Annotated in this window: 93 protein-coding genes, 1 tRNA gene and 3 pseudogenes (1 of these 97 only partly in view); 31 read left to right on the forward strand and 66 right to left on the reverse strand. The window is 64.4% G+C overall.

The features are described from left to right. The first annotated feature begins 13 nt into the window (after nt 1–13). Complete coding sequence (tal, locus tag JS536_RS03520) at nt 14–1,117, forward strand: transaldolase (RefSeq protein WP_214304907.1); 1,104 nt, start codon at nt 14–16, stop codon at nt 1,115–1,117. A 120-nt stretch (nt 1,118–1,237) separates the two neighbouring features. Here tal and JS536_RS03525 read toward each other — a convergent pair whose 3' ends face one another. Further along, nucleotides 1,238–2,401 carry a pyridoxal phosphate-dependent aminotransferase gene (locus tag JS536_RS03525; protein ID WP_214355787.1) on the reverse strand — a complete coding sequence of 388 codons (1,164 nt, stop codon included), beginning with the start codon at nt 2,399–2,401 and terminating at the stop codon, nt 1,238–1,240. A gap of 261 nt (nt 2,402–2,662) precedes the next feature. On the opposite strand from JS536_RS03525, the gene brnQ reads away from it, so the two are divergent. Then, the gene (gene brnQ, locus JS536_RS03530; protein WP_214355788.1) at nt 2,663–4,021 is read left to right on the forward strand and encodes a branched-chain amino acid transport system II carrier protein; all 1,359 of its coding nucleotides are present in this window, start codon (nt 2,663–2,665) and stop codon (nt 4,019–4,021) included. Nucleotides 4,022–4,184: 163 nt separating this feature from the next. On the opposite strand, the gene JS536_RS03535 is transcribed toward brnQ, so the two are convergent. After that, entirely contained in the window at nt 4,185–4,940 is a 756-nt protein-coding gene (locus JS536_RS03535; RefSeq protein WP_214355789.1) for a carboxymuconolactone decarboxylase family protein, read from the reverse strand. 487 nt (nt 4,941–5,427) lie between these two features. Between JS536_RS03535 and JS536_RS03540 the strand changes: the two genes are divergently transcribed. After that, nucleotides 5,428–6,543: a 5-methyltetrahydropteroyltriglutamate--homocysteine S-methyltransferase gene (locus JS536_RS03540; RefSeq protein ID WP_214355865.1), complete on the forward strand. Its 1,116-nt coding sequence runs from the start codon at nt 5,428–5,430 to the stop codon at nt 6,541–6,543. A gap of 280 nt (nt 6,544–6,823) precedes the next feature. On the opposite strand, the gene JS536_RS03545 is transcribed toward JS536_RS03540, so the two are convergent. From JS536_RS03545 to uvrA, 13 genes are all read right to left on the reverse strand, one after another. Further along, on the reverse strand, nt 6,824–8,428 hold the full coding sequence (locus JS536_RS03545) for an aminotransferase class I/II-fold pyridoxal phosphate-dependent enzyme (RefSeq protein ID WP_214355866.1): 1,605 nt from the start codon (nt 8,426–8,428) through the stop codon (nt 6,824–6,826). Between the two features lie 213 nt (nt 8,429–8,641). Next, nucleotides 8,642–9,730, reverse strand: coding sequence for a PfkB family carbohydrate kinase (locus tag JS536_RS03550; RefSeq protein WP_214355790.1), 1,089 nt, complete (start codon nt 9,728–9,730; stop codon nt 8,642–8,644). Beyond that, on the reverse strand, nt 9,727–10,791 hold the full coding sequence (locus JS536_RS03555) for an ADP-ribosylglycohydrolase family protein (RefSeq protein ID WP_214304913.1): 1,065 nt from the start codon (nt 10,789–10,791) through the stop codon (nt 9,727–9,729). The genes JS536_RS03550 and JS536_RS03555 overlap by 4 nt, the downstream gene beginning before the upstream one ends. A gap of 5 nt (nt 10,792–10,796) precedes the next feature. Continuing rightward, a complete protein-coding gene (locus tag JS536_RS03560; protein WP_214355867.1) occupies nt 10,797–11,624 on the reverse strand; it encodes an HAD family hydrolase in 828 nt (275 codons plus the stop codon). Between the two features lie 44 nt (nt 11,625–11,668). Then, nucleotides 11,669–12,619: an L-lactate dehydrogenase gene (locus JS536_RS03565; RefSeq protein WP_109056060.1), complete on the reverse strand. Its 951-nt coding sequence runs from the start codon at nt 12,617–12,619 to the stop codon at nt 11,669–11,671. Nucleotides 12,620–12,760: 141 nt separating this feature from the next. After that, nucleotides 12,761–13,009 (reverse strand): preprotein translocase subunit SecG, encoded by a 249-nt coding sequence (gene secG, locus JS536_RS03570; protein WP_214304914.1) that lies wholly within the window; start codon nt 13,007–13,009, stop codon nt 12,761–12,763. 74 nt (nt 13,010–13,083) lie between these two features. After that, complete coding sequence (tpiA, locus tag JS536_RS03575; RefSeq protein ID WP_214355791.1) at nt 13,084–13,887, reverse strand: triose-phosphate isomerase; 804 nt, start codon at nt 13,885–13,887, stop codon at nt 13,084–13,086. A gap of 84 nt (nt 13,888–13,971) precedes the next feature. Continuing rightward, a complete protein-coding gene (locus JS536_RS03580) occupies nt 13,972–15,177 on the reverse strand; it encodes a phosphoglycerate kinase (protein WP_214355792.1) in 1,206 nt (401 codons plus the stop codon). Nucleotides 15,178–15,332: 155 nt separating this feature from the next. Next, nucleotides 15,333–16,283 (reverse strand): DNA-binding protein WhiA, encoded by a 951-nt coding sequence (gene whiA / locus JS536_RS03585; RefSeq protein WP_109056056.1) that lies wholly within the window; start codon nt 16,281–16,283, stop codon nt 15,333–15,335. A gap of 189 nt (nt 16,284–16,472) precedes the next feature. After that, complete coding sequence (gene rapZ / locus JS536_RS03590) at nt 16,473–17,363, reverse strand: RNase adapter RapZ (RefSeq protein ID WP_214355868.1); 891 nt, start codon at nt 17,361–17,363, stop codon at nt 16,473–16,475. Between the two features lie 104 nt (nt 17,364–17,467). Next, nucleotides 17,468–18,442, reverse strand: coding sequence for a shikimate dehydrogenase (locus JS536_RS03595; RefSeq protein ID WP_214355793.1), 975 nt, complete (start codon nt 18,440–18,442; stop codon nt 17,468–17,470). A 123-nt stretch (nt 18,443–18,565) separates the two neighbouring features. Further along, nucleotides 18,566–20,965, reverse strand: a complete 2,400-nt coding sequence (gene uvrC / locus JS536_RS03600) for an excinuclease ABC subunit UvrC (protein WP_214355794.1) — start codon at nt 20,963–20,965, stop codon at nt 18,566–18,568. 150 nt (nt 20,966–21,115) lie between these two features. Then, nucleotides 21,116–24,049: an excinuclease ABC subunit UvrA gene (gene uvrA / locus JS536_RS03605; protein WP_214355869.1), complete on the reverse strand. Its 2,934-nt coding sequence runs from the start codon at nt 24,047–24,049 to the stop codon at nt 21,116–21,118. 310 nt (nt 24,050–24,359) lie between these two features. Between uvrA and JS536_RS03610 the strand changes: the two genes are divergently transcribed. The 3 genes from JS536_RS03610 (at nt 24,360) to JS536_RS03620 (ending at nt 25,651) form a co-directional block, all read left to right on the forward strand. Continuing rightward, a complete protein-coding gene (locus tag JS536_RS03610) occupies nt 24,360–24,641 on the forward strand; it encodes a hypothetical protein (RefSeq protein WP_214355795.1) in 282 nt (93 codons plus the stop codon). A 120-nt stretch (nt 24,642–24,761) separates the two neighbouring features. Then, complete coding sequence (gene mscL / locus JS536_RS03615) at nt 24,762–25,211, forward strand: large conductance mechanosensitive channel protein MscL (RefSeq protein WP_214355796.1); 450 nt, start codon at nt 24,762–24,764, stop codon at nt 25,209–25,211. A 74-nt stretch (nt 25,212–25,285) separates the two neighbouring features. After that, on the forward strand, nt 25,286–25,651 hold the full coding sequence (locus tag JS536_RS03620) for a phage holin family protein (RefSeq protein WP_214304922.1): 366 nt from the start codon (nt 25,286–25,288) through the stop codon (nt 25,649–25,651). Nucleotides 25,652–25,800: 149 nt separating this feature from the next. Here JS536_RS03620 and JS536_RS11950 read toward each other — a convergent pair whose 3' ends face one another. Beyond that, nucleotides 25,801–26,364 carry an MFS transporter gene (locus JS536_RS11950; protein WP_346427458.1) on the reverse strand — a complete coding sequence of 188 codons (564 nt, stop codon included), beginning with the start codon at nt 26,362–26,364 and terminating at the stop codon, nt 25,801–25,803. Here JS536_RS11950 and JS536_RS11955 point away from each other — a divergent pair. Continuing rightward, nucleotides 26,339–27,124 (forward strand): hypothetical protein, encoded by a 786-nt coding sequence (locus JS536_RS11955; protein ID WP_214355884.1) that lies wholly within the window; start codon nt 26,339–26,341, stop codon nt 27,122–27,124. The genes JS536_RS11950 and JS536_RS11955 overlap by 26 nt on opposite strands. A 20-nt stretch (nt 27,125–27,144) precedes the next feature. Here JS536_RS11955 and JS536_RS03635 read toward each other — a convergent pair whose 3' ends face one another. The 5 genes from JS536_RS03635 to hisF all read right to left on the reverse strand — a co-directional run bounded on the left by JS536_RS03635 (nt 27,145) and on the right by hisF (nt 32,764). After that, nucleotides 27,145–28,500 (reverse strand): amino acid permease, encoded by a 1,356-nt coding sequence (locus tag JS536_RS03635; RefSeq protein WP_214355871.1) that lies wholly within the window; start codon nt 28,498–28,500, stop codon nt 27,145–27,147. Nucleotides 28,501–28,713: 213 nt separating this feature from the next. Beyond that, the gene (locus JS536_RS03640; protein WP_240544237.1) at nt 28,714–29,571 is read right to left on the reverse strand and encodes a DUF1287 domain-containing protein; all 858 of its coding nucleotides are present in this window, start codon (nt 29,569–29,571) and stop codon (nt 28,714–28,716) included. Between the two features lie 381 nt (nt 29,572–29,952). Continuing rightward, a complete protein-coding gene (locus JS536_RS03645; protein WP_214304925.1) occupies nt 29,953–31,509 on the reverse strand; it encodes an anthranilate synthase component I in 1,557 nt (518 codons plus the stop codon). A 41-nt stretch (nt 31,510–31,550) separates the two neighbouring features. Further along, nucleotides 31,551–31,961, reverse strand: a complete 411-nt coding sequence (gene hisI, locus JS536_RS03650) for a phosphoribosyl-AMP cyclohydrolase (protein WP_214304926.1) — start codon at nt 31,959–31,961, stop codon at nt 31,551–31,553. A 32-nt stretch (nt 31,962–31,993) separates the two neighbouring features. Then, on the reverse strand, nt 31,994–32,764 hold the full coding sequence (gene hisF, locus JS536_RS03655) for an imidazole glycerol phosphate synthase subunit HisF (protein WP_109056046.1): 771 nt from the start codon (nt 32,762–32,764) through the stop codon (nt 31,994–31,996). Between the two features lie 196 nt (nt 32,765–32,960). Here hisF and JS536_RS03660 point away from each other — a divergent pair, with 196 nt between their 5' ends. Beyond that, nucleotides 32,961–33,509, forward strand: coding sequence for a type 1 glutamine amidotransferase domain-containing protein (locus JS536_RS03660; RefSeq protein ID WP_214355797.1), 549 nt, complete (start codon nt 32,961–32,963; stop codon nt 33,507–33,509). Nucleotides 33,510–33,786: 277 nt separating this feature from the next. On the opposite strand, the gene rlmN is transcribed toward JS536_RS03660, so the two are convergent. The 10 genes from rlmN to JS536_RS03710 form a co-directional block, all read right to left on the reverse strand. Further along, nucleotides 33,787–34,956, reverse strand: a complete 1,170-nt coding sequence (rlmN, locus tag JS536_RS03665; RefSeq protein WP_214355798.1) for a 23S rRNA (adenine(2503)-C(2))-methyltransferase RlmN — start codon at nt 34,954–34,956, stop codon at nt 33,787–33,789. 62 nt (nt 34,957–35,018) lie between these two features. Further along, nucleotides 35,019–36,005: a phosphatidate cytidylyltransferase gene (locus JS536_RS03670; protein WP_214355799.1), complete on the reverse strand. Its 987-nt coding sequence runs from the start codon at nt 36,003–36,005 to the stop codon at nt 35,019–35,021. 24 nt (nt 36,006–36,029) lie between these two features. After that, the gene (gene frr / locus JS536_RS03675) at nt 36,030–36,581 is read right to left on the reverse strand and encodes a ribosome recycling factor (RefSeq protein WP_214304931.1); all 552 of its coding nucleotides are present in this window, start codon (nt 36,579–36,581) and stop codon (nt 36,030–36,032) included. Nucleotides 36,582–36,655: 74 nt separating this feature from the next. Next, complete coding sequence (gene pyrH, locus JS536_RS03680) at nt 36,656–37,396, reverse strand: UMP kinase (RefSeq protein WP_109056041.1); 741 nt, start codon at nt 37,394–37,396, stop codon at nt 36,656–36,658. A gap of 227 nt (nt 37,397–37,623) precedes the next feature. Beyond that, a complete protein-coding gene (gene tsf, locus JS536_RS03685; RefSeq protein ID WP_214304932.1) occupies nt 37,624–38,475 on the reverse strand; it encodes a translation elongation factor Ts in 852 nt (283 codons plus the stop codon). Nucleotides 38,476–38,553: 78 nt separating this feature from the next. After that, the gene (gene rpsB, locus JS536_RS03690) at nt 38,554–39,384 is read right to left on the reverse strand and encodes a 30S ribosomal protein S2 (protein WP_214355800.1); all 831 of its coding nucleotides are present in this window, start codon (nt 39,382–39,384) and stop codon (nt 38,554–38,556) included. 380 nt (nt 39,385–39,764) lie between these two features. Beyond that, nucleotides 39,765–40,244: a peptide deformylase gene (def, locus tag JS536_RS03695; RefSeq protein WP_214355801.1), complete on the reverse strand. Its 480-nt coding sequence runs from the start codon at nt 40,242–40,244 to the stop codon at nt 39,765–39,767. Between the two features lie 4 nt (nt 40,245–40,248). Then, nucleotides 40,249–42,336: an AMP-dependent synthetase/ligase gene (locus JS536_RS03700; RefSeq protein WP_214355802.1), complete on the reverse strand. Its 2,088-nt coding sequence runs from the start codon at nt 42,334–42,336 to the stop codon at nt 40,249–40,251. 124 nt (nt 42,337–42,460) lie between these two features. Beyond that, on the reverse strand, nt 42,461–42,952 hold the full coding sequence (locus JS536_RS03705; RefSeq protein ID WP_236029450.1) for a hypothetical protein: 492 nt from the start codon (nt 42,950–42,952) through the stop codon (nt 42,461–42,463). Between the two features lie 163 nt (nt 42,953–43,115). Beyond that, entirely contained in the window at nt 43,116–44,240 is a 1,125-nt protein-coding gene (locus JS536_RS03710) for a GuaB3 family IMP dehydrogenase-related protein (RefSeq protein WP_214355803.1), read from the reverse strand. 127 nt (nt 44,241–44,367) lie between these two features. Here JS536_RS03710 and JS536_RS03715 point away from each other — a divergent pair, with 127 nt between their 5' ends. Next, nucleotides 44,368–45,588 (forward strand): NADP-dependent isocitrate dehydrogenase, encoded by a 1,221-nt coding sequence (locus tag JS536_RS03715; RefSeq protein ID WP_214304937.1) that lies wholly within the window; start codon nt 44,368–44,370, stop codon nt 45,586–45,588. A 262-nt stretch (nt 45,589–45,850) separates the two neighbouring features. Next, nucleotides 45,851–47,581: a hypothetical protein gene (locus JS536_RS03720; protein WP_214355804.1), complete on the forward strand. Its 1,731-nt coding sequence runs from the start codon at nt 45,851–45,853 to the stop codon at nt 47,579–47,581. Nucleotides 47,582–47,587: 6 nt separating this feature from the next. On the opposite strand, the gene JS536_RS03725 is transcribed toward JS536_RS03720, so the two are convergent. Beyond that, a complete protein-coding gene (locus tag JS536_RS03725; RefSeq protein ID WP_214355805.1) occupies nt 47,588–48,211 on the reverse strand; it encodes a M23 family metallopeptidase in 624 nt (207 codons plus the stop codon). A 243-nt stretch (nt 48,212–48,454) separates the two neighbouring features. Here JS536_RS03725 and JS536_RS03730 point away from each other — a divergent pair, with 243 nt between their 5' ends. Next, a complete protein-coding gene (locus tag JS536_RS03730; protein ID WP_214355806.1) occupies nt 48,455–49,297 on the forward strand; it encodes a hypothetical protein in 843 nt (280 codons plus the stop codon). 72 nt (nt 49,298–49,369) lie between these two features. On the opposite strand, the gene JS536_RS03735 is transcribed toward JS536_RS03730, so the two are convergent. From JS536_RS03735 to holA, 7 genes are all read right to left on the reverse strand, one after another. Continuing rightward, nucleotides 49,370–49,445, reverse strand: a tRNA-Asn gene (locus tag JS536_RS03735). A gap of 147 nt (nt 49,446–49,592) precedes the next feature. Then, nucleotides 49,593–50,453, reverse strand: a complete 861-nt coding sequence (locus JS536_RS03740) for a deoxyribonuclease IV (RefSeq protein WP_214355807.1) — start codon at nt 50,451–50,453, stop codon at nt 49,593–49,595. 124 nt (nt 50,454–50,577) lie between these two features. Continuing rightward, nucleotides 50,578–51,621, reverse strand: coding sequence for a tRNA (adenosine(37)-N6)-threonylcarbamoyltransferase complex transferase subunit TsaD (tsaD, locus tag JS536_RS03745; RefSeq protein WP_214355808.1), 1,044 nt, complete (start codon nt 51,619–51,621; stop codon nt 50,578–50,580). After that, the gene (gene rimI / locus JS536_RS03750; protein WP_214355809.1) at nt 51,618–52,250 is read right to left on the reverse strand and encodes a ribosomal protein S18-alanine N-acetyltransferase; all 633 of its coding nucleotides are present in this window, start codon (nt 52,248–52,250) and stop codon (nt 51,618–51,620) included. Before rimI ends, tsaD begins: the two co-directional genes overlap by 4 nt. Beyond that, entirely contained in the window at nt 52,250–53,059 is an 810-nt protein-coding gene (gene tsaB / locus JS536_RS03755) for a tRNA (adenosine(37)-N6)-threonylcarbamoyltransferase complex dimerization subunit type 1 TsaB (RefSeq protein ID WP_214355873.1), read from the reverse strand. The genes rimI and tsaB overlap by 1 nt, the downstream gene beginning before the upstream one ends. Before the next feature lie 76 nt (nt 53,060–53,135). Next, complete coding sequence (gene tsaE, locus JS536_RS03760) at nt 53,136–53,699, reverse strand: tRNA (adenosine(37)-N6)-threonylcarbamoyltransferase complex ATPase subunit type 1 TsaE (protein WP_214355810.1); 564 nt, start codon at nt 53,697–53,699, stop codon at nt 53,136–53,138. Between the two features lie 36 nt (nt 53,700–53,735). Then, on the reverse strand, nt 53,736–54,707 hold the full coding sequence (gene holA / locus JS536_RS03765; RefSeq protein ID WP_214355811.1) for a DNA polymerase III subunit delta: 972 nt from the start codon (nt 54,705–54,707) through the stop codon (nt 53,736–53,738). Nucleotides 54,708–54,860: 153 nt separating this feature from the next. Here holA and JS536_RS03770 point away from each other — a divergent pair, with 153 nt between their 5' ends. Further along, nucleotides 54,861–55,724, forward strand: coding sequence for a D-hexose-6-phosphate mutarotase (locus tag JS536_RS03770; protein ID WP_214355812.1), 864 nt, complete (start codon nt 54,861–54,863; stop codon nt 55,722–55,724). A gap of 82 nt (nt 55,725–55,806) precedes the next feature. On the opposite strand, the gene JS536_RS03775 is transcribed toward JS536_RS03770, so the two are convergent. Then, entirely contained in the window at nt 55,807–57,165 is a 1,359-nt protein-coding gene (locus tag JS536_RS03775) for an amidohydrolase family protein (RefSeq protein WP_214355813.1), read from the reverse strand. 259 nt (nt 57,166–57,424) lie between these two features. Here JS536_RS03775 and JS536_RS03780 point away from each other — a divergent pair, with 259 nt between their 5' ends. Continuing rightward, on the forward strand, nt 57,425–57,955 hold the full coding sequence (locus JS536_RS03780; RefSeq protein WP_214355814.1) for a peroxiredoxin: 531 nt from the start codon (nt 57,425–57,427) through the stop codon (nt 57,953–57,955). Nucleotides 57,956–57,987: 32 nt separating this feature from the next. Here the strand turns inward: JS536_RS03780 and JS536_RS03785 are convergent, their stop codons facing one another. The 6 genes from JS536_RS03785 to JS536_RS03810 form a co-directional block, all read right to left on the reverse strand. Next, nucleotides 57,988–59,964 carry a ComEC/Rec2 family competence protein gene (locus JS536_RS03785; protein WP_214355815.1) on the reverse strand — a complete coding sequence of 659 codons (1,977 nt, stop codon included), beginning with the start codon at nt 59,962–59,964 and terminating at the stop codon, nt 57,988–57,990. Further along, nucleotides 59,964–60,938, reverse strand: a complete 975-nt coding sequence (locus tag JS536_RS11785) for a helix-hairpin-helix domain-containing protein (protein WP_240544238.1) — start codon at nt 60,936–60,938, stop codon at nt 59,964–59,966. The genes JS536_RS03785 and JS536_RS11785 overlap by 1 nt, the downstream gene beginning before the upstream one ends. A 170-nt stretch (nt 60,939–61,108) precedes the next feature. Beyond that, nucleotides 61,109–64,072, reverse strand: coding sequence for a leucine--tRNA ligase (gene leuS, locus JS536_RS03795; RefSeq protein WP_214355816.1), 2,964 nt, complete (start codon nt 64,070–64,072; stop codon nt 61,109–61,111). 41 nt (nt 64,073–64,113) lie between these two features. Continuing rightward, a complete protein-coding gene (locus JS536_RS03800; RefSeq protein ID WP_214355817.1) occupies nt 64,114–65,094 on the reverse strand; it encodes a glutamate ABC transporter substrate-binding protein in 981 nt (326 codons plus the stop codon). A gap of 9 nt (nt 65,095–65,103) precedes the next feature. Then, nucleotides 65,104–66,054, reverse strand: coding sequence for a magnesium transporter CorA family protein (locus JS536_RS03805; RefSeq protein ID WP_214304952.1), 951 nt, complete (start codon nt 66,052–66,054; stop codon nt 65,104–65,106). Between the two features lie 120 nt (nt 66,055–66,174). Next, nucleotides 66,175–67,023 (reverse strand): histidine phosphatase family protein, encoded by an 849-nt coding sequence (locus JS536_RS03810; protein WP_214355818.1) that lies wholly within the window; start codon nt 67,021–67,023, stop codon nt 66,175–66,177. Between the two features lie 103 nt (nt 67,024–67,126). Between JS536_RS03810 and JS536_RS03815 the strand changes: the two genes are divergently transcribed. Further along, the gene (locus JS536_RS03815; protein WP_214355875.1) at nt 67,127–68,452 is read left to right on the forward strand and encodes an SAM-dependent methyltransferase; all 1,326 of its coding nucleotides are present in this window, start codon (nt 67,127–67,129) and stop codon (nt 68,450–68,452) included. A gap of 182 nt (nt 68,453–68,634) precedes the next feature. Here the strand turns inward: JS536_RS03815 and JS536_RS03820 are convergent, their stop codons facing one another. Beyond that, nucleotides 68,635–69,039, reverse strand: a complete 405-nt coding sequence (locus tag JS536_RS03820; RefSeq protein WP_214304954.1) for a pyridoxamine 5'-phosphate oxidase family protein — start codon at nt 69,037–69,039, stop codon at nt 68,635–68,637. Between the two features lie 178 nt (nt 69,040–69,217). Here JS536_RS03820 and JS536_RS03825 point away from each other — a divergent pair, with 178 nt between their 5' ends. From JS536_RS03825 to JS536_RS03840, 4 genes are all read left to right on the forward strand, one after another. Then, the gene (locus JS536_RS03825; RefSeq protein ID WP_214304955.1) at nt 69,218–70,153 is read left to right on the forward strand and encodes a DMT family transporter; all 936 of its coding nucleotides are present in this window, start codon (nt 69,218–69,220) and stop codon (nt 70,151–70,153) included. A gap of 100 nt (nt 70,154–70,253) precedes the next feature. Further along, nucleotides 70,254–70,952 carry a nitroreductase family protein gene (locus tag JS536_RS03830; RefSeq protein WP_214355819.1) on the forward strand — a complete coding sequence of 233 codons (699 nt, stop codon included), beginning with the start codon at nt 70,254–70,256 and terminating at the stop codon, nt 70,950–70,952. A gap of 121 nt (nt 70,953–71,073) precedes the next feature. Continuing rightward, nucleotides 71,074–72,138: a hypothetical protein gene (locus JS536_RS03835; protein ID WP_214355820.1), complete on the forward strand. Its 1,065-nt coding sequence runs from the start codon at nt 71,074–71,076 to the stop codon at nt 72,136–72,138. A 240-nt stretch (nt 72,139–72,378) separates the two neighbouring features. Continuing rightward, nucleotides 72,379–72,918, forward strand: a complete 540-nt coding sequence (locus JS536_RS03840) for a peptidylprolyl isomerase (protein ID WP_214304958.1) — start codon at nt 72,379–72,381, stop codon at nt 72,916–72,918. A 182-nt stretch (nt 72,919–73,100) separates the two neighbouring features. On the opposite strand, the gene JS536_RS03845 is transcribed toward JS536_RS03840, so the two are convergent. From JS536_RS03845 to JS536_RS03855, 3 genes are all read right to left on the reverse strand, one after another. Next, on the reverse strand, nt 73,101–75,425 hold the full coding sequence (locus JS536_RS03845) for a bifunctional (p)ppGpp synthetase/guanosine-3',5'-bis(diphosphate) 3'-pyrophosphohydrolase (protein WP_214304959.1): 2,325 nt from the start codon (nt 75,423–75,425) through the stop codon (nt 73,101–73,103). 116 nt (nt 75,426–75,541) lie between these two features. After that, nucleotides 75,542–76,018: a dUTP diphosphatase gene (gene dut / locus JS536_RS03850; protein WP_214304960.1), complete on the reverse strand. Its 477-nt coding sequence runs from the start codon at nt 76,016–76,018 to the stop codon at nt 75,542–75,544. After that, a complete protein-coding gene (locus JS536_RS03855) occupies nt 76,018–76,311 on the reverse strand; it encodes a DUF4193 domain-containing protein (protein ID WP_109057341.1) in 294 nt (97 codons plus the stop codon). Before JS536_RS03855 ends, dut begins: the two co-directional genes overlap by 1 nt. 152 nt (nt 76,312–76,463) lie before the next feature. Between JS536_RS03855 and sepH the strand changes: the two genes are divergently transcribed. Further along, on the forward strand, nt 76,464–77,534 hold the full coding sequence (gene sepH, locus JS536_RS03860) for a septation protein SepH (RefSeq protein ID WP_214355876.1): 1,071 nt from the start codon (nt 76,464–76,466) through the stop codon (nt 77,532–77,534). A 25-nt stretch (nt 77,535–77,559) separates the two neighbouring features. On the opposite strand, the gene JS536_RS03865 is transcribed toward sepH, so the two are convergent. Next, entirely contained in the window at nt 77,560–78,837 is a 1,278-nt protein-coding gene (locus JS536_RS03865) for an alkaline phosphatase family protein (RefSeq protein WP_214355821.1), read from the reverse strand. 124 nt (nt 78,838–78,961) lie between these two features. Here JS536_RS03865 and JS536_RS03870 point away from each other — a divergent pair, with 124 nt between their 5' ends. The 6 genes from JS536_RS03870 to JS536_RS03895 all read left to right on the forward strand — a co-directional run bounded on the left by JS536_RS03870 (nt 78,962) and on the right by JS536_RS03895 (nt 86,094). Next, nucleotides 78,962–81,685 carry a DNA topoisomerase IV subunit A gene (locus JS536_RS03870; RefSeq protein ID WP_214355822.1) on the forward strand — a complete coding sequence of 908 codons (2,724 nt, stop codon included), beginning with the start codon at nt 78,962–78,964 and terminating at the stop codon, nt 81,683–81,685. 123 nt (nt 81,686–81,808) lie between these two features. Further along, the gene (locus JS536_RS03875) at nt 81,809–82,654 is read left to right on the forward strand and encodes a DNA-binding response regulator (RefSeq protein WP_214355823.1); all 846 of its coding nucleotides are present in this window, start codon (nt 81,809–81,811) and stop codon (nt 82,652–82,654) included. Nucleotides 82,655–82,741: 87 nt separating this feature from the next. Next, the gene (locus JS536_RS03880; RefSeq protein WP_214355824.1) at nt 82,742–83,458 is read left to right on the forward strand and encodes a hypothetical protein; all 717 of its coding nucleotides are present in this window, start codon (nt 82,742–82,744) and stop codon (nt 83,456–83,458) included. Then, nucleotides 83,445–83,765 (forward strand): transcriptional regulator, encoded by a 321-nt coding sequence (locus JS536_RS03885; RefSeq protein WP_214355825.1) that lies wholly within the window; start codon nt 83,445–83,447, stop codon nt 83,763–83,765. The genes JS536_RS03880 and JS536_RS03885 overlap by 14 nt, the downstream gene beginning before the upstream one ends. Before the next feature lie 270 nt (nt 83,766–84,035). After that, a complete protein-coding gene (locus JS536_RS11790; protein ID WP_240544239.1) occupies nt 84,036–85,376 on the forward strand; it encodes an ABC transporter ATP-binding protein in 1,341 nt (446 codons plus the stop codon). Between the two features lie 31 nt (nt 85,377–85,407). After that, nucleotides 85,408–86,094 (forward strand): hypothetical protein, encoded by a 687-nt coding sequence (locus tag JS536_RS03895; protein ID WP_214355826.1) that lies wholly within the window; start codon nt 85,408–85,410, stop codon nt 86,092–86,094. 291 nt (nt 86,095–86,385) lie between these two features. On the opposite strand, the gene JS536_RS03900 is transcribed toward JS536_RS03895, so the two are convergent. Both JS536_RS03900 and JS536_RS03905 read right to left on the reverse strand, forming a co-directional pair. Next, entirely contained in the window at nt 86,386–87,000 is a 615-nt protein-coding gene (locus tag JS536_RS03900) for a sugar O-acetyltransferase (protein ID WP_214355878.1), read from the reverse strand. 314 nt (nt 87,001–87,314) lie between these two features. Further along, complete coding sequence (locus JS536_RS03905; RefSeq protein ID WP_214355827.1) at nt 87,315–88,451, reverse strand: zinc-binding dehydrogenase; 1,137 nt, start codon at nt 88,449–88,451, stop codon at nt 87,315–87,317. 159 nt (nt 88,452–88,610) lie between these two features. Here JS536_RS03905 and JS536_RS03910 point away from each other — a divergent pair, with 159 nt between their 5' ends. Further along, nucleotides 88,611–89,321, forward strand: a complete 711-nt coding sequence (locus JS536_RS03910; protein WP_214355828.1) for an Abi family protein — start codon at nt 88,611–88,613, stop codon at nt 89,319–89,321. Between the two features lie 513 nt (nt 89,322–89,834). Further along, the gene (locus tag JS536_RS03915) at nt 89,835–90,974 is read left to right on the forward strand and encodes a 4-hydroxybutyrate dehydrogenase (RefSeq protein ID WP_214355829.1); all 1,140 of its coding nucleotides are present in this window, start codon (nt 89,835–89,837) and stop codon (nt 90,972–90,974) included. Between the two features lie 96 nt (nt 90,975–91,070). Here JS536_RS03915 and JS536_RS12010 read toward each other — a convergent pair. The 5 genes and pseudogenes from JS536_RS12010 to JS536_RS03940 form a co-directional block, all read right to left on the reverse strand. After that, nucleotides 91,071–91,712: pseudogene (locus JS536_RS12010) on the reverse strand (ATP-dependent helicase); the annotation flags it as partial. A 156-nt stretch (nt 91,713–91,868) separates the two neighbouring features. Beyond that, nucleotides 91,869–93,725: pseudogene (locus tag JS536_RS12015) on the reverse strand (ATP-dependent helicase); the annotation flags it as partial. 309 nt (nt 93,726–94,034) lie between these two features. Beyond that, nucleotides 94,035–96,287: pseudogene (locus JS536_RS12020) on the reverse strand (DEAD/DEAH box helicase); the annotation flags it as partial. 215 nt (nt 96,288–96,502) lie between these two features. Continuing rightward, nucleotides 96,503–97,465, reverse strand: coding sequence for a ribokinase (locus JS536_RS03935; RefSeq protein WP_214304199.1), 963 nt, complete (start codon nt 97,463–97,465; stop codon nt 96,503–96,505). A gap of 151 nt (nt 97,466–97,616) precedes the next feature. Continuing rightward, on the reverse strand, nt 97,617–98,819 hold the full coding sequence (locus JS536_RS03940; RefSeq protein WP_214355830.1) for an MFS transporter: 1,203 nt from the start codon (nt 98,817–98,819) through the stop codon (nt 97,617–97,619). 408 nt (nt 98,820–99,227) lie between these two features. Here JS536_RS03940 and JS536_RS03945 point away from each other — a divergent pair, with 408 nt between their 5' ends. Beyond that, entirely contained in the window at nt 99,228–100,826 is a 1,599-nt protein-coding gene (locus JS536_RS03945) for an alpha/beta hydrolase (RefSeq protein WP_214355831.1), read from the forward strand. A 183-nt stretch (nt 100,827–101,009) separates the two neighbouring features. Here the strand turns inward: JS536_RS03945 and JS536_RS03950 are convergent, their stop codons facing one another. The 3 genes from JS536_RS03950 to JS536_RS03960 all read right to left on the reverse strand — a co-directional run bounded on the left by JS536_RS03950 (nt 101,010) and on the right by JS536_RS03960 (nt 105,834). After that, nucleotides 101,010–103,358: a DNA topoisomerase IV subunit B gene (locus JS536_RS03950; RefSeq protein WP_214355832.1), complete on the reverse strand. Its 2,349-nt coding sequence runs from the start codon at nt 103,356–103,358 to the stop codon at nt 101,010–101,012. Nucleotides 103,359–103,425: 67 nt separating this feature from the next. After that, nucleotides 103,426–104,847 carry an RNA polymerase sigma factor gene (locus JS536_RS03955; protein WP_214355833.1) on the reverse strand — a complete coding sequence of 474 codons (1,422 nt, stop codon included), beginning with the start codon at nt 104,845–104,847 and terminating at the stop codon, nt 103,426–103,428. Between the two features lie 183 nt (nt 104,848–105,030). Next, the gene (locus JS536_RS03960; RefSeq protein ID WP_240544241.1) at nt 105,031–105,834 is read right to left on the reverse strand and encodes a DUF4192 domain-containing protein; all 804 of its coding nucleotides are present in this window, start codon (nt 105,832–105,834) and stop codon (nt 105,031–105,033) included. A 261-nt stretch (nt 105,835–106,095) separates the two neighbouring features. Here JS536_RS03960 and JS536_RS03965 point away from each other — a divergent pair, with 261 nt between their 5' ends. Together JS536_RS03965 and JS536_RS03970 are read left to right on the forward strand one after the other, a co-directional pair. Further along, the gene (locus JS536_RS03965) at nt 106,096–107,202 is read left to right on the forward strand and encodes a polyprenyl synthetase family protein (protein ID WP_214355834.1); all 1,107 of its coding nucleotides are present in this window, start codon (nt 106,096–106,098) and stop codon (nt 107,200–107,202) included. 154 nt (nt 107,203–107,356) lie between these two features. Then, nucleotides 107,357–109,654, forward strand: a complete 2,298-nt coding sequence (locus JS536_RS03970) for a PASTA domain-containing protein (protein WP_214355835.1) — start codon at nt 107,357–107,359, stop codon at nt 109,652–109,654. 265 nt (nt 109,655–109,919) lie between these two features. Here JS536_RS03970 and JS536_RS03975 read toward each other — a convergent pair whose 3' ends face one another. Continuing rightward, a complete protein-coding gene (locus JS536_RS03975; RefSeq protein WP_214355836.1) occupies nt 109,920–110,633 on the reverse strand; it encodes a 1-acyl-sn-glycerol-3-phosphate acyltransferase in 714 nt (237 codons plus the stop codon). 51 nt (nt 110,634–110,684) lie between these two features. Between JS536_RS03975 and JS536_RS03980 the strand changes: the two genes are divergently transcribed. Beyond that, entirely contained in the window at nt 110,685–111,470 is a 786-nt protein-coding gene (locus JS536_RS03980; protein ID WP_214355837.1) for a hypothetical protein, read from the forward strand. A gap of 139 nt (nt 111,471–111,609) precedes the next feature. Here JS536_RS03980 and JS536_RS03985 read toward each other — a convergent pair whose 3' ends face one another. The 4 genes from JS536_RS03985 to trpD form a co-directional block, all read right to left on the reverse strand. After that, nucleotides 111,610–112,923: an extracellular solute-binding protein gene (locus JS536_RS03985; protein ID WP_214355838.1), complete on the reverse strand. Its 1,314-nt coding sequence runs from the start codon at nt 112,921–112,923 to the stop codon at nt 111,610–111,612. 130 nt (nt 112,924–113,053) lie between these two features. After that, nucleotides 113,054–114,001, reverse strand: coding sequence for a carbohydrate ABC transporter permease (locus tag JS536_RS03990; protein WP_240544242.1), 948 nt, complete (start codon nt 113,999–114,001; stop codon nt 113,054–113,056). 16 nt (nt 114,002–114,017) lie between these two features. Further along, nucleotides 114,018–114,950, reverse strand: a complete 933-nt coding sequence (locus JS536_RS03995; protein ID WP_214355839.1) for an ABC transporter permease subunit — start codon at nt 114,948–114,950, stop codon at nt 114,018–114,020. 205 nt (nt 114,951–115,155) lie between these two features. Beyond that, nucleotides 115,156–115,343 carry the final stretch of an anthranilate phosphoribosyltransferase gene (trpD, locus tag JS536_RS04000; RefSeq protein ID WP_214355840.1) on the reverse strand. It continues 862 nt past the right edge of the window, so only the last 188 of its 1,050 coding nucleotides appear in the window; its start codon lies off the right edge, out of view; it ends in the stop codon at nt 115,156–115,158.

Genomic DNA, 115,343 nt, shown 5'->3' on the forward strand with positions numbered 1-115,343 from the left:
GGAGAAAAACAATATGACTGAAGCAACTCAGCGTACGTCCGATTCCGGCGTGTCCATCTGGCTGGACGATCTGTCCCGCTCCCGCATCGAGTCCGGCTCCCTGCAGGACCTCATCGCCAACAAGAACGTGGTCGGCGTCACCACCAACCCGTCCATCTTCCAGAAGGCCCTGAGCCAGGTCGGCCCGTACGACGAGCAGCTCAAGGAGCTCGGCAAGGTCGACGTCGAGACCGCCGTGCGTGAGCTCACCACCACCGACGTGCGCAACGCCACCGACATCTTCCGCGAGATCGCCGAGGCCACCGACTTCGTCGACGGCCGTGTCTCCATCGAGGTCGACCCGCGTCTGGCCCACGAGACCGAGGCCACCGAGAAGCAGGCCGTCGAGCTCTGGGAGAAGGTCAACCGTCCGAACGCCATGATCAAGATCCCGGCGACCCTCGAGGGCCTGCCGGCCATCACCGCCACCCTGGCCAAGGGCATCTCCGTCAACGTCACCCTGATCTTCTCGCTCGAGCGCTACGAGCAGGTCATCGACGCCTACATCGAGGGCATCGCCCAGGCCGCCGCCAACGGCCACGACCTGAAGCACATCGGCTCCGTCGCTTCCTTCTTCGTCTCCCGCGTGGACACCGCCGTGGACAAGCTGCTGGAAGCCAACGGCTCCGACGAGGCCAAGGCTCTGGAGGGCAAGGCCGCCGTGGCCAACGCTCGCCTGGCTTACGAGCTGTTCGAGAAGAAGTTCGCCGAGGATCCGCGCTGGGCCGACCTGGCCGCCAAGGGCGCCAAGGTCCAGCGTCCGCTGTGGGCCTCCACCGGCACCAAGAACCCGGCCTACTCCGATTGCAAGTACGTTGACGAGCTGGTTGCCCCGCACATCGTCAACACCATGCCGGAGAAGACCCTGAACGCTCTGGCCGATCACGGCAACGGCGCTCCGTCCATCGAGGGCACCTACGAGGAGTCCCACGCCATCATCAACAAGCTGGCTGAGCTGGGCATCAACCTCAAGGACGTCACCGACAAGCTGGAGGCCGACGGTGTCGCCGCCTTCATCAAGTCCTGGGATTCCGTGCTGGCCGACGTGCAGTCCGGCATCGATCGCGTGAACGCCTGAGACTGATTGAGCTGATGTGCCTTATGGCATATCAGTGAAGTCTTGAAAGGGGTTCCAACCGTAATGGTTGGAACCCCTTTCGCATGTGTGCGGCTTTCTCCCGCAATCAAAGTCGAAGCATCACAGCCTTTCCAGCCAGGCCTTCATACGGCGAAGTCCCTCGGCCGTGTCCTCGGCGGTGCCGACGTAGGAGAGCCTCACATATCCTCGGCCGCGCGAGCCGAAGCCGGATGCGGGAGTCACCACCACATGGGCCTCATTCAGCAATCGCACGGCGAAATCATGATCGTTCATGCCGGTGGCCGTGACATTGATGAGGATGTAGAACGCGCCATCCGGTACATTGCAGCTCACCAACGGCATGTCGGCCACCGCCTGGGCCACCATGTCACGATTCGCCCGATAGGCCGCCTTCATTGTGGACAGGATGTCCGCAGCGCCTTCCAGAGCGGCCACGGCGCCACATTGCAACGCACCCGGCACACAGGAGACGACGTTCTCCTGCATCACCGTCATCTGGTCGATGACGGGCTTCGGCCCGAACGCGCAGCCAATACGCCAGCCGGTCATAGCAAAGGTCTTGGAGAACGAATCGATGATGATCGTACGCTCCTTCATGCCCGGCATCGCCGCGATGGACAAGCATCGCACATGGTCGTCGTACACGAACGCCCGGTACACCTCGTCGCTGATCACCCACAAATCGTGTCGACGCGCCACATCGGCGATGGCGGCCAGCTCATCGGGATCGATGATGGCTCCGGTGGGATTCGACGGTGAGTTCAACAGCAGCGCCCGCGTCCGTGGCGTGATCGCCGCCTCGACGTCCGCGGCCTTCATGCGGAACCCGTTCTGTTCGTACAACGGCACCGGCACCACGTTCGTCTGTGTCATCTGCGCCTGGCCAAAATAGTTCGCATAGCCCGGATCCGGGATGAGGATGTCGTCTCCGGCGTCCAGCGTGGCGATCATCGCCAGATACACGGCCTCCATGCCGCCGGTGGTAACGATGATTTCGCCGGCCGGATCATAGTCGGTGCCGTCCTGCTTCGCGCGATACCGGCACCATGCCTCACGAAGCGCCGCCGTGCCACGATTGGGTGTGTAATGCGTGTCTCCATGAATCGCCGCCTGATATGCGGCGTCGATCATCGGCTTCGGCGTATCGAAACCGGGCTCCCCCACGGCGAACGAAATCGTATCCGGCACTCCGGCCGCCAACTCGAACATCTCACGCACGCTGGGATACAGCGCCTCCTGCGCACGACGTGAAATAGCAGGCATCCCCCAAACCCCTTCCGACACTGCGATGGATGGCAAGTAGTCCCGCATTCTAACCGCATCGTGTTTCGGCCACACGCGATTGCCCACGCTTGCACGGGCGACTCGGACGGCACCCGACGTCCACGATGGCTGCAAATGACCGCAAATGACCACAACGTGAGTGCGGATATGCCGCGGAGGCCGGGACGCCTTGACCTCGGCCTGCCCGGACTGGTACGTTCACGACTGGTTCCATATGACGTTCGAAGGGATGACCGCACCATGCCCAATCCGCTAGCACGACTGACCGCACGCCAACGTCTGCTGATGACGTTCACGTTCTTCTCGATGTTCTTCGGTGCGGGCAATCTCATCTTCCCGCCGTTCGTGGGCGCCCAGGCGGGGGCCGCCACGTTTCCTGCCGCCATCGGGTTCATCGTCTCCGCGGTGGGCCTGCCGATCCTGGGCGTGCTGGCGGTGACGTTCGCCGGCGGCTTCGACAAGCTCGCCGGGCGCGTCTCCCCCGGGTTCGCGTTGTTGCTCGGGCTCGCCATCATCCTGACGATCGGCCCGTGCTTCGCCATCCCGCGTACGGCCACCACCTCGTTCGAGATGATGGTGGCCCCGTTCGTGCCGGATGGTTCCGCATGGCTCGCGCAACTCGTCTATTCGCTGGTGTTCTTCGCGCTGGCGTTCCTGTTCGCCCAGCATCCCGAGAAACTGTCCAAGGTGCTGGGCCGGTTCATGGGACCGCTGCTGCTGACGCTTATCGCGGTGCTGTTCGTGGCCTGCCTGGTGCACGGCATCGGCACGGCGCCCGTTCCGGCCGGCAATTACCGGTCGAATCAGATGGCGCGCGGATTCCTGGACGGCTACCAGACCATGGATCTTCTGGCGGCGCTGTACTTCGGCATCGTGATTTCCGCGAACGTTCGCGCGCTGCGGGTCGAGGACGAACCGCAGGTGCAGCGCGAGACCGCGTTCGCGGGACTGGGCACGGGCGTGCTGCTCGTTCTCATCTATGGCGCGTTGAGCTATGTGGGCGTGGTGTCCGGCTCGATCGCCGCCATCGATCCGGAGCATGACACGGGCGCAACCGTGCTGACCAATCTCACGTCGTCGGTGTTCGGTGCGGAAGGCACGGCGTTTCTGGGCGTGGTGTTCGTCATCGCCTGCCTCAACGTATGCACGGGTCTGATCTGCACGTGCGCCACGTATTTCCATACCAAGTTCCCCACTGTGGCGGGTCGTGAGGTGAGCTACCGGGCTTGGCAGGTGGCGTTCACCGTATTCAGTTTCGTGGTGTCGAACGCCGGATTGAGCCTCATCATCAAGGTATCCGTGCCGGTGCTTTCGGCGCTGTATCCGATGGCGATCGTGCTGGTGTTGCTTGCTCTGACCCATCATGTGTTCGCCGCGCGATTCCCGCGCGTGTATTTCTGGACGGTGCTGCTGGTCGGTGTTGTGGCGTTCGCCGGGTGCGTGGCCTCGCTGGTCGCCGTGTTCGGCGGCTCGCTGCCCTGGCTGGAGTCCGCGCTGAATCTGTTGCCACTGCAGAACAAGGAGCTTGGATGGCTGACGCCCGCGGCCATCGGTATGGTGATCGGCGTCGTCGATTCGCTGGTGCGTGCGCGACGCTAGCTCGTGGGTTTCCAGTTATGAGTCTGGCTCCCCTCTCTGAGGGGAGCTGTCAGCGAAGCTGACTGAGGGGAGCACCGGTCCATCCGGAAACTCCCCTCAGTCTCACTTTGTTCGACAGCTCCCCTCAGCGAGGGGAGCCAATTCTATATCAGTACCTTAGATTTCACGCGGCGTTGGCGGCGGCCTCGTTGATGCAGCGGATGGCGTTGAGCGTGCGCGGATAGCCGAGGTAGGGCATGCACTGGGAGACGACGGCGATGAGGAACGCCTTCCCGTTGCCCACACGCAGGTTGGCTGCGGCATGGGCGGTCAGCTGCGGTTCGCAACCGCCTTGCGCGGCGAGGAAGCACAACGTGATCATCTCCCGCTGGCGGGTGTCGAGACCGCCGCGCGTGTAGTAGTCGCCGAAGCAGTTGTCGGCCAGCCATTTGTTGATATGGCGGGTCTCCTCCGGGCCGGATTGCGCGAATCCGCGCATATGCTCGCCGAAGATGTCGATCTGCGACTGCTCGCCGGCGGCGGCACGAGTCTCCGGCGTGGTGGTGGACTGTCCGTCCAACGGCAGACGCACGCCGCGATTGGCAAGGACGCGATTGACGATGCCGAGGAACGGCAACACACGGCCGAAACCGAGGTAGGCGGTGGCCTGATAGACGATCTCCTTGAGCTGGACCGGCGTCAGACCGGCCTCCAACGCCTTGGGCGTCACCAGTGCGAACGTTTCATGGCCTTGGCAACCCAGCAATGCGGCGAGAACCGCCATCCATCGTGTCGGCCCGTCGAGGTCCGGATGGTTCGCGCCCGGTTCGTGCCGCACCTCGTCATCGACGAAGTTCCCGAAGAACTCGGCGAATTCGGGGTCGCTGGCCCCGAGGGTGGTGCCTGCAAACAACGATTCGTCATTATGATTGTCGGACATTGCGTTCCTCCCATTCAAGGCAGCCCCATGGTTGGCTTCACTGCGTTAGGTCGTAGGCTGTTCAGCCGGGATTGGCATGGCATTGTCCCCGACTCCCCTTGTCCGGGGAGTTGTCGTTGAGGCCGACCGAGGGTGGTCCATGCCAATGCTGGCTTAACCCAGTCATTAATCGCTTTTCAGCGTATGAATCCGTCCGATTCCGGTCAAATACCTGAATCGCAGCGCCAGACATAAGCGTCAGGCATGACTCACATCATGCCGCAGACGCTCGGTGTTCAACAGGCGAACCCCTGCCTCACATTCCGTGAGACGGCTACGGGCGGCATGCCCGGCGCGCTGCTAAGGTACCCAACGTATGCGTCTGTTCGCATCGCGCAAGGATTGCGCGTTCGCGGCCGACGTCGGTACCGCAATCGCCGGCAATGCCGCATCACGCACCACCATCGTGTGCCACGGCATGTCGCGCACAGACAAAGGAGCAAGTCACATGACCTATCAGCATAACGCCCCGTTCCGCGCGGATGTGGTGGGCAGCTATCTGCGCCCGGCCGAACTCAAGGCCGCACGCGCCGACTTCGAGGCGGGCCGCATCGACGCGGCCGAGCTCAAGGCCGTCGAGGACAAGGCCATCACCGAACTGGTGGCCAAGCAGAAGGCCGCCGGTCTGCATGTGATTACGGACGGCGAGTTCCGCCGTGCCTACTGGCATCTCGATTTCATGTGGGGCCTGCAGGGCGTCCGCCGTGGCACCGCTCCCATCCAGTTCAAGGGTTCGGACGGCACCGCCGTGGTCGAGGCTGCCGGCGTGGACGGCGAGATCAGCGGCGAGAACCACCCGTTCGTGGAGCATTACCGCTTCGTCAAGGCCTTGGAGGATGAGAACACCATCGCCAAGCAGACCGTGCCCTCCCCCGCCCAGACGCTGTTCGTGCTTCAGCAGGGCATCGCCGAGGAGGCCGTGAACCCGTACAAGGACAACGATGCGCTGGCCCAGGCCATCGCCGAGGCTTACATCCAGGTGGCGCACGATCTGTACGAGGCCGGTTGCCGCACACTGCAGTTCGACGACTGCACGTGGGGCGCGTTCGTGTCCGCCGACTTCAAGGACACCGTGTTCGGCGTGGACGCCAAGACCGTGCAGCGCCAGTACGCCGCCGTGAACAACGCGGTGATCGCCGCCGTACCGGAGGATATGGTGGTCACCACGCATATCTGTCGCGGCAACTACCAGTCGCAGTGGTTCTCCGCCGGCGGATACGGCCAGGTGGCGGACGTGCTCTTCGGTGAGGAGAACGTGGCCGCCTACTATCTGGAGTTCGACGACGATCGTTCCGGCGATTTCGAGCCGCTGGCCAAGGTGTCCGGAGACAAGAAGGTGGTGCTGGGCCTCATCACCTCGAAGAAGCCGGAGCTTGAGGATCCCGAGGCCATCAAGGCGCGTATCGCCGAGGCCGCGCAGTACGTGCCTCTCGAGCGCCTGTGCCTGTCCACGCAGTGCGGCTTCGCCTCCACCGAGGAAGGCAACCACCTGACCGAATCCCAGCAATGGGCCAAAATCGCCCTGGTGCGTTCCATCGCGGAAGAGGTGTGGCCGAGCCGTTAAGCGGACAGTCCGGTGGACTGTCCGTAGGCGAGGCCGAGCAGCGACAGCTGCGAGGTAATATTGAGCCCCGCTGAAAGCGGGTCCGTAATTGCCGGATCGAGCCGTTAAATGGATAGCCCACTTCTGGCTCCCCTCGCTGAGGGGAGCTGGCCGCGAAGCGGACTGAGGGGAGTCAACGGATATACTTCAAGGGCTCCCCTCAGTCGTCTCCGACGACAGCTCCCCTCAAAGAGGGGAGCCAGAAAAAAGACCGACCGTCTTATCACAGGCTCACACGGAATCACGCCTGCCAGTAATAGCTGAAGAAGTTCGCGATCTTGGCGGTGGCATCCTTGAGCACCTCGATACGAGGCAGGTAGACGATGCGGAAGTGGTCCGGCTCTCCCCAGTTGAAGCCGCCGCCGCGGGTGATGAGGATGCGCTCGTCGTGGAGCAGGTCAAGGGCGAACTGCTCGTCGTCGCGGATATTGAACTTCTTCACGTCGATCTTCGGGAAGATGTAGAACGCGGCCTTCGGCTTGACGGCGGTCAGACCCGGAATCGAATTGATGGCGTTATAAATGTATTCGCGCTGCTCGTACAGACGGCCGCCGGGCACGATGTAGTCGTTCACGCTCTGATGGCCGCCGAGCGCGGTCTGTACGATCGACTGCGCGGGCACGTTCGAGCAGATGCGCATGTTCGCCAGCATGTTGAGGCCTTCTATGTAATCCTTGGCGATGCGCTTGTTGCCGGACAGCACCATCCAGCCCACGCGGTAGCCGGCGATCATGTGCGACTTGGACAGGCCGGAGAACGTCACGCAGAACAGGTCGGGTGCCAGCGAGGCGATGGATGTGTGCGTGAGACCGTCCATGACCAGGCGGTCGTAGATCTCGTCGGAGAAGATCATGAGCTGGTGCTCGCGCGCGATCTCCACGATCTCCTGCAGCACCTCCTTCGGGTAGAGCGCGCCGGTGGGGTTGTTCGGGTTGATGAGCACGATGGCCACCGTGCGGTCGGTGATCTTGGAGCGGATGTCGTCAAGATCCGGATACCATTCGGACTGCTCGTCGCACACGTAGTGCACGGCGGTGCCGCCGGCCAGGTTCACGCAGGCGGTCCACAGCGGGTAGTCGGGGCTGGGGATGAGCACTTCGTCGCCGTCATCCAGCAGCGCGGACATGCACAGGTTGATGAGCTCGCTGACGCCGTTGCCGGTGTAGATGTCGTCGATGGTGACGTTCGGCAGGTTCTTGAGCTGCGCGTACTGCATGATGGCCTTGCGTGCGGAGAACAGGCCCTTGGACGGCGAATAGCCTTCGGTGTCGGTCAGCTGGTGCGCCATGTCGTAGACGACCTCGTCCGGCGTGCGGAAACCGAACGGGGCCGGGTTACCGATGTTCAATTTCAGGATGTGCGTGCCGTCCGCCTCCATGCGGGCCGCCTCGTCCACCACCGGTCCGCGCACGTCGTAGAGCACGTTGTCCAGCTTATGAGACTTACCGAAGGTGCGGCGGCGGCCGGCGGGGATTTCGTTTTCGATGGGATGGGTTCCCTCGGGTTCATTGTGGTTCAATTTCAACGCCTCACTTCCGGATATGGTGATGATATCGTTGTCACGATTGCTGGTGACATCGTTGTCATGCGCTGGTCGGGGAGCATCCTGGTTCAATTGTGGGGTGGATTCCTCGCCGCGCAGCCAATTCGCATCCACGTCGAGCTCATCGGCGAGGAACGACAGCACGTCCTCCCTCGGCATGGTCTTGCCGGACACGTACTGGCTGATATGGCTTTTACCCATTTTGACGCCACGGCGTTCGGCCGCATGCACCAAGTCGATCTGCTTCAGTCCCCTGCTGTTCATCGCATTGCGCAGACGTTCCGCGAACACCGATACGCTCATCATGCCTCCAACCGAAGTTCAATTTCCTTTTTTGAACAACGGTTCAAAGCATACGCCCGGTTCAAACACAGTTCAATTACGGCGTGTGCATGGTGGACCATTCTCGGTCACACCGTCGAGATCAACGCGAGACTGCAGCAATCCGGGAGCCGTCTCTCGGCCGATGCCGACCGATGGCTCCCCACGGCAAAGGGAACCAGGTAGACGGGAAGGTCACAGCATCGGTTCGATTTCGCCGCGTTCGGGGCAGGTGGCGGGACCGCGACGGGTCACGGAAATGGCTGCGGCCACGTTGGCCACGCGCACCGCGTCCAGCAGGGACGCGCCGCGGATGAGTTCGGCACTCATCACGCCCACATGGCAGTCGCCCGCTCCATTGGTGTCCACGGCATGCACATGGGTGGACGGCACGAGTTCGGCACGCTCCCCCGCTTCGGGGCATACCCATGCGCCGGCCGCGCCGGATCGTACGATCACCGGAGCCTGCAGCCGTTCGCTCAGCGCGGCGCACATCAGTCCGGCGTCGCCCAGCGGCGATGGCATATCGTCGCCGTCACCGGCGATCTCGATGCCGGAGCGTCCGGCATACCGATGGAAGTCGTTGCCCAATCCCAGCCTGCGGGCCAACGCCAGTGATTCCTCGTAGTTGCACGACCAGATCGGCCGGTGGTCGATGATCGCGCCGAGCAGCCTGTCCTCGGCACCGGCCGCCACGGACGACGGGTCGAACACCGTGGTGAACCGGTGCGAACGGTATCGTTCGAGGAAAGCCAGCAGTCCTCGTGACGTGGGGTGGGCGAACGTGTATCCGTTGATGTGCACGATGTCGTCGTCCGCAGGCGTGATGCCGTCGAAGCAGCGTTCGTCGCCCTGGGTTTCGGCACCGCGCACCGTCACGAACGTGCGTTCGGCGCGGGCGTCGGTCATGGCGATGCAGATGCCCGAATCACGGGCCGGATCGGTCAGACCGATGTGTTCGATGCCGTCGCCGGACAGGGCGGCACGAATCTGCGTGGTCCACGGGCCGGTGCCGATGATGCCGCCATGTGCGGCCGCGACCCCCATCTGCCGCACGGCGTGCAGGATGTTGAAGCTGGAACCCACGCGGGCCACGGCCTCGTCCGCGAAGGCGTCGCCGCCCGGTTCGGGCACTCGGTCGATGCGCATGGTCAGATCCACGAGCATCTGGCCCAGGCTGATCACCCGGCCGGCGGCACGTGCAGCGCCATTTTGCGAGCCGCTCTCCCCTGATTCCCCCGACAACGTTTCATACGGCCGCGGTTCCGCGTCCCCAACGCTCATGCGTTCCTCCTGTCGGACAGCGCCAGCAACCGGTCGGCCGTGGATGAGAGGTCCAGCGCGTTGACTTCCTGGACCGTGCGGGCCATCGCTTCCGGGAAGGCGTCCGCTCCATGGACCGCGCCGAGGATGGCGCCGGTCATGGCGGCGATGGTGTCGGTGTCTCCGCCGAGGTTGGCGGCCACGACGAGCGCGTCGTAGGGGCGGCCGGCGTATCGGGTGGCGATGGCGAACGCGGCCGGCACGGATTCGTTGGCCTCAACGCTGGTGCCGATGATGGCGCGCAGCTGTTCTGCGAACATGTCATGGTCGTAGAGGTCGGGTGAGGCGTCGCCGGTGTGGGCGCGGGCCCAGTTGATGGCCCAGCGGGTACGTGCCAGTACGGAGGCCTTGGGCGACCAATGGCCCACGCCATGTCCTTCGAACCGGCGCATGGCCAGATAGGCGGTCACGTAATTGCAGGCCATGAGCATGGCCTCCACCGGTTCGGAGCCTTCGATGCCGTAGCTGACGGCGGCGGCCACGAGCATCGTGGATTCGAGGCCCTGTTCGGTGTTGTGCGTCACGATGGTGGAGCGACGGGCGATTTCGGCCAGATGCGGGTCGGGCCGGTTGGCGATGCCGATGGGGCAGGCGCGCATGGCCCCGCCGTTGGTGGTGCCGAGGATGCCGGTCCGTTCCACGTCCACGCCGGCTTTGAACTGTTCGAGCGCGCGTTTGGTGGAGGGGCCGAGCAGGTCGAGCGAGCCTTTGGCCCGCATGTCGTCCTCCCAATTGAGCAGCGCGTAGGCGTATTGGCGGATGTCGAGCTCGCCGTCGCCGTCGATGAGCTGCTCGGCCAGCAGCAACGCCTGTTCGGTGTCGTCGGTGACCGAGCCGGCGCGCATGTCCGGGGCGATGGGCTGGTTCGGACATGCGTCCACGAACGCGCCTACCGGCTTGGCGCCGTATGCGCCCCGGATCTGTGCGGGTGACATGCTTTGCGTGGGCATGCCCAGTGCGTCGCCGATGGCGAGCCCGAGCAGGGCGCCCACGGCATGATCGTGCATGGAACTGTTCACCATGCCTCCTACTGTAGTTGGGCCTCAATCCATTGGGCCACGCCGTCCTCGTTGTTGGACGGGCAGATCTCATCGGCGATGGCGAGCACCTGCGGGTTGGCGTTGGCCACGGCCACGCCACGGCCGGCCGCCTGCATCATGGCGATGTCGATGAGGTCGTCGCCGAAGGCCACGGTCTCCTCCGGAGCTATGCCCATGCGTTCGCACAGCAGGCGCAGCGCATGCTCCTTGTTGGCTTCGGGATTCATGAGCATCCACATGACGCCTTCGCTGATCGAGATCTCGAAGTCCTCGGGAATCAGCGGGCGCAGCGCGTCCCATTGGTCGGCCTCAGGGAAGATGGTGATCTTGTCCGCCACGCCGTCGGGCACGTCGTGGAAGTCGGTGTAACGGAAGGTCTGGGTCTTCCAGTACACGCTGACGTCGAAGTTGGTGTACCGCACGTCGTTCATCACGATGCCGAGCTTCAGGTCCGGCATGTGCTCCAGCAGCATCAGGCAGACCTCGCAGGCGCGGGACGACGGGAAGCCGATTTTGACGAGGCTGCCGTCCGCCGGCAGATCGGCGGAGGTGAGCAGGTCGAAATCGGAGTTGGCCGCGGGATCGAAGTCGATGAGCGCGCCGTTGAGGTAGATCACGGCGTCGACCGGCAGCTGCTTCGCGAACCGCAGACCGGTGCTGACCGGGCGGGCGGTGGCGATGGCGAACCAGTAGCCGGCGTCGTGGGCGCGTTCGATGGTTTCGATGCTGTGCGCGGTGATGTCACGATCCTCGAACACCTCGGCGTCGTGCAGCAGGGTGCCGTCGAGATCGGCCACCAGCAGTCGAGGACGCATGGCGTCGCCGAAGCCGATGGCGCCTGCGCCGGTATTGCCGCCCGTCACAGCAGTCCCTCGCAATAGGAGCGGACCAGCTCGGCGGAATGGTGGAGCTTGGCCTGTTCCTCGGCGTTGAGTTCGAGTTCGACGATTTCGTTGGCGCCGTTGGCGCGCAGTTCGGTGGGCACTCCCAGGAACACGTCGTGTTCGCCGTATTCGCCGTCAAGCAGCGTGGAGACGGGCACGATGCGGCGTTCGTCCCACAGGATGGTCTGCACGATGCCGGCCACGGTGGAGGCGATGCCGAAGTTCGTGCCGCCCTTGGCCGCCACGATCTCGTTGCCGCGCATGCGGGTCTTCTCCTCGATCTCGGCGGTGGAGACGGATGCGAAACGGTCCTGGTTGTCCGCGAGGAAGCGGGCGAACGGCTTGCCGCCGAGGGAGACGGTGGACCATGCGGTGAACTGGGAGTCGCCGTGCTCTCCCATCACGAAGCCGCCCACGTTGCGCGGGTCGAGGCCGGTCTCCTCGCCGATGATGGTCTTGAGGCGGGAGGTGTCGAGCGCGGTGCCGGTGCCGAGCACCTGCGTGCGGGGCAGTCCGGAGCGTTTCCAGGCGTACCAGGCCATCACGTCCACCGGGTTGGAGACCATGACGATCACGCCGTCGAAGCCGGAGGCCATGACGTTGTCCACCACTTCGCCCACGAGTCCGACCGTGAAGCCGAGTTCGGCGAGGCGCGTGGAGTTGGCCGGCGGCTTGCGGCCCACGGTGATGACCACGATGTCCGCGTCCTTGCAGTCGGCGTAGTCGCCGGCGCGCACCTTGACGTGGCGGTCCTGGAATTCGCTGCCGTCGTCGAGGTCGTGGGCCTCCCCCAGCGCCTTGGCCGCGAAGTGGTCGATGAGCACCAGTTCGTTGCACAGGCCGTGCGTGACGATGCCGAACGCGGCGGTGGCGCCCACCTGGCCGGTGCCGACGATGACGACTTTGTTGCGGTTCATGGTGACCATGGGTCTGTTGTCTCCTTACTTACTCGGTTTTTCGGCGGATTACCTTGGCATCTCCGCACTCGGCGTGCGAAATCGCGCGCAAACGAATGCGACCCATGACCGGTGATGGGTCATGGGTCGCAGAACTCACGATTGATGGAATCAGGCGAGGTTGAACTTGGTCATCATGTCGAGGCCGATGATCAGGGCAACCCACAGCAGGGCGATAATCACGGTCCAACGGTTCAGGTTCTTCTCGGCCACGCCGGAGGTGCCGGCGTTCTGGGTCAGGCCGCCGCCGAACATATCCGACAGACCGCCGCCCTTGCCCTTGTGCATGAGGATGAGCAGCGTCAGCAGGGCGCTGAGCAGAACGACTACGATTTGCAGCGTGATCTTAAGAGCGGTCACAGGTAACCTCCGATGTGTAACAAACTGTTGACTAGCATAGCGCAGGCGTCGGAAAAACGCCGCATACGCTCGCATTATTTCCGTAATTGGGTCGATTTCAGGGCGAGACGGGCGATTCTGGACAGTTCGTCGGCATCCAGCGCCGCGCCTCCGATGAGGAATCCGTCCACGTCCGGCTGGCGGATGAGCTCCGCGGCGTTCTTGGAGGTGACCGATCCGCCGTAGAGGATGCGAACGGATTCGCTGACCTCCGGCCCGAAGGTGGATTTGAGGTCCGCGCGGATTGCCTCGGAGGCGTCCTGCGCGGATTGCGGGGTGGCCACCATGCCGGTGCCGATGGCCCAGACCGGTTCGTAGGCAACGATGAGCTTGGCGGCCTCCTCGTCGCTCAGGTCTCGCGTGACGTCGCGGACCTGGCCCACGGCGAAGTCGAGCTCGATGCCCTGGCGGCGTTCCTCATAGCTTTCGCCCACGCACAGGATCGGCTGCATGCCCGCGGCGAGCACGGCGCGCACCTGGTCGACGATGTTGGCGTCGTCCTCGGGATGGTATTTGCGGCGTTCGGAATGGCCGACGATGACGTACGAGCAGCCGAGGTGGGCGATCATGTCCGCGGAGACGTCGCCGGTGAAGGCGCCTTGGGTGGTCACGGACACGGACTGCGCGCCGTAGGTCAGGTGCAGACGGTCGGCCTCGACGAGCACCTGCACGCTACGCAGGGAGGTGAAGGAGGGGAACAGTGCTACCTCGCACCGTTTGAAGTCGAAGTGGGCGTCCCTGAGCAGCCAAGCCAGCTTCTGCACGAAGTAGGTGGCCTCCAGATGATCGAAGTTCATCTTCCAGTTGCCGGCCACCAGCGGAATGCGCTTGGACGCCATGAACGAATCCTCCCTGAACGTAGATGGCTCCCCTCATGAGGAGGGGAGCCCTGGTACAACCGTGATCGACGGTGTCTGTATGGACTACTCCAGCACCTTCAGGCCCGGGAGCTCCTTGCCCTCGAGGAACTCGAGGGAGGCGCCGCCACCGGTGGAGATGTGGGAGAAGCCGTCCTCCGGGAAGCCGAGGTTGCGCACGGCGGAGGCGGAATCGCCGCCACCGACGATGGTGAACGCACCGGCAGCGGTGGCGTCCACGAGGCCCTGGGCCACGGCCTTGGTGCCGGCAGCGAACTCCGGGATCTCGAACACGCCCATCGGGCCGTTCCACACCACGGTCTTGGAGTCCACGATCTTGTCGTGGAACAGCTTCTGGGACTCCGGGCCGATGTCCAGGCCCATCTTGTCGGCCGGGATGGCGTCAGCCGGGACAACCTCCGGGGCGACCGGGGTGTCGCCGGCCGGGAAGCCGGGGTTCACGACGATGTCGGTCGGCAGCACGAGCTCGACGCCGTTCTTCTCGGCGGTCTCGATGTAGCCCTTGACCTTGTCGAGCTGATCCTCCTCGAGCAGGGAGGTGCCGACCTCGTAGCCCTTGGCCTTGAGGAAGGTGAAGACCATGCCACCGCCGATGACGAGGCGGTTGGCCTTGTCGAGCAGGTTCTCGATCACACCGAGCTTGTCGGAGACCTTGGAGCCGCCGAGCACGACGGTGAACGGACGCTCCGGGTTCTCGGTGGCCTTGGACAGGGCCTTGACTTCCTTCTCGACCAGCAGGCCGGCGGCGGCCGGCAGATCGGCGGCCACGTCGTAGTTGGAGCCCTGGGCGCGGTGGACCACACCGAAGCCGTCGGACACGAAGGCCTCGCCGAGGGCGGCGATCTTCTTGGCGTAGACGGCGCGTTCGGCGGCGTCCTTGGAGGTCTCCTCCGGGTTGAAGCGCACGTTCTCGAGCAGGACCACGTCACCGTCGTTCATCGCGGCGACCTTGGCCTGGGCATCCTCGCCGTAGGTGTCCTTGGCCAGCGGGACCTCGATGCCGAGCAGCTCGCCCAGACGCTTGGCGACCGGGGCCAGGCTCAACTCGGGAACGACCTTGCCCTTCGGGCGGCCGAGGTGGGCCATGAGGATGACCTTGGCGCCTTCCTCACGCAGGGTCTTGATGGTCGGCAGAGCGGCCTTGATACGACCGTCATCGGTGATGGTGGTGCCGTCCAGCGGAACATTGAAATCGGCGCGAACCAGAACGCGCTTGCCCTTGAGATCTCCAAGGTCCTTGAGTGTCTTCATAATTTCCTTTCCTTGACGAATGGAAACGTCAAAGTGGCCAGTTTTGCCACTTCGCATATTACAGGCATTTATAGAAAAACACCGCATTCCATCCAGTAGACGAATGCGGTGTCGTACACAGTGTGGTCACGATGGACGCGATGCGTTGTGAGCGCTCACTTGCCTTCGGCGGCGCGTGCCTTCTCGGTCTTCTCGGCAAGCTGCAGAAGACGGCGGATACGGCCGGCGATGGCGTCCTTGGTGATCTGCGGTTCGGCGAGCTTGCCGAGCTCCTCAAGGCTCTTGTCCACGTGGTCGATGCGCAGCTGGCCTGCCTGGCGCAGGTTGTCCGGGATATTGTCCCCCAGCACCTCGAAGGCGTGCTGCACCTTCTCGCTGGCCTCGGCGGCGGCCTTGGCGGAACGGCGCATGTTGGCGTCGTCGAAATTGGCCAGGCGGTTGGCCTTGCCGCGGGCCTCGCCGTCGGAACGCTTGCCGGTCCATTCGCGGGCGGAGCGCGAGGCGCCCATGAGCTTCAACATGCGCTCGATGGCGTCCGGATCCTTGAGCGTCACGCGCTCGGAGCTGCGCAGCGTACGATGCTTGGCCTGGATGCCGAGTCGGCGGGCCACGCCGCACAGGGCCATGGCGGCCTCCTCGGTGGGACATGCGATCTCCAGGAAGCTGGCCTTGCCGGGATCGGACAGGAAGCCACGGGCCATGAACGCGCCGCGCCATGCGGCCTTGATCTGGGCGATGGAACCGTTGACCACCTCGGCGGGCAAACCGCGCACCTGCTGCTTGCGGCGGTCCACCAGACCGGTCTGCAGCGCCAGGGCCACGACGTTGCGGGTGACGAGCACCACGTAGGTCTCGACCGGGCCGTTCGGCGTCTGGCGGGTGAGATGATTGACCTCGGCTTCATGGCCGAACACGTCCCTCAACGTGTTCCTGAGCCATTCGGCGGAATCCAGCGAGGTGAACACCGCCTGGATCACGTAGGTGTTCTGCACGGGGCGGAGGCCTCCGCCGAAACGGATCATGGCCGCGGCCTGGGCCTTGATAGCGGCTGGGGAGTCACCCTCAAAGGCTGCCAACTCGCTTTTAACGTCATCCAGAAGAGCCAAGATCCAACCTCCTACAGTCCCGTTCTTCCCAATGCTTCAGGCGTTTCGAATCGTCAACACGAAAGTGACGCGCCGGCAGCCATCGGCTTACTGTGATACCTAATCTAGTGGACAACTAAACCCGTTCGATACGTATTTCGGCCCTCTCCTTCTCGCAGTGTGGTCATCCTTACGACCTTCATCCGGCCGTCAGGAGGAGCGGGACTTGTGCTGTTCGCGGGCGGAAACGGTCACATTGAGACCGTGCGCGCGCAAGCGGCGGGCCAGTTCCTCGCTCATGGCCACCGAACGGTGCTGTCCGCCGGTGCAACCGACGGCGATGGTCAGGTAGTGCTTGTCCTCCTGGGCGTATCCTTCCAACGCGATCTCTATGGCCTTTTCGTAGGAATCGAGGAATTCCTTGGCCCCCTTGCTGGAGAGCACGTAATCGGCCACCGGCTTGTCCCGGCCGGTGAGCTCGCGCAGGCTCGGCACCCAGAACGGGTTGGGCAGGAAGCGTACGTCCGCCACGAAGTCGGCGTCGATGGGCATGCCGTACTTGAAGCCGAAGCTGAAGATGTGCACGGCCACCGTGGTGGGACCGGAGCCGAGCATCGCCTCGTACAGGCGGGTGGAGAGCTGGTGGATGGAGAGCTTGCTGGTGTCGATCACCCAGTCGGCGCGCTCCTTGAGTCCCACGAGCAGCTGGCGCTCCTCCTTGATGCCGTCGATGAGGCGGTTGCCGTGCTGCAGCGGATGCGGGCGGCGCACGGATTCGTACCGCTTGATGAGCACCTCGTTGCTGGCGTCCAGGAAGAGGATGCGGGTCTTGACGCCGAGGTCGTCGAGGTGTCCCAGCACGGCGGCAAGGTCGTCGAAGTAGCTGCGGGAGCGCACGTCGATGACGGCCGCGAGCTTGTGCACACCGCCGTCCTTGCCGGAGGTGGTCATCATGTCCACGAGGGGCACGAGCAGTTTGGGTGGCAGGTTGTCCACCACGTACCAGCCCATGTCCTCCACGCAGTCGGCGGCGTGGGAGCGGCCCGCGCCGGACATGCCGGTGATGAGCAGCACCTCGAAGGAGTCGAGCGGGTTGGGCATGGTGTCGCCGCCCGTCCGCGTCTGTGCCGTCACATTGTTCCGCTGGTTTCGGCGGTCGGCGTCGCCGGCCGGCGCGATGTTGCCGGTGGGGGTCTGTTGATCCATCACAGTGCCTCCTCAAGTGCCCTGCGCATGTCGATTTCCAGATGGTCGTCTTCGGTGGTGGTGTTCTGCAGTCGCTGGTCCGCGTCGCTGGGCGGGTCGTCGTCCCAGATGCCGGTCATGAGCAGCACCTGCACCAGGGCCTGGTACAACAGCATTTCCTCGCCGCCGATGGCGTGGCCGGCGCGGGAACGCCATGCCCGCATGAGCGAGGTGGGGCGCGGATCGTATACCACGTCCAGCAGCAGGCCGCCGAAGGTCGTGCTCCCGACGCCGGTGAACAGTCGGGCGAGACCGTCGGCCGCATGGCCGGGGATGGTGTTGATCACGTAAGTTGCCTCGCCGGCGGCTTTGAGCACCTCGTCCTCGTCCGCCAGATCGATCTCGCGATAGGGACGGTCGGATTTGATGAATTTCTCCGCCACGGCTTTCAGCGTGGGATTCTTGCCCGGATGGCGGGCGGCCACGGTGATGCGGCCGATCTCGGGCATCATGCACAGGGCGGCCGTGGCCGAGGTGGCGGTGTTGCCGTTGCCGATGACAAGCGCTTCGCCTGCGCGGCGGTCGGTGTGGTGGAGGCCGAGCTCGCGGTTGGCGTGGTCGAAGGCGAGCTGGATGCCGATGACGTCCGTGTTGTACAGCTTGATCGCCGGCCTGCCGTTCGGCCATGCCGGGTCGCTGCGGTCCGGCTCGCTCCAGTCGAACACGGCGGTGTTGGCCACCTTGAGTTCCTCGGCCCACAGGTTGGAGGGCGTGCCGTACGGCTGGATGGTCTTCTTCAGCGGCATGGTCAGGCTCAGGCCGGCCCATGCGGGGTCGAGCCCCTTGAGGAAGACGTCCAGGTCTTCCTGCCCCACCTCATGCTTGTCGTAGAACCAGTCGTGCAGTCCGAGCGAATCGTAGGCGGCGTTGTGGAGCACCGGCGAGAGCGAATGCGCGATGGGCTTGCCGAGTACCGCGCAGCGATAGTTGACCATATCCCCTCCTTGTTGACTCTCCCCATGCTAGCCGACTTCCGAGATGGATGCCGTTACATTCATGGACGATCGCCGAATATCGTCTGGATGGCGGCTGTATGCGGACAGCCGCCGGCGCCGAGGTCAGGATTCCCCATGCAATGCGTGGTACAGCGTCTTGGCCTTGGCGTGGCCGATGCCCTTGACCGCCTCGAAGTCCTCCACGCTGGCTTCGCGCATGGCCTTGACGGAGCCGAAATGCGCAAGCAGCCGCTTCTGGTAGCTTTCGCCGATGCCGGGGATATCGTCCAGCGCGCTGCGCAAGGCGCCCTTGCGCCGCTGCTGGCGATGGTAGGTGATGGCGAACCGGTGGGATTCGTCACGCACGCGCTGCAGCAGGTACATGCCTTCGGACTGACGCTTGAGGATGATCGGATAGTCGTCGTCCGGCACCCAGACCTCCTCAAGCCGCTTGGCCAGACCACAGACGGCCACGTCGTCCACGCCGCAGTCACGCAACGCCCTGGCGGCGGCCATGACCTGCGGCTGGCCGCCATCGACCACCACAAGGTTCGGTTTGTAGGCGAAATGGCGTCGATTGGCGTTCTGCTGGACGAGCATGCCCGGCTCATCCGGAGAGGACTGCCGGTCCGTGGATTCCATCCGAGACGGCACGTCCGCATCCGGTGATGGCGTCCGCGCCGCATCCGGATGCACGGTGTCCCCCGCGCCCCCGGATGGAGTCTCATGTCTGCGCTCCGCGACGGCCCGCGCCGCCCGTTCCTCGGCATCCATGCTCTCGCCCGAATCGCCCGCGATGTTGCCGTGACGGAATCGCCGGGTCAGGGTCTCGTACAGTGCCGACAGGTCGTCCACCGCACCTTTGCCGTCGTTGCCGCGGATGGCGAAACGACGGTATTCGGACTTCTTGGCGATGGCGTCCTCGAACACCACCATCGAGGCGACCTGGAACGCGCCTCCCACGGTGTTCGAGATGTCGTAGCATTCGATGCGCAGCGGCGCCTCGGACAGGCCCAATGCCTCGGCCACGTCGTTCATGGCCTGGGTGCGGGCGCCCATGTCCGAGATACGGCTCATCTTGGCGCGGGCCAACGCCTGGTTTGCGTTCTCGTTCGCGCGGTCCATGAGCTGTTTCTTGTCGCCACGGGAGGCCACGCGGATGGTCACCGCTCCCCCGCGCAGTCCGGTCAGCCAGTTCTCGAGTTCCTGGCTGCGGGACGGTTCGACGGGCACGATGATCTCGCGTGGCACGGGCGCGATGGGGGCGAGCAGATCGGCACGGCCCGTGACTTCCTGACGGGTGTTGCGTTCGCGGGTCGCCTTGGCGCGGGCCAACGCATCGGTCGCCGTGACGGTCTGCGTGGAGCCGATGGCCTCGCGTCTGGTTGAGATGGAGGCTCCCTCTTCCCCCGCGCGTTCGTCAGCGCCGGTCGCGTCCGAATACACCTGCACGATGAGGTCGGCCATGAGGTCGCCGTCCGAGATGTCCTCGACACGCTCGACGCTCCAGTTGCGTTCGCCGCGGATCGATCCGGCCCGCACGTAGAAGGCGTGGACGGAGGCCTCGAGCTCGTCGCTGGCGAAGCCGAACACGTCCGCGTCCACGTCCTGATCGAAGACGACGGCGTTCTGCTGGACCACGGTTTCGAGCATCTGGATCTGGTCGCGCAGACGCGCGGCCTTTTCGAACTCGAGTTCGGCGCTGGCCTCCTTCATTTCGCGCGTGAGCTGGGCGATGTACGGGCGGCCGAGCCGGCCGGTCATCACGCCCACCAGCTGTTCGGCGAGCCTGCGGTGGTCGGCGGCTTCGATGCGGCCGATGCACGGCGCGGAGCATTTGCCGATCGAGGCGAGCAGGCATGGGCGGCCGGTGAGCTGGGCCTTGTGGAACACGTTGGTGGTGCATGTACGGACCGGGAAGGTGCGCAGCAGACGGTCGAGGCTGTGCCTGAGTTCCCATACCTTCGCATAGGGGCCGAAATACCGGGTGTCACGGCGTTTGCGCGAACGGGTGACCCAGACGCGGGGAATGCGTTCGCCCGTGCTCACCGCCAGATACGGATAGGTCTTGTCGTCGCGGAACTGCACGTTGAACCGCGGGTCGAACTCCTTGATCCACGTGTATTCCAGGGTCAGGGATTCCAGTTCGGTGGCCACGACGGTCCATTCCAGACTGCGTGCCGTGAGCACCATGGTCTGCGTGCGCGGATGCAGCAGATACAGCGGCTGGAAGTAGTTGGTGAGCCTGTTGCGCAGGTTCTTGGCCTTGCCCACGTAGATGACGCGGCCTTCGCCATCACGCCATTTGTAGACGCCCGGTTTGGCAGGGATGTCCGAGGTCTTCGGCCGGAACAGATCACGCGAATCCCCCAGTAATGGGGCTCCGTTCACGTTGACCCGCGCCTTCGCTCCCCCGGCAGCGGCATCCCCGGCCCCGCCATCATCCGTCGTGGCGCCATCCATCAGCACCATGGCGGTCTTGCGCCACTCATCCGGACTATGCCGTTCAATATCGTTCGTCATCTATCATCCATCCGCAACATATGCGCAGAACGAGCGTGGGGTCGGCATATACGATGTCAGACCGTAAAGACTCGGCCTGAGCGGCCCGGAGCGTGTCGGACATCGTATATGCCGACCCCACGCGGACACCGGACCAGATAGGGACAATGGCTAGAGCATGGGCTTCAGGAACCTGCCGGTCCAGGAGTCCGCGCATTCGGCGACCTGCTCCGGAGTGCCCTGGGTGACGATGGTGCCGCCGCCGTCTCCGCCTTCCGGTCCCAGATCGATGAGCCAATCAGCCTCCTTGATCACATCGAGGTTGTGCTCGATGACGATCACGGTGTTGCCCTTGTCCACCAGGGACTGCAGCACCTTGAGCAGCTTGTTCACGTCCTCGAAGTGCAGGCCGGTGGTCGGCTCGTCGAGGATGTACACGGTCTTGCCGTCCGACCTGCGCTGCAGTTCGGTGGCGAGCTTCACACGCTGCGATTCGCCGCCCGAAAGCGTGGGCGCCGGCTGGCCGAGCCGGATGTAACCGAGACCCACGTCCACCAGGGTCTTGAGGTACCGGGAGATGCCGGTGTACGCCTTGAAGAAGTCGGCGGCCTCCTCGATGGGCATGTCGAGGATGTCCGCCACGGTCTTGCCGTTGTAGGTGACCTCCAGCGTCTCGCGGTTGTACCGCTTGCCATGGCAGACCTCGCAGTCCACGTACACGTCCGGCAGGAAGTTCATCTCGATCTTCAGCGTGCCGTCGCCGTGGCAGGCCTCGCAACGGCCGCCCTTGACGTTGAAGCTGAACCGACCGGGGCCGTATCCGCGCACCTGCGCCTCGGGGGTCTTGGCGAACAACGTGCGGATCTTGTCCCAGACGCCGGTGTATGTGGCGGGGTTGGAACGCGGCGTGCGCCCGATGGGGTTCTGGTCCACATGGATCACCTTGCGCACCTGGTCCACGCCTTCCACGCGCGTGTGTTTGCCGGGCACGATGCGTGCGCCGTTGAGCTTGTCCGCGAGCACCGGGTAGAGGATCGTGTTCACCAGCGAGGATTTGCCGGAGCCTGACACGCCGGTGACCACGGTGAAGACGCCGAGCGGGAAGCTCACGTCGATGTTCTTGAGGTTGTTCTCGCGTGCGCCGACCACCTTGAGCACCTTGGTCTTGTGGACCTTGCGCCGATGGGCGGGCACGGCGATCTCGCGCCGGTGGGCGATGTAGTCGCCGGTGATGGAACGCTTCGCCTCGATGAGGTGCTTGGCGGGACCGGAGTAGATGACCTCTCCGCCGTGTTCGCCGGCACCGGGGCCGATGTCCACCACCCAATCGGCCTGACGTATCGTGTCCTCGTCATGTTCGACCACGATGAGCGTGTTGCCGAGGTCGCGCAGGTGATGCAGGGTTTCGATGAGCCGTTCGTTGTCACGCTGGTGCAGGCCGATGGACGGCTCGTCCAGCACGTACATGACGCCGACCAGACCGGAGCCGATCTGCGTGGCGAGACGGATGCGCTGCGCCTCGCCACCGGACAGCGTGGCCGCGGCACGGGACAGCGTCAGGTAGTCGAGGCCGACGTCGTTGAGGAAGCCGAGGCGGGCCTTGATCTCCTTGAGCACCTCGCCGGCGATCATCTGCGCGGCGCCTTCGAGCTTCAGACCGTTGACCCATTCCAGTTCACGGACCACCGGCATGTCGCATACGTCGAAGATGGACTTGCCGTCCACGGTGACCGCCAGGACCTCGGGCTTGAGCCTGCGACCGTGGCAGACCTGGCAGGGCACCTCACGCATGTAGGACTCGTAGTATTCGCGCATGGACTGCGAGTCGGTCTCGTCATGGCGGCGCATGAGCGTGCGCACCACGCCCTCGAACCCGGTGGAGTATTCGCGCAAACGGCCCCAGCGGTTGCGGTAGGAGACGTCCACCTTGAAGTCGTGGCCGTACAGGATGTCGTGCCGGACGTCCTCGGGCAGGTTCTTCCACGGGGTCTTCATGGAGAAGCCCATCTCGCGGGCCAGGCCTTCGAGGATGTGGCCGTAGTACTGGGAGGTCATCTTGGTGCCGCTCCACGGCTCGATGACGCCTTCGGCCAAGGACTTGTCCGGGTCGGAGATGATGAGGTCGGGGTCGATCTCCAGTTTGAAGCCCAGACCGGTGCAGTCCGGGCATGCGCCGTAGGGTGCGTTGAAGGAGAAGGTGCGCGGCTCGATCTCGTCCAGTTCGAGCGTGTGCCCGTTGGGGCAGCTGCGGTGTTCGGAGAACGGCTGACGGCGGGCGGGGCTGCCTTCCTCCTCGTCCACGAAGTCGATGACGATGCTGCCGTTGGCGAGCTTGAGCGCGGTCTCCACCGAGTCGGTGAGACGTTGGCGGATGCCGTCCTTGACCACAAGACGGTCCACCACCACCTCGATGGTGTGCTTCTTCTGCTTGGTGAGCTTGATGTCGTCGGACAGCTGTTTCATCTCGCCGTCGATGAGCGCGCGGGCGTAGCCGTCGGAACGCAGGAGTTCGAGCATGTCCACGAATTCGCCTTTACGGCCTTTGACCACGGGAGCCAGAATCTGGAATCGCGTGCGCTCCGGGTAGCCGAGCAGCGTGTCCACGATCTGCTGCGGGGTCTGCGAGGCCACCGGCTCGCCGCATTCGGGGCAGTGCGGCACGCCGGTGCGGGCGAACAGGAGACGCAGGTAATCGTAGATCTCGGTGATGGTGCCGACCGTCGAACGCGGGTTGCGGTTCGTGGTCTTCTGGTCGATGGAGACGGCCGGGCTCAGGCCTTCGATGAAATCGACGTCGGGCTTGTCCATCTGCCCGAGGAACTGGCGGGCGTACGCGGACAGCGATTCGACGTACCGGCGCTGGCCTTCGGCGAACAGGGTGTCGAACGCCAGCGAGGATTTGCCCGAGCCGGACAAGCCGGTGAACACCACCATGCGGTTGCGTGGGATCGCCAGATCAACGTTCTTGAGGTTATGTTCGCGAGCGCCCTGGATGGTGATCTTGAGGTCGTTGGGGATGTGCGAGATGTCGGCCACGAGCGAGCCGTCATGCTCCACGAGCGGCGCCTTCCTGATTTCCCGCGACAGGAACGAGTCGCTGGTCATCACCTTTTCGACGATGACCTCGCCGCTTTTGCCTTTGGTTCGTCTCGCAGCGTCATTCCGCGTTGTCGCCACAGTCTTCCCACCTTCCGTATTGTCGGCATCTCCCCTGTGCGGACCCGAGACAGAGATTGTCTCCCGAACGCACGTATGTCATGTCCTTCCATAGAATACCTGATTCCACGACAAAATTCGAACATATGTTCCATTTGTGTGTTATGCTTATTCATGTCATCGGGTGTCTTCCGGGAGAGCATGCGAATATGCCGAACGATGGCAATGCATGTATACGCATTATGCGAAGGAGCAGACCATGGCCTCGGAAACGAATCGGCAGATTGAGCTCTATGAGAGCGCGGACCACACCGTCCATCTCGATGTGAAAGTCAACCAGGACACCGTATGGCTAACGCAACAGCAGATGGCGCTGCTGTTCGGTCGTGATGTGACAACCATCCGCAGACATATCAAAGTCGCACAAGCCGAGGAATTGCAAGGAATTTCAACTAGTGCATATTTTGCACTAGTTCAGCATGAGGGCGAGCGAACCAAAGATACGATGATTGCGCTGGTCGAGAACTTCCTCGTCCACTGATCAGCGGAACCTGGGTCGGCTTCCGATCCAACGATCTTGCGTCATTCATTTTTCATCGGTTGCGGAAGACCATGATCCATCCAGGAATCGCAACACCGCATCTATACCAAAGGAGCAATAATGATCGATGGATTCAAGAAGTTTATTTCACGGGGAAACATGATCGACATGGCAGTCGGCGTGGTGATGGGCAGTGCGGTCACGTCGGTGGTGAACGCGATTGTGAACAGTCTCATCAACCCGCTGATCGCCATGGTGTTCGGCAAACCGGATATGAGCGGGCTGCTAGCGTTCACGTTTAATGGCGTCACGGTGTCGTTGGGCGCGATACTAGGCGCATTGCTTAATTTCCTGGTGATCGCCGTGGCTGTGTATTGCTTCATTCTGGTGCCAATAAATAAGTTCCGCGACATGTCCGAGGCGCTGCTGGTCAAGGCCAAGATCAAGCAGGAAGCCGAAGAGAAGGCCAAGGCACCGGAGATCACGCCTGAAGCGCAAACCGTGGCCCTGCTCACCGAGATCCGCGATCAGCTTGCCGAACGGTCCGGGATGCCGCTTCAGCATGATTGATGTTCATTCCGCCGATTGCGTGTAATCCGTGTAATCACATTCCGGTGACATTTAGGCTGGAAGAATCGGAAGGTATGAGACAATTCATTTCCCGTTGGCTGGTGTTGACGATCGCCGCGGCCGTCATGGTCGCCGTATTGCCCGGCATGGAGGCGGTGGGCGAGCCGCCGATTCTCGGCGTGGCCGCGTTTTCCCTGTTCATGGCGTTGATCAACGCCTCGATCAAACCGGTCGTGCATCTGCTCGCGTTGCCGATTTCCATCCTGAGCCTTGGCCTGTTCGCGTTGATTCTCAACTGGCTGTTCATGGAGCTCGCCTCGTATCTGGCGTTCTCCCTGTTCGGCGTGGGTGTGGTCATCGATGGTTTCTGGTGGTCGGTGATCGGCTCGGTCATCATGTCGATCGTCTCCGGCATCGTTGGCGGCATCATCGGCGAATAACGAATCATGAACCATTGCCGGCCCGCCAATCATGGCCGGATATGACTGTGCGCATGTCCCGATTCATATCGAGGCATGCGCACAAGTCATATTCGGCCGGCGTGTGCAACGCCGAGCCGGCCTGGCGTTGGGGGGTGTCGGGAAGCCCGTTACTCGAGCGCCGCACCCTTCCTCTCGGGGATGAAGAACATCGTGATGAACGCGATGATGTAGATGGACGCGATGGTGGCCAGCGCGAAGCCGAAGCCGTGGCCGGTTGCGATCGCCGCGATGACGACCGGGCCGAGGCCGCCGCCGATGAAGCGGCCGGTGTTGTACAGTGCGGTCTGCGCGGTGGCGCGAAGCTCGGTCGGGAACAGTTCGGAGATGAGCGCGCCGTAGCCGCCGATCATGCCGTTGGCGAACATGCCCATGAAGAAGCCGCCGATGAGCAGCGCGTTCGGGTCCTTGAGCTGGCTGTACACCACCACCATGATGGCCGCGCCGATCTGGAAGATCCAGAATGCCGGGCGGCGGCCGAGGTGATCGGCGAGGAAGCCGAATACGGAGATGCCGAGCATCATGCCGAGCACGGTCACGGCGGTCCAGATGCCGGTGGAGGTCAGGGACAGGTTGAGCTCGGTGTTGAGGTAGCTGGGCAGCCAGGTCATGATGCCGAAGTAGCCGCAGTTCTGCACGGTGCACAGGATGATGATGGCGATGGAGAAACGCACACGTTCGGGCGTGGAGAACAGCTGGCGGATCGAGCCGTGTTCCTTGGCCGTCTGGCGATGCTTGAGGTACAGCGGGGGGCTCGGGCACGAACACTCGGATGAGGATGGCCACGATGGCCGGCACGATGCCGATGGCGAACAGGCCGCGCCATCCGAAGGCGGTGAGGATCGGGGCGCTCAGCAGCGAGGCGAGCAGCACGCCAACCTGGAAGCCGAGTCCCACGCCGGAGGTCGCCTTGGCGCAGTTGGCCGGGCTGGACGCCTCGGCGGCGATGGCCATGCCGATGCCGAATTCCGCGCCGATGCCCACGCCGGCGAGGAAGCGGAACAGCGCCATGAGGAAGAAGTTCGGGGCGAACGCCGAGAACAGCGTGAATACGCCGAAGAAGATCACCGAATAGGTCAGCACGCGGATGCGGCCGTACTTGTCCGCCAGACGTCCGAACACCAGACCGCCCAGGAAGGCACCGGCCAGCGTGATGGTGGTCAGCGTGCTCGCCGTGGTCTTGTCGATGTTGAAGCTGGCCATGATGCCGGACATCGCAAAGCCCAGAATCATCAGGTCAAGGCCGTCGAGCGCGTGCCCGACCGCCGAGGAGAATACCGCCAGACCGGCATAGTGTTTCATGCCGCTGGCCTTATCCACAGTCTCTTTCTCTGCCATGAACATGGTTATCCCTCCGCTCTTCTCGTTACGGTTCGGCGGAAGATTGTAGTGGATAAGGTGAACAGACGGGAAACGAGGCATGTCGGACAATGACGTGCCCGTCCCGATCCTCGCTAATCCCCGAACTCCTCGCGCTTGCGGCGACGTTCCAGCGCGTAGTAGCCGGCATAGCAGCAGGCGACGAATGGAATCATGCAGTAGAGCGTGGAACGCTGCGTCTCGTCGAGCACCACGAGCACGAGCGCGCCGATGCACATGGCGATGGCCAGCCACGGCAGCACCGGGAATCCGGGCGCCCGGTAGCCGAGCTCGGATACGCTATGCCCCGCCTTCGCCCATTCGCGGCGGAAGCGGATATGGCACACGCATACGGAGAACCACACCACGAGCGTGGCCAGACCGGAGACGGCCACCAGCACCAGGTACACGGTGGACGCGGCGATCACCGAGGAGAGCAGCGCGAGCAGGGAGCCTGCCATGGAGAACAGCACGGCCCACACGGGCACGCCATGGAAGTTGGTCTTGGCGAACCGGGCGGGGATGAGCCGTTCCTTGGCGAGCGACCAGACCATGCGCGAGCACACGTACAGGCCGGAGTTCGCGGCGGAGAGCACGGCCGTCAGCACCACGAAATTCATCACGTCGCCTGCGAACGGCATGCCAATCGACTGGAACACGAGCACGAACGGACTGGTCTCCACGCCCGCCTGATGCCAGGGGATCAACGCCGCCATCACCGCGATGGATCCGATGAAGAACATGGCCAGACGGAACACCGTGGTGTGCACGGCCTTCGGGATGGCTCGGCCGGGATCCTTCGTCTCGCCGGCGGCCACGCCCACCACTTCGGTGCCGGAGAAGGCGAACACCACGGTCAGCAGCGTGGAGAACACGGGGGCGAAACCGTTCGGGAACCAGCCGTCCGACACGAAGTTGCCGAACAGGGGCGCATGGTCGTATCCGGAGATCGGAATCGCGCCGAAAATCGCAAGCAGGCCGATGACGATGAACGCCACGATGGCGAACACCTTGATCGAGGCGAACCAGAATTCCGCCTCGCCGTACAACCGAACGGACAGGATGTTGAGCGCGAATACCACGGCGATGAACACGGCCGACCACACCCATGAGGGCGAATCCGGGAACCAGCGCTGCATGAGCAGGCCGGCGGCCGTGAATTCGCTGGCCAACGCCACCGCCCAGTTGAGCCAGTAAAGGATGGCGATGACGAACGCGCTGCCGGGACCGATGAACCGTTTCGCGTACAGATGGAAGCTGCCCGCGTACGGCATGGCCACGGACAGCTCGCCAAGCGAGACCATCACGCAGTAGACCAGCAGCGAGCCGACCGCATACGCCAGGATCGCGCCCAGCGGACCCGCCTGATGGATCGTGTATCCGGAGGAGACGAACAGGCCGGTGCCGATCACGCCGCCCAGGGAGATCATGGTCAGATGGCGGGATTCCATCTTCCGTTCGAGACCGGTGCCGGTGGCCGAGCCGGTCTCGCCGTCTGCGTTCGAAGCCCCGGTGGTGGCTGTGGCCTTTCCGTCGTCCGACATGCCTGCAAACTCCTTTGGTCATGGGTAGGTTTCCGCGGATGGACCTCCCCATGATAGCCGGACGTGGGCCTAGACGGTGAATCGGCGGACGGACGGCCATGACTGCGTCAGGACACTGCGTCAGGACCGCTGCCAGGCCTTCAGTACGCCGACCGGCACCCGAGAGGCGTCGAAACGGTAATGCCCGGTGACCGTCATGTGTTTTCTGAACGAGAAGTAGTCGTTTTCGCGTTGTTCCTGACCCATGTTGTGGATGACGTAGGTCAGTCCGTTCGCATCGCGTTTGTCGGAGATGACGCCGATGTGCTTGGTGTGCGCGAACACCACGATGTCGCCGGCCTGCCATTGGGCCTTGTCGTCGGTGTCCGTGGTCAGGCTTTGCGCGTATTTGGCGAGGAACACGTCAAGCACGCCGGTGCGGCGGAAGTCGATGTTCGGGTCGGGATTCGGAGCCACGGCGGCGTAGGATGCGGGGTCGGCCGCGATGTCGGCGTCGACCGTGGCCTTGAGATCGTAGCCGGCCTCGCGGAAGGCGCGCCAGATGACGTCGGTGCAGGCGCCGCGGTCGTCCGGCGGGTAGCCGCCCTGATAATAGCCGCTGTCGTATTTGGGTTTGTTCGCGGCGTCCTGCAGCGCGCCGGCGAGGATGTCCGCGTAGTCGTCCGTGCCGTTGCCGTTGAAGTCGACCGGACTGGCCTGTCTCGGGTATCGCCGTTGCACTTCCTGCTTAGACATGACCGACGTATCGTCGGGCTGTTTTCCGCCGGTGACGGAGGCGATGGAGATGGTGACGGCTTCGCCGAGCGCGCCGCCCATCGAACGCCATGGCAGGCCGGTCATATGCCGTACGGCCAGCGCTCCCCCGGCGACCAGCACCACGACCAGCAAGGCGGAGATGCATGCCCCGGCCCATCGCCCGGCCCGCCGATGGTCTTGTCGGAGCATATCCCCATCCGACTCGTTCATATGCTGTGCCATGATTCGCCTCCGCCTATGCCGGTCGATTACTGGCTCCACTCTATGTGGCATGGTCCGTAATGCATCGTCGCATACAGGTTTTCTGTATGATTCCATCATCAGTTCAATAAACAACGTGTTGTTTTAAGCAGATAACAGACAAATCAGACAACACGTTGATCAAAGACAAGGCTCCCCTCTCCGAGGGGAGCTGTCGAACGGGGTGAGACCAAGGGAAGCCGCCGTTGAAATCGAAACTCCCCTCAGTCAGCTTCGCTGACAGCTCCCCTCAGAGAGGGGAGCCTTCGCGGCACAGCCGCTCACCTCGCCTACAAACAGTCCGCCGGACTGTTTGCTTCACGGCTCAGCTCTCAAAGAGGGGAGCCGGATTAGCTTACTACCTTACAGTTCGCGCAGCTGGGCGGCGATCTGCACGGCCTCCACGCTGGCCTCGGCCTTGTTGCGCGTCTCCTGCCATTCGGTGGCGGGCACGGAGTCGAGCACGATGCCGGCACCGGCCTGCACGCTCGCCTCATGGTCGCGCAGGAACGCGGTGCGGATGGCGATGGCCATGTCCAGATTGCCGGAGAAGTCGAAGTAGCCCACGGTGCCGCCGTAGATGCCACGGTCGGCGGGTTCCAGCTCATCGATGATCTCGATGGCGCGCGGCTTGGGGGCGCCGGAGAGCGTGCCGGCCGGGAACGCGGAGGTGAACACGTCGAACGCGGTCATGGACGGGTTCACGCGGCCGGTCACGGTGGAGCAGATATGCATGATATGACTGAATCGCTTGATGTCCATAAGGGAGACGACCTCGACCGTGGTCGGATCGCACACACGACTCAGGTCGTTGCGAGCCAGGTCCACGAGCATGATGTGCTCGCTGCGTTCCTTCGGATCGGCCAGCAGCTCCTTGGCGAGCTTCTCGTCCTCCTCCGGGGTGGCGCCACGCGGGCGGGAACCTGCGATCGGGAAGGTCATGGCATGGCCGTTGTCCACCTTGATGAGGGTTTCCGGGCTGGAGCCGATCACGTTGAAGTCACGGCCCTGCGCATCGGTGAGCGCCATGAAGTACATGTACGGGCTCGGGTTCAGGGTGCGCAGCACGCGGTACACGTCGAACGGGTCGGCGGGCGAATCGATGTCGAGTCGCTGGGAGATGACCACCTGGAACACGTCGCCGTCGATGATGTGACGCTTGGCCTCCTCCACCGCATGCTCGTAATGGCTCTTCTCGGTGCGGAAGCGCAGTTCGGGCTGTTCGACCGTCTCGTCCAGCACGTTGACACGTGCCTCGCCCTGCGTGGGCGTGGCGGCGTCGCGCTGCATTTGGTCGAGTCGGGCCACGGCCTCGTTGTAGGCGGCATCCGCGCGGGTGGGCTTGTCGTCCACGTTCACCGCGTTGGCGATGAGCCATACGGAGCCGGATACATGGTCCACCACGGCGATGTCCGTGGCCAAGGCGAGCACGGTTTCCGGCTGACCGGTCTCGTTCGGCGCCTCGGCGCGCAGGGTGGGCTCCCAATGGCGGATCGCATCCCAGCCCACCGTGCCGACCAGACCGCTGGTCAGGTTCGGCAGCCCCTCCACATGCGGGGCCTTCAACGTCTTCAACGTGGCATGGGCCACTTCGATCACGTCGCCGGTGCGCGGCACGCCCGCCGGCACCTTGCCGAGCCAGTCGGCCTGGCCGTCATGGGAACGCAACTGGGCCATCGAGTTGACGCCGATGAAGCTGTATCGGCTCCAAGTGCCGCCGAATTCCGCTGATTCGAGAATGAACGTGCCGCTGCGGCCGCCGGCGAGACGCTCGTAGAAGCCTACCGGCGTGAGCGAGTCGGCGAGCAGCCTGCGCACGATCGGAATCACACGGTATCCCTTATCGGCCAGCTCGTGGAACTGTTCGCGGCTGGGCCAGGTGGCACCCCACTTCAGGTGCTTGACGCTGCATTCGCTCATACGATCCTCCTTGGGAAAAGCTGTTCGGATGGGAAGCCGGCTCACTGGTCGGCGGGACGGTGGCCTTCGACCACGGGCAGCGGGCCGCCCTCGAGGAAGCAGCTGCGCTTGCCGGTATGGCAGGCGGCGCCCACCTGGTCGACCTCCACCAGCAGCGCGTCGCCGTCGCAGTCGAGCGAGACGCCCTTGACGTACTGCACATGGCCGGACGTGTCGCCCTTGCGCCAGTATTCCTGGCGGGACCGGGACCAGAAGGTCACGCGGCCGGTGGTCAGGGTGCGACGCAGCGCCTCGTCGTTCATGTATCCGACCATCAGCACCTCACGGGTGTCGTACTGCTGGATCACGGCCGCGACCAGACCCTTGGAATCGCGCTTCAGCCGTTCCGCGATGCGCGGATCCAGGGTTTCGGAGTTGTCGTATGCGATGGTTTCGGTGGTTGTGTTCGTCATGTCCTCTTGCTTTTTCGTATGGTTGCTTCGTTTCAGCGCACGGTGTAGCCGTGCTTCTTGAGCTCGGCCTTGACGTCGGCGATGGTCATGATGCCGTAATGGAACACGGATGCGGCCAGCACGGCGTCCGCGCCGGCCTCGATGGCGGGCGGGAAATCCTCGACCTTGCCGGCGCCGCCGGAGGCGATGATCGGGATCTTGACCTCCTTGCGCACGGCGCGGATCATTTCCAGATCGAAGCCCTCCTGGGTGCCGTCGGCGTCCATGGAGTTGAGCAGGATCTCGCCTGCGCCCAGTTCCTCGGCGCGCTTGACCCACCAGATGGCATCGATGCCGGTGGATTTGCGGCCGCCCATGGTGGTGACCTCGAAACCGGACTGCGTGTGCTGCTCGCCCTTCTCACGGCGGGCGTCCACGGAAAGCACCAACACCTGGTTGCCGAAGCGGTCCGCCACGCGGCTGATGAGCGAGGGGTCGTTGATGGCTGCGGTGTTGACGCCGACCTTGTCCGCGCCGCAGCGCAGCAGGGAATCCACGTCCTCGGGCGTGCGCACGCCGCCGCCGACGGTCATGGGGATGAACACCTGCTCGGCGGTGCGCGAGACCACGTCGATCATGGTGCCGCGGTGCGAGCTGGATGCGGTCACGTCGAGGAAGGTGATCTCGTCGGCTCCCTGCCGGTAGTATTCGGCGGCCAGTTCCACGGGGTCGCCGGCATCCTTGAGGTTCTCGAAATGCACACCCTTCACCACACGACCGGCGTCAACGTCCAGGCACGGGATGACTCGTACCGCCAACGACATGCTTCACTCCCCTGTTCGGCTTTGCAGATAACGCTCCTCAGCCTACCTATCTCCCGTTACATGGCCGCGGGCGTTTCTGGAATATGAGAATCGACGCGATTGCGCGCCCCGCGAACCGTCGGCAAACGGCCGCGCTCAGGCGTGGGCTGTGGGAGAATATGCGATGGAACCATCCGCCAATCCAAAGGAGGCTGTCATGGCTGTGGAGAGCAGCAAGGTACTGATCATCGTGAACAACTGGGGCATCGAGGAGACCGAGCTGACGCGCCCGCTGCGCGATCTCAAGGCCGCCGGCGCGCAGGTGACGCTCGCCGCCACCACGTTGGATCCGTGCGAGACCGTGCAGCATGACCGCTACGAAGGCGAGACGCTGACCCCGGACGCCCGTCTGTCGGATGTGCAGGCCGTCGATTACGACCTGTTGGTGGTGCCTGGCGGCACCTGCAACGTGGATCGTATCCGCGTGAACGAGGACGCCATCGCCCTGGCCCAGGAGTTCGCCCATGAGGGCAAGCCGATCGCGGCCATCTGCCATGGCGCATGGCTGCTGGTGAACGCCGGGCTGATCGCCGGCAAGACCGCGGCCCCCTGCCGCTACATCGCGGCCGACATCGAGAACGCGGGCGGCCACTACGTGGACGAGCAGGTGCATGTGGACGACGCCAACGGCTTCCGTCTCATCACCTCCCGCAAGCCCGACGATCTGGACTACTTCGTGGACGCGATCAAGGATGCGTTGAAGTAAAGGCGCCCCTGCGAGCACGTCTCGTCACGGTATGGAATCGGCCTTCGGCCGATGCTGTGTCTTCCGCAGCTTTGCTGCCGCTTCTCTCCTTCCGTCATCGGCTACGCCGATGACACCTCCCTCGTCAGAGGGAGGCTGGGCTATATGTCATAGTCCTTGGCTCCCTCTGACGAGGGAGCTCCCGGCGTAAGCCGGGTGAGGGAGAGAAATAAGCAGCGAAAGCTGCGGAAATCAGCAGCATCGGCCGAAGGCCGATTCCTTTCCCGCAGTACGACGCTCAGCGTTCCTTGGCGGCGAGCTGTCCGCAGGCGCCGTCGATGTCCTGGCCGCGGGTGTCACGCAATGTGGCGGTGATGCCGGCGGCATGCAGGATGTCCAGGAACCGCGCCTCGTCCTCGGGCTTGGAGGCCGTCCACTTGGAGCCTTCGATGGGGTTGAGCGGAATCGGGTTCACATGCGCCCAGTTGTCGCCGTAATGGTTGAGCCGCTTGGCCAGCAGACGCGCATGTTCGGCCTGGTCGTTGATGCCGCGCATGAGCGCGTATTCGATGCTCACGCGGCGTTTGGATGCCAGCCAGTAGTCATGGGCGGCGTCCAGCACCTGTTCGGTGTTGAAGCGCTTGTTCATCGGCACAAGCTCGTCGCGCAGTTCGTCGCTCGGCGCGTGCAGCGAGACGGCCAAGCGCACCGGGATGCCTTCGGCGGTGAGCTTCCTGATGCCGGGCACCACGCCCACGGTGGATACGGTGATGTTGCGGGCGGAGATGCCGAATCCCTCGGGCGGCATGGAGGAGATCTGGCGTACGGCGGACAGCACGGACCTGTAGTTGCCCATCGGCTCTCCCATGCCCATGAACACGATGTTGCTCAGGCGTCCAGGGCCTCCGGCCACTTCGCCGTCTCGCATCATTCTGGCGGCCACGCGCACCTGTTCCACAATCTCGCCGGCGGACATGTTGCGGGTCAGACCGAGCTTGCCTGTGGCGCAGAACGGGCATCCCATGCCGCATCCCACCTGCGAGGAGATGCACAGCGTGGTGCGCGTCGGATAGCGCATGAGCACGGATTCGATGAGGGAGCCGTCGAACAGCTTCCACAGCGTCTTGATGGTGGTGCCCTGGTCGGCCACCTGGCGGGTGACCTCGGTGATGAGCTGCGGGAAGAACGCGGCCGCGGCGTCATCGCGCTTGGCGGCCGGGAAGTCGGTGAACTCGGCGGCGTTCACGTCGAAGTGGCCGTAGTAGTGGTTGGCCAGCTGCTTGACACGGAATTTGGGCAGGCCCAGTTCGCCGGCGCGCTCGATGCGCTCCTCGGGGGTCATGTCCACGAAATGCAGCGGCGGCTTGCCTCGGCGGGCATGGTCCTTGGACAGCACGTCGCGGAAGGCTCCCGCGGTGCCGCCCGGGGTGATGCCGGTTTCCGGGGTGTCGGTTTCCTGATTGGTCATGACGTTCGCTTCGCTCTCGAATCTTGCATTGATTGGTGACTGTCCTGCGACCGTCCGCCGCGTCACAGTCCGGTGACCCACAGCAGCGCGCAGGTGAACGGCGCGCTCATGAGGATGGAATCGACGCGGTCCATCACGCCGCCGTGGCCCTTGAGCAGGTGGCCCATGTCCTTGATGCCGATGTCCCTCTTGAGCATGGAGGCGCACAGGTCGCCGAAGGTGCCCACCGCGCCGATGAGGATGCCGGCCACGATCGGCACCCACCAGCGGGTGGCCCAGGTGGCGGCATCGTACGTGCAGGCGAACACGGCGAATGCGCCGGCCATCGCGAACAGCATGGAGCCGATGAGGCCCTCCACCGATTTCTTCGGGGAGATGCGCGGGCTGAGCTTGTGCTTGCCGAGCCATGCGCCGGCGAACAGGCCGCCCGTGTCGGACAGGGCGGGCATGAACACCAGCATGATGGCGTGCGCCACGGGGTGGTCGTTGAACGTGAGCGGGATGATGATGCAGCTTGCCAGCAGCGGGATGTACAGCACGGTGAGCACGGAGACGGCCACATGACTCAGTCGTGAGTGGTGCTGCTCGCCGCCTTCATGATTGAAGGACGATTCCAGACGGGCGCTGGCGTCCGTGTTGGAGAGCTTGCCGGCGACCGCCAGGGAAAGGCGGTTGCCGAAGCTGAGTTTGGCGCTGGCGGAGATCGCCACGAGGATGATCGAGACGATGATGCTCAGCGACATCGTGATGAGATGGTACGGGGAATAGTAGGTGGCAAGGAGCGTGAGGGCCGAGCAGATCCAGAGCATGAGCACCGGAATGTGCAGCCCCACGGTGGCGAAATCGACCCTCAGCTCCCACAGCGCCAGAATCATGAACACCACGACCAACAGCACGAACAGGTCGATGCTGAACAGCAGGCAGCCGAGAATGATCGCGATGAGCACCACGGCCGTGCCGATGGCCTGTGGCATGTTGCGACCGGTTTTCTTGTTGATCTGGTCGAGGGTCTCCTCGGCCTCTGCGTGTAGTTGTTCGTTGCGTTCCATAATGCTCCGTACCGGGTCCGGGAATCAGACCTCCATGATCTCCTTCTGCTTGGTCTCCAGCAGAGCGTCGATTTCGTCGGTGATGGACTTGGTGACCTTGTCGAGGTCCTTGAGCAGGCGATCGCCCTCATCCTCGCCCATGTCGCCGTCCTTGACGGACTTGTCGATGGTTTCCTTGGTCTTGCGGCGGATGTTGCGCACGGCGACCTTGCCGTCCTCGGCCTTGCCCTTGGCGAGCTTGACGTATTCCTTGCGGCGGTCCTCGGTGAGCTCCGGCATGGTCAGGCGGATGACGTTGCCGTCACGGTTCGGGCTGATGCCGAGATCGGAGTTGCGGATGGCCTTCTCCACGGCGGCGGCCTGGGAGGCGTCGAACGGGGTGACGGCCAGGGTGCGCGGCTCGGGGACACCGATGGAGGCGACGGCCTTGATCGGCGTCGGGGCGCCGTAGTAGTCGACCATGATGCCGTTGAGCAGGGCCGGGTTGGCGCGGCCGGTGCGGATGCCCGCGAAGTTCTCCTTGGTGTTTTCCACGGTCTTGGCCATCTGTTCCTTGGCCTGATCGATGAGGGACATGTTCACTCCTTTTGATTGGTGGTGTTCGTCTATGAACGCTTGGTATCTGATTGTAGGCGATTGCCGGAGGCGGCTCAGTCGGCCACGCGGGATTCGGCGGTGGAGACCAGCGTGCCGATCTCGTCGCCCAGCAGCGCGCGGGTGACGTTGCCCTGGCCTTCGAGGCCGAAGACGCGGATGCGCTTCTTGTTGTCGCGGGCCATGGACAGCGCGGAGGCGTCCATGACGGCCAGGTTGTCCACGAGGGCGCGGTTGTAGCTCAGCGTCTCGAAGCGCTTGGCGTTCGGATCCTTGCGCGGGTCGGCCGTATACACGCCGTCCACGCCGTTCTTGCCCATAAGCACTTCGTCGCAGTGGATTTCCAGGGAACGCTGGATGGAGACGGTGTCCGTGGAGAAGTACGGCATGCCGGCGCCGGCGCCGAAGATGACCACGCGGCCCTTCTCCAGATGACGGATGGCCTTGAGCGGAATGTACGGTTCGGCGACCTGTCCCATGGTGATGGCGGTCTGCACGCGGGTGGCCTGTCCCTCCTGCTCCAGGAAGTCCTGCAGCGCAAGGCAGTTCATCACAGTACCGAGCATACCCATGTAATCGCCGCGGGAGCGGTCGATGCCGGCCTGCTGCAGTTCGGCGCCGCGGAAGAAGTTGCCGCCGCCCACCACGATGGCCACCTGGACGCCCTGCTTGACGGCGGGGACGATCTCCTCGGCGATGCGGCGGATCACCTGGGTGTCGATACCCACCTTGCCGCCGCCGAACGCCTCGCCGGAGAGCTTGAGCAGCACCCTGCGCGGCTTGTCCTGTTCAGTCATGTTGTGCCTTTCCTTACAAAAACGACAAGTGCCTGAAAATATCCAGTAGACAAGCGTATCGGCTTACGACGACACCCCGATGCAGCGACACCCGGCACCATACGAAAAGCGCCACCCAACCTGGAGTTGGATGGCGCTTCCCCCGTCCGGCATGGCATGCCATACCGGACGATCACGCTGGACGCACTGGGTCAGACCGGTGCGGAAGCGAGCGAGTCCTTATAGACTCACTCCTCCTCGCCCTTGCCGACCTCGATGCGCACGAAAGCGGTGGCGGAGCCGCCGACTTCCTTGAACAGGTCGCCCACGGTCTTGGACGGATCCTTGACGAACGGCTGCTCGAGCAGCACGACTTCCTTGAAGAAGGCGTTGAGACGGCCCTCGACGATCTTCGGGACGATCTTCTCCGGCTTGCCTTCGGCCAGGGACTTCTCGGTGGCCACGCGACGCTCGGACTCGACGACCTCGGCCGGGACGTCCTCGCGGGTCAGCCACTTGGCGCCCATGGCGGAGATCTGCAGGGCGGCCTCGTGGGCCACGGCGGCGCCGGCCTTGTCGGTGGCGATCATGGCCACGATGCTCGGCGGCATCTCGGCGGACTTCTTGTGGGCGTAGATCTCGACGTGCTCGCCGGAGACCTTGGCGTACTGGCCGACCTTGACGTGCTCGCCGAACAGGGCGGCGGCTTCCTCGATGGCCACCTTGACGGTGGAATCGCCGGCCTTGGCCTCCAGCAGCTCCTCGGCGGAGTTGGCGTCGGCTTCCACGGCGTAGCCGAGGATCTCCTCGGAGAACTCCACGAACTTCGGGGTCTTGGCCACGAAGTCGGTCTCGGAGTTCAGCTCGACGGCGTAACCGGTCTCGCCGTTGGCGCCCTCGACGACCTTGGAGGCGATGGTGCCTTCCTGGGCCTTGCGGCCTTCACGCTTGCCGGCCGCGGCGATGCCCTTGGCGCGGATGATTTCCTTGGCGCGGGCGACGTCACCCTCGGCCTCGGTCAGGGCCTTCTTGACGTCGAGCATGCCGGCGCCGGTGTCTTCACGAACCTGCTTGATCAGTGCGGCGGTAATTGCTGCCATTGATTTTTCTCCTTGAGAATATTGCTTACCCAAAAACGATGGGAAGCGCTGTGTTCAGGCACTTCCCATCGTAGAGCATCACTCGGCCTTCGGGGCCTCAGCGGTTTCGCCCTCGGCGGCGGCCGGAGCGGCCTCAGCCGGAGCCTCGTTGGTCAGGAGTTCCTTCTCCCAGGCGGCCATCGGCTGCTCGGCGGTCTCGCCGGCGGCCTTGTTGGCGCCGGAACGCTCGAGCAGACCCTCGGCGACGGCGTCGGCCATCAGGCTGGTGAGCAGCTCGATGCCGCGGATGGCGTCGTCGTTGGCCGGGATCGGGTAGTCGACGATGTCCGGATCGGCGTTGGTGTCGACGATGGCGACGACCGGGATGCCCAGCTTGTGGGCTTCCTCGACGGCCAGGGCCTCCTTGGTGATGTCGACCACGAACATGGCGGACGGGGTGCGGTTCATGTTGCGGATACCGCCCAGCTGCTTGTTGAGCTTGTCCTTCTCGCGCTCAAGCAGGAGGAGTTCCTTCTTGGTCAGGCCGGAGCCGTGCACGTCGGTGAAGTCCATCTCCTCAAGCTCCTTGAGGCGGTTCACGCGCTTGGAAACGGTCTGGAAGTTGGTCAGCATACCGCCGAGCCAGCGCTCGGACACGTACGGCATGTTCACGCGGGTGGCCTGGTTGGCGACGGCTTCCTGAGCCTGCTTCTTGGTGCCGACGAAGAGCACGGTGCCGTTGTGGGCCACGGTGGTCTTGATGAAGTCGTACGCCTTGTCGATCATGTCGAGCGACTTGAACAGGTTGATGATGTGGATGCCGTTGCGCTGGGTGAGGATGAACTGCTTCATCTTCGGGTTCCAGCGGCGGGTCTGGTGGCCGAAGTGCAGGCCGGCCTTCAGCATGTCGCTCATAGTGATCTGAGCCATGGTATTACTACCTTTCTTGTCGGTTCTTGCCTGGTCATGCGCACCTGCGTGCAGCCGCTCCCCCGCCTGATGCGGGCTTGCAACCGACCGACACAGGCCGTCGCGAGCATGACGCGAATTTTTCGTGTGCCGGTTGACAATATTGGGGTGGCCCCGAACGCCAGCGACTGCGTCCGTTGCCGGGTGGCACACAAGTTTTCAGAATAACAGAAGGCCGGTACTATTGCGGCTTCCCGCAACGTACCGGCCTTCCGACTCATGCCGTGACTCACTTATCACGACTGGCAATAGCGGACCGCCTTCGGCGGGCCCGATATCACCTTCGTTCGGCTATCGCCTCACTCAGGCGTCGCCTACGGACAGTCCACCGGACTGTCCGCCTAACGGCTCCGCATATACCTCAGCGCCGCGCGACGCTCCTCCTTCTCGAGGCGATCGAGGTAGACGTGGCCGTCCAGGTGGTCGCATTCGTGCTGGAGCATGCGGCCCATGAGGCCGTGGCCCTCCAGTACCACCTCCTTGCCGTCCAGGTCGATGCCGCGCACGCGGGCGTAGTCCGCGCGGCGGGTCTTGTACCACAGGCCGGGCACGGACAGGCAGCCCTCGTCGCCGTACTGCTCGCCGGAGGTCTCCTCGATGACCGGGTTGAGGATGTAGCCGATCTTGCCGTCGATGTTGTAGGAGAACGCCCTGAGGCTCACGCCGATCTGGTTGGCGGATAGGCCGGCGCGACCGGGATCGTCCACGGTCTCCAGCAGGTCGTCGACCAGGCGGCGCACGGCCGGGGTGATTTCCTTGATCTCGTCGCAGGGGGTGCGCAGCACCGGATCGGGCACGACCCTGATCTCACGGATGGCCACTGATTTACTCCTCGTTCTTCTCGTCGCGGCTCTGGCCGTTCTCGCCGTTCTCGTCGGCTGCGGAGGTGTTTTCGCCACCGTCCTCGCCGTCCTCGGCCTCGGCCTTGGCCTTCTTGATTTTCACCGATACGCTAGCAAGCGAATCCGACACGCTGGTGCGCATCTGTTCGGACGCCTGCTTCATCTGCTCCGACGCCTGCTTGACCTGCACGGAGGCCTTCTTGACGGTCTCCGAGGTGCTGTCGATGATCTTGGCGGTGGCCGGCAGCGGCTTGTTGGAGGGCTTGGGGGCGTACAGTTCGTCCTCGATGACCGAGGCGTAGCGCTGCAGCACCTTGGGACGCACCACCTTCATGCTCGGGGTGAGCGTGCCGTTGGCCTGGTTGAACTCCTCATCCAGGATCTCGAACTTGCGCACGGATTCGGCGCGGGACACGTTCGCGTTGGCCTGGTCCACGTACTGCTGGATGAAGGCGCGCACCGCGTCGTTCTCCTTGGCCTCGCCCAGGGTCATGTCCGCGTCCAGCCCCTGGCCCTCGAGCCAGGAGCGCAGCATCTCCGGGTCGAGCTCGATGAGCGCGGAGACGAACGGCTTGCCGTCGCCCACCACCACGGCGTGCGCCACGATGGGGCAGGTGTCGATGATGTCCTCCATCGGCGCCGGGCTGATGTTCTTGCCGCCGGCGGTGATGATGATGTCCTTCTTGCGGCCGGTGATGAACGTGAAGCCCTTGTCGTCGATGCGGCCCAGGTCGCCGGTCTTGATCCAGCCGTCGGCGGTCATGGCTTGGGCGGTCAGTTCGGGCTGCTTGTAGTAGCCGAGGAACACGTTCGGGCCGGTGAGTTCGATTTCGTCGTCCTCGCCGAGACGCACGCCCATGCCGGGGCCGGGCTTGCCGACCGAACCGACCTCGTTGTCGTCCTCCCAGTTGACGAGCATCGGGGCGGCGGTTTCGGTCATGCCATAGCCCTGGATGAAGGTGATGTCGTCCATGCCGTTGAAGAAGTGGGCCAGATCCACGTTGAGGGGCGCGCCGCCGCAGGCCAGCCACCTGAGGTTCGGGCCCAGGGCGGAGCGGATGGACTTGCCCACCGTGGCCATGTAGAACGAATGCTTCATGCGCTCGATCGGCGAGTGGCCCTTGCCGTCCTGCTCGTCCTTGCTCCACTTGACGAAATGCTTGACGGACTGGGCGAAGATGTAGCCCTGGATGCCGGCGCCGGCCTTCTGGGAGGCGGCGTTGTAGACCTTCTCGAACACGCGCGGCACGCCCAGCAGATAGGTGGGCTTGAAGCTGCGGATATCCGCCAGCAGGTGCTTGGCGTTGGGGATGTACCCCACCACGCCGCAGCCGCCGATGGCCACGTACTGGATGTAGCGGGCGAAGCAGTGGGCCAAGGGCAGGAACAGCAGCAGGCGGTTGTCCCGGTAGAGCATGCCGTTGAGGATCTCGTAGCCGTTGAGCACGATGTGCGTGTAGTTGCGGTTGGAGAGCATGGCGCCCTTGGGCTTGCCGGTGGAGCCGGAGGTGTACACCACGGTGAGCAGGTCGTCCGCCTTGATGCGGGCGATGGCCTGGTCGAGCGCCTCGTCGCTCACGCCGGTGCCGAAGTCGGCCACGCCGTCGAGACCGTCGGCCTTGAAGTTGAAGACGTACTTCATGCCCGGGTGATTCACGCGGATCTGCTCCAGCGTCTGCGCGCGCTGGGAATCGCCAGCGAAGGCGATGACGGGGTTGACCTCCTCCACGATGGCGGCGGTCTGCTTGGCCGAGTCGGTCTCGTAGACGGGCACCACCACGGCGCCGATGGCCGCGCAGGCGAAGTCCGCCAGACCCCACTCATAGCAGGTGGGCGAATAGATGAGAACCATCGTGCCGGCCTTGACGCCGAGGCCCATGAGGCCCTTGGCGATCTCGCGCACGCGGGCGAGCATTTCGGAGGCGGTGGCGCTGTGCCATTGGTGGGTTTCGTCGTCCTGCCATTCGGCGATGGTGTCGTCCGGGGTGCGGGCGGCACGCTTGACCAGCAGCGAGAAGACGGTGTCCTCGTCGGTGGTCACATACCTGGGTGCTTCAACATGTTCACGCATGCTTTACACTATAAGACCCACCGCGCCGAGAGTCGGGTACGGCGGGCCGAATCGGACGGACTTCGGCTTTGGGCCGAGCCGTCATCATCTATCGGACATCTATCGGACATCCGTGGGAAATGTGTCAGCCGAGATCGGCGTACTGACACATCCATCGGCTTCCGATGAACCGAAAGCGAAGCGTCACCCTGACGTCTTCCTGGCCGATGGTCATGAACACCGCCATCTCCAGCGTCTCCTGGCTGACGATCACGCCGTCGATCAGCGTGGGAACCGTGGGCAGATAGCAGAACTTGGCCTTGTCCGACGGATGGGTGAGCATGTGCGTGTCCAGCAGGTACTGCATGGTGCGCAGCCGTTCGAGGCAGGGCTGGGTCATGGCCCGGTGCAGCCGGTCCACGCTGAGCTTGCCGCGTACGGCGTCCGCCGACGTGCAGGCGATCCGGCATGCGGCCAGGGCCATGGTGTGGCATTCATCGGCGTTCATGCCGCCGATGAAGGTGGGCTGGATGTGGTATCTGACCGGTCTGTCGGACAGCTCCACGACGATGAATCCGTTGAAACCGGGCAACGGATCGTACCTGCGCCCATGGGTAAAGAAGAAATAGTGATCCATGGTGGTTATCCCCTTCTGATAGGTTGCATGGCCCCATCCCCCAATGCGCGGGCCATACCCCCTAACAACAACACGAAAGGCGCGCCAAGTCAAACGACCCAGCGCGCCTCGAATCGGCGTCATTCCTTGGAAATCAAGGGTTAGCGCTCACATGCGGCAGCCCTTAGCGTGCGGAATAGGGGTTGACCACCATGCCGCAACGCTGGAAGTTCTTCACGTCCACGTATCCGGTGGAGGCCATGGCACGCTTGAGCGCGCCGATGAAGTTGGTCTTGCCATCCGCCTGGTGGCTCGGTCCGAACAGGATCTGCTCCAGGGAGCCGACCGTGCCCACGGTGGTGCGGAAGCCGCGCGGCAGGGTCTGGTGACGGGCCTCGGCGCCCCAGTGGGTGCCCTTGCCCGGAGCCTCGGTGGCGCGGGCCAGCGGCGCGCCGAGCATCACGGCGTCGGCGCCCAGGGCCAGGGCCTTGACGAAGCTGCCGGAGTCGCCCATGCCGCCGTCGGCGATGACCTGCACGTAGCGGCCGCCGGACTCGTCCATGTAGTCGCGGCGGGCCTCGGCCACGTCCGCGATGGCGGTGGCCATGGGGGCCTGCACGCCGATGGTCTGGCGGGTGGCGGAGACCGCGCCGCCGCCGAAACCCACGAGCACGCCGGCGGCGCCGGTGCGCATGAGATGCAGGGCCGCGGTGTAGTTGGTGGCGCCGCCCACGATGACCGGCACGTCGAGGTCGTAGATGAACTTCTTGAGGTTGAGCGGGGTGTGGCCCGCCGAGACGTGCTCGGCGGAGACCACGGTGCCGCGGATCACGAACAGGTCCACGCCCGCATCCACCACGGTGGAGTAGAACTGCTGGGTGCGCTGCGGGGAGAGCGCGCCGGCCACGGTGACGCCGGCGGAGCGGATCTCGTGCAGGCGCTGCGTGATGAGCTCGGGCTTGACCGGCTCGGCGTAGATCTGCTGGATGCGTGCGGTGGCCTCGTCGGCGGGCAGGCCGGCGATCTCCTCCAGCAGCGGGGTCGGATCCTCGTAGCGGGTCCACAGACCCTCCAGGTCGAGCACGCCGAGCGCGCCCATCTTGCCCATGGCGATGGCGGTGGCCGGGCTGGTCACCGAATCCATGGGGGCGCCGAGCACCGGCACGTCGAACTCGTAGGCGTCGATCTGCCAGGACGTGGAGACGTCCTCGGGATCGCGCGTGCGACGGGACGGAACGATGGCCACATCGTCAAGCGCATAGCCGAGACGGCCCTTTTTACCCAAACCGATTTCAATTTCCTGAGACATGGCTTCAAGACTATTGCCGGGGACGGACTCGGGGCAAGGCATGTCCATATTCTCGTCACGCACGGCCCGGCGTTACAAACATGAGATATGAATTGAACCATCTTCACACCATCTACAGGGAGGGAACATGGCCAAAATCAAGGTCGAAGGCACCGTTGTCGAACTCGACGGCGACGAGATGACCCGCGTGATCTGGAAGGACATCAAGGACCGTCTGATTCTGCCGTATCTCGACGTGAACCTTGACTACTACGATCTGGGCATCCAGCACCGCGACGAGACCGACGACCAGGTGACCATCGACGCCGCCCACGCCATCCAGAAGCATCACGTGGGCGTCAAGTGCGCCACCATCACCCCCGACGAGGCCCGAGTCAAGGAATTCGGCCTGAAGAAGATGTGGAAGTCCCCCAACGGCACGATCCGCAACATCCTGGGCGGCACCATCTTCCGCGAGCCCATCGTGATGAGCAACGTGCCGCGTCTGGTGCCGGGCTGGACCAAGCCGATCGTGGTGGCCCGCCACGCCTTCGGCGACCAGTACAAGGCCACGGACTTCAAGGTTCCGGGCGCCGGCCAGCTGACCGTGACCTTCACCCCGGACGACGGCTCCGAGCCGATCCAGCATGTGGTCTACAACTACGGCCCGGACGGCGGCGTGGCCCAGGTGCAGTACAACGTGAACGATTCGATCCGCGGTTTCGCGCGCGCCTGCTTCAACTACGGCCTCATGCGCCACTACCCGGTGTACCTGTCCACCAAGAACACCATTCTCAAGGCCTACGATGGCCAGTTCAAGGACATCTTCGCCGAGGTCTTCGAAACCGAGTACAAGGACCGCTTCGAGGCCGAGGGCCTCACCTACGAGCACCGTCTCATCGACGACATGGTCGCCAGCTCCCTCAAGTGGCACGGCGGCTACATCTGGGCCTGCAAGAACTACGACGGCGACGTGCAATCCGATTCCGTGGCGCAGGGCTTCGGCTCGCTGGGCCTCATGACCTCCGTGCTCATGACCCCGGACGGCCAGACCGTGGAGGCCGAGGCGGCGCACGGCACCGTGACCCGCCACTACCGCCGCTGGCTCAAGGGCGAGAAGACCTCCACCAACCCGATCGCCTCCATCTTCGCGTGGACCGGCGGCCTGAAGCACCGCGCCGATCTGGACGGCACCCCCGAGGTGCGCCACTTCGCCGAGACGCTGGAGAAGGTCATCGTGGACACCGTGGAGGGCGGCCAGATGACCAAGGACCTGGCCATGCTGATCGGCCCGGACGAGCCGTGGCTCGACACCGAAGGCTTCATGAACGCGCTGGACGAGAACCTCCAGAAGGCCCTGGCCGACTGATCCCACCCCCAGTTCCCACCCTGATCGTTCCCTCAAGTCCCCATGGCTCCCCTTGTCAGGGGAGCTGGCCGCGAAGCGGACTGAGGGGTAGTCTGCGGCGGTTTCCAGCCGACTTCATTTCGCAATCCCACCCTGATCGTTCCCGGATATGTGACGATTTCCCGTCATGTGTCCGGGACTTTTCATATACCGGCGACTAGTATCGTTATTCAGTCCGTTTCCGACATCCGTTTTCAGGATCCCAAGGAGGTTCCGTACGCCTATGGTGTCCGCACGCCGTCCAGCCACCGTCCTCACCGCCTTCGCCGCCGCCTGCGCGATGGCGCTTTCGTTGGCCTCCTGCGCCTCGGATTCCGACCGGACCGACACCGACGGCGACACCACGATCACCAGCACCTCCCTTGGGGCGGTGGCCCTGTTCACCCCGTCCGACGGCATCACGCTCAGCCAGCAGACGCCGCTGAACAAGTGGGCCAAGCTCACGCCCGACATCACCGACGCGCTGGTCGACGCCGGATTCAAGAAGGGGGACATCTCCCACACCACCTCCGATTCGCTCGACAAGCAGAGCCGCGCGATCCAGGACTATGTGGTCGACCATCTGTCCAGCAAGGGCGAGACGAGCGACTCCGGTATCACCATCACCCCCGAGAACACGACGCTGCTGGTCGCCCCGGTGGTGGAGGCCGACGCCTCCACACGCCAGTACGGCGATTACGTGAGCCAGGAGCTCAGTACCAGCGGCGATAAGGTGACCACCGAAGGCTCCGCCGACGCCGAAACCGACACGGGGACCTCCGCCGACACGAACGATTCATCCACCTCACCCGGTTCGTCCAGTTCGTCCGGTTCGGACAAGTCATCGTCGAAGGGCGACACCTCCGCCGATTCGTCCGACGGCGGTACCGATGGCACCGATACCGCCAAAGCCACGGAGGACGACGCGCAGGCCGAGGCCGTGGACCGTCTGGTCTCCTCACTGAAGCTGGCCAAGGAGTCCGGCATGCATGTGGTGCTGCTGGGCAACAGTATCGAGGGATACCGGCCGGACGCCTTCGCGAAGTTCTCGGATGCGCAGGCCATCGGCCGTCTGCAGGCGGAGAAGATCGTTGCCAAGCTGCAGCTCACCAAAGCCAGCAAGGACAATCCCAAGTACATCGAGGTGCTGCTGCCGTACACCCCGGCGGACGCCAAGGGCACGGCCGGCGACTCCACGTTCGCGCGCGAGGCGTTCCGCGGCATCTGGCAGGTGCTCGGCGCCTATTACCAGAAGGGCGTGGTGAAATCGCCTTCGGGCACGTTGGACGCCAAGACCACCGAGAACGACTGGCAGCTCGTGGCGTACGACGCCTCCAAGGAAGGGTCCAGCGCCAAAGCGCTCTCCGCGCGCCTGGCCACGGACGACGGGGCCGACTCCCCCACGCGCATCGACGCCGTCCTCGCGCTTAACGACTACGTGGCCTCCGAAGTGGTCACCGAACTGGACGATCTCGGATACACCGGTTCGGCCGCGGACATCAACCCGCAGATCACCATCTCCGGCATCGTGGGCAACATCACCGGCAAGAAGGATCTGAGCCGTCAGGCCGTGCCGGATCCGATCAAGTCCCCGGAGAACGACGACGCCAACACGTCGGATGGCTCCGGCAGCGGCAAGGACTCCACCGCCACGGACAAGGCCAAGGACGCGCAGTGGCCGCTGGTGACCGGATACGGCGCATACGTCTCGAACATCCCGTCCGTGGTCAACGGCAAGCAGTGGATGACCGGCATGGAAAACCGCAAGGCGCTTGCTTCGGACATCGCCGAGGCCTGCACGAGGCTCAACAAGGGCCAGGAACTGGAATCGATGGTTTCCGTGCGCAACACCCAGGTGGGTGGCGTCAAGAAGGTGCCGACCATCAACGAGCCGCTTCTGGCCGTCAGCGCCAGCAACCTCAAGGCCACGCTCATCGACCCCGGATACATCACCCTCGCCGACGCCGGCCTGTGATTCCCGCTACCCCACCGGTTTCAACGCGATTCTTTTGTTTCCGGTGACGTGTTCCGGGTCCAGGTAATCCGCGGCGCCGCGTTTGAGACCCCAATGCAGGCATCGGTCCCCGCAATGGTCCGACTCGCCTTCGACCGTGCCGATGACCTGCCCGCGCGCCACCTTCGAGCCGACCGCGAAGTGGGTGCCTGCCGGTTCGAAGGTGGAGATCACGCCGTTGGAGTGCCGCACGCTGACCACGTCCTTGCCGGCTACCTTGCCGACGAAGCTCACCGTCCCGGCTTTCGGCGCAAGTATGGCCGTGCCCGTTTCGGCCGCAAGGTCGACCCCGCGATGCCCCGGCGACCAGGCGTTCAACGGACGTTCGAACTCTTGTTCGATGACCACCGTCTCGACGGGCCAGCCATAGAGAGCCTCGCATTGCGAGATCTCGGCGCCGGGATTCACCGACATCTCTCCGGCGTTCGCGTCCACGATCCCGATTCCCAATGCCAAGACCAATCCGGCGACTAATGCGCACGCGATCGCGAGATCGACGTGCCGCCGTCTGCGTTCGTCCCGCAATCGTTCCCATTCGCGCCGTTTCGCCGCCCGAATCGCCTCGTCGCGCCGCCAATCGTACATGTTCATGTCAAAGCCCCTTCCCCATTGATGGAAGACCATTGCAATCCGGAGCGGCCCGTTCGTGCCTCCCCGTGCCGGCATCGTCACCGGCCGATTCCACCCTGGGGCATGGCCGATAGCGTCGTCCAGTCGAAACGGGGTATGTGGTTCGAGCTTGCAGAGTTATCCACATCAGCAGAGCCGGTTCCATAAACGCTGCTTGGCGGTCATCTTCGGCCGCCTACCCTGACTGCATGGCATAATGAGGACTTGGCATCGGCACGAATCGCCGCAACGACGCAAGAGGGGAAGCCAGTGAAGGTCTGCGAAGTGCCGCTCAGCGTGAATCCGTTCAGCCAGGGCAACATCGAGCCGATGATCATGATCGGCGTCGGCGCGGGCGGGGTGATGGCCACGCTGGTCCTGGCGTTCAGGTTCTTCCGAAAGCCCGGCATGTGGCGTGCGCATCCCCAATCGACGGCATGGTATGCGGCCATTGCGGCGATTCAGACGTTCATCGCGACAGCCGTCGGCATGACCATGGGTTCATGGCACCGTGGGGTATCCCCGCACACATTGGAGCGGGTTTGCGGCGTATCGGATCTGCACGTGAACGGCGGCATGACCTTCGCCTGGCTCGAAGACCCCGGGTACCCGTATCTGGGCGGGGAATCCCGCTATGGTCCGATATGGTTCACGAATGGCGGGAAAGCCGTCGCCGGAGGCATCACGCTGCAGGGCGATACGGCGACCCTGTATCAGGGCGATTACGACAGCAACATCACGGTGAACGTGCATGATGCCGGCGAAACGGTGTTCCTGCATCTCTTCTTCATGGCCCTGATCATGTTCCTGATGCTTTTCGTGGCGTTTACGGTCGTGATGGCCAGAAAGCCCATCGAGGATGAGCCCACCATGGCGTTCGTCACGTGGCTCTGCGTCTTCATCATCGTCCTCATGACCGGCATCAGCATCCCGGTGGTCGACGCCCGCTGGATCGTCCCCGTCACACTGGCGCTGCTGATCGAGGATATCGCGGCGTTCGCCGGACCGTTCCTGTTGGCCGGATGGCTGAATTCGAAGCGACACCGGCCTCGCGCCGAGTCCCGATGACCTTGACGGTCCGGCGAGATGGGGGGATAGCCTGGAAACGACGAAGCCCCTTGTTGTTCAAGGGGCTTCTCATGGCTCCTGCGACTGGGCTTGAACCAGTGACCGTCCGATTAACAGTCGGATGCTCTGCCAACTGAGCTACGCAGGAATGATTATTGCGCCCAAGATTTCTCTCGCGCACAAGTCATGTATATTACACGTCTCCTGCGGAAATGCAAATCACGCCCGCTCAAAGCATGTCGTGCACGGAATTACACGGAATCGGCCCTTTTTCAATGTACCCGCGGATTCGCCATCAGCCTTTCCGCAGCGAGCGCAGCAGCGCGATTTCCTCGCGGTGTGTAGTGGGCGTCTGCTCCTTGGTTTCCAGAATCATCGGCAGTTCGGAGAGTACGGGGTCGTTGACCAGCCGGGTGAAGAACGGCATGCCGAGCTGGCCGTCGCCGATGTTGGCGTGACGGTCCTTGTGCGAGTTCAGACCGAACTGCGAGTCGTTGACGTGGATGGCCTTGACGTTGGCGAGGCCGATGACGCGGTCGAGTTCGTCCATCACGCCGTCGTAGTCGCCGGTCAGGTCGTAGCCGCCGTCCAGCAGGTGGCAGGTGTCGATGGTCACGCCGATGCGTGCGGCCTGTTCCACGCCGTCCATGATGGTGGCGAGTTCTTCGAAGGTGCGTCCACATTCGGTGCCTTTGCCGGCCATGGTTTCCAGCAAGACCATGATGTCGGCGCCGTCGGTCGCGTCAAGCACCCGGCTGAGTCCGTCGGCGATCAGCTGCAGGCCGGTTTCGGCGCCTTGCCCCACGTGGGAGCCGGGATGGATGTTGAGGTAGACCTCCTGGCCGGCCTCTTTGATCGGGGCGAGTAGCCGGATGTCCTCGGCGAGCGCGCGGATGGCGAATTCGCGTTTGTCCGGGTCCTTGGCGGCGAAGTTGTAGACGTAGGGTGCGTGGACGACGAGCGGACCGTATCCTTCCGTCACCAGCCGCTCGCCGAATCCGGCCGCGCCCGTGGGCGTGAGCGACTTGGAGACGCTGCCGTACGGCGAGCGCGGGAAGAACGCGAAGGTGGTGCCGTCTTCGTCGTGCGAACGTTTGAGCAGTGCGTTCCATCCGCCCGAGGCGGACAGGTGCGATCCGATGAACAGTCCGGTCATGGGAGTCTCTCCTTGTGATGTTCCTGCTGCGTTCCGGCCATGATACCGTCACGTCCCGCGTGTGGCCCGACCGCTGCGATCGTCTCGTCTCCGCGGGGCGGGCGGATGGGTAGAGGCCTAACCGTTACATGCTGACCTTGGTCAGGGGCATGGCCGAGTCGATGGCGAAGTCGGGTGCGCTGGGGGCCACGCCGGCCTCCACGAGGTTGACGCCGAGCATGGCCACCATGGCGCCGTTGTCCGTGCAGAGTTTGATCTGCGGGATGCGCACTTCCACGCCGTGCTTGTCGCCGTATTCGAGGAGTTTGGCCCTCAGCTGCGAGTTAGCGGAGAAGCCGCCGCCCACGATGAGCGTGTTGGAATCGTATTGCTCGCAGCCGCGCATGGCCTTGCGGGCGAGCACGGTGGCCACGGAGTCGGCCAGGGACGCGCACACGTCGTCCACGGGGATTTCATGGCCTGCGGCCTGTTCGCTTTCCACCCAGCGGGCCACGGCGGTCTTGACGCCGGAGAAGCTGAAGTCGTAGGGGTGCGCGGCGCCGGCCTTGCCTTGGGTCAGGCCCTGGGGCACGCGGATGGCGTGCGGGTCGCCGTGCTGGGCGTGACGGTCGATGTGCGGGCCGCCCGGGTAGGGGAAGCCGAGCAGGCGGGCCACCTTGTCGAAGCATTCGCCGGCCGCGTCGTCCAGCGTGGTGCCGACCACGTCGATCTTGCGGGGCATGTCCTCCACATGCAGCAGGGAGGTGTGGCCGCCGGAGACGATGAGGGCCAGCGTGTCCGGCGGAAAGGCGCCGAACTGCAGTTGGGAGACCGCGATGTGTCCGATCACGTGGTTGATGCCGTACAGGGGTTTGCCGGACGCCCATGCGAGGGCCTTGGCTCCGGAGACGCCCACGGCGAGGCAGCCGGCGAGTCCGGGGCCTGCGGACACGGCGATGGCGTCCACGTCGGCGAGCGTCATGTTCGCGTCGGCGAGCGCCTTGGACACGCAGGGCACGAACGCCTCGGCATGCGCGCGCGAGGCGATTTCGGGGATGACGCCGCCATATCGCGCGTGTTCCTCCATGGAGGAGGCCACCACGTTGGACAGCAGTTCGCGGCCGCGTACGATGGCCGCCGCGGTCTCGTCGCAGGTGGATTCGATACCCAATACGATCGGTTCGCTCATGATTGCCTCTCCTGTTCCTTGTATTGCCGCGTTTCGTCTGCCGTAACCGTGGTTTGCGATGATGCCGGAGCCTGTGTTTCCGGGGTCGCTGCCTTCGTCCGGACTGCCTCGTCCGCCGTCTGCGCCGCGCTTTGGAAGCCGGCCACGCGCGGCTGGAGGTCCAACGCCATCACGTAGGCGTCGATGCCTTCGGGCTGGTAGTAGCGTTTGCGCAGGCCGATGCGTTCGAAGCCGAAGCCGTGGTAGAGGGCGATGGCCGGTTCGTTGACCACGCTGACCTCCAGCAACATGCGTCGCGCGCCTTGTGCCGTGGCGCGTGCGATGAGTTCGCTCATCAGCGTGCGGGCGATGCCCTGCCTCTGGTAGTCGCGGCCGACGCCCACGTCCATGATCTCCGCGTCCTCGCCGTCGTACCAGTAGCCGGCGAATCCACGGACGGCGCCGTTCGCATCATCAGCGTCACCGGTACCGTCATCGTCGATGTCGAACACGTACGTGCGTCCCGGCATGGTCAGTTCCTGGCGGACGGACGCCTCGCTCCAGGCGTGGTTGCCGAAGAGTTCGACCTCCAGCGCACGCATGGCGGCGACGGTCCGTTCGTAGTCCAGTTCGTTCAGGTCGACGATCATCAGGCCGTACGCTCCGCGCCCTCGTGGCCGAGCACGTGCTTGAGCGGGGCCGGAACCTCGGCGTCCGGACGGCGCAGGTAGAGCGGTTCGACCGGGGCGTCCGGGTCGTGTTCGGCGTTGAGCACCGCTTCGGTGGCGAAAATGCCGAGCCCCTGCTCGCCTTGGTCGAGCACGGAGGAGTCGGTGATGTCGCCGACCGATTCGATGCCGTCCAGCACGGCCGCGTATTTCTCGGCGCCGTGGCCGATCACGTCCACCACCACGTCGCCCTCGACGGTCTGACGGTATGCGCGCACGGCTTCGTTGACGCGCTCCACGATGGAGGCCGGATAGTCGATGTCCATGGCGATGAGCGGCTTGGCGATGTCCTGCCTGTCGGTGCCGGCGCCTTCGACCGGGCTCGGGCACAGTTCGAAGTACAGCTGTTTGCGGCGCGCGTCGTTGACGGCGAGCGTGAGCACGTGGAAGGTGCGGGGATCACCGAGCGTGCCGGCCTTGCCTCGGCGGATGAGGTTCCATTGCGCCTGCGGTTCGAGCACGTTCTGGCCGAGCAGCTTCGCGCCGGTGGCGAAGGCCAGCGCCTTGGCGGCCACGATGCCGGCGCGCAGGCCGGTGAACGGTGCCGGGCCCACGCCCACCACGATCTCGTCCAGGTCGGAGGGCTTGAGGCCGGCGTCCGCCACCACACGGGCGATGTTGCCCTGCAGTTTCTCCACATGGGTGCGCGAATCGGTCTCCACGATGGGCTCATGCCCGGCCACGCCGACCGTGGAACCGAATGAGGTGTCAATCACCAGCGTATGCGTCACCATGCAATCCTCCTGCGTCACATCGGCCACCGGCCGCGAAAAAGCCTTTAAGAGTCTACAACCAGTCCTCTAGGAATCAGAGCGCGAACGACGCCCAACGCGGCCCGACCGGCACGAAGGTCACGGTGCGCTCGCCGTCGCCGGTCAGTTCGCCGCCCTCATCCGTCACCGCGGCTGCATCCAGCGGACGGTCGATGTGAATCTCCAACCGTTCCGGCGCCAACGCGGTGGCCATCTGTTCGCCCCACTCCATGAGCACCACGGTGTGCTCGCCGGGATCCTCCAGCTCCTCGTCCAGGCCCAGCGACTCCAGTTCGTCCAGGAGCCGGCCGACCGCGTCCTGTCCGGGCGCGTAGGAGGAGCCGCCGAGACGATAGGCGTCCACGTGCACCAGGTGCGCCGGGGTGCCGTCCGCGAATCGTCCGTCGAGTTCGCGGGCGATGGTGAAGGTGGGCGACACGATGGGTTCGGTGATGGCCAGGCCCGCGCCGAATCCCTGCGCGAACGTGGTCTTGCCCGCGCCCAGCGGCCCGGACAGGAGCAGTACGTCGCCGCCATGCACCCGTTGCGCCACGCGCCGGCCCAGTTCCTGCATATCCTCGCCGGTCGGTACCGCCACCGTGATGTTCTGCGCACTCATGTTTACAACCTTTCTGTTAATTAATCCCCAACCTCGCTACCGGCCCTTGCGGGCGATGTCCTCGATGCACCGTTCCAGCGCGTACATGGGGTCGCCGCCGTTCGTCTTGCTCTGCTCGTCCGCCCAGGCGAGCATGCGGATGCAGTGCGCGAGCCCCGGCGAGGTCCATCCGCCGAGCTGGCGCATCGCGTTCTTCAGCACCCACGGGTTCGTCTTGGCCTCGGCTTGCGAGATGGTGCCGGCCTTCACCGCGGACGCCTTGGCGATGGTTCTGAGCTTCATGGCGAGCGCGCCGATCAACGCTATCGGGTCGGTGCCCTGTTCCACGGCCGATCGCATCATCACGATGGCCTCGGCGGTGCGCCCCTCCACGGCCTTGTCCGCCACGGCGAAACCGGTGACCTGCGGGTTGGCGGTCAGGTACTGGTTCACACGGTCCAGGCCGATGGGGTCGTCGTCGAAGTCGAAGCACAATTGTTCGCACATGGCAGCCAGTTCGCCGGTCTTGCCGCCGAGCACGGAGACGAGCTGCTGGGCGGCCATCGGTTCCACGCGCCGGCCGCGTTTCTCGAACTGCGCGATGGTGAAGTTGAGCTGCGCGTCCGGCTTCTTCAGGTCCGGCACGTCCTCCTTGCGGGCGCCCGCCTTGACGAGCTGGTCGAGCACGCGCTTGCCCTTCGCGCCGCCTTCATGCTGACAGATCACCACGCTGGAGTTCGCCGGGTCCTTGGCGGCCTCCTTGGTGTACGCCACGATCGCTTCGGCGAGTTTCTCATCCGCGTTCTGGAGGTTGAGGATCTTGACCACGGCCACGTCCGAGAGCAGCGACGGGCTTACGGCCTCGTCGAAGGCGTACCGGTCGGCGCCGGTGGCGTCCAGTTCGATGAGTTCGGCGTCCGGACGGGCCTTGAGCGCCTCGGCGCACAGTTCCTTGACGCGCTCGCCGTTGAGGTACGAGTCTCCCCCGGGCACCACCGTCACCGGTGTCTTCGCTGCTGATTTGGCCATGCGTCCATCTCCCCACACAGCTTGGACAAGCGCCGGCGGCCGGCGCATTCGGCGGCCCCAACGTCTCGGAGCATCGATGTGCGGGATTCCCGTGCCGTCTGCGCGCATAATGGACGGTGACGCACTCGCCAATTCGAGTAGTTTGGAGGAATCATGAGCGCATCATTCACCGTTCGCAGCCTCGCCAACGAGGGCGGCGCCGCCACGATCAGCGACCATGGCGCGCACGTGCTGCGCTGGGCGCCGCAGGGCCAGCCGGACGTGGTCTGGCAGCCGCGCGCCATCACGTTCAGGGAGGATACCGCGATCCGTGGCGGCGTGCCGGTCATCTTCCCCTGGTTCAACCAGGGCTATGAGGACGGCCATATGGCCGACAAGAAGCCGAAGCACGGGTTCGCCCGCGTCTCGGCATGGCAGGTGGACGCCGACTCGCTGTCCGCCGACCATATCCGTTACACGCTGGATTCCGACGATATCGACGCCGCAACGCTCGCCCAGTTCGTCGGCAACCCGAATCCCCGCTTCCACGCAGCTTACGAGGTGACGGCCGGCGAGACGCTGAAGATGGCCCTGACCGTCACCAACACGGGTGACGAACCGTTCTCCTATGAGGCCGCGCTGCACACGTATTTCCACGTGGGTGACGTGACGCGCTCGCAGGTGATCGGCCTGGACGGCGCACGCTATCTGGACGCCACGCAATCCGGTTTCCCGGAGTGCGGGCAGACTGGCCCGGTCGCGTTCGACGGCTCGATGGTGGACCGCATCTATCTGGCGAATGGTCCGCTTGAGGTGCGCGACGATGCATTGGATCGTACGATCGCCATCGAGGCTGAAGGTTCGACCGCCACCGTGGTGTGGAATCCGGGTGAGACCGCCGGCAACGCGATCGGCGACCTCGCCACCGGCGAATGGCGTGACTTCGTCTGCGTGGAGGCGGCGGCCAACCGCGAGCGCATGATCACGCTCGAAGCCGGACAGTCGCATACGCTGGCGCAGTCCGTCGCGGTGCGCTGAGCATCGGTTCAGGTCTTGCCGAACCTGTGGCTATATGGGGTTGTGTTTCCATCGGTGGAGGCACAACCCCATATTCATGTCGTCAGTCGTATGCCTCATCGAGCAGGGCGTCGATGTCGGGGAAATGCCGCGGGCTCGGCCGCCAGACCGGATGGCCCGCGGCGACCACCCACACCGGATGGTCCAGTGCATGCAGGTCCTTCAGCGGATTGTCCCCAAGCACCAGCAGGTCGGCGGACTTGCCCGGCTCCAGCGCACCGGTCACGCCGTCGACGCCCAGTATGCGCGCGTTCGTCTGCGTGGCGGCATGGATCGCCTCGGCGGGCGTGAATCCGGCGAACCGCACCAGAAGCTCCAGTTCGCGCCATGTGGCGTACTGCGGCACGAACGTCATGCCCGTGTCCGTGCCCACGCCGACCACAAGCCCGGCCTCGCGCGCCTGCCGGGCGCCCGTGACCATGCCCTCCACCACGGTTCTGGAGTTCTCCAGTTGGATGTCCGTGATGCCGGTCCTGTCCTGCCCGATCAGCGTCAGCGGCAGTCCGGCGGACAGCGTCGGCACCAGCGCGGAATAGCCGCGTAGGGCGTTCGGATTATGGCGGAACAGCGCGATCAGCTCATCGTCCAATACGCTGCCGTGTTCGATGGTGTCCACACCGGCGGCGAGCGCGCGGCGTACGCCTTCGGGGCTTTGCGCGTGCGCGGCCACGATGATACCGTGCGTGTGCGCCTCGTCGCAGATCGCGCGCATCTGCTCCACGCTCATCTGCGGGCTGCCGGCCTCGCCGACTTTCTGCGCGTCGGTCACGCCTCCGGTGGCCGCGATCTTCAACACGTCCACGCCGCGCGCGATGCTCTCGGCGGCGGTCTTTCTGGCCTCCTCGGGCGTCGAGCTGGTCAATGCGATCAACGGCGCGCCATGGCCTTCGGGGATCGCCAGCAGCGGACCGGAGGCCAGGATGCGCGGCCCCGGCGTCTCCCCCGCCTTGATGCGGTCGCGCAGGGACGCCACCTCATAGCTCACGTCGCCGAGCGTACGGATCGTGGTGACGCCGGATTCCAGCAGCGTTTCGGCATTGGTCTTGACCGTCGTATCCAGGTACGGCCTGCCGAGCGGCGAATGCACGAATCGGGAGACCATGCGCTGGCCCTGGGGCGTGGCCAGACGCGGGTCGAGCGGCTTGCCTTGGGCGAACAGATGCGTGTGCAGGTTGATCAGGCCTGGCATCACGGTTTTGCCGGTGCCGTCCAGGTAATGGTATTCCTCGGGGATGCTGGTCTCGATGCTGGGCGCCACCTGTTCGATGCGGCCGTTCGCACCCACCAGGATGGTCATGTTGTTGCGCACGGTGCCGGCCCCGTCCCCCGTGACGACGCGCACGTGGGCCAGCGCGAACGGTTCGACGAGTGGATTGTACGGGAACTTACGTGAGAACTTCATGACCTGCTCCTTTGTCCGGCCGACTGTCACGTTCCACTGTAGCGTCCGACGCGCGGGACTCGGCGACGCGACGCCCGCACCTCGCGCACCCTCTTTACTTGCCGTACCATTCGGCGCGCATGCCGGACTACGCCTCGTTGAAGACAGCCGGCCCACGGGGCTCATGATACGAATGGTTCCCTTCGATTCCCGCTTGTCCGTGTCGCCGTCGCGTACGCCGATGGCCTCCGGACCGATGGCCTCGGGCAGAGGAAGTACGATGGGCGGTATGAGCGATACCGAATCCGCGAACGTCAACGAAACCGAACTGCCCGCCCGCCTTGAGCCGGGACAGGCCGCACCGGACTTCATCCTGCCTGCCGTTGAGCCGGACGGCACGGAGGGGACGGTCACGTTGTCCGAGCTGACGGCCGCCGGGCAGAAAGTGATCCTGTACTTCTATCCGGCGGCGATGACGCCCGGCTGTACCACCGAAGCCTGCGACTTCCGCGACAACATGGCCCGTCTGGGCGCGCTCGGCTACACGGTGCTCGGCGTCTCCAAGGATCCGCTGGCCAAACTGCAGCGTTTCCGCGAGCGCGACGGCCTGTCCTTCCCGCTGCTGTCCGACTCAGATCTGGCCGTGCACAAACTGTATGCGGCATACGGCGAGAAGAAGCTGTATGGCAAGACGCATGTGGGCGTGCTGCGTTCCACATTCGCCATCGACGCGGACGGGACCATCGAACTCGCCCGTTACAACGTGCGCGCCAAGGGGCATGTGGAATCGCTGCTGAAGAAGTTGGGCTGACGCCTCCGCCCAATCGCGAGGGGTTGGAGCACCTAGTCTTTGGCGGGATGGAGAAGCCGGAGGGTCTCCTGCCACCACAGGGTCATGCGGACGCGGCGTGCGGAGCCGAACCGTTCGCCGGGCACGCCGTCCATGTCCGGTTCCAAGGCGGTGCTTGCATTCGCATTCACTCCCAGCCCCGTATCCTGCGTGAGACGGTAGCGGACGAACCGGGCTGTCATCACCGCGATCATGGCAAGACCACATTCCGCCAGCAACATTAGCAGGGCTCCCGTCACGCCGTCCGGCCAAGGCAACGCGGTCCACTCGCCGCCGCCGAGCCGCATCGCCACCCGTTCCATGACCAGCGTGCCGAGCGAGGCGACCCACGCGAGCATGCCAGCCAGCCATGGCACGCACCATGCGCAGGCCAACGCCATGAGTCCGGTGACGGTGGCGAAGCCCACGAACGGCGAGACCAGCAGGTTCGCCGGCACGGACAACAATGGGAGTTCCGGTTCCATCAGTATCTGGATCGGCAGCGTGAACGCCTGCGCACCCACGGTCATCGCCGTCATCTGCGCGATGGACTCCGGCAGCAGCTTGACGAGGATCCCACCCAAAACGCCGGCGAACAGCACGATGCCGAGCACCGCGGCCGAGGAGAGCGCGAACCCGTAGCTTTGCGACATATCAGGGTCGAGGACGAGCACGCCGATCACCGTCCAGCTCAGGGCGCTCAATGATTGCGTTCGCCGTCCGATGCCGTATGCGGCGGCGCCCAGCAGTCCCATGACGAGGGCGCGGGTGACCGAATCGCCGGGGAACATGAGCAGGGCGAGCAGCACGTATACGAACGCCATCAGGGACGCACTGAGCTTCCGGCCGACGAGGAACCGCATGCACAGCCGGCGCACCATGTCAGCGAGCAGCACGAAATGCCCGCCCGAGACGGCCATGAGATGCATGATGCCGGAGCGCCGGAACCGGTCCTCCAAGGTGTTGGCGTAGGTTTCGTTGACGGCCGCCGTACGATGTTCCATCCCCGTTTCCCCGGTCGTCGCACCGCCGGTCGAATCCGTCGTCACGTTCACGTAATCCTGCCCGAGCACGCCCATGGTGAGTCCGGGGACCAGCACGCGCCCTTGGTCGGACAGCCGTTCGGTGACATGGAAGAACGACCGCTGCATGTGTTCCACCGCCGCACGATGCCAAGGCGGCCCTTTTACCCGGATGACCGGTTCCTCGCCTTCGATCAGCAGCCAGAGCGGCATGCGACCGTATTCGGCCTGCTCAAGGGTGCCGGTCAGATGGTAGACCGCTCCCCTGTTGAGTTTCGCGCAATACCGTTCCTCGGCGTAGACGCGAACCTTCGCATTGGATTTGAGCATCGTGCCCGGCAGCCCGGCAGCATCGTCGGTATGGGCGCCAACGTTCGCGGCCGTCGCCGTCCCGTTCCGTGCGGAAGGCACGTCCATGGCGAGATTCCCGGCGATGATGCCGTCCAGCCGCGCATCCGCCTGACAGTCGTATTCCCGTTGGTCGGAGGCCACCACGGGCGCGGTGACGGTGGCGCTCACCTGCGTGGTCCGGCCATAAGTCCGCGCCCATATCGAAGCCGGGTCACGCCAGGCCATGATGTCCGAAGCCGTCGCGGTGATGCCACCGATGCACGCCACCGCGAGGCATACGGCCACCGTACCCGACCATCGGATCCTCGAGCGGAGTGCGACGCCCAGCATTGCCAGCAGCAGCACGGCGATGGCCACCGACATGGCGCGCACCGCCACGCCTGCGACGGCGGCTCCCGTATTCCCGAGCGACGGCGTCATACCCGCATTACGAATCGCTTCGCCACTGCCATTGACGGATGCGCCGACCCCGCCGACCATGCCGGATGCCATGGATTCCGCCGCCGCGCTCCACCGGTCGAAAAGGAGATGGGCGGCAAGGCTGGCGGCCCACATGGTCAGGGCAACCGGCAGCAGACGCCAATCACGACTGCCCTGTTCGCGCAGCATCCAATCCATCAGCCCACCTTCACCTGATCGCGAATCTTCTCCAGCGTCTTGGAACCGATGCCCTTCACGTCGAGCAACTGGTCCACGGACACGAACCGGCCGATGGCCTTGCGATGTTCGATGATGCGTTCGGCGGTGACCGGCCCGATGCCGTTGATGGTCTGCAATTGTTCGGAAGTGGCGGCGTTGAGATCGATGCGGCCGTCGTCCGAGGACGCCTGCGATGGATCGACCTCGGTTCCCCCACCGGTATCGAGACCCGATGTTTCCGGTATATCGGAATCGTTCGGATGTGCCGATACGCCGTTTGCGGCATCATCGCCGCCATTGTTTTCGTTGTCCGATGTATCCCCCTGTGATTTCCCTTGTTCTCCGGGAGATGATGCGCCGTCCTCCCCCGACACGTCATTGCCGGCGACTCGCGTGGTGTCCACGCCGCCGGACAACGCCGCGAGGTTCATCGACTGCTGCACCAGCATCGTCAAGCTCACGCCGAGCGCGGCGATGAGCAGCAGAATCACCACCAGGGCCTGATTGACGGTGAAGACAAGGCGGGGCTTGTCGCGTTTGCGCCGTGATGTTTCGCCCGCGGCGTCGGACGGGCGCACGCCGATCAGTTCGGAGAGCGGCTTCTTCGCGCCCCGGGCGCCGGAAGGTGACGGCAACGCCCGGATACGCGCATGTCCGGGCGGCGGAGGCGGCGCACCAACACTGGTGTCACGCCATCGTTGCGGGGACGATGTCCGCTTCTTCGCCAGCACCACGTGCGAGGGAGCGGCATGACGGTCCCATTCGGGCACGATGGCGGGCCGTGTGCGCAGCACCCGTTCGGGAGCAACGCGGCTGTCGGCGTGCGGCGGACCGTGGAGATCGCGTAGACGGCCGGCGGCCTGTGCCGGGCCGGAACCGACGCCGCGGCTCCCGGCATCGGGCCTGCTGGTTCTTGTCCTGGAAACATGCTTGGAAATACGAGAAACGCCCATGAATCCACGCTGGAGGATTCATGGGCGTTTGTCCAGCCGGAACGGAGTATGTGGTTCCAGCTTGGCGAGTGGCGAAACAACCAGCAGCTGCGAATCTGCTGCTCCGCGGCTCCCCTCAGTCGGCCATGCCGACAGCTCCCCTCAGTGAGGGGAGCCAGAAACAAGGGGATTTATTCGGCGGGGACGATGGAGACGATCTTCGGGGCCTTGACGATCACCTTGCGCGGTTCCTTGCCGCCGAGGCGGGAGGCCACGGCTTCGAGGGCCTGCTTCTCCAGGTCGGCCGGGTCGATGTCGACCGGCACCTCGAGCTTGGCGCGCACCTTGCCCTTGATCTGCACCACGGCGGTCACGGTGTCGTGGCCCACGTAGCGTTCGTCGGCCACCGGCCACGGGGCCGCGGACAGGGATTCGGTGTGGCCGAGCTTGGACCACATCTCCTCGCAGATGTGCGGGGCGATCGGCGCGAGCATGAGGATCAGCGGCTCCACTGCGGCGCGCGGCACGGGCGTCAGGGAGGTCAGGTGGTTGTTGAGCACGATGAGCTTGGCGATGGCGGTGTTCGGGCGCATGCCCTCCATCTCCTCGGTCACCTCGGCGATCGTGTTGTTGAGGAGCTTGAGGGTCTTCTCGTCCGGGGTGTCCTCGGAGACGTGCGCCTCGCCGGTGGTCTCGTCGATCACGTTGCGCCACAGACGCTGCAGGAAGCGCATGCCGCCGACCACGTTGCGCGTGTTCCACGGGCGGGACTCGTCCAGCGGGCCCATGCTCATCTCATAGAGGCGGAACGTGTCGGCGCCGTAGTTCTCGTACATGTAGTCCGGGGTCACGATGTTCTTGAGGGACTTGCCCATCTTGCCGAACTCGCGGTTGGCGTGCTCGCCGTTCCAGGTGAACGTCGGCTCGCCGTCGGGGCCGGCCGGGCCTTCCACCACTTCGTCGGCCGGCACGTACTGGCCGCGGTCGTCGGTGTAGGCGTAGGCCTGGATCATGCCCTGGTTGAACAGCTTGTGGAACGGCTCGGCGGAGTCCACGTAGCCCAGGTCGAAGAGGATCTTATGCCAGAAGCGGGAGTACAGCAGGTGCAGCACGGCGTGCTCCACGCCGCCGATGTACAGGTCCACGCCGCCTTCGTCACCGGAGTACTTGTTGTGGTTCGGACCCATCCAGTAGTCGAACTCGTCCTTCTCGACCATGTGGGCCGTGTCGGTCGGGTCGATGTAGCGCATGTAGTACCAGCAGGAGCCGGCCCAGTTCGGCATGGTGTTGGTGTCGCGGTAGTAGGTCTTCGGACCGTCGCCCAGGTCGAGCGTGACCTTGACCCAGTCCTCGTTGCGGCTGAGCGGGGCTTCCGGGTTGGATTCGGCGTCCATCGGGTCGAAGGTGCGCGGCTCGTAGTCCGGCACGTCCGGCAGGTTGATGGGCAGCGCGGAATCCGGCAGCAGGTGCGGGGTGCCGTCCTCGCCGTAGACAATCGGGAAGGGCTCGCCCCAGTAACGCTGGCGGGAGAACAGCCAGTCGCGCAGACGGTAGGACACGGTGCCCTTGCCCACGCCGGCGGATTCGAGCCACTCGTTCACCTTGGCGATGGCGTCGTCCACCCTGAGGCCGTTGAGGGACAGCGCGTCGCCCTTGGCCTTGGTGGCCTCGACTTCGGAGTTGATCACGATGCCGTCATGGGAGACGAACGGGGCCTTGCCCTCGTAGTTGTCCAGGGAGTCGCCGGATTCGGGCAGCGGCTGGACGGTGTAGATGACCGGCAGACCGAACTTGACGGCGAAGTCGTAATCGCGCTGGTCGCCGCCCGGCACGGCCATGATGGCGCCGGTGCCGTAGTCCATAAGCACGTAATCGGCGGTGAACAGCGGGAGCTTGACGCCGGTGATCGGGTTGGTGGCGTACAGGCCGGTGAACAGGCCGGTCTTCTCACCGGCTTCGTCCACGCGGTCCTTGGCGGTCTTGGATTCGGCGGCCAGACGGTAGGCCTTCACGCCCTCGGCCGGGGCGGCATAGCCGCCCTTCCAGGCCTCCGGGGTCTCGGCCGGCCATTCGGCGGGCACGTCCTCGAGCAGGTGGTGCTCCGGGGAGACCACGGCGAAGGTGGTGCCGAACAGGGTATCGGGACGGGTGGTGTAGATCTCCATGTCCTTGGCGCCGGCCGGGGTCTCGACCTCGAAGTGCACGGAGGCGCCGTGGGATTCGCCGATCCAGTTGCGCTGCATGAGCTTGACCTTCTCGGGCCAGTTGATGCCGTCGAGATCCTCGATGAGGCGGTGGCCGTACTTGGTGATGCGCATGGACCACTGGCGCAGCTCGCGCTGGAAGACCGGGAAGTTGCCGCGCTCGGACTTGCCTTCGGCGGTGACCTCCTCGTTGGCGAGCACCGTGCCTAGGCCCGGGCACCAGTTGACCGGGGACTTGGAGATGTAGGCCAGACGGAAGTCGTTGAGGATGTCCTGCTGCTCGGCCTCCGTGAGGTCGGCCCAGGCCTTGCCGTCGTGCTCATGGCCGGGGATGGCCTTCTCGCCGTTCTCGAACTTGGCGACGAGCTCGCTGATCGGGCGTGCGGAACCCTTGGTGCCGGACGGGTTGGTGGCGTCCTCGTCGTACCAGGATTCGTAGATGCGCGAGAAGATCCACTGGGTCCAACGCACGTAGCCGGGGTCGATGGTGGCGAAGGTGCGGCGGTTGTCGAAGCTCAGGCCCATGCGGTGCAGCTGGCGGGACATGTTGGCGATGTTCTGCTCGGTGGTGATGCGCGGGTGCTGGCCGGTCTGCACGGCGTACTGCTCGGCGGGCAGACCGAAGGCGTCGTAGCCCATGGCGTGCAGCACGTTCTCGCCCTTCATGCGGTGGTAGCGGCTCACCACGTCGGAGGCCAGGTAGCCCAGCGGGTGGCCCACGTGCAGGCCCTTGCCGGACGGGTAGGGGAACATGTCCATGGCGAAGTAGGCGGTGCGGCCCTCGGCGTTGCGGCCGTTGCCGTCCTTCAGATCACCGTTGACGTTGGCGGCCCAGAAGGTGCCGTGCTCGTCCCAGTACTTCTGCCACTTGTTCTCGATGTCCTGCGCCAGCGCGGCGTTGTAGCGGAAGTCGGGCTCTTCGGTTTGCGTGCTCTTCTCGTTGTCACTCATAAACAAGCAAGGTAGCCGCGCAACTGGACACGCCGCACGCCTCAGTCGGCCTCCGAGTCAGCATCCGAGACGATGGCTTCGGGATCGCCCACGAGGGTCGCTTCCAGCCCGGTGCGCTCCCTGAGCGTGTCCTGCGCGGCGGCCATGGAGCCGTCCTCGACCATGTCCTCGAGAGCTTCGGCGATCTTCTGCGCGAGCTGCGGGGTACCTTTGCCCACGGCGATGCCGTAGCGCACCGTACCGCGATCCTCGAGCACGGCCATGTATTGCGGGCCGTTGGCGGAACGCAGTCCGGAGAGCACGGCCATGTCGGAGGCGATGGCGTCGGCGGAGCCCACCTGCAGTGCGGTGACGCATTGCGCATAGCTGTCGCGCTCCTGCAGCGCGGCCTTGGGATGGCTGGAGCGGAAGATCGCCGCGGTCTCGTCGCCTTTGACGGTGCAGATGGTGCGGTCGGCGAGATCGTCGCCGATGCCGTCGCCCGCATCGCCGCCCGCCGTACCGAACGTGGCGCGTTCGTTGGCCCTGACCAGCAGTCCCACGCCGGTCTCCAGGTATGGCCCGGCGAAGTCGGCTTGCTGCCTGGACTCATCGGTCACGGGCCAGGAGGCCACCACCATGTCCACCTGGCCGTTGTCCAGCATGGAGGCGCGGTTCTCGGGGCGGACCTGTTTGAAGACGATCTGCTTGTTCGCGTAGCCGAGCTTGGCGGCCACGTATTTGGCCACGGTCACGTCGAATCCCTCGTACGCGCCGTCATGCCATGCGCCGATGGCCGGCTCGTCGGCCGCCACGCCGATGGCGATGGTCGGTCCTTCGGGGGCGCCGGACACCGTGGTCACGCGCACCTGACCGCAGCCGGCGAGCGCCAGTGCCGGGGCGAGCGCGGCGATGACGGCGGCCGTCGCGCGCTTGAGCCGACGGGCCCGCCACGCGGACCGGCAGGTGGCCCGCCGCCGCACGGGCGACGCGGACGGTTCCGGCGGCGTGGACGCGCGGCGGTCGGGAACGTACTGCGGCATGAGCGCGTCCTACTTGAACATGCGGGAGCGGGTGAGGAACCAGGTGACCACCGCGGACAGCGCCACGGAGATCAGGATGATGGCCACGAAGCCCCACGGCTTGTCGCTCAGGGGCATGCCGAGCATGCCTTCCTGGAAGTTCATGCCGTACATGGAGAAGATGAGCGTGGGGATCGACAGCGTGATGGAGATGATGGTGAAGATGCGCATCACGTTGTTCAGGTTGTTGGACACGATCGAGGCGAAGGCGTCGGTCATGTTCGCGAGAACGCCGCTGTAGATGTTGGCCATCTCGATGGCCTGCTTGTTCTCGGTGATGACGTCGTCGAGCAGGTCCTCGTCGTCCGGGTACTGCTTGATGCGTTGCAGGGTGGTGAGCTTCTCCATCACGATCTCGTTCGATTTCAACGAGGTGGTGAAGTACACCAAGGTCTTGCTCAGTTCCATGAGCATCACGATCTCGCGGTTCTGCATGGAGTGGCGGAGTTTGAGTTCGAGCTTGTCGCTTTCGCGGTCGATGATGCGCAGGTAGCGCAGGTACATCGTGGCGTTGCGGTAGAGGATCTGCAGGATGAAGCGGGATCGCATGTACGTGTTGAAGCCGCGGATCGTGCCTTCCATGAACGGGTGGAGCACGGGCGTGTCCTGCATGCAGACGGTGATGATGAGGTTTTCGGTCACGATGATCGACAACGGGATGGTCTCGTACCAGTCGCGTCCGCCGCGCTCCTCCACGGTGGGGATGTCGACGATGATCATCGTGTAGTCGTCCTCGACGTCCACGCGCGAGCGTTCCTCGTCATCCAGGGGGGCGCGCAGGTCGGCCAGGTCGATGCCGGTCTGGGAGGCCACGGTGGCGAGTTCCACGTCGGTGGGTTCGCTCAGGCAGAGCCAGGAACCGTTCTCCGGTTTTTCGATTTGCTCCACTTGGCCGTTGATCGAGCTGAAGATTCTCAGCATGACGTTGCTCACCCGCCTTTCGCGCTTTCCAGTGTTCTATCGCTGTACGGTGTCAAACCGAGATAAGTCTAGACCCACCGGGCGAATTTGCGGTTCGGCATGGCGCGGCCGCCGGGATGGCTACCAGACGATGGGCCGCCAGTCGGGCGTATGGGGGCCGCGCAGGTCCGCCGGGCCGTTTTCCCAGTCGGCGGTGTCCGCGATGGCGGGCGCCTTGTTGTATTCCTCCAGTTCGAACAATGGCTCGTCCACGGTTCGTCCGTTGACGGTGTGGCGCACCTTGAGCCGGCACCAGCAGGCGTTGCGCATGCCGCCGAGCGCGTTCATGCCGTCCGGGTCGAGGCCCAGCAGCGTGCCGATGGTTGCGGTGATCCACGATCCGTGGCCCACGATCATCAGCGTGGTGGGGGTGTCGCCCGAGGTCGCGTCCTCCGCGGCGATGATGTCGCGCACCGCCCGGGCCCCGCGTTCGCCCACCTGCGCGCGGCTTTCCACGCCGTACCGGGTCTCCCCTCCGGTGTGCCGTTTCCATGAGGCGTAGGCTTCGGCGTCCTGCGCCTTGATTTCGGCGCGGGTCAGGCCCTCCCATTGTCCGAAGCTGCGTTCACGCAGCCGCGGGTCGAGAGTGACGTCGAGGCCCATCAGGTCGGCGAAGGCGTGGGCGGTCTGCTGGGCGCGGAACAGGTCCGAGGAGTGGATGACCATGCGCCGGGCGGCGGCGGGCGCCTCCTGCCATTGGCGTACGTCGCTGCGTTCGGCGGCCTCAGGACCCGGCTGGGCGATGGCTTCGGGATCGGCGGCCAGCCGGCTCACCTTGGCCCAGTAGTAGCGCGAGGCGAGCGCATATCCGGTCTGGTCGGCCTGCCATTGGCCCACGATGTCGAGCGGCACGTCGATCTGCCCCTGCAGACGGTGTTCGAGGTTGTATTGCGTACGTCCGTGGCGCAGCATCATCACTTCGTCGATCATGTTCCCTGCCTTCCGGTTGCCGGGATGGTAACGCTCGTTCCATCTCACCACGAGCCATGGAGACGCGCCCTCCCCCGCAATGGCGTACCCTACAATGGCGTACGTGGAAATCAACGAGCAGACCCGGGCGTTCATCGCCGCCCACCGTACCGAGGACGTGCGCGACCTGGCCCTGCATGCCAGGCGCGGGGACGGCGTGGATGTGACGTTCGCGCTGGAGCAGATCGCCGGATGGCAGCGGGCGCGCGTGAAGCTGCCCGACTGGGCGGCGGTCGACGGGCTCGTCTTCCCGCCGCAAGTGCCGATGGAGCAGTGCTCGTCGCAGTTCACCGCAGGGTACAAAGCGCGACTGGCCGCCCGTCTCGTCGTCGGCCATGGCGCGCGGCCGGCCGCGGGCGATGGCACCGTCTCCCCCGCCCAGGCCGACGGCTCCCGTTCCACCAATGAACCGTGTCGGACCTCGCTCATCGACCTGACCGGCGGGTTCGGCGTGGACTTCTCGTATATGGCCCGAGTGTTCGACCGGGCCACCTATGTGGAACGGCAGCCGAACCTCTGCGATATCGCCCGCCATAACCTTCCGCTGCTCGGGCTCGCCCATGCCGATGTCGTCAACGGTGATTCCGTCGAGGTCCTGGATTCGCTGCCGTCGGCTTCGATGATCTTCCTCGACCCGGCCCGGCGCGACGATCACGGCGCACGCACCTATGCGATAGCCGACTGCACCCCGGACGTGCTCGCGCTCAGGGAGCGATTGCTGGGCAAGGCCCCGGTGGTGATGGTCAAGCTCTCCCCCATGCTCGACTGGCATAAGACCGTGGTCGATTTCGCGGGCGCGGTGGCCGAGGTGCACATCGTCTCCACGGGCAACGAATGCAAGGAGCTGCTGCTGGTGCTCACGCGCGACCGGTGCGACGATCCGCTGGTGGTCTGCGTCAACGACGGCCAGGAGCTGGCGTACCGGGACGGGGACGACGGGAACGTCAGTGATGATGCCGCCATGGCGACGGGCCCGTCCGCGGTATCGCAGCACTCCTCCGATGGCGATGATGTTATCGCCGCCGATCAGGGCCGCTATCTGCACGAGCCGAACGCCTCGATCATGAAGGCCGGCTGCTTCGACGTGCTGGAGCGACGGTTCGGCGTCATGGCCGTCGGCCCGAACAGCCACCTGTTCGTCTCGGCGGAGCCGGTGAAGGGATTCCCGGGCCGTTCGTTCCGCATCGAGGGGACGGCCACCATGAACAAGCGCGAACTGAAGTCGCTGCTGGAGGGGCTCACGCACGCCAACATCGCCGTGCGCAACTTCCCGATGCCCGTGGCCCAACTGCGCAGGAAGCTCAAGCTCAAGGACGGCGGCGACACCTACCTGTTCGCCACCACGGACCGATCCGGCCGCCACATCGTCCTCCGCACGATCAAGGCCTGACGAAACGAATAAGGCTCTGCCGCGTTGACACCGGTGCCATCCGTTCCTTTCTCGGCTCCCCTTGTCAGGGGAGCTGGCGGCGAAGCCGACTGAGGGGTAGTCCCTCAGGAACGGATACCCAATGCCGATACGGCAGAGCCACGAACATTCGACGAGCCAACCGCCGAATGCCTTTCAATCAATCAGTCCTTGGCGATGGTCTTGCCGGCGTTCGGGCCGGAGGCGAGATCCTGGATCTCGGTGACCTCGAGGACCGGGATCACGGCCGGCTTCTTGGTGCCCTTCTCCTCGGCCACCTTGACCTGGGCCTCGTAGATGGCGTCGTCGGAGTGCAGGGTCACGGTGCCGCGGAAGCGGTAGCCCTTCTTCTCGGCGAGGTTGGCGAAGGCCACGACCAGCGGGGAGCCGTTCTTGAGGTTCTCGTAGGCCTGGCCGGCGGTGCGCTCATGGTAGGCGATATGCGTGTCGTCCAGCACGAACAGGGACATCTTCGGACCGAGGTCCAGCTCGCCGTCCTTGGAGATGGTGGAGACCCAGCCGAGGTTGTTCTCGATGAATTCCTTGATTTCCGGGGTGATGACTGCCATGGTGCAGGTCCTTTCTTGCAACGTTTTGCCGACGGTACCAGCCTAGTCGAATACCGCCGGACACGGCCGGATGTTCGCTGTGAGTATGCTCACGTACGCCCGCGCGTCCTACCGGTTTTTGACCGGCCGTCACCGTACCCTTATGAGGCGAGAAATCCGAGAGATCTTGAGGTGCATTATGGGATTGACCGACCGTTTCAGCTCGTTGCGCAGCCGTTGGTCACGCTCGTTTCCGCCGAATCTCGCCCGTCTGATGCTGCTGGCCTGCGCGGCGCTGTGGGGCGGCAGCTATCTGCTGGCCAAGTTCGCCATGGAGGCGATTCCCCCGCAGTGGCTCATGGGACTGCGCATGATCGGCGCATGCCTGTGCATGCTGGCCCTGTTCCACAAGCACATCGTGCCGTATCTGACGCCGAAGATCATCGTGCCGGCGCTGGTGGTGGGCCTGACATATTGGGGCACGATGGTCACGCAGACCATCGGCCTGCAGACCATCGAACCGGGCCGCAGCGCGTTCCTGACCGCCGCCTACTGCGTGCTGACGCCGTTCGCCACATGGATCGTCTCGAAGACGCGCCCGAAGGCCATCAACCTGGTGGCCGGCGTGATCTGTCTGGTCGGCGTGGGCTTCGTCTCCCTGAAACCCGGCGGGTCGCTGTCCCTGAGCACCGGCGACTGGCTGACCATCGCCACCGCCATCATCTTCTCCTTCAACCTGACGTGCCTGGGCGTGTACACCAAGCGGTTCGACCCGATCGCCGTGACGTTCGTGCAGTTCGGCGTGGCGGGCGTCCTGTTCCTGGTCGGCGCGCTGCTCACCGAGCCGATGCCGAACGCCGGTTGGCTGGCGCCCTCGGTGGTGGCCAGCGTGCTGTACCTGTTCCTCGGCGCCACGATGAGCGCGCAGATCATGCAGAACATCGGATTGGCGCATGTGCCGGCCTCCCAGGCCTCGATCATCATGTGCACCGAAAGCCTGTTCGCGGTCTCGTTCTCCGCGCTGTTCTGGGGCGAACGCATCATGTGGAGCTCGCTGGTGGGCTTCGCGCTGATCTTCGCGGCCGTGCTCATGTCCGTGATCAAACCGACGAAGCACTCGCTGCACCGCAACTGATTGCCGGCCGTCATCGCATGGCCGGTCGCGGCTAGTATGGAACCGCACGAATCCGCCCGCATGAGGGCATCCGTATAGGCAATGTATGAAAAGGACTGTCATGAATCTGCTTGAGGCCATGGAAGAACGCCATGCGGTGCGCAACTACACCGACGAGCCGCTGACCGCCGATCAGATCACCGCGCTCGAGACCGCCATCGGCGAGGCGAACGCGGCGCACGGCCTGAACATCCAGCTGATTCACGACGTGCCGGATGCGTTCGGCGGATGCCCGACTCATTACGGGCGATTCAGGAACGTGCGCAATCTCATCGCCCTGATCGGCAGGGATGCGGCCGACGGCACCGCCGACCTGGACGAACGCGCGGGCCATGCCGGCGAACTGCTGGCGCTCACGGCCGTGACGCTCGGGTTGGATACCTCCTGGGTGGTCCTGCATGAGACGGATGCGCATGACGGCAAGTGGACGCTCGGCGAAGGCGGACGCATGCCCGCGGCCATCACGCTCGGCCATGGCGCCCGTCCGGGACGCCCGCATCGCAGCAAGCCCGCCGAGGAGCTGACCGCCGTGGAACAGGGGTCGTACGCCGACGCCCCCGCCTGGTTCCGTCATGGCATCGAGGCCGCGATGCTGGCTCCGAGCGCCTTGGGCAAGCAACCGTTCCGTTTCACGCTGCTGGCCGACGGGCATACGGTGAAGGCCGAGACGTTGGAGGGCGTGCAGGCCGAAATCGGCCTGGGCATCGCCAAGCTGCATTTCGAGCTCGCGGCAGCCGACGCCGATTTCGTGTGGGCATGAGCCCCGCTCATCCGGGCATTTTCATACCGATTGTGAAGGTTTTGAAGGTCTCGTGTAAGCATTCCGTTGCTTTCATCGAGCCTTCAGCAACTTTGGAGCGGAAACGTCTAGGTTCATCATTGTGAAGAAGTTTTTCCAAGGTCTTTCCCTCTCCTCGATCGTGGCAGGCACCCTTGCGGCCGTCACCTCGTTCCTGTTGTCAGCGAAGATCGGTCTCGCCGGTTCCGTGATCGGCGCTGCAATCAGTTACATCGTGTCCTCCGTGGCCACGAACATCTACAAGAACGTGTTGACGGCATCCGGCGAGAAGCTGCAGGCCGTCAGCGGCGTCGGCAATGCCGACGACTCCGGCCAGTCCGATGAGCAAACGGCCGACGAACCCGCCGAACAGGCGTCCGATAAGTCCGGCGAATCCACCGAAGATGCCGGACAGCACAACGAATCCGGCGAAGACGGTAAGGCCGGCGCCGATTCGGACGAATCCAAGGATACCGACGACCGGACCCGTACGGTCTCCGGCATCGAGGCCGCCGCGCGCAAGCCGCGCGAGATCATCTCCAACCGCGAATCCGGACGCACCTATTCGGTGGCCGAGCTGCGTCGCGCGCGCAAGCCGCGCAATCCCAAGCGCATGGCCGTCATCGTCACGCTGGTCTCCGGCCTGCTGGCCGTCGCGATCAGCGCCGGTGTCGTGATGCTGCTCACCCGCGGCCAGGGCACGGACAGCGTGGTGCGCGACTGGAGCACGCCGACCGTCACCACGCCGACCGACACGGACACCGATACCGACACGCAGACGAACCTGCCCACCCCGCCCAACGATTCCACGAACCAGCAGGGCACGGACAGCTCCAAGGATTCCACATCCACCGATTCGACCGACGGCACCGACTCCTCCGAGTCGACCAACACCGACGGCTCGACCGAGTCCAACGGCACGAACTCCGGCACGAACAGCGGATCCACCGGCACGAACGGGTCGACCGAATCCGGCACCAACAGCGGATCCACGGGTACGGACAGCGGCTCGACCGACTCGGGCACCACCGATTCCGGCACGAACTCCGGCACCACGGGATCCACCGATTCCTCGACCGGCTCCACGTCCGGCAGCACGGGTTCCGGTTCCGGCACGTCCTCGAACACCGGCAGCGACAGCGGCACCGGCATCAAGGCCATCGGCTGAGACGCCGCGGAAGCCAAACGATACGGCACTCATCAGGCCCGTCGGATCCAACGATCCGGCGGGCTTTTCCATTGGCTTTGTCAAGCCAAATTGGCATGCTCTCCTATCTCGGGCTCCCCTTGTCAGGGGAGCTGTCGGCGTAGTCGACTGAAGGGTAGATATACCAGATTCATGTCAATCGTGGTCTCAATGTCATAGCCGCGCATGATTTGACGTGGGGCAATGAGAGACTGGAGCACTATGAGCACTATCATCATGCGCACCTCCGAAGGTGACATCACCATCAACCTGTTCGACGACAAGGCCCCGAACACCGTGGCCAACTTCCTGGGCCTCGCCACCGGCGAGAAGGAATGGGCGGATCCGTACACCGGCCAGCCCTCCCACGGCAAGTTCTACAACGGCCTGACCTTCCACCGCATCATCAAGGACTTCATGATCCAGGGCGGCTGCCCGCTCGGCACCGGCACCGGCGGCCCGGGCTACGAGTTCGACGACGAGATCGATCCGAGCCTGAAGTTCGACCGCCCGTACCTGCTGGCCATGGCGAACGCCGGCCTGCGCCGCGGCCGCGACGGCCAGATCCACGGCACCAACGGCTCCCAGTTCTTCATCACCACCGTGCCGACCCCGTGGCTGGACGGTCACCACACCATCTTCGGCGAGGTGGCCGACGACGCCTCCAAGAAGGTCGTGGACAAGCTCGAGTCCGTGGCCACCGATCCGATGGACCGTCCGCTCGAGCCGGCCGTGATCCTGTCCGTGGACGTGGCCGAGTAAGGTTCTTGAATCCACGATATTAAGGGGGCTTCCGATGTTAATCATCGGAAGCCCCTTGTTCGTTTGGATATATCCGAGGAACAACGCGCTCCAGGTAGCGCTCCCCTCAGTCGCCTTTGGCGACAACTCCCCTCAGGGAGGGGAGCCGGATTACCGGCAGGTGCCGCCCGCCAATGCCTCGGCTACTTCATCTTCCTGAGGCGCGGTTCGGCGGATTCCTTGGCGCCGGTGATGCGGTAGACGTCGAAGACGCCGTCGATCTTGCGCACGGCGGCCAGCAGCGTGTTGAGGTGCTGCGGGTCGGCCATCTCGAAGCTGAACTGGCTGGTGGCCACGCGGTCGGAACCGGTGGCGATGTTGCCGGAGATGATGTTCACGCCATGGTCGGAGAGCACGCGCGTCACGTCCGAGAGCAGGTTGCGGCGGTCCAGCGCCTCGACCTGGATCTTGACCATGAACAGGCCCTTAGTGCTGGTCCACTGGACGTCCACCACACGTTCGGGCTGCTTGGCCTTCAGATCGATCATGTTCTGGCAGTCGGTGCGGTGCACGGAGACGCCCTGGTTGCGCGTGATGAAGCCGATGATCGAATCGCCCGGCACCGGCATGCAGCAACGCGCCAGTTTGACCCACACGTCGCCCACGCCCTTGACGGCGATGCCGGTGGAGCTGCTCGGCGACTTGCGTTCGGCGGGCTTGAGGGGCAGGACCTCCTGCTCCACCTCCTCGTCCACCTCGTCGGCGCCCGCATCCTTGACCAGATGCGAGATGACGTTCTGCGTGGAGATCTGGCCGTCGCCGATGGCGGCGAACACGGCGTCCGCGTTGGGGAAGTTGAGGTCGTCCGCCACACCGACCAGCGCCTCGGGGGTCAGCAGCGAGTTGACCGGCAGGTTGCGCTTGCGCATGGCGCGGGTCAGTTCGTCGCGGCCCTCCTCGATGGCTTCGGTGCGGCGTTCCTTGGAGAACCACTGGCGGATCTTGTTGCGGGCCTTCGGGCTCTTGACGAAACTCAACCAATCGCGCGAGGGGCCGGCGGTGTCCGACTTGGAGGTCAGGATCTCCACGGTGTCGCCGTTGTCGAGCGTGGTGTCGAGCGGCACGAGACGGCCGTTGACACGCGCGCCCATCGTGCGATGGCCCACCTCGGTGTGCACGGCATAGGCGAAGTCCACGGGCGTGGCATGGGCGGGCAGGGAGACGATCTTGCCCTTCGGGGTGAACACGTACACCTCGGCCGATCCCAGATCCTCCTTGAGGGAGCCGAGGAACTCATTGGAGTCCGGGGTCTCGGAGGTCCAGTCGGCGAGCTGCTGGATCCACTTGAGGTTGTCCGCCTCGCTCAGTTCCTGGTTGCCGGAATCGCGCTTGCGGTCGGACTTGTCCGGGGAGCTCAGGGCGCGGCCGGCCTGGCCGTTCTCCTTGTACTTCCAGTGCGCGGCGATGCCGAATTCCGCGCGGCGATGCATGTCCCACGTGCGGATCTGGATCTCCACGGGCTTGCCGCCGGGGCCCACCACCGTGGTGTGCAGCGACTGGTACATGTTGAGCTTGGGCATGGCGATGTAGTCCTTGAACCGGCCGGGGACCGGGTTCCACCGCGCATGCACGGCGCCGAGCGCCGCATAGCAGTCCTGGATGGTGTCCACGATGATGCGCACGCCAACCAGATCGTAGATGTTGGCGAAATCGTGGCCGCGCACGATCATCTTCTGGTAGATGGAGAAGTAGTCCTTCGGGCGTCCGGTCACGTACGCCTTGATGTGCTGTTCGTCGAGGTCCTCGTTGATCTCGGCCAGGATCTGCTTGAGGTATACGTCCCGCTGGCCGGCGCGACGGGCCACCAGCACCACGATTTCGTTGTAGATCTTCGGGTAGAGCACCTTGAAGCTGAGCTCTTCCAGCTCGGTCTTGATGGCGTTCATGCCCAGACGGTTCGCCAGCGGCGCGTACACGTCGAGCGTCTCGCGCGCCTTCTTCTGGGCGGAGGAGGTCTTCACGTAACGCCAGGTGCGGGCGTTGTGCACGCGGTCGGCGAGCTTGACCACGAGGGTGCGCACGTCGCGGCTCATGGCCACCACGAGCTTGCGGATGGTCTCGGCCTGCGCCGAGTCGCCCACTTCCAGCTGGCTCAGCTTGGTCACGCCGTCCACCAGGCCGGCCACGGTGTCGCCGAATTCGGCGCGGCACTGGTCGAGGGTGTAGTCGGTGTCCTCCACCGTGTCGTGCAGGAGGCCCGCGGCCACCACCACCGGGCCCATGCCCAGGTCCGCTAGGATCTGGGACACGGCCAGCGGATGGATGATGTACGGCTCGCCCGACTTGCGGCGTTGCGCCGAATGCTGGATCACAGCGCGACGGTAGGCACGGTCGAGGATGGACAGGTCCTCCCCCGGATGATGCGCCTCACATACCTTCTTGATCGGCTCGAGCGGATTGATAGGATCTGCGCTGATCTCACAACCCAGCTTGCGGGCGGCATACTGCTCGCCATCAATCTCTGACATGCCAGTCACCTCCCTCATGTGAAGTTCATTGTAACCGCGAACCGGCGCATTGCGCGCGCGACTGTCCGCGGCCGGTCATCACCCGGCCGCACGCAACCTCGCGGACGTCCGGCGGTTCAGGACGCGACGCCGGTCGACCCGAACCCGCGTTCGGCGCGGTCGGAGCCGGGCAGCGTCTCGGCCGGCACGAACCGGGCCTCGACGTACCGTTGGATCACCATCTGGGCGATGCGGTCGCCCGCATGGAATACGGCGGTGTGCTCGGGGTCGAGGTTGATCAGCGGCACCTTGATCTCGCCGCGGTATCCGGCATCGACGGTGCCGGGCGCATTGAGCACGGTGACGCCCTGCTTGACAGCCAGACCGGAACGCGGGTGGACCAGCGCCACGTAGCCCGCGGGCAGGGCGATGGCCACGCCGGTGGGTACGAGCGCCCGTTCGAAGGGCTTCAAGGTCACGTCGACTGTGGTGATCAGGTCGGCGCCGGCGTCACCCGCGTGGGCGTAGTGCAGCTGGGCGGGGTGGTCGGGGTCCAGGGACTTGACCAGGACCTCGGTGGACTCGGGCTCGTTGTAGGTCTCGTCGAACGCCATCAGGCGGCGCACTCCTCGCACACCGGCTGGCCGTCCTCGTCCGTGTAGGCGAGCTGGCTGCGGTGCTTGACCAGGAAGCACTGGGAGCAGACGAACTCGTCGCCCTGCATCGGAATCACGGTGACGGAGGAGTCCTCGTTGCTCAGATCGGCGCCCGGCAGCTCGTAGTCCTCGGCGATGGCGTTCTCATCATCATCGATGTCGCTTGAGGAGTTCTGCGCGGACTTGCCCAGAGCCTGCAGCGATTCCTCGTCCTCGTCCTTGTTGCGGGGGGAATCATAATCCTGAGCCATGATGGTCCTTTCGTAGGTGTTCGCAATTGTCGCGACGCTAAGGTAGCGCCCGTACTCGGCGACATGATACACGATTTGAAATACTCGTAAAGTTCGACACGTGGGGCATACTTGAAAGAAGTATTGGTTTTGGTACGGAAAGCGGTGTGACTATGCCTGGTGAGCAGCCCGAAAAGGCCGGTTTCGTGCGCGTCAGCGACTCCGGAGACCTCGTGTTTTCCGTGGACGGACGACAGTTCTCCATCAGCGTGGACGACACGCTCGAACGCGCGATCCTCGAGGCCAAGCAGGTCCGGAGCGAGAAGCAGCGCGCCCCGCAGCCGCATCAGCAGGCCACGCTGCCCATCTCCCAGATCCAGTCGCTGATCCGCGCCGGCGCGGACCCGGCGCGCGTGGCCGAGCGCTACCACCTGAGCGAGACGCTGGTACGCCGGTTCTCCGCGGCCGTGGAGACCGAGAAGCAGTACGCCATCGAGCAGTTCCTCACCGTGCCCGCGCCGAAGGACAGCCGCGTGCGCACGATCAGCGAGCTGGTGGAGCGCACGCTGGCCTCCGCGTCGATCGGCATGGAGTCGGTGACGTGGAAGTCCACGAGGCGGGGTCTCGAACCGTGGCGCATCGTGGCGATCTTCACGTCCGCCGGCCGTGAGATCCACGCCGAGTGGACGTGGAACATGCACGACAATTCCGTGGTGTGCCTCAACAACGCGGCACGCAAGCTTCTGGGCGAACAGAACCCCGGTTCCCCCGCCGCCGATTCCGGACTGCGCCCCGTGACGGCCGAGCTGCCCGGTGATTCGGTGCGCTCGGCGCGCATCGAACGGGCCGTGTCCGCATGGGCCGCGCCGATCGGTTCGACGCCCGCCTCCCATCCGACGGACGTTCAGGCCGGCGCCACGGCCGTTCCGGGAGCGGCCGGCAACGCGACGCCTGCCGCCGGCGGCGCTGCGGGCGGTGCAGCTCCGTCCTCGTCTATCGGTTCGATGCCGCCCATCGATTTCGCGACGACCGGTTCGATGCCCGCCATCTCCCCCACCACTGTGGGGGCCGCCAACGAAGGCTCTCCGGCAGCGCCCGGTGCCGCGGAAGGCATCACCGCCGCCCCGGCGACCAGCACCGACGAGACCAAGACGGCTGAGAACACGACTCCGGCCAAACCCGCCAAGCGCCGCTCCGGCCGTTCCGCCGTCCCCAGCTGGGACGAAATCCTCTTCGGCGACTAAATCCCGTCCTATTCCTCCTGCCCGATCACACCAGATCGATCAGGCAGGGAATATCCATCTCCAGCATGGTCTGCGATCCGTGCACGCTCGGCAAACGGGTGGCCTTGTCGCTCTGCGTGCGCGAATCCACGAACGTCGCGGCACCGGTGGCCTGCACGATCACGTCGCCGATCATCGGCCTCACGCGATCGGCCACCGGACCGAACAGGCCATCCGCGAACGCCTGCTCGCGCGTACGGACCAAGGCCATATCCCCCAGACGGTTCCGCCAACGTCCGGCGATCGCCTCGGCACTCTCACCGGGCGAAGCGTACAGCATCAGCGAGCGCGGCTCCCCGCCGACCAGTTCCACGCCCTGGGAGAGTTCGGGTTCGGCGGCGATGTCCACGCGGCCGTCCGGGTCGGTCTGGACCATGCCGTGGTCGGCGACGATCACGATGAGCGTGCCGGCGGGAGCGCTGCGATGCAGGAGGGCGAGCTGCGCGTCGATGTGCTCGAACGTGGCCACCCAGTTCTCGGAATCCCAGCCATAGTTGTGACCCACCTTGTCCGCGTCGCGGATGTAAAGATAGGTCAGGCCCGGCTGGCGGGCGGCGCGGGCGGCTGCGAGCACACGGTCGCGCGGGGTCACGTTGGGCTGGTAGTCGGTGCCGCGCAACGCCGCCTCGGTCAGGGGCGAGCCGGCGAACTTGGGCAGGCCCGAACTGGTGACGCGCACGCCCTGGGCGGCGAGCTTCTCGAACACCGTCTCCTCCTGTTGCAGGGAGCGCGGGTCGATCATGGCGGGCACGGGGATGTGCGGGTTGGCGGGCTTGGGGGCGAGCGCGTCCTTGAATTGGATGAGCTGGATGAGCTTGTGGCTGGCGGGCTCGAGCTGCGTGTATCCGGCCATGCCGGTCAGTCCCGGGCAGGTGCCGGTGCCGAATGCGGCCATGGCGGCCACGGTGGTGCTGGGCGCGCAGGTGGCGATGGGCCGCTGGTTGGCGGTCTCGTTCATGAGCGAGCGCAGGTAGGGCGCGTGGCCGAGTCGCATGGCGAGGTTCCAGTAGCCGAGCCCGTCCACGAGCACCACGATGGCGGAGGTCACGAAGGGCAGGCCGAGCGCGGTCTGGCAGGCTTTGGGGTCGGCATGGACCTTGGTGGGCGTCGGATGGCCGATGGCGGCGGACAGTGCGGGCAGCACGGCGGACAGGTGCAGCGCTCCCCCGCGTCCGCCGGCGGCACGGTCGGGGATGCCGTCCCCGTAGGTCGCGGTGGGCACCAGTCGCAGCAGTTCGTCCATATCCGGCGTCTCAACACTCATAGTCTGCTATTCAAGTCGCACCCCCCAACCTTGGGTTCCGCGCACGCGAACGACGTGACGGCGACGGCCGTGCGTCCCATTCCATGCGGCACGCTAAACTGGGGCGCGTTCGAAAGGGAGTTTCATGGCATCACACCGCAAACCGTCCGTGCAGACCTATGACCCGCGTACGGTCAAGGAGCATATCGTCGAGACGCCGTTGAACGAGGAGATGAGCAAGTCCTTCCTCGAATACGCCTATTCGGTGATCTACGCGCGAGCCCTGCCGGATGCGCGTGACGGCCTGAAGCCGGTGCAGCGACGCATCGTCTATCAGATGGGCCAGATGAACCTGAACCCGGATCGCCCATACATGAAGTCCGCCCGCGTGGTGGGCGAGGTGATGGGCAAGCTCCACCCGCATGGCGATTCCGCGATCTACGAGGCCATGGTGCGCCTGGCCCAGCCGTTCGCGATGCGCCTGCCGCTGGTGGACGGCCACGGCAACTTCGGTTCGCTGGACGACGGTCCGGCCGCCTCCCGTTACACCGAGGCCCGTCTGGCCCCGGCGGCGCTCGGCATGAACGCGGACATCGACGAGGATACGGTCGATTTCACGCCGAACTACGACAACAAGCTCAAGGAGCCGACCGTGCTGCCGGCCGCCATCCCGAACCTCCTGGTCAACGGCGGCTCGGGCATCGCCGTGGGCATGGCCACGAACCTGGCCACGCACAACCTCGGCGAGGTGGTCAACGCCGCGAAGTTCCTCATGGCGCATCCCGAGGCCACGCTCGAACAGCTCATGCGCTACGTGCCGGGGCCGGACTGGCCCACCGGCGGCACGATCATCGGCCGCGACGGCATCCGCGAGGCCTACGAGACGGGCCGCGGCACGCTCACCACGCGCGCGGCCACGCACGTGGAGCACATCACCGCGCGCAAGCAGGCGATCGTGGTGACCGAACTGCCGTACATGGTGGGTCCGGAGAAGGTGATCGAACGCATCTCGGACGGCGTGAAGAACCGCAAGCTGGAGGGCATTTCGGGCGCGTTCGACCTGACGGACCGTCATAACGGCACGCGACTGGTCATCGAGATCAAGACCGGCTTCGACCCGCACGCCGTGCTGGTGCAGCTGTTCAAGCACACGCCGTTGCAGGACAACTTCGCCATGAACAACGTGGCGCTGGTGGGCGGCCGCCCGCACACCATGGGCTTGAAGGAGATGCTGCAGGTGTGGATCGACCACCGCCGCGTGGTGATCCGCCGCCGCAGCGAATACCGCAAGAAGAAGGCGCAGGAGCGCCTGCACCTGGTCGAGGGCCTGCTGCTGGCCATGCTGGACATCGACGAGGTGATCCAGGTGATCCGCACCTCGGATGATGCGGACGCCGCCAAGACCCGACTGATGGCCGTGTTCGACCTGGACGAGGTCCAGTCCCAGTACATCCTGGATCTACGTCTGCGCCGACTGACCAAGATGAACCGCATCGAGCTCGAGGCCGAACGCGACGACCTGAAAAAGAGCATCGAGGAGCTCACCCGCATCCTGGCCTCCGCCGAGGCGCTGGATCAGGTGGTCACCGACGAGATGGACCAGGCAGTGGCCAAGTGGGGTTCGCCGCGTCGCACGGTGCTGCTGGACGTGGATCCGGACGGCACGCTCACCCCGGTGGCCGCGCATGGTGCCGGCGCTTCCGGCGTCTCCCAGTCCGCGCTCGAGGCCGCCAAGGCCGCCACCACGATCTCCTCCGCCCAGGCCGATGTCGAGGCCGCCACCAAGGCCGCGAAGAAGAGCGGCGAGGAGAACGCCCTGGCCGGCGCGTTGAAGATCGAGGACGAGCCGTGCGTGGTGGTGATGAGCGCCACCGGTCTGATCGCCCGCACCACGCCGAGCGCGATGGACGTGTACCAGGCCCGGTCCGCGTCCGACAAGCGCCAGTCGGACGACCAGATCACCACGATCTTCCCCACGTCCACGCAGGCCACGTACGCGCTGATCACGTCGGCGGGCCGACTGGTGCTAGCCCATGTGGTCGACCTGCCGGCGCTGCCCGCCTCCGACATCCTGTCCGCCAAGGGCGGGGTTTCCGCCGACGAGCTGATCGGCATGACCGAATCGACCGACCCGATTCCGGGCGAGCATGTGGTCACGGCGATCGCCATGGAACAGCCGAGCGGCTCCAATGCGGGCGGCGAGCGCGATTCCGCCGATGTCGGCGATGCCGCGCCGCTGCCGTCGCTGGCCATCGGCACCCGCAACGGCGTGGTCAAGCGCTGGAACCGCGAGGCGCCGACCACGATGGACTCCTGGTCGGTCATCGACCTGAAGGACGGCGACGAGGTGGTGTTCGCGGCCGTGGCCGAGGACGACGACCGTCTGGTGTTCGTCTCCTCCGATTCCTCGCTGCTCACCTTCGACGCGAAGAACGTGCGCCCGCAGGGCCGTACCGCAGGAGGCATGGCCGGCATCAAGCTCGCCGACGGCGCCCGCGTGATGGCGTTCAACGCGGTGCCCGCCGGCAAGGTGGCATGGACCTACGAGGAGGGCGAGAACGGCATGTCCGCGGCTTCGGGCGCGGTGGTGCTCACCGTGGCCGGCGACTCCGACGCCCTGCCCGGCACCGAGAACGGCGCCGCCAAGGTGACACCGTTGGAGATGTACCCCACCAAGGGCCGTGCAACGGGCGGCGTGCGCTCGCAGCGCTTCCTCAAGGGCCAGAACACGCTGATTCTGGCATGGGTGGGTCTCTACCCGCTGCGGGCCTCGACCTCCTCTGGAACGCCGGTGGAACTGCCCAAGCCGGATATGCGCCGCGACGGTTCCGGCGTGGACCTCGCCTCCCCCATCGCTTTCATCGGCTGATAGGTCTGCCGTTTCTGCCGGGAGCCGCCGACGACAATCGACTGAAGCCGGGGTCCATCTTCAACATGGGCTCCGGCTTTCATCATGCCCCGGCCTACACTTAAAGCGTTGAGGAGGTGCGTGATGAAGCTGTTGGTCGCCGTATCCAATGACCCGTTGTCCCGTGCGATTCGAGGCACGCTGCTCGGCGCGGGCCATGAGGTGGAGTCGGCAGGCACGGGCGGCGCGGCGCTGGACGCCATCGAGGACGAGGCGTTTGACGCGGTCGTACTGGACGAGGGACTGCTGGGCGAGCCAATCGCGCAGGTCATCGAATCGCTGCGCGACGCTCGGCCGGATATCCGGATCCTGCTGCTCACCTCGACGCCGATGAGCAAGGCGACCGGCGAGGGCAATCGTTGGCGGGCACTGCCGGACGAGTACGCGCCCATCGAGCATGCGGTGCCGGCCGTCCGCGGCACGGCGACGGATGACGGCCCGGCTTCTTCCCCGGACGATCCGGGTGCCGCGGACGCTCCGGGCACAGATGCTCCGGGCGCAGGCACGAATGTCTGCGAAACGGGCCAATCGTCGGTCCGGACTTCGAACCATGACGACCGACTGCCGGATGCGGTGCTCAGGAAGCCGTTCTCCGATACCGAGCTGCTTTCCTATGTGGCGGCGCTGGCAGCCGACTCCCCCGAATTGATCATCCGCGGCAATCTCACGCTGGACACCACCAACCGCAGGGCGTACTATGCCTCCACGCACAGTCCGATCACGCTTTCGCGTCTGGAGTTCAGTCTGCTGGAGGCGCTGGTGAAGGCCAATGGCGCGTTCGTGAACACCCGCGAACTGGTCAAACTGGTGGGCGGCCCGTATTTCGAGCAGCAGGGATTGCTGCGCAACGCGCTGTACACGCTCGATCAGAAGCTCACCCGCGCCGGTCTCATCATGACCCAGCGCGGCTCCAACTGGCGCATCCGGTAGCGCCTGGAGGAATTCACCGTCACATAACTTGTTTCCACTTCGGAAAGTAGTATTGTTTTCCGTAACGGAAAGAGGTTTGGTTGCGGCATGTGCCGCAGCCCGGCCATGAACCCGGCGAAGGAGGCCATCGTGACGGATATGCGGGTTACGCCACCGGGCACCGGCGAGGGAGCACATGGGTCGCATCGGCTCGACGCCGACGCCCTGCGAAAGCAAAGTGCCTCGGACGCGCAGGACAGGTCCGGCATGGCGGACACGGCGGATGCCCTGGATGCGCTGGATGCCCTGACCGCATTGGACTCGGACCGTTCGAAGCTCGCCGGCTCCTATGACCGGATGCGCGTCACGACCGTCATCTGGGTGGCCGCGGTATACGGTCTGCTCACCCTGACGTATTGGCTGATCCCGCAAGCCTATCTCGGCCGATTCCGCCTGCCCTGGAATTCCGCGTGGATCATATTCGCGTTGCTGGCGGCGTCCATGCTGTTGATGTGCACCGCGATGACGCTCACCGCCCACGCGCAGGGCATCGCCGTACAATGGCTGCCGCCTGCGCCCGTAGCCGCAAACCGTCGGTACCGGACCATCCTTGCCGTGCGGTTCGTCCTCAACTTCATTCCGCCCGTCCTCGCCCTGGTCGTGGGATACGTCACCGACGCATGGTGGTCCGCACTGGCCGTCACCGCAATCGGCGCCGCGATCAACGGGTTGGCGGAGTACTGGGAGCTTGATGCGACGGTCCGCGCGCTGAAACAGCGGACAACCCCACAGCAGGATACGGAGGTGCGCCATGGCATCGGATAGCCCGGAACCGGTGTTCGACGAGGTCATCCACGCTCCGGTGCGACTTCGTATCTGCGGGTTGCTGGACACCTATGGCACGGTCCGGTTCGACGTGCTGCGCGATACGCTCGGCGTCAGCGACGCCACCTGTTCCAAGCATCTCAAGACCCTCGCCGACCATGATTACGTCCGACTCGACAAGAAGGCCGGCGACGGCGGTAAGGCGTACAAGGTCACCTGGGTCAGGCTGACCCGTGAGGGCAAGGCCGCGTTCCAGTCGCATGTGGCCGCGCTGCGGCAGATCGTCGCCGGCCAGGCAGCCGGATAGCGTCGGTTTGATGCTAGTTACCGGCTCTTCCTAGCAGCAAACCGACGTGAAGAAGCCATTTTGCGTCCGTTTGATGCTAGGCCGTGGCTTGTTCTAGCAGCAAACCGACGCCAATTCACCATTCGACGTCCGGAATTTGCTAGAGGCGCGTCCACTCTGGATAGTTTCGGACGCTCCGGAATCCCACAACCACACCCCTTGCGTAAGCCATGCCCGAAATCGTGTTTTCGCGCATGGCCTGGCGCGAGCTTACCCGAATCGAGGCTTGACATGAAAGCCGTACTCTACAAGGACCTGCAACAGGTCCGTCATAACGGGGCGATGCTCGTCGTCGTCATCATCGGCATCACGATGCCCCTGCTGCTCATCGCCGGCATCACACCAATGGGACTGGACGCGAAGGCGGGCGGCACCATGCTGCAATTCGCCATCCTGTCGCTCACGATGGGTCTTGCGCCAACGTTGTCACTCGATGCGATCCGCGATGACCTGGGCAACGGCACCATCGTTGCGGTGCGCGCCTGCGGACGGCCGCTCCGGCAGTATTTTACGGCGCAACTGGCGTACGCGATCATCCCCATCACCGCGCTCTCGCTGGCATTGATGACGTTCGCGTATCTCGACGCCCCCGTACTGCGCACGAACATCGCGGGACCGCGGGGAATCGTACTGGCCTTCACGCCGACGCTGGCCTCACTGGCCTTGTATTTCTGGTCGATTGTCATCAAAGGAAAGGCACTGATCATGACCACAACCACACTCGTTCCCGGCGTGCGCGCCGACGGCTCCGCCGATGCTCAGACCGGAACCATAGGCACCGACATGTCCGGCATCACCGCCGATTCGGTCGCGTCGTCCTTGCGCCCGCCGCTCGCCATCCGAGTCACCGACATGACCTTCGGATACAAACGTGACAGGCCCGTGCTCGAACACATCAATCTCGACGTGCCGGCCGGCCAGTCGTTGGGTATCCTCGGCTACAACGGCGTGGGCAAGACCACCCTGTTCGGCGTCATCACCGGCTTGCTGCGGCCGCAGGGAGGCTCCGCCGCCATCAACGCCGACGTGTTCCATTCCATGCGCGAGGTGTTCCAGCTCACCGATTCGGGCAACCTCTCCCCCACGATGACCATCCGCGAAAACCTGAAATTCCGTGCGATGCTTTACGCCACGCACGACGACCCTCACCCCATCGACCTGCGGCATCTCGACCAGCTGCCGATGATCCAAGCCTTCGAACTCGGCGAGCATCTCGACAAGAAGGTCAGAGACCTCTCCAGCGGCCTCAAGAAGCGGGCGGGCATCGTGGCGGGCATGCTGTTCGATCCGCGTCTCATCCTGCTGGACGAGCCGACCAACGCAGTGGATCCGGTCACCCGCCAGCTGCTCATCGACCTGATGAAGCAGCTCAAGGCGGACGGCCGCACGATCCTGACCATCACGCATGACCTCGACTACTGCTGGGAGGTGACCGACCGCGTGGTCATCCTGGACGACCGGCATCTCATCAAGGACTGCAGGCTCGTGGATTTCGCCGACATCGACGATTTCAAGCAGGCCGCCACGCTTGGCCGCGGCCGCGCTCACGTCGATTTCGGACTGAGCAGGTGACTGGGCGAAACCCGGCAGATAGGAGGTTGCCATGAGAGCGATATTGTGGAAAGACTGGACGCTGTTGCGCAAAAGCCGGCTGTATATGGCGTCTGCCGTGGGAATGTGGCTGTTCGTACCGATTGTGGTCGCCGTGTTGGCCGTCGGTTCCCCGCAGGATGCCGCCACGGCCGACGGTGCATGGTCTTTCGGGGAAGGACTGGCCGGTTGGTACGGATACGTCGCCTCGATACTGGCGTTCGGCACGCTGTTTTCCAATTCCGCCACCATGGATTTCAATGCCGTGCCGCGATCCGATGGCACGTTGGAGAGCTGGCGGAGTTCCGGCCGTTCGATGTTGCGGTACTGCGTGGCCAAGAGCCTGCTGCCGGTGATCATCGCGGAGTTCATGACCCTCACCAATGTGGGGTATCTGGTTTGGGCTGGGCTCGACGCCTCGACCAACGTGATGCAGGTGGCCTATGTCGTGGCGTCCCCGGCCTTGCTGGCCTTCGCCGCCGAACAGCTGTACCTCGCCCTGCATGCCGGCTCGATGGGCTCGCTCTCGTTGGCGACGATGCTGGCGTCCGCACCCATGCTCGTCTTCACGGTGCTCACGTTCACGGTTTCCCGACTGTGGTCGCTGGTGGTGCTGCTCGTCTTCGGTCTGGTCGTCATGGGTGCGACCGTGGTCTCCTGCCGCCGTCGTTATCCGACCGTGCTGAGGCCGATTGGCTAGGCTCTGTTAAACCATGATTGGCGTAACCCTTATTCTTGGCTACCCTTGTCAGGACATCGCCGTGATGCAAACAGCAGAGCCGTTTGTAGGCGATGTGTGAGGCGGCAGCCGAGCCGGTAGGCTGCGAACGGAGTTCGTCGTTGGTTGCAGGACGAGCTGTCGGCGAAGCCGACTGAGGGGTAGTCCAGTGGAATTCATATCAATTTTGGTCTAACAGAGCTATTGGTGAAGACCAACCGATCGGGTCACACATCGGCACTATTGCTGGTGATGGCCAGCTATGGGCGGGCGCTACAGATTCTCGGGGATACGACGGTCTCGCCAGTAGTACTCGTTGTCATGCTCGTTGATCTCGCGCATGACGCGGCATGGGCTGCCGACCGCCACCGAGTTCGCGGGGATGTCCTTGGTGACCAGGCTGCATGCGCCGATGACGGAATTGTCACCGATGCTGACTCCCGGCAGCACGGTCACGTTCGCGCCGATCCACACGTTGCGTCCGATATGGATGGGTTCGGAGAACTGTGCGAGGCGTTCGCGCAGGTCGGGCCGGATCGGATGGCCGGTGGTTACGAGCGTGACGTTGGGGCCGAGCATGGTGTGGTCGCCGATGAAGACCTCGCCGTCGTCCACAAGCGTCAGATTGAAGTTCACGTATACGTAGTCGCCCAGATGGGTCGAGCAGCCCCAGTTGGCGTGGAATGGCGGTTCGATCCACGTGTCCTTGCCCATTTCGGCGAAGTATTCGCGCAGCAGCGCGGCCCGTTCGGGGTCGGCGGCGGGCAGCTCGTTGGTCTTGCGCATGATGTCCCGCTGCTCCTGCTGCGCGGCGTCCATCAGCTTGCCGTCCCAGAGATATACGTCGCCGGAATGCAGTATGTCAAGCACTCGTTGGGGTACGGTCATCATCGCTCCTTTTGTTTCGATGGATTCGGCTCTGTTCAACCAAATCGATACGGTCTTTTTTCTCGCCCCCTGCCATAGGAATTGGCGGCGAAGCCGACTGAGAGGCAACCCAGTACGATTCATGCCAACCTTGGTCAGCCGAGCCTAAATGAACCATGTCGGTCGCAAACAACATTGACGGTTTCCGGCCCCCTTTGTTGCGGGAACCGGAAACGACATGTTCATGCCCAAGCTTGATTGAACCGTCGCCGGGCTTATACGGATTCATCGTCTGTGCGGGTACCCGCGGGCATCGCAGGCGCCCGCATCCGCGCTCACAGTTCGGGCACGACCTCGATCTTGAGGCCCTGCATGCTCAGCGCGTATTCCATGGCCTCGTTGATCTGGTCGAGCGGGAACACGTTGGTGACCAGGTCCATGACGGGCAGGCCGCGGTCCTTGGCCTCCTTGAGGAATTCCTGCGCCTCGAGCCAGTCGCCGGCCTGGTAGGTCCAGGAGCCGGTGAGCTTGATCTCCTTCTGGCACACGTCCAGATGCGGGTTGTAGGTGGCGTCGCCGGTGTTGGTGAAGAAGCCGACCTCGCAGTAGGAGCCGCCGCGGCGGATGTACTTGAACAGGGCGGCGGCTGCGGCGGGCGAGCCGGTGCACTGGAAGCCCATCTCCGCGCCGAGGCCTTCGGTGGCCTCTCGCACGGCGTCGGCCGCGGCATCGACCGAATCGTAATCGGAGAAGTTCACGGTGGCGGTAGCACCGAGCCTCTTGGCCATCTCGAGTCGGGCCTCCTTGGCGTCCACGGCCACGATGTTACGGATGCCGTAGGTCTTGAGGAGCGCGACCAGCAGCAGTCCGATCGGACCGCAACCCTGGACCAGCACATGGGAGCCGTGCTTGAAGTCGTAGATCTTCTTGGCCTCCTCCACGGCGTGCACGATCACGGCGGCCGGTTCGATGAGAATGCGCAGGTCGCGGTCGGGCATGTCGTTGACGTTGAAGATCACCGCACCCGGATTGCACTTCATGTAGTCGGAATACCAACCGTTGAAGAAGTGATCCTCGCCGGGCATCAGTCCGTGGATCTCGCCGTTCTCGCACAGGTGAATCATGTCGGCGCGGCGCTTGCAGATGGCACAGTGGCCGCACGGGCGCAGGCCGGTGACGATCTTGTCACCCACCTTGAGCGGCTTGCCTGAGTAATCCGTGGTGACGTTCTTGCCGAGCTTCACGACCTCGCCGGTGGCCTCATGGCCGAGCACGATGGGCGCGTAGTCGAACGGGTCGGCGCGGTATTCGGACTGGTCGGTGCCGCAAATGCCGCAGCCCTCGACCCGGACGAGCACCTCGTCGTCATTGATCTCCGGCAACGGCAGCGTGCGCACGTCGATGTGCCTCGGCTCCGTCAGAACGGCGACGCGACCCTCCGCGGGGATGGTTGGTTCGGTGGTTTCGGACATTGTCATAACTCCTTTGTGATGAGGGAATGCCTTCATCACTTACGATAGTCTGCCCGGACGCCCGTTCCCCGCATCGACACCGCGAAAAGAAAATCCCCGGGGTTTCATGATGTTTCGCATGAGTGACTTTCCGGGGCATTCGCTAGTAGTATAGCCATCATGAGGCTCGAGAGTCAATCCGTCTCGCTCAACGAATTGCAACACTGGTTTTCCACCGAGCGCATGGACACCTATGTGCGTTCTGCGAAAGCCACCGGCTGCGATGCGGTCGACCTGTACGTGTGGAACGGACGGACTTCCAAGGCGCTGCTTGAAGACATCGCGCACGTGGAGGTGCTGTTGCGCAACTTCATGTCCGTTCGTCTCGCCAAAGCCTGCGGACATGACGATTGGTACAAAGATGACGCACGATTCCGGTTCAACTCATCCAGGACAAGGCGCTTCGAAAACTCAGTTGACGAGATAGAACGTCAGATACGGCATGCGGGCAAGCCAGTCACACCAGGACGTGTGATCGCCGACATGTCACTTGGCTCGTGGTGCTTCCTACTTTCATCCAGATTGGGGCAAACCGTATGGAAAGCGCTGCGCGACCCGGCGAACGGCGGCATGCCGAACTACCCATCCCGTAAACGCGCCATATTTGAAAGCCACGTCAAGACGATGCGCGACCTACGCAATCGTCTGTCCCATCAGGAACATGTTATGCTCGATAATCTCGATGCCGAGAACCAGTATCTGGACGAACAGTATGCCAATCTGGATTGGATTGCTCGAGCCATCGATCCGAAGGCCGCTGACTGGATTCGCAGCCAGTCACGGGTGCCCGGGCTGCGCAAACTGCGCCCTCATCACTCGACGCTGAATTAATGAAAACACTTGCATTGGCGCATGTATCCGTACATAAGGCTTCCCGGAAGCGTCCGCCGATGCGTCTTGTAGCCGAGCAACGATGCCTGCCGTGATATATCGACTGCATATGGCTTGTATAGTCTCACCTAGCACGTTTCCCCGCAATGACAACCATCACGGTGAGCCAATTTCAGCCGGCCCGACCAAACGTCCTACTTCCGATTGGTAAGTGTGACGTTTTCTGCCGGTAGTTCCGGTGCACATTATCGCTCATAGGCGGCTCCTCTCTCTGAACTTGTACATACAACAGTCATTAAAGATGCTCTCCAACGACGCAGCGGCGACAAGACAACAAGCGTCCAGGCACCGCAACATCGCGGACATGAAACGGGGTTAGCATCGGGCGCGATATCCGAGAACATCGCCCGATACCACGGCATAGCGGCACGACAACGCAGCGCAGCAGGCGCGGCATTGCGAGCGCGGGCCAAGGCCGGGCACAGACCAACAACACAACGGAGGAATCGCACCATGAAGATGCTCACCGTAGGACCGAAGGACATCTACCAGTTCGCCACGGTCAGGGAATTCGCCGAAGCGTTCAAGCTTGGCCCCACGGACCTGGTGGTCAGCATCGGCATGATCCATGACGCTTTCCTGAAGCCGTATCTCAACGGCGCGAACGTGCTGCTGGTGGACAAGTACGGCAATCAGGAGCCGACCGACGTGATGATCGACGCCATCATCCAGGACGCCGGCCAGTTCGATTACGACCGTATCGTCGCCATCGGCGGCGGCGCGGTGATGGACATGTCGAAGATCGTGGCCGTGGCCGGCGGTGCCAGCATCGATGAGGTGATCGACCACCTGCCGGACTTCAAGCGCAAGGTCGGGCTGGTGCTGGTGCCCACCACCTGCGGCACCGGCAGCGAAGTCACCGAGATCGCGGCCATCAACCGTACGCGCCTCGGCTGCAAGGCGGGCATCGCCGGCCCGGAGATGTTCGCCGACCACGCGGTGCTCATCCCCGAATTGCTGTACGGTCTGCCCGATCACGTGTTCATGACCAGCTCGCTGGATGCGCTCGTGCATTCGGTCGAATCCACGCTCTCCCCCAACTCCACCCCGTACACACGCCTGTTCGGCTATGAGGCCATGAAGATGATCGTCAACGGGTACAAGGCGATCGTCGCCGCGGGCCCGGCCGGAAGCAGCAAACGCCGCACCAAGCGCAACGAACTGATGAACGACTTCCTCATCGCCTCCGATTACGCGGGCATCAGCTTCGATACGGGCGGTTGCGCCGCCGTGCACGCGCTGAGCTACCAGTTGGGCGGCAAGTATCATGTGCCGCACGGTGAATCGAACTATGCGATGTTCACCGGTGTGCTGCGCAATTACATGGAGATCAAGTCCGACGGCGAGATCGCCAAGCTCAACGCCGTGCTCGCCGACCTGCTCGATTGCGATGTAGCCGACGTGTACGACGAGCTGGAGGCGCTCATCAACCAGCTGCTGCCGAAGAAGGCGCTGCACGAGTACGGCGTGACGCGCGAGGATTTGCCGGAGTTCACGGAGCGTGTGATGACCACGCAGGCGCGACTGATGCGCAACAATTTCGTGCCGCTCGACGCCGCCCGCGTGCGCAAGATCTTCGAGGAGCTGTACTAGCCATTCGGACACTTCGGGGCATGTGACATGGGTCTTCCTCCGGAATCTCCTCGGCAGGAAGACCCTTTTTGGTTGGCTTTGTTTTATGCGACGACGTCAGTACAGGCGCATGCCCTGGGGAACGGGGACGAAGCCGGCTTGATGGAGGATGCGGGCGAAGGGGTGCCGGGCGTTCAGGGGTTCTCCGTTCATGTCGGAGAAGGTGACCGAGCCGGCACCGTCGCGTTTCAACGCATAGGCCAGTTCAGCGGCGGCCTTGCGCAGGGACCCGTCCATGTCGTCGGAAGACGAATGATCGAACACAGTCAGATGCTTGGATTTGACGGCCGCGTACATCACCGGGCCTTGAGCATCCAACACCACCAAGGCCCCGGCGCGTCTGACCGGTTTGGTGGCACCGCCCGGAACCGATGGCCAGTCAATCGCCGAACCGAAGAGATTCGCCGGGTCGAGCACGCTCAATGCCACGGCCGATCGGCCGTGATGCTCCAACGGATGACGCAGGGCGTCCACGGTCTCACGCTCGGCGAATTGGGCCGCGCCGAATCCACGCACGAACATGCCGCGGACCAGCCTGCCGTGTTCCTCCATGCGCTTGAGTACGGGATACAGCGCCGAATAGCCTCCCGGCACGCCCGCCCGGTCGATCAGCGGCTGGGCGATGATGCCGTAACGGTCCAGCAATACCTCGACCAAAGTCAGGGCACGTTCGGTTTGCGCTTCCGCTTGTGCTTGTGCGCGTACCGATTGCACGGTTATCGGTGACTCAGGTCCGGCAACGTCACGTTTCGTATCAGCGCCGTCACGCTCGATGCCATGCGATTCGTTGCCGGCATACGTATCGGTACCGCCCACGCCATCAACGTCGTAGACGGCACCGCCGGTATCCGCAGCCACCAGTGACCACAGACCAGATAACGCCGTATCTGTGGTTGCGCGACGAATCGGCGCTACTCGTCCGCGTCTGCGGGAGACCGTGGTTTTCCGGCGGCCCCCTTGCCCCGCCATCACCAACGAACGAACGGGTGCGAAACCGGAGTTGGTGACCTTGCCTTGCCAGACCAGGCTCCAGAGGGCGTCCTTGAACTGCCGCTCGCTCCACTCCTGCGGGATGATCTCTCCCGTGTCCGGGTTGATGTCCGGTTCGGCGGTCTCGTTCCAGATGCGTTTAGCCGCATCCATGAGCTGACGTGCATGGAATGCGCCGCCGGATTGCAAGGCAGTGAGAATCGCCTCGGGCATGGTGGTGGAAGGCATCGGGGATGCCGGGCCGTTGGCCGCATCATCCGCCTCGGCGACCAACACCGAATCGACAGGATGGAATGCCACTTCCCCGGCCTCCAGCGCACCGGTGGCCCCTGTTTTGGACCCGACCCATATCACGTCGCCCGAGGTGAGCAATTCGTCCAGCAACGCGGGCTGGTAGTCGCGCACGCGGGCCGGGAATACGGCCGATTCCCAGAGTGCTGCCGGCAACGCCACGCCTTCCAGTTGTTCGATGACGCGCATGAGACCGTCCGCGCCCTCGTACCGTTCTCCGCCGACCGGCCCCACGCCCTGTCGATCGAGCAGGAACATCTGGTAGGCGTTCGGTTCCACCGGTTTGACGGCCTTGCGGGCCTTGGCCAGCGAGCGCGAGCGGATGCGCCGGAACACGTCCTTGTGCAGCCACTGTTCACCGGACTGTTCACCGGACCTCCCATCAGCGGATTCGACGGCATCGATGAAATGGCCGTGAAGCAGTTCGCCTTGTGCGGCAAGCGTATCCAGAGTGTGCACGGCGTCCGTGACGTTGATGCCAAGGTCCGCGATGAGCCGTTCGGCGGTGAAGGGACCATGGTTTTTGGCGTATCGGGTCACACGGCCGGTCACGTCGTCGGAGGCGAGTTCGTTCCAGAAGGTACGCTCCCCCAGTTCCCGTTCGACGTCGCGGATGACATCGGGATCCAGCACCTGGGCCATGTCCGTGGTGCCGAGCAATCGTTCGAGCACCTGCGGGTCGAGTGAAAGCAGCTGCGCGCTGCGTTCGGCCTGCGGCTGGTCGTACTGGTACATGACCGCGCCCACGAATCCGAAGAGGATGTTCTCGGCGAACGGCGAAGGCGATTCGGCCTCCACGTCCGTGACCGCGATGGTTCCGGCTTCCAGCCCGGTCATCACCTCGTTCAGGGCGGGCATGTCATAGACGTCCTGGAGGCATTCTCGCGCGGTTTCCAGCAGCAATGGGAAGTTCCTGGCCGTGCGGGCGGACTGCAACAGTTGCGCGGCACGCAGTCGCTGCTGCCAGAGGGGCACTCGGCGGCCGGGGTCGGAGCGCGGCATGAACAGGGATCGTGCGGCGCATTCGCGGAACCGCGCGGCGAACAGTACGGATTCGCCGACTTGCCGTTCCACGTCCGCCTTGAGGTCCTCGGGGTCGAAGAGGAACAGGTCGGCGGCAGGGATATGGCCTTCGCCGTCCGGCAGCTGAATCACGATGCCATCGTCAGCGGCGTAGGCCTGTCCGTCGAAACCGTATCGGGTGTTGAGTCTGCGGCTGATGGCCATGGCCCACGGCTCGTGCACGCGGCGGCCGAAGGGGCTCAGGAGCACGATGCGCCAGCCGCCGTCCTCATCCTTGGTGCGTTCCACCACGAGGGTGCGGTCATCCGGCACCACGCCGGTGGCGGCCTGCTGTTCGGAGAGAAGGTGGGCAAGATTGGCGATGGCGTTGTCGTCGAGGCCATCGTGACGGAGGCGACGTTCGATCGTTGCGGTGAAGCCAGTAAACCTCCCCCCAGTCGCCGTCCGGCGAATATCGACAGACTGCGCCTGCACATTCCTGGCTCGACTATCGTCTCGCCCTTGCCTACCATCAGTCCAATGGACCGATGGCTTCACGGCTCGGCCCTCCCGCGGGGAGCCAGATGAAGAAGGAGTGGACGACTCCACGGCTCGGCCCTCCCGCGGGGAGCCAGATGAAGAAGGAGTGGACGACTCCACGGCTCGGTCCTCCAGAGGGAAAACAAAAGAGGAACGAACCGATGAGTGCACAGTTTCCGAGGAGCCGGAGACGGGAACAAGTCCCGCGGTGGTCTCTCTCAGGAAACGACCGATGGTGCGGCTGAAACCGTAGTCACGGCCGGCGCCTTCGCCATGCCAGAAGGGCAGCCGCGCGGTACGGCCGGGGGCCGGGGTCACCACCACGCGGTCGCGGGTGATCTCCTGGATCTGCCAGGTGGAGGTGCCGAGCGTGATCACATCCCCCACGCGCGACTCGTAGACCATCTCCTCGTCCAGTTCGCCCACGCGCCGCTGCCCTTTGCCGGCGTCGGCTTCGGGGAGCACCACGGTGTACAGACCGCGGTCGGGAATCGTGCCACCGGAGGTCACCGCGATCTTCTGCGCACCGGGACGCGCGGAGATGACGTCCTCCTGACGATCCCACATGAGCCGCGGACGGAACGCGGAGAAGTCCTCGGTGTTGTACGCGCCGGACATCATGCCGATCACCGCGTCGAACATGTCGCGCGGCAGTGCGGCGAATGGCGCTGAACGGCGGACGGTGGCATACCATTCGTCCGCGTCGAGGTTGTGCATGGACGCGGCCGCCACGGTCTGCTGGGCCAGGATGTCCAATGGGTTGCGCGGGATGGCGAGCGGTTCGATGTCCCCGGCGATCATCGATTCCAGGCTTGCCGCGCCGGTGACGATCTGCATTCGGGTCAATGGGTAGAACAGGGCGTGCGAGACGCCGCCCACCTGATGGTCGGCACGTCCCACGCGCTGCAATCCGGAGGACACGGACAACGGCGTATCCACTTGGATCACCAGATCGACCGACCCCATATCGATGCCGAGTTCGAGGCTGGATGTGGCCACCACGCAGCGCAGTTCGCCACGTTTGAGCCGTTCCTCGATCATCTTGCGACGATCCTTGGAGACCGAACCGTGATGCGCCATGGCGATGACGTCGTCGCCCGTATGGGAGCCGACCAGCATGGTGGTGGATCCCACCACGGCGTCGTAATGCGCGGCGAATCCCTCTCGACCTTCGGGAGAGGCAATGCCCCACGCATCACCGACGGAATCTTTCGCATCGTTGTCCGCCGTCCGCTCCCCCATGTTCCCATGCACGCTTTCGGCGTACATGTCGTTCAACCGTGCGGTGAGTTTCTCGGCCACACCGCGTGAATTCACGAATACCAGCGTGGTGTGGTGGGCCAGGATCTCGTCCAGTATGTTGCGTTCCACCACGGGCCAGATGGAGCCCGACGTACGGTCGCCGCGTGCACCGACAATCGCGGAGGAATCGCCATCATCGATGATTCCATGTGCAGGCACATCGGCGGAATCCGGAGACGAATCCCCGAGGCAACCGGCCTTGACGGTCGTGTCCGTATCAGATCGATCGCCGGAGGGCACGATGCCCTTGCGCTCGGCGAGCCGTTGCATGGCCGGGGTGACGCCGCTGATATGCGGCAGGGCACGCGACTCGGCGTCCGTTCCGCCCGCACGTTGTTTGACGTTGACGGATTGCAGATCGCGCATGTTCTCCAATGGTTCGACCATGCGCAGGTCCATCGCCGGACGTCCTCCCGGATTGACGATGGTGACGGGCCGGCCTCCGCCCAGGAAGCGGGCGGCCTCCTCGGGCGGATTCACCGTGGCGGACAGGCCGATGCGCTGCAGATGGAAGTCGGTGGTATCCCCCGCTTCCTCCTGGTCCACAGAGGTCTTCCGATGGGCTTCGGCGATCAGTGCCTCCAGACGTTCGAGGCTCAGCGCCAGATGCGCGCCACGCTTCGTGCCCGCAACGGCGTGGATTTCGTCCACGATGACCGTGTCCACGGTGGAGAGGATTCGCCCGGCCTTCGAGGTGAGCAGCAGGTACAGCGACTCCGGTGTGGTGACGAGGATGTCCGGCGGATGCGAGGCGATGCGCCGCCGCTCCTGCGCGGTGGTATCCCCCGACCGGGTGGCGATGGTGATGTTCGGGGCCGCGAGCCCTCTCGCCCCGCATTCCGCGGCGATACCCGCCAATGGCCGTTCGAGGTTCTTGGCCACGTCCACGGCCAGGGCCTTCAACGGCGAGATGTACAGCACCCTTACGCCTTTGCGGCTACGCTCCGGCTGCGGTGCGGTCATCAGACGGTCGATGGCGGAGAGGAACGCCGCGAGCGTCTTGCCGGAGCCGGTGGGTGCGATGACGAGCACGTTGCCGCCGGAGCGGATTGCCGGCCAGGCCTGTGTCTGCACTTCGGTGGGCTCGCCGAAGGCGTGCTCGAACCACGTGCGGGTGGGTTCGGCGAACAGACGCAGACTTTCGTACATATGTTCGATTGTATCAAAGGGTGCAAACAACACGGCTCCGACTTCCCATCAGAAGTCAGAGCCACAACACTGACAGAAAAGCTCTGTCAAAACAATCTTGATATGAATCCTGTCGGACTACCCCTCAGTCGGCTTCGCCGACAGCTCCCCTGACAAGGGGAGCCAAGAAAGCTATATCAGGGCAAGATGCAATAGCATCTCGGAAAGCAACCGACTCAGCTGAAGTAGGCGATGACCTCATCGGCGGTGCCGTACGCGGACTGCGCGCCGAGCTTGGTGGCGGCGTACGCGGAAACGTAGGAGCCGATCTGCGCGGACTGCAACAGCGTGTATCCGGCGGCGAGGCTGGCGAGCACGGTGCCCATGAACGAGTCGCCGCAGCCGGTGGTGTCCACGGCGTCCACCTGCACGGCGGAGACGCGGTGCCAGCGGCCGTCCTCGATCACGATGGATCCGGAGGCGCCGAGCGTCACGATGGCGCGGCCGAAACCGTAGTCGGCGAACCGGGAGACGATCTCGTACCAGTCGAATTCGTCGACGTTCTCGTCCGGCAGGCCGAGCAGTTGGGCCACCTCATGCTGGTTGACGAGCAGGATGTCCGTGGCCTCGACCAGTTCGTGCGGCAGTTCGTCCATGAACGGCGAATCGTTGAGCAGCACGGTCACGCCGGCGTCGTGCGCGGTCTGCGCGGCGGCGATGACGGTCGAGATCGGGCTTTCGAGGCACAGGCCCAGCACCGAGCATTCGGCGATGGTGGTGCGGTGGGACTGCACGTAGCCCGCGGAGGCCTTGGCGTTCGAGCCGGGCGAGTAGACGATGGTGTTCTCGCCTTCGGCGCTGACGGTGATGAGCGTGGTGCCACTGGGGCCTTCCACATGCAGGATGTCCGCCGTGTCCACGCCGGCCTCGTCCAGCTTGCTCAGCAGGAAGTCCGCGTTCGCGTCATCGCCCACCGCGCCCAGAAGCTGGACGTTCGCGCCGAGCCTTGCGGCGGCGGAAGCCTGGTTGGCGCCCTTGCCGCCGGGCAGCACCTTCAGTGCGCCGCCGTTGACGGTTTCGCCCGGACCGGGCAGTCGTTTGGTGGTCACGGTGTAGTCGGCGTTCATGGATCCGACCACGATCACGGAACCGGTTGCCTTCTTCAGTGCTTCCAATCGATCGCGCACCGGTTCGGGCATCTGTTCATGCTCTTCACTGTTCTCCATGGTTGCCCAGCATAGTCGGCGGATGGGCCAAAGGCCGAATCCGCTTGGAATTCCAAGGCTTTCGACCGGTCCGCGAAATCGGTCGAAAGCCTGCTGAAGGTCGGCCGGAGACGCACGCGGGGAATCAGCCGCGCAGCTTGCGCAGCCGCTCGTGCATGACCGTCATGAGCACGAGGAACAGCAGCAGGTACCACGGGTAGAGCGCGATGGTGACGTACTGCGCGATGAGGCCGAACACGGGCGGCATGACCAGCGAACCCATGTAGGCGCAGGCCATCTGCACGCCCACGATGGCTTGCGAGTTCTCCTCGCCGAAGTATGTGGGCGTGGAGTGGATGACGCACGGGTAGATCGGCGCGCAGCCGAGTCCCACCACCACCAGACCGACCACGATGCCGAGGTGGTGTGGCAGCGGGATGAGCATGGTGACGATGCCGGCGAGCACCAGCACCTGGCCGAGTCGGATCATCGCCGGATCGGCGAGTTTCATGGTCAGGAATCCGGAGAGCGCGCGTCCCACGGTGATGCCCACGTAGAACAGGCTGGCCCAGCTGGCGGCGGTGATCTTGTCCACGCCGCCGTGGAGCACCATGTAGCTCGAGGCCCACAGACCCGCGGTGGTTTCGATGGCGCAGTAGCAGAAGAACATGATGAGGATCTCCTTGGCGCCGCGGATGGCGAGCACGCCAGCCACGCCCAGGGGCTTGCGTTCGGCTCCGGCGGCATCCCCCGTACCAGCCCCCTTCGTCTCATCGGTCGTGGCCTCCGCAGCCGTGCGTTTGCGGGACTTCCACAGCGGCAGGCTCAGCACCAGGACCACGGTCAGAATCACCTGCAGGATGGCGATGTACCGGTAGCCCCACGGCCAGCCCTGACCACCCGAGAGCGCGAAGCCCATGATGTAGGGGCCGATGGAGGCGCCGACGCCCCACATGCAGTGCAGCCAGCTCATGTGGCGGCTTTCGTAGTGCACGGCCACATAGTTGTTGAGCGCCGCGTCCACGCCGCCCGCGCCGAGGCCGTAGGGCACGGCGATGAGGATCAGCACCCAGTAGTTCGGGGCCACGGAGAATCCGGCCAGCGCCATGGCGGTCAGCGCCACCGAAACAGCCGTGACGCGGCCCGCGCCGAACCGCAGGGTCATACGGTCGGACAGCAAGGCCGAAACGATGGTGAACATGGAGATCACCGCGGAGATGCCGCCCGCCCAGGAGACCGGCACGGACAGGTCCTGGCTCATGGTGGGCCATGCCGCGCCGAGCAAGGCGTCAGGCAATCCCAAACTGATGAACGCCACGTAGATCACGGCAAGCAGCAGACTGGCCATGGTTCGATCCCTCCGATTCCGACGGTGATGCAGACAATCGCAAACGACGTTGTGATAACGATGTCACCAGATTACCAAACGGTCATTAGCAACACGCGGACGAACGTACATATCCCCCTTGGCGAGTGCGCACCCCCGTGATAATCCGGCCCATTCCACGGCCGCCCTTAAGCGCGCTCACGTCAGGTACGATCACTCCGGGAACCAAGGCAATCCCGATCGCAAGGCTAGACTGGATGTATGAGCACCCCACAGCAGCCGCAATATTCCCCATATGATCCAGGGCGGCCTGCGCGGCCCCGGCAACGGTACCAGGCCCGGCCGGGCACCCCGTACGGCACTCCCCCGGGCTATGGCCCGCAGCTGCCGCCGATGCAGGGGATGCCGCCGAACCGACCACGCAGGAGGATGCCCACATGGCTGGTCATCACGATCGCGCTGCTGGTGGCTGTCGCGCTCAACATCGCCATCATCTTCGGCATCGCCAAAGGCGTGGCGCAGCTCATCCGTTCGGCCGGCGAATACGGTTCCACCACTGACGGCTACACCGTGCACAGCGCCACGCCGCCGCCGGAACCAGCGGCCCGCCCCGATTCCGTAAGCGCCGCGTTCGACAAGTACTACACGCAGCAGTACGTGTGGAAATCCTGCGATCAGGGCGACGGCTGCGCCACGTTCCAGGCGCCGTCCGACTGGTCCGATCCGGACTCGAAGCCCATCGAACTGCACGCCGCCATCCGTTTCGCCGAGGACTACGCGACCGGCACCCTGTTCGTCAATCCGGGCGGCCCCGGCGCCTCGGGCGCGGACTGGCTGAACGACTTCGTCGAATACACGGCCACCGACGATCTGCGCGAACATTACGACATCATCGGCTTCGACCCGCGCGGCGTGGCCGACTCCACCCCCATCACCTGCGGCACCGATACGACGTTGCTGGACGACTACTTCCTCGCCGACCCGATCACCGCGGACAACATCGACCAGAGCCACGCGATCGCGCAACGGTTCGCCGACGCCTGCCGCACATCGAGCGGCGACATCATCGACCATGTGGACACGCAGTCGGTGGCCCGAGACCTCGACATGCTGCGCGCCCTGGCGGGCCGGTCCAAACTCGACTACCTCGGGTTCTCATACGGCACGTACATCGGCTCCACCTATGCGGCTCTGTTCCCCAAGCAGACGGGCCGGCTCGTGCTCGACGGCGCCATCAACCCCACCGAGGACTCGGCCACCTCCACCATCGAGCAGGCCGTGGGATTCGAGAAGGCGCTCGCCTCCTACCTCACCGACTGCATCGGGAACGACGATTCCTGTCCGTTCAAGGGCATGGACACGGACCAGGCGACCAAGGAGATCCAATCGTGGCTTGCGAAGGCGGATATGAGCCCCTGGCCCACATCGGACGGAAAGAAGGTGAACAGCATCACGATGATGTACGGCGTCATCATGCCGCTCTACTCCGAGGACAATTGGACGTACCTGACCCAGGCGTTCAAGGAGCTCAAGGACACCGGCAAGGCGGATACCCTGCTGTTCCTCGCGGACACGTATCTGGGACGGTCGGAGAACGGCAAGTACACCGACAATTCGATGGAGGCCAATCTGGCCGTCAACTGCCTGGACGACCCGCCCACGTCGGATATGGCCGAGCAGGCGCGGATCGCCAAAGAGCTGGACGAGAAGGCGCCCACGTTCGGCCGGTTCATGACGTACGGGAACATCGGGTGCGAGGCCCTGAAGCAGGACCGTTCGGGAATCGAGAAGCTCGACTACTCCGCTCCCGGCGCCTCCCCGATCCTCGTGGTGGGCACCACGGGCGATCCCGCGACACCGTACCAGTCGGCGGTGAATCTGGCGAAACTGCTTCAATCCGGCGTGCTGCTGACCTACAAGGGCGAGGGGCACACCGCCTACACGTACACGAATTCCTGCGTGGCCGAGACCGTGGACGATTTCCTCACCGACGGCAAGGTGCCGAGCGGCGATGTGACGTGCGGGTAACAAATGGCTCTGTTAAACCAAGATTGACATGAATCCATGTCCGACTACCCCTCAGTCGGCTTCGCCGACAGCTCCCCTGACAAGGGGAGCCGAGAATATAAGAGCCAATGTCAATCTTGGTTAACAGAGCCTAACAAATCGGGCCGCGCTCATGCACGGCCCGATTCCTTCGCACTGCGGATATCACGTATCGATCTTGGAGCGGTCGAAGTCGTCCGCGTTGTCCACGATGAACTGCTTGCGCGGCGGCACGTCGTCGCCCATGAGCAGGCTGAAGATCTCGGAGGCCTGGGCGGCATCCTCCATGCGGATGCGGCGCAGCATGCGCGTGCGCGGGTCCATGGTGGTATCCGCCAGCTGGTCGGCGTCCATCTCGCCCAGACCCTTGTACCGCTGGATGTCGTCCGCGTAGCCGATGTGCCTGCGGTCGAGGTCCGCGAGCTTGGTGGCCAGTTCGTCGTCCGAATACGTGTACAGGTATTCGCCCTTGTGCGAACCGGTCAGCGCGATGCGGTGCAGCGGCGGCACGGCCGCGTACACGTACCCGTGCTCGATGAGCGGGCGCATGTACCGGTAGAACAGCGTGAGCAGCAGGATGCGGATGTGCGCGCCGTCCACATCGGCATCGGTCATCATGATGATCTTGTGGTAGCGCGACTGTTCGATGTCGAAACTCTGGCCGGAGCCGGCGCCCACCACCTGGATGATGGCCGCGCACTCCTTGTTGGACAGCATCTGCGTGATGGAGGCCTTCTGCACGTTGAGGATCTTGCCTCGGATCGGCAGCAGCGCCTGGAAGCCGGCATTGCGCGCGGCTTTGGCGGTGCCGAGTGCGGAGTCGCCCTCCACGATGAACAGTTCGGCGATGTCGTCGTTGCCGGGCTGGCAATCGGACAGCTTGGCCGGCATCGAGGCGGATTCGAGCGCGTTCTTGCGGCGCGTGACCTCCTTGGCCTTGCGCGACTGGATGCGGGCGTGCATCTCGCCAACGATCTTCTCCAGCACGCGGCCGGACTGCTCCTTGTAGCCGCGCTTGGAGCCGGTGATCATCTCGCCGAACTGCTTGTCCGTGAGCCTGGTGACGATCGGCTTGACCTGCGCGGTGCCGAGCACGTCCTTGGTCTGGCCCTGGAACTGCGGTTCGGCCACGCGGGCGGTCACCACGGCCACGAGACCGGCCTGGATGTCGTCGCGCTCGACCCTCATGGCGTTGTCCTTAAGGTTTACCTTGAGCTTGCGGGCGTTGTCCTCCACGGCCTTGCGGATCTGCTTGGTGATGGCGTTCATGAAGCCGTCCACGTGCGTGCCGCCGCCGGGTGTCTCCACGATGTTCACGAAGCTGCGGATGGTGGTGTCGTAGCCGTTGACCCATCGCAGGGCGATGTCGATGCCGCAGGTGCGTTCGATCTCCTGGGCGTGCAGTTCGCCGCCCTCGCCCACGGCCTGGGTCTCCTCCTTGTAGGTGCCCTCGCCCTGGATGCGCCAGATGTCCGAGATGGGTTCGCCCTTGGACAGGAAATCGACGAAGTCCTTCACGCCGCCGGTGTGGCGGAATTCCACGACGCGCGGATGCGCCGGCTGTTCGCCGAACGCACCGTCCGCGACCTCGCCGACCGGGCCGAAGGAGAAGTCCTCGTCGCCGTTTTCGGCGATGCCGTTCTCGGCGGCATCGTTTTCGATGGTATCGGCTTCGATATCGCCGGCCGCATCATCGGTTTCGGCAACGCCGCCGAACGCGGCCGCCGCGGCATCCGTACCGTCGTCCACGGCAGCGGGCGTCGTCGTACCTGCATTGCCCGCAGACTCGGCCGCGGCCGTCTCCGGCACGTTCTCGTCCACGATGGTGATCTTCAGACCGGGCACCAGGAAGCTGGTCTGGCGCACGCGGTCCACGAGCTGCTCGTAGGAGAATTCGGCGGTCTTGTTGAAGATCTCGGGATCGGCCCAGTAGCGGATGCGCGTGCCGGTGGTCTTCGGGGAGACCTTGCCGGTGATCTCCAGTTCGGTGGGCCGGTTCTTGCGGGTGCGCTTGAACGGCGAATCCGGCGACGGGTTGGCCGGGTCGGCGTCCGTGTAGACGCCGGGATGACCCTGGTGGAAGGCCATGTGGTGGGTCTTGCCGTCGCGGTCCACTTCGACGTCGAGTCGCGAGCTCAGGGCGTTGACCACCGAGGATCCCACGCCGTGCAGGCCGCCGACCGCGTTGTAGGACGAGTTGCCGAACTTGGCTCCGGCGTGCAGCTTGGTGAGCACCACCTCCACGCCGGACAGGCCGGTCTTCGGCTCCTTGTCCACCGGGATGCCGCGGCCGTTGTCCGCCACTTCCACCGAGCCGTCGGTGTGCAGGGTGACGGTGATGTCCGTGCAGAAGCCCGCCAAAGCCTCATCGACCGAGTTGTCGATGATCTCCCACAGGCAGTGCATGAGGCCCTGCGAGTCGGTGGTGCCGATGTACATGCCAGGACGCTTGCGTACCGCGTCGAGGCCTTCGAGGACGGCAAGATCCTTCGCGCCGTATTCTTCTGTGGCCATAGGTCCTTTTGTTTCTGAGTTCTATATGGCTGTGGCTTCCCGCCGAAGGGGAAGCCACAGCTCACGGTCACTGATCCAGGAAGTCGCGCAGCGTCTGCGAACGGGACGGGTGGCGCAGCTTGGACATGGTCTTGGATTCGATCTGACGGATGCGCTCACGGGTCACGCCGTACACGCGGCCGATGTCGTCCAGGGTCTTGGGCTGGCCGTCCTCAAGGCCGTAACGCATCTTGATGACGCCGGCCTCACGCGGCGACAGGGTCTCCAGCACCTGCTTGAACTGCTCCTGCAGCAGGGAGAAGGCGACCGCGTCGGACGGGGCGATGGCGTCGGTGTCCTCGATGAGGTCGCCGAACTCGGAATCGCCGTCCTCGCCGAGCGGGGTGTGCAGGGAGATCGGCTCGCGGCCGTACTTCTGCACTTCCTGCACCTTCTCGACCGGCATGTCGAGCTCGCGCGCCAGCTCGTCCGGCGTGGGTTCGCGGCCGAGATCCTGCAGCATCTGGCGCTGGACGCGGGAAAGCTTGTTGATGACCTCCACCATGTGCACGGGCACGCGGATGGTGCGGGCCTGGTCGGCCATGGCTCGGGTGATGGCCTGGCGAATCCACCAGGTGGCGTAGGTGGAGAACTTGAAGCCCTTCTTCCAGTCGAACTTCTCGACGGCGCGGATGAGGCCCAGGTTGCCTTCCTGAATCAGATCGAGGAACAGCATGCCACGGCCGGTGTAGCGCTTGGCGAGGGAGACCACGAGTCGCAGGTTGGCCTCCAGCAGGTGGTCCTTGGCCTTCTTGCCGTCGGCGGCGGCCCACTTGAGCTCGCGCTTGCGCTTGAACTCCATGCCCTCGGACTGGGTGTCCAGCAGGTGCTGGGCGTACAGGCCGGCCTCGATGCGTTCGGAGAGGTCCACCTCCTGCTCGGCGTTCAGCAGGCTCACGCGGCCGATCTGCTTCAGGTAGTCCTTGACCGGGTCGGCCGTGGCGCCGGCGGCGATCACACGGCGCTTCGGGTTGCCCGCGGGGATGATGTTCTCGTCATCGTCGTCCGTGTCGGAGACCACGTAGGCACCCTTTTCCTTGGGTGCCTCGGGGGTCTTGGGCTGGGACTCCTCTTCGTCCTCGTCTTCCTCGTCCTCAAGATCCTCGTCCGCGTCGTCGCCGTCCTCATCGAGGTCGTCGTCATCGGCGTCAACGTCGTCCAGATCCTCGTCCAGATCGTCCACGTCAAGGTCGGCGTCATCCACGTCGGCGTCGGCGTCAAGCTCGTCGTCGGCCTGGGTGTCCTCGTCCTTGATGATGTCCTCGTCCTTCGCCTTCTTGGCGGCGGACTTGCGCGCGGTCTTCTTGGCCGGGCCGTTGGCGGCCTCGGTCTTGGTGGACTTCCTCCTGGTGGAGGGCTTGCGCGCGGCGGTCTTGGAGCTGGCCTTCTTTCCGGTATCTTCGCTGGATTCGGTTGCCTGCTTGGTTGCCGTCGTTTCCTTCGTGGCCAAAACTTGCTCCTCCTGATCTCTCGCCGTGAAGCGCATATACCACATGGGCACACTTCTGGCAAGGGCAAATCGTCAACTATGTGAGTAAACCACCTTCCACGGACGATTATTCCCACCGACACGTTTCACGACGTGTTATCCCCGCCGCGCGTTCACGCCCTCCGCGGGCCGTTCGGAACGTTCCTAACGGCCTGCGGCAAGGGTTCGCGCCTTGCACCATGCGGGCGCGATGCCCCGATCGGATGCGGAGAAGATCATCGCCGCGAGCGAACAATCCTCATCCAAGAGCAGGCACTGCAGCGCGAACACCGCCGCCTTGGGGTCCCCGAGCCACCACAGTACGTACGACACCACGGCCAGCGGCTGGATGCAGTACGGCACGGGCGAGGCCACGGCCATCTCGAGCAGGATGTCCACCCCGATGCGGCATCGGTCCTCGTCCGGCACCAGCCCCTCGTCCTCGAACGCCCAGGTCAGCAGGCGGCCCATCGCCTTCTTGGTGCGCGCCCGGTGCGGTCTGGCGGCGAATTCCATGAGCTGGCTCTTGGGGCAATGCCGCTCATCCACCACGAGCGAGAGGATGAGCGCGTCCCGGATCGCCAGCGTCTCGTGCATGCCTGCCGCAAAGGCCATCAGCGTGGCGCGATCCGGGCACCGGTCGCCGTCGAGCCCGTCGAGCCATTCGTCCAGCGGGCCGGACACCCAATCGGTGTTGGCTTCCTGGATGCCGCGCGTCCTGCGGTCCTCGCGGAAGCGGAGGGCGAGTTCCTCCAGTTCGTCGTAGTCGAACGGCGGGATGCCGTCGCCTTCGCCGTGCTCCAGGACGAATCCCGCGGCGCATGGTCCGTGATACTGCCCGTCGTATTCGTCGTCGTACGATTCCTCCCGTATCGCCGCCATGGGGCATTCGCAGGCGCGCAGATCGTGCGGATCGCGTATCTCGGGCGGGTGCGTCCGTCGTCGTGTTCGTGCTGCATGTGTGGGCATGATGGTTCGTCCTCCTTGACTATGGCGGCCTTCGGCGGCCGCGATGTGCGATGGATGGTTACGCGGATGCGGTCGGTCGCCGATGATTCGTTCGCGATTCGCCGGTGAAACGCGCATCCGCCCGCCCGGATGGGCGTGACCTCCACTATGCGGGAGGAGGGGCGCGGCACCCGTGAAAAACTGGGCATGTGGTTCCAGCTCCCGCTCCCCCGGTTTTCGGCGGTTCTTGTGTTCTCCATACCCTGTGGATAAGTTAGAGGCATGTGGACAACCGATCATGACCTTGCCATCATCGAACCGCGCATCGCCGAACTGGTGCGCGAACTGACGGACGCGCCCGCCACCGGCGAAGTGGCCGGCGCATTGCGACCGGTGATGGGGCAGGTCATCGATCAGGCAGTGGCCTCCAGCGAGGGAGGCAAACGACTGCGCGCGTTGCTTACGCTCGCCGCGTTCGACGCGCTGCGCACCGACCTCCCCGGTTCATCCGTCTCCGGAACCGACGACGACGCACGCCGTTCGATGGTGGACCTCGCCTGTGCCATCGAGGTGTTTCAGACGGCCGCGCTGGTGCATGATGACATCATCGACGAGTCCGACCTGCGCCGCGGCAAGCCCTCCGCCCACCGTGCGCTCGAACAGGCCGTGCACAGCGGGGTCATCGGCCGCGGTCTCGGTCTGATGCTCGGCGACATCCTGGCCACCGCGTGCATCGAAATCGCGCGCCGCGCCTCGCGGGGCCTTGCCAACACGGATGCCATCGACGAGGCCTTCCTCACCATGCAGCGCGAGGTCGAGATCGGGCAGGTGCTGGATCTGGGCGTCGAGATGACGCCGCTGGACGATCCGGGCGCCCTTGCGGACGCCTCGCTGAACGTGTTCCGTTGGAAGACCGCCAGCTACACCACCATCGCGCCGCTGCTGTTCGCCTTCCTCGCCGCGGGGTACGGGCCGGACGAGGCGAGCGGTCATGCGCTGGCCATCGGCCGTCCGCTTGGCGTGGCCTTCCAGCTGGCGGACGATCTGCTGGACGTCATCGGTTCCAGCCGCAATACCGGCAAGCCGGTGGGCGGCGACATCCGCGAGGGCAAGCGTACGGTGCTGTTGGCGGATGCGTTGGGCGCCGCCGGGGCGGACGAGCGCGGCGAACTCATCGCCATGTTCTCGGCCGATCGTCGAGACGAGACGCAGGTGGCCCGTGCCATCGAATTGTTCGGTTCCACCGGTGCCATCGACCGTTCGCGCGAACGCATCCATGCGCTTTGGCTCGCCTCGCGCGAGGCCATCGCCGAGCTGGGTCTCGCTGCCGAACGCGAGCGCCGGCTGGCCGAGGCCTGTGCCAGGTTCATCCCCGAGCAGCTGCGCTGACGCCATCCCGCCGCACGGCGAAGTCGCCCGGGCACGCCCGGTCCCCCTCGCCCGAATCCGCGTGAATTCTTTGCAACCGCAATCGTCCCGCGTAGCCCTGCCCATGTAGACTGAACGGTGTTCAGCAGTGACCGAAGGAACCGTGCAGCACAATATGAGTGAGAACGAGCCCGTACAGATGATCGAGGGACGCTACCGCATCGTGCGCAACATCGCCGAGGGCGGTATGGCGACCGTCTACGAAGCCGTCGATGAGCGTCTGGGGCGCACCGTGGCGATCAAGGTCATGCATATGCAGCTCGCCAAGGGCCCCCACCGCGACCAGTTCGTGGAGCGGTTCCGTCGTGAGGCCAATTCGGCCGCCGCCATCGCCAACCCGCATGTGGTGCAGGTGTACGACACCGGCGAATACAACGGTCTTGATTTCCTGGTCATGGAATACGTGCATGGCGTGAACCTGCGTCATGAGATGAACACGCAGGGCACCTTCTCCGTGCGCGAGACGCTGCGCGTGGTGGCCGAGACGCTGGATGGTCTGGCCGCGGCGCATCGCATCGGCGTGGTACATCGGGACATCAAGCCGGAGAACATCCTGCTCAACGACCGCGGTCATGTGCAGATCACCGATTTCGGCCTGGCCAAGGCCGCCAGCCAAGCCACGCTGAGCTCCACCGGCATGCTGCTCGGCACGGCCGCCTATCTGGCGCCGGAGATGATCGAGAAGAACCAGGCCACCGCGCAGGGCGACCTGTATTCCGTGGGCATCATGGCATGGGAGATGCTCGCCGGCAAGGTGCCGTTCGATTCCGACAATCCCGTGACCCTCGTCTTCAAGCACGTCCATGAGGATGTACCGTCCATCGCCACAGTGTGCCCCGGCATCGACCCCGCCGTGGCTGCATTCATCTCCCACCTGACCGCCCGCGCGGTGGATGCGCGTCCGTCCGACGGCATGGCCGCCGCGGAGGAGCTGCGCAGGATGGCGGCCCAGCTGCCGTTGGAGGCGTGGCAGTATCGCCTGCACGCCGAGCCGGCGGACGGCAACCACACCGATCCCACCGCCCCGGCTTTAGTGGGTACCGTGGCCGAGCCGGCCGTTCCCGGCGCACGACCGTCCGCCGCCGGTAGCGGTGTCACTTCCGCCGGCACATCCGCGACCTCGGCGACGCCGACCACCGCGATGCCGGTCGATGCAGGTTCCGGCACGGCCACCGCGCCGGCATCGTCGCCCGACGTGCCGCAACCGGCCATTCCCGCGCCCCCGGCACCGCCTGTGGCGCGCACCACGGCCATCGATCCGAGCATGACGCAGGCCATGCCGCAACCGGGCGGCGAGACCCAGGTGCTCTCCCCCATCGACGATCAGTTCACACAGGCCATCGCCATGACGGATGGCGCGCAGGATCCGGACGGTGCCGCCAAGCATACGGACGGCACGACGCCCGCCAGGAAACCGTGGTGGAAGCGTCCGCCGTTCATCGTCACCATCGTGGTGCTGGTGGTGCTCTCCCTCATCGGCTCCACCGCGGGCTGGTGGTGGTTCGCCGGTCCCGGCAGCTATTGGAGCGTGCCCCAGGCCGAGGACGTGACCTGCGCGGCGGACGAGTCGCAATGCTCGCTCACCGGCGCCGACTGGTCCACGTACGAAAGCACGCTGAAGGCGCTCGGCATCCCCTATGAGACCAAGAAGCAGTACAGCGACGACGTGGCCGAAGGCAAGATCATCGCCACGTCCGTGAACGGTTCCGATGCGTTCGTCAACAGCCGCATCAGCAAACGGCAGAACCAGAAGCTCACGGTCACGATCTCCCGCGGCGTGAGGATGGCCACCATCCCGACCGACATCACGGACGCGAACTCGGACGACGGCAAGAGCCCGCTCGCCGCGTTGAAGAAGGCCGGGTTCACCAACATCAAGCATGATTCGTCCAAGGACGAGTATTCGTTGGACAAGCCCGAGGGCACGTTGCTGACCATCTCCCCGGATCCCGGCACCACGGCCAAGCACAATGCCGAGGTGACCGTGACCCTGAGCAAGGGCCCGATGCCGGTGAGCATGCCGGACATCGTCGGCAAGACCAAGGACGAGATGCAGGCGGCATTCGACGAGCTGAAACTCACCGCCAACATCACCGAACAGTACGACGACAAGGTGGCCGCGGGCGATGTGATCTCCGCCTCGCAGCAGGCCGGCGCTCAGCTCAAGTGGGGCGACAGCGTGGATGTGGTGATCTCCAAGGGTCCGGAGACCACGGTGCTACCGAACGTGGTGGGCATGAAGTACGATGCGGCCGCCGCCCAGCTGGAGAAGCTCGGCTTCACGGTGAAGAAGTCCGCGCCGCTGGGCGACATCACCCACGAGGTGCGCGTCCAGAGCCCCAAGGCCGGCGAGACCGTGCGCATCCGCGACGAGAACGGCACCCCCACCGTCATCACCCTGACCGTGGTGTGAATCGGAGCAAACAGCAAATACAAAAAAGTGGCTCCCCTCGCTGAGGATAGTGCCGTGAAGCAAACAGCAGAGCTGTTTGTAGGCAATATGCGAGACGACAGTCGAGCCAGTAAAACGCGAACGAAGTTCGTCCGTAATTGCAGGACGAGCTGTCAGCGAAGCTGACTGAGGGGAGCACCGGGTTATACCGCGACTCCCCTCAGTCTCACTTCGTTCGACAGCTCCCCTCAGCGAGGGGAGCCATTTTGCGCCTCTTCGGCTATTCTTATTCGGCCTTGCCCTCCGCTTCTTCGGCGGCCTTGGCGGCCTTGAGCTGTTCCTTGACCTTCTGGGCGTATTCGTCCACGTATTCCTGGCCGCTCATGGCCTGAATCGCGGCGGACACGCGGTCGGTCAGCGAGCGCAGATCCTCATGCGTGATCTCGTCGGCGGCCTTCTTCTGCACCTCGATGGGCTTGCCGTACATCACCTGCGTGCGGCCCTTCTTCGGGATGGAGGTGCCGATGGGCTGCAGCTTGTCCGTGCCGATGATGGCGGTGGGGATAATCGGGCATCCGGTTTCCAGCGCCAGACGCGCCACGCCGGTGTGTCCCTTGTACATACGGCCATCGGGGCTGCGCGTGCCTTCGATGTGGATGCCGAACAGGTGGCCGTCCTCGATGATCTCACGTGCGTGCTCGAGCGCGCCGAGGGACTTGGAGCCGCCGGAGCGGTCCACCGGGAACACGCCCACGGATGTGAACCACCACTTCTTGAACTTGCCCTTCAGGCCCTTGCCTTCGAAGTACTCGGCCTTGCCCATGAAGTGCACCATGCGCGGGCAGGTGATCGGGATGAGCGCGTCGTCGATCACGGCCAGATGGTTGGCGGCGATGATGCCACCGCCCGTACGCGGCACGTTGTTGAGACCGGTGGCGGTGGGGCCGAGACGGTGACGGGCGATGGGACCGAAGACCTTGACGAAGAACCAGTACAGCACTTGGCGTTTCCCTCCCTGCGCGGTTTGGGGCGACAGATTACAGTGGTATGTATGACTGACCTCAACAATACCAATGCGGCAGACGAGCCGACAGTCCCCACGCCGGATGATGGAGCGAAGAACGCCGATTCGACGGGCTCCCCCGCCGGCAAGTCCTCCGGCAAGCCTTCGTCCGACCAGACGTCCTCCCCCGCCGACCTGGGCAATCTCGATGCGGCATGGGCGGCGTTCCAGGCCGAGCATGAGGCCGACCTCAATGATGTGGCGTCCTCGCGTCAGGCCAGAAAGTTCAAGAGGCAGGCGCAGCGCCGTGAGAAGGAGGCGCTGCTGTCCGTCAACGACCTGGACCTGGGCACGTTCACCGATGACGCCCGGCCGTTGGGCGGCGGGTTGCGCGACCGGTTGCGCGGCGGCAAGCGCACGTCCCGCAACCGTCATGAGATTCCCAATGATCCGAAGGACGCCGGCAGCACGTGGGGCGACGGCGACGCCGGTCGTTCGGGTCCGCGTGATTTCACCGGCCGCAGCTGGCTGGATACCGACGATGTGATGAACGAGCAGGACGATGGCGGCTTCACTCCCCCGAACCCGGAAATCGGCCCAGTGCATGCCTCGACGGTGCTGCTGCTGGCGTTGCTCGTCATCGGCGTGGCGGGCACGGTGGTGATGGTGCTGGTTCCCTCGCTCTATGGGATTCCCGTGATCAGCGCGCTGCTCAACATCGCGTTCGGCATCTGCACGATGCTCGGTCTGGGCGGGCTCATCGTCAAGGTGCTTAATCGAAAGAACCGCCCCGGAGACAAGGGCGGCTATTTCGACGACGGCGCACGGGTGTGAATACCTTGGCTCGTCCTGCAATTACGGACGAACTTCGTTTGCGTTTTGCCGGCTCGACTGTCGTCTCGGACATTGCCTGCAAACAGCTTTGCTTGCTGTTTGCTTCACGGCAATGTCCCACGAGGGAGCCCTTAGAAACTCACGAATTGAAATCGATGGATTCCTGGAGTTCGGCGATCATGGCCTTGGCGGCATCCAGCGGCTTGCGCTTGCCGAAGACCACGTCCTGCTGGTAGCGCACGATGGTCTTGTCCAGTTCCGAGGCGCCGTTGGGCGTGACGGCCGGGGCCTTGCCCACGGTGGATCGTATCTCGTCCACGAAATCCAATGCCTTGCGGTCCGTGCCCGTGGCCTGTCCGGCGAGCATGGTGCGGATGTCGTTGTTGGCCGGAATGCCGCGTTCGGTGCCGAGGATGGTACCGGCGTTCTTGTCGTTGATGAGGTAGTCGACCAGCATGGCCGCCTCGGCCGGATGCTGCGATCCCGAGGAGATCGCCCAGTACATGCCGGGCTTGAAGTACATGGTCCTGGCACCCGGTTCGGTCTGAGGCATCGGCACCAGGGACATGTTGTCCATGCCGGCGGCCTGCGCGTACGGGGTGATCATGGTGGCCTGCGTGATCATCATGGCCTGGGTCCCCTTGCCGAAGTCGCTGTCGTTCAATGCCGCGGCGGTGTTCTCGCTCCATCGTTCGGCGCTGCCTTCGATGCCGTTCTTCGCCCACCGCGCCGGCAGGTTCAGGAACGATGCGAGGTTCTCCGGCTTGATGGCGATGGCGTTGCCCTTGAACAGGGCGTCGCCGTGCTGACGTGCCCACAGTTGCAGGCCGTATCCGTTGTTCGGGGCGATGGAGCCGATGTATTTGCCGCCCGAACGTTCGGTGATCTGTTCGGCGACCCGTTCGAAATCGTCCCACGTCCATCGGCTGGTGTCCGGCAGGGTGATGCCGAGCTCGTCCAGGATGTCGTTGTTGACGATGACGCCGTACTGTGCGGTGGTGGCCGGGGCTGCCACCTGCTTGCCTTCCACCTTGCCCATCGCGCGCGTGGCGGCGTCCATGCCGTTCAGGTCGAGGTATTTCGAAGCCTTGTCCAGGTCAAGCAAGGAGCCCATGGAACCGTAGAACGCCAGATAGAGTTCGTCCATCTGCATCACGTCGGGTGCGTTGCCGCCTGCGGATTGGACGGCGAGCTTGTCCCAGTAGCCGGTCCAGTCGGAGTATTCGGTCTCCACATGGATGTTCGGATGCTCCTTCTCGAAGCCCTTGACCGCTTCCTCCGTGGCCTTGATGCGGGCGTCTCCGCCCCACCAGTTGAGCCGGATGGTCACGTCGCCCTCGGCCGGTACGACCGGCACGTCGGAGGCTCCGACCGAGCTGCCGCATGCGGCGGTGACGCTCAGGGTCACGGCCGCCATCAGCGCGGCCATGTATTTCTTCCACATACGCTTCATTGTCAACTTCTCCTCTATACGGAGGCAGGGAACATGGATGCGTGCGGCATCAAGGCGCGCCGACGAAGGCGTACGAAGGTACGTCGAGGAGACGGCAACGCAGATGACGCTCCATCCATGTTTTCTGCCATCACTTGCCTCCGGTCGTGGCGATCCCCTGAACCAGATACTTCTGTCCGAACGTGAACACCAGGAACAGCGGGATCAGGGAGACCACGCTCATCGCGAACATCGGGCCGTAGCTGGACTGGGACTGCGCGTCGATGAAGGTGCGCAGGGCAATCGGCACGGTGTACATGTCCGGCTTGGTCAGATAGAGCAGCTGGCTGAAGAAGTCGTTCCACGTCCAGATGAAAGTGAACACCGCGCAGGTGCCGATGGCCGGCTTCATCAGGGGCAGCAGAATCTGGAAGAAGATGCGGATATGTCCGGCGCCGTCCAGTTTGGCCGCCTCATCCAGGTCATGCGGCAGGCCGCGCAGGAACTGGTAGAACAGGAAGGTGAAGAACCCGTCCATGGCGAGGAACTTCGGCAGGATCAGCGGCACGAACGTGTTGATGAGATGCAGCGAGTTCCACATGATGTACTGCGGTATCACGATCACGTGAATCGGCACCATGAGCATGAGCAGCATGAAGCCGAACAACACCCCGCGGAACCGGAAGTTGAGCCGGGCGAAGGCGTAGGCGGCCATCGAGCAGGTCAGGATGTTGCCGATGATGGCGAACACCACGATGATCAGCGAGTTGAGGATGTACCGGCCGAACGGGTAGCTCAGCGCGTTCCAGCCGGCCACGTAGTTCTGCCAGACTGGATGGGTGACCACGAGTCCCATGTTGGTGAAGATCTCGCTTTGCGGACGCAGGGAGCTGGCGATCATCCACAGAATCGGGTAGAGCATGACGATGGCGAGCAGCAGCACCACGATCTGCTTGATGACGGAACCCACCGTGCGGGCGATCGCGCGGTTGCGGTTGCCGTTCATGCCGGCACCGGATCCCAGATCGACCGTGGATCGCGGATTGGACTGTGTCCTTGTCCGCTTCGCGCCGGAGTGGAGCCGTGCGCGACGTTTCATAACCAATGCTCGTACGTCAGTCATCGTAATGCACCCAGAACTTGGAGAGAGCGAAATTGATACCGGTGAGCACGGCCACGATCACCACCATGATCCATGCCAGAGCGGAGGCGTATCCCATGCGCAGCGAGGCGAAGCCCTGCTGGTAGAGGTACAGCGTGTAGAAGAGCGTGGAGTCCGAGGGACCGCCGGTGCCGCCGGAGACCACGTAGGCCTGTGTGAACGTCTGGAAGGAGTTGATCACGCTCATCACGAGGTTGAAGAAGATGATCGGTGAGAGCATCGGCAGGGTGATGGAGCGGAATTGCCGCCATGTGCCGGCGCCGTCCACGCTGGCCGCCTCGTAGAGTTCGCGCGGGATCTGACGCAGGCCGGCCAGGAAGATGACCATCGGCGAGCCGAACTGCCAGATATGCAGGGCGATGAGCGTCCAGTTGGCGGTGTCCGGATTGGCGATCCAGCTCATCGAGGTGTCGATGTCGAACAGGCCGAGGAATGCGTTGAACAGGCCGTCCGAGCCGAACACCATCTTCCAGAGCACCGCCACGGCCACCGAGCCGCCCAGCATGGAGGGCAGGTAGAACGCGGAGCGGTAGAACGAGAGCCCGCGCATGCCCCGGTCGAGCAGCACGGCCAGGGCGAGGGCCGCCACCAGCTGCAGTGGCACGGAAATGATCACATAGGTGAGCGTGACCGTGAGCGAGTTCAGGAAACGCGGGTCGACGAGCATGTGCCGGTAGTTCATGAGCCCGACGAACTGCGGGGGCTTGATCATGTTGTATTTGGTGAAGGAGATCACCAGCGAATACAACATGGGGATGAGGCTCAGGCACACCGCTCCGATGAGCCATGGCGCCAGGAAACCCAAGGCCACTTTCGTGTCGGTCGGCTTGTCTTTCGGCTTGTGCCGGTTTTTGACCAGCGATCCGAATTCCGAAAACGAACTCACGATGTTCCTCCCATGATGCACGGCCCTCATCGGCCCGATGTGATTCAAGGGTATCGTCGCGTCCTACGGCAACGCCACTTGTTGCCATTGTTGCCAAAACGTGCAGAGCCAAACGCAAGCCCTTAACGAAAAACCCGGCTCGCGTTGGCTTGCGAGCCGGGTTATGTCATCGTCCTTCAGCGGGCGCCATTACAGTGGCGGCGAATCAGGCTTCCTTGGACTTGGCGGTTGCGATCCACTTGTCGAGCAGGGCCGCCGCCTTGCCGGAGTCGACCGCGTCCTCGGCGATCTTGTACGCCTCGCGGAAGCGCTCGGCCAGGGAGCCGTCGCCGACCAGATGGCCGTCGGCCACGATGGCGGAGGCGGCGTTGAGCAGTGCGGTGGAGCGGGACG

The sequence above is a fragment of the Bifidobacterium sp. SO4 genome (assembly GCF_018555355.1).
In the GTDB taxonomy this organism is placed as follows: domain Bacteria; phylum Actinomycetota; class Actinomycetes; order Actinomycetales; family Bifidobacteriaceae; genus Bifidobacterium; species Bifidobacterium miconisargentati.

Coding starts and splice junctions, on each gene's coding strand:
- tal (WP_214304907.1), top strand. CDS start 14: ATGACTGAAGCAACTCAGCGTACGTCCGATTCCGGCGTGTCCATCTGG.
- JS536_RS03525 (WP_214355787.1), bottom strand. CDS start 2,401: ATGCCTGCTATTTCACGTCGTGCGCAGGAGGCGCTGTATCCCAGCGTG.
- brnQ (WP_214355788.1), top strand. CDS start 2,663: ATGCCCAATCCGCTAGCACGACTGACCGCACGCCAACGTCTGCTGATG.
- JS536_RS03535 (WP_214355789.1), bottom strand. CDS start 4,940: ATGTCCGACAATCATAATGACGAATCGTTGTTTGCAGGCACCACCCTC.
- JS536_RS03540 (WP_214355865.1), top strand. CDS start 5,428: ATGACCTATCAGCATAACGCCCCGTTCCGCGCGGATGTGGTGGGCAGC.
- JS536_RS03545 (WP_214355866.1), bottom strand. CDS start 8,428: ATGAGCGTATCGGTGTTCGCGGAACGTCTGCGCAATGCGATGAACAGC.
- JS536_RS03550 (WP_214355790.1), bottom strand. CDS start 9,730: ATGAGCGTTGGGGACGCGGAACCGCGGCCGTATGAAACGTTGTCGGGG.
- JS536_RS03555 (WP_214304913.1), bottom strand. CDS start 10,791: ATGGTGAACAGTTCCATGCACGATCATGCCGTGGGCGCCCTGCTCGGG.
- JS536_RS03560 (WP_214355867.1), bottom strand. CDS start 11,624: ATGCGTCCTCGACTGCTGGTGGCCGATCTCGACGGCACCCTGCTGCAC.
- JS536_RS03565 (WP_109056060.1), bottom strand. CDS start 12,619: ATGGTCACCATGAACCGCAACAAAGTCGTCATCGTCGGCACCGGCCAG.
- tpiA (WP_214355791.1), bottom strand. CDS start 13,887: ATGGCGTCCAAGCGCATTCCGCTGGTGGCCGGCAACTGGAAGATGAAC.
- JS536_RS03580 (WP_214355792.1), bottom strand. CDS start 15,177: ATGAAGACACTCAAGGACCTTGGAGATCTCAAGGGCAAGCGCGTTCTG.
- rapZ (WP_214355868.1), bottom strand. CDS start 17,363: ATGCCCAACCCGCTCGACTCCTTCGAGGTGCTGCTCATCACCGGCATG.
- JS536_RS03595 (WP_214355793.1), bottom strand. CDS start 18,442: ATGGTCAACTATCGCTGCGCGGTACTCGGCAAGCCCATCGCGCATTCG.
- uvrC (WP_214355794.1), bottom strand. CDS start 20,965: ATGACGAACGATATTGAACGGCATAGTCCGGATGAGTGGCGCAAGACC.
- uvrA (WP_214355869.1), bottom strand. CDS start 24,049: ATGACCAGCGACTCGTTCCTGTCGCGGGAAATCAGGAAGGCGCCGCTC.
- JS536_RS03610 (WP_214355795.1), top strand. CDS start 24,360: ATGGCCTCGGAAACGAATCGGCAGATTGAGCTCTATGAGAGCGCGGAC.
- mscL (WP_214355796.1), top strand. CDS start 24,762: ATGATCGATGGATTCAAGAAGTTTATTTCACGGGGAAACATGATCGAC.
- JS536_RS03620 (WP_214304922.1), top strand. CDS start 25,286: ATGAGACAATTCATTTCCCGTTGGCTGGTGTTGACGATCGCCGCGGCC.
- JS536_RS11955 (WP_214355884.1), top strand. CDS start 26,339: ATGATGATGGCGATGGAGAAACGCACACGTTCGGGCGTGGAGAACAGC.
- JS536_RS03635 (WP_214355871.1), bottom strand. CDS start 28,500: ATGGAATCCCGCCATCTGACCATGATCTCCCTGGGCGGCGTGATCGGC.
- JS536_RS03640 (WP_240544237.1), bottom strand. CDS start 29,571: ATGGCACAGCATATGAACGAGTCGGATGGGGATATGCTCCGACAAGAC.
- JS536_RS03645 (WP_214304925.1), bottom strand. CDS start 31,509: ATGAGCGAATGCAGCGTCAAGCACCTGAAGTGGGGTGCCACCTGGCCC.
- hisI (WP_214304926.1), bottom strand. CDS start 31,961: ATGACGAACACAACCACCGAAACCATCGCATACGACAACTCCGAAACC.
- hisF (WP_109056046.1), bottom strand. CDS start 32,764: ATGTCGTTGGCGGTACGAGTCATCCCGTGCCTGGACGTTGACGCCGGT.
- JS536_RS03660 (WP_214355797.1), top strand. CDS start 32,961: ATGGCTGTGGAGAGCAGCAAGGTACTGATCATCGTGAACAACTGGGGC.
- rlmN (WP_214355798.1), bottom strand. CDS start 34,956: ATGACCAATCAGGAAACCGACACCCCGGAAACCGGCATCACCCCGGGC.
- JS536_RS03670 (WP_214355799.1), bottom strand. CDS start 36,005: ATGGAACGCAACGAACAACTACACGCAGAGGCCGAGGAGACCCTCGAC.
- frr (WP_214304931.1), bottom strand. CDS start 36,581: ATGTCCCTCATCGATCAGGCCAAGGAACAGATGGCCAAGACCGTGGAA.
- pyrH (WP_109056041.1), bottom strand. CDS start 37,396: ATGACTGAACAGGACAAGCCGCGCAGGGTGCTGCTCAAGCTCTCCGGC.
- tsf (WP_214304932.1), bottom strand. CDS start 38,475: ATGGCAGCAATTACCGCCGCACTGATCAAGCAGGTTCGTGAAGACACC.
- rpsB (WP_214355800.1), bottom strand. CDS start 39,384: ATGGCTCAGATCACTATGAGCGACATGCTGAAGGCCGGCCTGCACTTC.
- JS536_RS03700 (WP_214355802.1), bottom strand. CDS start 42,336: ATGCGTGAACATGTTGAAGCACCCAGGTATGTGACCACCGACGAGGAC.
- JS536_RS03705 (WP_236029450.1), bottom strand. CDS start 42,952: ATGGATCACTATTTCTTCTTTACCCATGGGCGCAGGTACGATCCGTTG.
- JS536_RS03710 (WP_214355803.1), bottom strand. CDS start 44,240: ATGTCTCAGGAAATTGAAATCGGTTTGGGTAAAAAGGGCCGTCTCGGC.
- JS536_RS03715 (WP_214304937.1), top strand. CDS start 44,368: ATGGCCAAAATCAAGGTCGAAGGCACCGTTGTCGAACTCGACGGCGAC.
- JS536_RS03720 (WP_214355804.1), top strand. CDS start 45,851: ATGGTGTCCGCACGCCGTCCAGCCACCGTCCTCACCGCCTTCGCCGCC.
- JS536_RS03725 (WP_214355805.1), bottom strand. CDS start 48,211: ATGAACATGTACGATTGGCGGCGCGACGAGGCGATTCGGGCGGCGAAA.
- JS536_RS03740 (WP_214355807.1), bottom strand. CDS start 50,453: ATGACCGGACTGTTCATCGGATCGCACCTGTCCGCCTCGGGCGGATGG.
- tsaD (WP_214355808.1), bottom strand. CDS start 51,621: ATGAGCGAACCGATCGTATTGGGTATCGAATCCACCTGCGACGAGACC.
- rimI (WP_214355809.1), bottom strand. CDS start 52,250: ATGATCGTCGACCTGAACGAACTGGACTACGAACGGACCGTCGCCGCC.
- tsaE (WP_214355810.1), bottom strand. CDS start 53,699: ATGAGTGCGCAGAACATCACGGTGGCGGTACCGACCGGCGAGGATATG.
- holA (WP_214355811.1), bottom strand. CDS start 54,707: ATGGCCAAATCAGCAGCGAAGACACCGGTGACGGTGGTGCCCGGGGGA.
- JS536_RS03770 (WP_214355812.1), top strand. CDS start 54,861: ATGAGCGCATCATTCACCGTTCGCAGCCTCGCCAACGAGGGCGGCGCC.
- JS536_RS03775 (WP_214355813.1), bottom strand. CDS start 57,165: ATGAAGTTCTCACGTAAGTTCCCGTACAATCCACTCGTCGAACCGTTC.
- JS536_RS03780 (WP_214355814.1), top strand. CDS start 57,425: ATGGGCGGTATGAGCGATACCGAATCCGCGAACGTCAACGAAACCGAA.
- JS536_RS03785 (WP_214355815.1), bottom strand. CDS start 59,964: ATGGATTGGATGCTGCGCGAACAGGGCAGTCGTGATTGGCGTCTGCTG.
- JS536_RS11785 (WP_240544238.1), bottom strand. CDS start 60,938: ATGGGCGTTTCTCGTATTTCCAAGCATGTTTCCAGGACAAGAACCAGC.
- leuS (WP_214355816.1), bottom strand. CDS start 64,072: ATGAGTGACAACGAGAAGAGCACGCAAACCGAAGAGCCCGACTTCCGC.
- JS536_RS03800 (WP_214355817.1), bottom strand. CDS start 65,094: ATGCCGCAGTACGTTCCCGACCGCCGCGCGTCCACGCCGCCGGAACCG.
- JS536_RS03805 (WP_214304952.1), bottom strand. CDS start 66,054: ATGCTGAGAATCTTCAGCTCGATCAACGGCCAAGTGGAGCAAATCGAA.
- JS536_RS03810 (WP_214355818.1), bottom strand. CDS start 67,023: ATGATCGACGAAGTGATGATGCTGCGCCACGGACGTACGCAATACAAC.
- JS536_RS03820 (WP_214304954.1), bottom strand. CDS start 69,039: ATGGCAGTCATCACCCCGGAAATCAAGGAATTCATCGAGAACAACCTC.
- JS536_RS03825 (WP_214304955.1), top strand. CDS start 69,218: ATGGGATTGACCGACCGTTTCAGCTCGTTGCGCAGCCGTTGGTCACGC.
- JS536_RS03830 (WP_214355819.1), top strand. CDS start 70,254: ATGAATCTGCTTGAGGCCATGGAAGAACGCCATGCGGTGCGCAACTAC.
- JS536_RS03840 (WP_214304958.1), top strand. CDS start 72,379: ATGAGCACTATCATCATGCGCACCTCCGAAGGTGACATCACCATCAAC.
- JS536_RS03845 (WP_214304959.1), bottom strand. CDS start 75,425: ATGTCAGAGATTGATGGCGAGCAGTATGCCGCCCGCAAGCTGGGTTGT.
- dut (WP_214304960.1), bottom strand. CDS start 76,018: ATGGCGTTCGACGAGACCTACAACGAGCCCGAGTCCACCGAGGTCCTG.
- JS536_RS03855 (WP_109057341.1), bottom strand. CDS start 76,311: ATGGCTCAGGATTATGATTCCCCCCGCAACAAGGACGAGGACGAGGAA.
- sepH (WP_214355876.1), top strand. CDS start 76,464: ATGCCTGGTGAGCAGCCCGAAAAGGCCGGTTTCGTGCGCGTCAGCGAC.
- JS536_RS03865 (WP_214355821.1), bottom strand. CDS start 78,837: ATGAGTGTTGAGACGCCGGATATGGACGAACTGCTGCGACTGGTGCCC.
- JS536_RS03870 (WP_214355822.1), top strand. CDS start 78,962: ATGGCATCACACCGCAAACCGTCCGTGCAGACCTATGACCCGCGTACG.
- JS536_RS03875 (WP_214355823.1), top strand. CDS start 81,809: ATGAAGCTGTTGGTCGCCGTATCCAATGACCCGTTGTCCCGTGCGATT.
- JS536_RS03880 (WP_214355824.1), top strand. CDS start 82,742: ATGTGCCGCAGCCCGGCCATGAACCCGGCGAAGGAGGCCATCGTGACG.
- JS536_RS03885 (WP_214355825.1), top strand. CDS start 83,445: ATGGCATCGGATAGCCCGGAACCGGTGTTCGACGAGGTCATCCACGCT.
- JS536_RS11790 (WP_240544239.1), top strand. CDS start 84,036: ATGAAAGCCGTACTCTACAAGGACCTGCAACAGGTCCGTCATAACGGG.
- JS536_RS03895 (WP_214355826.1), top strand. CDS start 85,408: ATGAGAGCGATATTGTGGAAAGACTGGACGCTGTTGCGCAAAAGCCGG.
- JS536_RS03900 (WP_214355878.1), bottom strand. CDS start 87,000: ATGACCGTACCCCAACGAGTGCTTGACATACTGCATTCCGGCGACGTA.
- JS536_RS03905 (WP_214355827.1), bottom strand. CDS start 88,451: ATGTCCGAAACCACCGAACCAACCATCCCCGCGGAGGGTCGCGTCGCC.
- JS536_RS03910 (WP_214355828.1), top strand. CDS start 88,611: ATGAGGCTCGAGAGTCAATCCGTCTCGCTCAACGAATTGCAACACTGG.
- JS536_RS03915 (WP_214355829.1), top strand. CDS start 89,835: ATGAAGATGCTCACCGTAGGACCGAAGGACATCTACCAGTTCGCCACG.
- JS536_RS03935 (WP_214304199.1), bottom strand. CDS start 97,465: ATGCCCGAACCGGTGCGCGATCGATTGGAAGCACTGAAGAAGGCAACC.
- JS536_RS03940 (WP_214355830.1), bottom strand. CDS start 98,819: ATGGCCAGTCTGCTGCTTGCCGTGATCTACGTGGCGTTCATCAGTTTG.
- JS536_RS03945 (WP_214355831.1), top strand. CDS start 99,228: ATGCCCACATGGCTGGTCATCACGATCGCGCTGCTGGTGGCTGTCGCG.
- JS536_RS03950 (WP_214355832.1), bottom strand. CDS start 103,358: ATGGCCACAGAAGAATACGGCGCGAAGGATCTTGCCGTCCTCGAAGGC.
- JS536_RS03960 (WP_240544241.1), bottom strand. CDS start 105,834: ATGCCCACACATGCAGCACGAACACGACGACGGACGCACCCGCCCGAG.
- JS536_RS03965 (WP_214355834.1), top strand. CDS start 106,096: ATGTGGACAACCGATCATGACCTTGCCATCATCGAACCGCGCATCGCC.
- JS536_RS03970 (WP_214355835.1), top strand. CDS start 107,357: ATGAGTGAGAACGAGCCCGTACAGATGATCGAGGGACGCTACCGCATC.
- JS536_RS03980 (WP_214355837.1), top strand. CDS start 110,685: ATGACTGACCTCAACAATACCAATGCGGCAGACGAGCCGACAGTCCCC.
- JS536_RS03985 (WP_214355838.1), bottom strand. CDS start 112,923: ATGAAGCGTATGTGGAAGAAATACATGGCCGCGCTGATGGCGGCCGTG.
- JS536_RS03990 (WP_240544242.1), bottom strand. CDS start 114,001: ATGAAACGTCGCGCACGGCTCCACTCCGGCGCGAAGCGGACAAGGACA.